The following is an 86,609-nucleotide window of genomic DNA, read 5'->3' as shown; positions in this document are numbered from 1 at the left end:
CTAACCCCCTTTGCTGACGACAATAGCGCGATGGCCCCACCTGATCCCTTCCCGAACTCAGAAGTGAAACATCGTAGCGCCAATGGTAGTGTGGTTCGCCCATGTGAGAGTAGGTCATCGTCAGCTCCTTATACTTAAAAAGAGTCATCCTTAATTGGGTGGCTCTTTTTTTTTATCTTTTATTTCTAGTGACCTACGTAGCAATTCCTATTTAAGGGTGAGCAAGGAGTAACGACTGTCTGGGAGAAAGTCGTCCGTAGCGCAAGACGGAAGGCTATGCCTGTAGATAGCTCTTGCTTTGCCTTAATGGCGCTTTTCTCGTTTGTCAGCTCTCTATTCTAGATAAAGCCCCCAACGATCACGCGATGAGGGCTTTTCTTCGTCTGTAGATTGGTGCTGAAAAGCTACTAGTAATTGAGTTCATGAACTTTCCCTATGATAGTCAAATAAGACTCTTATACGAAAAATTTGTCTAGAAAATATATAAAACAACAGATCACGATACATGTTTCTTGTCGAATATAAATACGTTGTGATGAATTGCTTCATTAGTCTTTTGAATATTAAATGTTTTCTTATCTTCAGGTAATCGTAGTACTTTTGGTAGTCGTGCTATTGCCATTTTTTCATTAGCAATGGCATAGTGACGATAGTATTCATTTAAGATTTCATTGCAGTCAAATTCTACGTAAACAATATTATCATTATGTTTTTTAGCTAAATTTATTATGGACAGAAAAAACTCATTTTTCGCTTCATTTTTTGAATGTTCCACATCTTCTAAAGTATAATTTGGTGGGAAACCGACCTTTATTTTTTGCCAAATACTACCATTTTCCTTAGTTTCAAGATAAAATTTTAATTTTTCTTCTAATTGATTCAACTTTATCAGGTTCTGTTCAGTACTATCGAAAGCTTCCTTAACAATTGCAATTATTTCTTTAGAAGCATTAGTGAAATTTTTAATCTCAAATTTTTTATCCTCTAATGAATCATAAATCGTATCTAGAAAATATTTGAAGCTAATTAGCCTGGCAATCATAATTTCTACATTAGATGAGTATGTAGCGATAGGTCTTAATTGAAAGTTTTGGAGATTATCTATAAGTTTATTAAAAATTTTAGTCAAATAATAAAATAAATAGTATCGATCATCACTATCAGTGACTGCATTATTAATTATATTAGGTAATTTATTCAAAATCGAAATTGTGATTTGGTGCTCATAGTCATTCATACGCTTACTGATATGATACTCTGTCTCTTCGCCGTCTTTTTTCAATTCTTTTTTGAGTAGAGGTATAATTTGTGTCTTACAGAGATGTTGTGCTTCTGCTATAAATTTGATGATTGTGTCTGATACACCAGCATCCAAAGTGTATAGTCGACTTGTACAGTATTTAACGTGTCGTATATAACGTTCTTCATCCATAAGCTCTTTTCTAATGACAACGTGTGTCAGATATACAAATAAATCATTACTACCGCCATCTTCATGTAAAAAACGTTTAATAGAATAAGGATTTTGTCTTGATTTGTCGGCAATACCTATTAAAAACCAGTAACGCTCACTTTCAATGACAAAGAACTTTTTACGCTTTGCCTCTCTTTTTATAATATCGGGTAATTTGTCTTGTTCCTGAAAGTCTATATCAGTAGAATCCCATGCGCGAAAGTCTCGCCCCTGAATCTTTTGCTTAATAAATACTTCTTTAAAGTATGTTTTTACGATATCAGTATTTAAGTGCCTTATACCAGGTTGTACTATAAGATTTACATTATCGATCCAAAATGCTAAATCGTACAAAAATGCTTTTTTTATACTTTCACGACTTTTTTGGTCTAAAATATGATCACCTATATCAATACGGTTAAGATAATCGATCATCGCCTCTACTTTATCAGCAAGTTCAATAGCATCATATGAATCCGGCTTAGACTCAATAAATTTCAACATCTGTATAGCAATTGCTTTTAGCTCTCGATGACGAATTGCTGTTTTAGATAACAAACTTCTCAAATCATCTGGAATAATATAAGTAAAATTTGGGCTAATGTTCCTTTTTGATAATATTTTTTCGTACACACTTTTACGACTGGGTATATCGAGCTGCGGCAAAATACTGATAAGAATGGTTTTCCAGTTACCACCTAATGCTGGGTCTATCGATTTTAATTGATAAACTTGGTATTCTGAGAGCTCATACACATACATATTACAATTTCCTTTACAGAACTAATGTTTGCACAAATGCTCGCTATCTTAGCATCTATCAAATAACTATCACAGCATCTTTATTTCTCAGGCAGCTAGTTTAATAAACTAAGGCAAGATTATGACCACCTCAAAAGTAACCTACCAAGGCAATTTACGCACCCAAGCCATTCACCTACAGTCGAATAATCAAATCATCACTGATGCGCCGACGGACAATCATGGTAAGGGCGAAGCGTTTTCTCCGACTGATTTGCTAGCGACCAGTTTGGGCAGTTGCATCTTAACGATTATTGGTATCAAAGCCGAAGCGATGGATATCGATATCTCAGGTACGACTGCAGAAGTTACCAAAGTCATGGCTGCCAAACCAAGGCGTGTGAGTGAAATACATGTCGTGGTCAATTTTGCTAAGGCATTGGATGAGAGTACTTTAAAGCGATTTTATAAAACTGCGTTGACCTGCCCAGTAGGCAATAGCTTGGATCCTGAGATTACTCAAAACTTAGTGTTTAACAATGGCATAGAAGCCTAATATGTCTACTAAGACGTTACTCATCGTCGCTCATGCGCCATCGCCCAATACTCAGAAATTGGCGCAGGCGGCTTATGACGGTGCCAATCATCCTGATATAGATATCAACGTCATTTTGAAATCACCGCAGGATACGCAGCCTGAAGATGTATTGGCTGCTGATGCGTTACTGCTAGGTACGACTGAAAATCTGGCGTATATGGCAGGGCTGACCAAGGACTTTTTTGATCGTTGCTATTATCCCGTGCTAGAAGAGAAGCAGGGTATGCCATTTGCGGTATATATACGGGCAGGGCATGATGGTACAAGCACCAAACTTGCGCTCAAAACGATTACAACGGGGCTACGTTGGTCATGGATTCAAGAGGCGCTGTTACTACAAGGCGATTGGCAAGAGAGCTTTGTTGAGCAAGTAGAAGAGCTTGCTATGACGCTTGCTGCTGGGGTAGAGGCAGGTATTTATTAGTTGTGAGTTGTGAGTTGTGAGTTGTGAGTTGTGAGTTGTGAGTTGTGAGTTGTGAGTTGTGAGTTGTGAGTTGTGAGTTGTGAGTTGTGAGTTGTGAGTTGTGAGTTGTGAGTTGTGAGTAGGCGGCCACTAGGGCAATATAGACAGCGCTTATTCATCTACTGCTATCAATACTGAAAGCATAACAAACGGTCTGGGAGGATGGTGATGCATGACGATAATCTGGATAGTGATAATCCAAATAATAAAGTAGATATTTCTGCATTGCCATTTTCTCAAGCGTGTGAGAATAATAAACAGCCTATTTTAGAAGTACTACAAAGCGAGCTGCAAGGCTCTAATCATGTATTAGAAATTGGTTCTGGAACGGGGCAGCATAGTGTTTATTTTGCGCCTCATTTGTCACATTTAAAATGGCAAACTAGTGATGTCACTGGTAATCATCGCCATATAATCGCTTGGCACAATGCCTATCCTGCACCTAATTTATATGCCCCTTTAGCGTTTGATTTGAGTACGGATTCCGTACCTGTCAATAGCCAGTTCAACTTACCTTATGATGTGATATTTACCGCCAATACTTTGCATATCATTAGCTGGGCTTTGGTCGAGCGATTATTTGCATTGGCTAGTGATGCGCTACCTGTTGACGGTAAGTTGATTGTCTATGGCCCATTTAACGAAGATGGCAAATATACCAGTGAAGGTAATCAGCGATTTGATGCGATGTTGAGAGCAGGTAATCCTGATAGTGGCATTCGCGATAAAGAAGATGTCGTTAGTTTAGCAAACGCTCATTATCTACAACTTTCGAAAACGTATGTAATGCCTGCTAATAATCAGCTATTGGTATTTCGGAAGAATTAAATGTTTAAGGTTGCATAAAAAAGACACCTCAATGGATCGTTATCAGATCTTAATTGAGGTGTCTTTTTGTTTGGGCTTGTTTATATTATTACTGATTCGACTTGTGCTGTTAGGTTATTTATATTCTTCTGCTAAAAAATCTAAGTAGCGTTTCCAAGATCGTTCATCAGCGCGGGCGTCATATCTATCGCTGCCAAATACGCTAAAGGCATGTGGTGCGCCGCTGTAGGTAACCATTTCGTGAGGTATCTTGGCTGCTTCTAACGTCTTGCCCAAAGTCGCAAAGCTCTCTAGCGAGACGGATTGGTCAGCAGAGCCGTGAAATACTAGGATTTCTCCTGTAGTTTTGTCGTAGCTTTGACCGGTTGGAATATCGAAGGCACCGTGGAAGGGTACAAAGGCTTTTTGCTCAAAACCTGAGCGTGCTAACTCTAACGCGACTGTACCACCAAAACAATAACCCATAGTCGTGCCTTTGCGCACATCATTGCCTTGTAGTTGTCCTGCTGTCAGTGCCCCTGCCAATATGCGACGCATCTTATTACGGTCATCATATAGTTCGCCAGTTAGGCGTTTATTTTCTTCGATAGAAGTGGGACGAATGCCTTGTCCAAACATATCGGCCGCCAATACGTTGTAGCCTTCAGCCGCTAACATATCAGCACGTTTGCGCTCATAGTCAGTTAGACCATCCCAATCATGAATCAATAAGATAAAAGGGGCATTAGCTTTGTCCGCCTTGGCGTAATAGCCTTCATACGCTTTATCATCGACCGTATAGGTCACGTTTTTGGCCGTGATAGCAGCAGCCGTTTGACTGAACGTTAATGCCATTAGACCCATTGACGCGCCTACTAACAATGAGTGATAAGGTTTTTTAGTCGGGGAGTTTAGAGTTGGTAACATGGTAGGTAGCCTTATAGTTATATAAAAATAGTCGCATCATCAAATCCCTATAAATCCGCTACATTGTCATCCTCGCTAACCATACTAAGGTATAGCTTGCGCTCGGTTCTCTTGTATCGAAATTATCTGAATCCAACGATATAAAAAAGATAAATATAAGGCTAAAACCATGCCAATTTATTTATCAATAGTCTCTGGTACTTCATAAAAAGCATACCTTAAAGAATAACTACATTACAAGATTCTATTGTTAACGTTTATGTGCCTTTAAGACCAACTAAAGCAGCTGGCTTATAGCGTCTATAGACCTTAACCAAACATCAACAAGGTTTACTATATACGCAACTATATTTGACTTATTTTTTGGGTAGTATAAGTCCTAAGCCTATTATTCCTTTACGAATTTTAGTGCGGTATCAATTTAACGATCGGCAATGCTGAAAACATAGATAAATAAATGATAGATGAAGTCACCACTATCTCAAAGGATATCAAACCTGTGTAGGCACTCTTTTAATGATTTAAAAGAGCACTCTCAATCTATTAGCTAGGACTTTTTATGAATAATAATATCGATCATACGGACCCCGCCAAAGACATGAACACGGAACGTGGCAATGGCGGTGAAACCCATCAGCGTGCAGGCGACGACACTAAAGTATTAACCACGCAGCAAGGTGTGGCCATCGCTGATAATCAAAACTCTCTAAAAGCAGGCTCACGTGGGCCGACGTTGTTAGAGGATTTTGTATTACGTGAAAAAATCAATCATTTTGACCATGAGCGTATCCCTGAGCGTATCGTCCATGCTCGTGGTAGTGCAGCACATGGTTATTTTGAGCTGACAGAGTCATTAGAAGAATATACGACTGCTAAAGTATTGACCGAAACAGGTAAGCAAACGCCACTATTTACGCGTTTCTCAACGGTAGCAGGTAACAAAGGTTCAAAAGATACGCCACGTGATGTGCGCGGTTTTGCAGTGAAAATGTATACAGAAGAAGGTAACTGGGACATCGTTGGTAACAATATGCCAATCTTCTTTATCCAAGACGCGATGAAGTTTCCAGATTTGATTCACGCCGTAAAACCAGAACCAGATCGCGGTTTCCCGCAAGCAGCTTCTGCTCATGATACGTTTTGGGATTTTGTCTCATTAAGTCCTGAAACCATGCACAACTTGATTTGGCTGATGAGTGATCGTGGTCTGCCACGTAGCCTACGTATGATGGAAGGCTTCGGTATTCATAGCTATCGCTTAATCAACAAAGATGGTAAGAGTACCTTTGTACGTTTCCATTGGAAGCCAGTATTGGGCGTACAGTCAACCACATGGGATGAGGCAGTGAAAATCTCAGGTGCGGATCCTGACTATCATCGCCGCGACTTGTTTGAGTCAATCAACAACGGTGACTATCCTGAGTGGGAGTTTGGCGTACAGTTATTTACTGAAGAAGAAGCCAATGAGTTTCCGTTTGACCATCTCGATGCGACCAAACTGATTCCAGAAGAATTGGTACCAGTAAAAGTCGTGGGTAAAATGGTATTGAACCGCTATCCAGATAATTTCTTTGCAGAAACTGAGCAGGTAGCATTCTGCCCATCACATCTGCCACCGGGTGTTGATTTTAGTAATGACCCATTATTACAAGGTCGTTTGTTCAGTTATCTAGACACACAGCTATCACGTCTAGGGTCGCCAAACTTTGCCCAGATTCCTATCAATGCGCCAAAATGTCCGTTTGCTAACAATCAGCAAGATGGTCATATGCAGATGCAAGTGCCTAAGACGCGTGTACTCTATGAGCCCCAAAGTCTAGATCCAACTCGTCCTCGTGAAAGCGCTAAACGTGGTTTCAACTCATTCCATGAGCAACTAGATGATGGCGTAAAAGGCCGCGTACGTGACGAGAGCTTTGCCGATCATTATAGTCAGCCACGTATGTTCTATCGTAGTCAGACAGCAACTGAGCAAGCACATATCGCCACCGCTTATGCGTTTGAGCTAGGTAAAGTAGACACAGCCCATGTACGTACGCGTATGCTTAGCCATTTGATTCATATCGATGAAGACTTGGCCAATCGCGTAGCAACGGCATTGGGTATGGAGCTACCAGAGCCAGCTGATGCAGCTGCACCTGTCCAAGACTTAGGAACTTCTAAAGCGGTACAAACTATCGGTCTAACGCCTGATAGTCTAAAAGGTCGTATGATCGGTATCTTGGTTGCAGAAGGCTCTAATAGTAGTGAAGTCAAAAAGTTCGAAGATGCTGCCAAAGCGCAGGGTGCTAGTGTCAAAATCGTAGCGCCTAACAAAGAAGTCGTATTGGATGATGGTACCCGTATACAAGCTGATGAGCGCCTCGCTGGTGGTCCGTCAGTGATGTTTGATGCCATCGTTAGTATCATCATGCCTGACCAAGCTAAAAAGCTGGCAAAAGACAGCTCAGCACTAGATTGGTTCAACGATGCGTTCAACCATTGCAAAGCCATCGCCTATTGCGGCGCGACTGATGAATTTATCCTAAGTAAACTCCCAGTTGAAAAAGATGAATTTGTAACGCCATTGGCTGAGCTAGATGCCTTTATCAGCAATGCTAAGTCTCGCCTATGGGAACGTGAGCCAAAGGTTCGTGATCTTGCATAGTTTATAAGTAGGTAATTTACGAATTATCCAAAATACTAAATAAGATACTAAGTGTTTCCTTAAACCCAGCCTAAGCGCTGGGTTTTTTGCTTTTTACTAATAAGGTGAGAGTTATCATGGATAGAATTATATAGGCGGTTATGAGTAGTAAGTTGTCCATAGTTAATTGTTAGCCGCATCGTCTCTTTATGTCGCCTTACTCTTGTATATAGTCACAAGCGTTCACTCAAAGTCATTTCATTTGTGGTGACGGGCGCTATACTAAAGATTGGCTATAAAACTGAACAAAAGCCTCACAATAATAATGACGAATGAGGTAGGGAACACCAATGAGTCTATGTGAAATTGTACGTTTAGAAGGATATATCCAGAGTAGCTATCTGGCAGTATATCCAGATAAAATAATGCTGTTAGATGGCTGTTGTCGTGCTGATGTACCGATGGTGCTTGACTATATTGAGACAACATTGAAACGACCCATCACCGACCTAAAAGTAGTAGTAGTCACGCATATGCATCCGGATCATGCAGGCGGTGCGAATAAGTTTCGAGAAGAGACTGGCTGCCTGATTGTCTCAGCTGATAAAAAGAAGCAGTGGTATAGCGGTATTGGCGGGTGCACGATGCACTTCGTAGATATACATCTAGGATATTATGTGGCCAGACGTCAAGGTAGGCCATTTAAAAACCTATATTACTCGGCAAGTCTGAAACCAGATATCACCGTCACAGATGGTGAGCTTGTGCCACACTTTGATGAATGGCAAGTATTAGAGACCCCAGGTCACACGGATCGCGATTTGTCTTTGTTTCATCTGCCCAGTCGCGAAGTATATACCGCTGATTTAATCATTAAGTTGCGACACAAGTTCGTAGCACCATTTCCTGTCTACTACCCTAAAGACTATGTTCAATCGCTAAAAAAAATCAGGGCATTGCAACCGTCAATGGTGATGATGGCACATGGTCGAGAGCTAGCGATGAGTGAGGCAGAGTTCGATGAGTTTATTGCTCATGCACCTAAGCACCCACGTACCATCAAAGATACGATCAGACACAAACTACTATGGCGCAAGAGAGATAACTTTAGACTATTTAAACGCAAGCATAATAAATAGAGGTATATAAAAGCTAAGAAACAACATTTAAAACGCCCAGACGAAAAAAAGCCCAATTACTAAGATAGTAACTGGGCTTTCTAAATATGGTGGGCTGTCCGCGACTCGAACGCGGGACCAATTGATTAAAAGTCAACTGCTCTACCAACTGAGCTAACAGCCCTGAAGAGTATATAAAAAAGCGATGCTTTTTAACTCTACAAGAGAAAATTCTAACTAAAGAACTTTCTAAAACTAAACATCTTAACGATGTCTTTTAAACTAATCTTTATTAGTCTACTACCGTATAGGGTAGTAGACTAATAAAGATTAAACTAAATATGGTGGGCTGTCCGCGACTCGAACGCGGGACCAATTGATTAAAAGTCAACTGCTCTACCAACTGAGCTAACAGCCCTAACGTTTAAAGTGTTTGTATCCCTAAACGTGAGAGCACATTATATATATTATTATGACAATTACAACCCCACATGATAAAAAAAGTGTAATTCTCTTATAAAATCGCCAATTTATTCCAGTTTCTTTAAATTTTTGCCATTATATCGATATTGACTGCTCTATTTTTGGCTAAAGCGAGTCAATAATCGATTATTAGTCTCGAGAAAGTGCTTCAACAGGATCTAATTTGGCGGCATTACGTGCTGGCAAGAATCCAAATACTACGCCAATTAACGTCGAACAAACAAAAGCAGCAATAATAGAGGTTGATGAATAGATAACTTTGAAATTATCACCGCCCACACTATTAATTAATTCACCAATGGCAAAGGCCAGTCCGATACCAATCAGTCCCCCTAAAATACAAACCAAAACGGCCTCAATGAGGAACTGCTGCATGATATCGCTCTGACGCGCGCCCACTGCCATACGTACGCCAATCTCGTTAGTGCGCTCGGTGACAGAGACTAGCATAATGTTCATTACTCCAATACCGCCGACGATCAATGAAATAACAGCGACTGATGAAATAAGTAGAGTCATCGTTCCTGTCGTCGACTCGATTGTTTGACGAATAGAGTCTGAATTACGCAGCTCAAAGTCATCTTTACCATGGCGACTCTCTATTAAATCAGAGATGGCCGTCTCTGCGGCACTAGAAGAGATACTGTCATCTAACAACGCCACAAAGCGGTCGATATTGGTACTACCAGTGACGCGCGACATCACCGTTGTATAAGGCATATAGATGGTAGGCGTCGTCACACTGGGACCAAAGCCACCATCGCTCTCTTCGAGGACGCCAATTACGCGTCCAGGTACACTACCAACCAGTATCACCTCACCAACAGGATTATCAATATCTGAGAAAAAGGTCTGTTTAGCGTTGTCATCGATGATGATATCTTGACTACGTAATGTAATGCTTTTTGCATCAAACCCTTGGCCCAATGTTAATGTCTCACCAGTGACGGTTAGATAGTCTTCACCAACGCCATTGACGGTAGCATCCTCTTGTATATTACGATAGCGGACACTAGAGCTGGTATTTACCTGAGGGCTGACACTGATAATATAGGGCTGATTGCCGACCGCCTCTGCATCTTCTGGTGTCAAATTGTCATCATTATAGCGGCGTCTAGGATCGCCTCTAGGGTAGCCATCATTGACGGTAATGGTATTGGTACCTAACGAGCTGATATTGGCAAGGATTTGCTGCTGAGAGCCTTGTCCAAGGCCTACGATAGATACGACTGCGGCAATACCGATAATAATGCCGAGCATAGTTAGTAGAGTACGCATCTTATGCGCGCGCATGGCAAGCAAAGACATTTTGAAAGCTTCAAGCAGTCGATCAATAAAACTACCAAAGGCACTTTTTCGATGCTCGCCAAGGATAGATTCTGGTTTTTTGTCTGTGTGCTTATAATGCTCAGTTTGATAGTCAGCGATGACATGGCCATCTTTGAGCTCAATCACACGCTCCGCTTGTGCTGCTAGTTTTGGATCATGAGTGACCATGATAATGGTATGACCTTGTGCGCTGAGGTCATGCAAAATCGCCATGACATCTTCGCCAGACTTACTGTCTAGGGCACCAGTTGGCTCATCTGCTAAGATAACATCGCCACCATTCATCAGTGCACGAGCGACAGAAACACGCTGCTGCTGTCCACCTGAGAGCTGATTGGGACGATTGTTGACCTTATTGCCAAGGCCGAGGTCAGTTAGTAGCTTCTCAGCACGATTGGTGCGTGCCTCGGTATCCATGCCCGCATACACGGCAGGGACGGCGACGTTGTCTTTGGCACTGATATCACCAAGCAAATGATAGCGCTGAAAAATAAAACCAAAGTGCTCACGGCGCAGTTCTGCTAGCTGATCGGCATCAAGCTTACGGGCGGATTGACCATAAATCTTATAATCACCAGCAGTGGCTTGATCTAGACAACCTAAGATATTCATCAAGGTGGACTTACCAGAGCCTGATTGTCCAATGATGGCAACCATCTCACCTTGGTGAATCGTCAGATTGATATCATGCAAGACGCGAATGGTTTGCTCACCAGCAGGGAACTCTCTGATAATGCCAGACAGCTCCATAATGGGCTTGCCTGATGCAGGATGGTTAGCGGTATTGGTTTTTGCCGGATTACTTAAGTTATCTGAGCTGTTTGAAGGGTTAGCAGTAGTGTGTGACCCTAAGTTTTGAGCCGTGCTACTTTCAGAGCTATCTTCACTCGACGGTTTAGGAGATTGAGATATAGTCATAGCAGTGTCTTTAATAAAGGCTAATAAGCGTTATAGTGTTGTTATGAAAGGGCTGCTATGTTTTTAGCAAGCCTTTCTTACTCAACATAGTCAAAGCACAAGTTACATTTGAGGTCCACCAGGTACGCGGCCGCTATCTGATTTCTTACCGCTCTCTTCACTGATGATTACTTCTTCCCCTTCTTTCAAACCACTTAAGATTTGCGCATTTACTCGGTTATCAATACCGACTTCTACAGTACGCTCTTCTACGGTTCCGTCATCTCTTAATACACGTACAAACTTGCCAGTGGCTGCTTTGCCTTTTTCTTTACCTTTAGTTCGCTTTTCTTGTATCACTGTTGATGGTACTAATAGAGTATTTTTGGCTTCGTTGACGATGATATATATCTGTGCCGTCATATCGATTCGAAACAAGCGGTCAGGGTTTGGTACTTCTACGTAGCCGACGTAATAGATAGCAGCGTCTGTCGAGCTGGTGCTACTGATCTGCTCTGGGGCAGGTTCGATAGCGGTTAATGTCGCATCATACTGTTTGTCTGGATTACCGATAATATTGAAATAAGCAGGCATACCAGCACTGACGTTAATGACATCAGCTTCTGAGATTTGCGCGTTGATACGTACGGTCGATAAATCTGCTAACGTCACCAATGTGGGCGCCGTTTGGTTAGCATTGACCGTAGTACCTTGCTCAGTCGTAATAGAAACGACTGTACCTGATATTGGTGCACGAATCGTGGTATAGCTTAGATCTTCTTCAGCAGTACTGACGTTGGTTCGTGATTTGCGTAATGCTGCTTGCTGACTGTTGATATTGGCTTCTGTGGTCGCAATCGCGGCTTTAGCTGTGTCGATAGCCGCACGTGCATTGGCAACGGCTGCTTTTGCAGTCTCGACACTGGTCGCCTGCGTGTCATATTCTTGTTGTGAGATAGCATCGATAGCGACTAAGTCTTGCAAACGCGCAAAGTCAGACTGTGCTTGTTTGAGCTCAGACTGACGGCTGGCAAGATCAGCATAGGCACTTTTTAGACTGGCTTGTTTGCTCAACGATTCTGCTTGCGCACTTTGTAGCGCGGCTTCGCTTTGCTCAAGACTGGCTTGTTCATTGCTCAGGCTGTTCTTCTGAGTCACTTGATCAATCTGCGCAATCAAATCGCCTTGCTTGACTTCGTCACCGACTTCAACGTACAGGCGTTTTACTTCACCAGATACCTGTGCCCCTACATCGACGGTATTTAACGCTTTTACTTTACCAGATGCCATGACATTGTTTTCAATATCACCGACTTCAACGGTTGCGGTTAAGTAGTTGGGTGTGGTTTCTTCTGGTTTTAAAAAAGTATAGGCCAAAGCCCCTAATGCTACGATAATTAAGGTGATGACACCCCATTTGATAGCAGACTTTTTGCTTATTTTGCGCATGATAACAATCCAATCACAATTAAATCAAGTGTAGATATAGTAGAGGCTTCACCTACAAAAGGGAATGGAAATTAGTTTACGAAAGGTTAAGGCCTATGTAGTACAGATAACATGACAGAAAATAAGTGGCTGCTAATGGTTGGATATTAGAAAGAATATATTTAGCAATGGATAACAAAGAGGTGTGTTTTAGAAAATGTTTTCAGTAGGATGACTTTGACAAAAAAGTAATAGAAAGGGGGAAAATAGAAAGGCATGCCCAATCATTAGCGACTCGTCTATCGCATCGCAAACAAGCGCTTACCTGCCAGCTCCAATGCTGCTTGCAATAACAGCTCCCATGCTGGTTGGCGAATAAGGCCTTTGATGGCTTGGTCACAGCGATAGAGCAGAGCAGGCCATTCGCTCGTTTGTTCTTTTGACTGACGGCGACACGCTTGTTGGTATAACCCTTGCTTACTACGCCAAATGCCTAATGCTTGAGGGTCTTGACCATCCATCAGTTGCATAATTTGACGCATGTCTTTGCTGATAGCCCAGAGCACTAAAGTAGTGGGCTCATCGGTCGATTTTAGCTGGAACATGATTTTGGCGACCTGCGTACTATTACCCGCGAGCATCGCATCAGACAAATCAAACACACTAAACTGCGCATCGCTGACCAACGCTGCTTGTAGGTCTGCAATATCCAATGCCACATTATTCACAGGTTGTGAAAAGCTATTAGATTGTTCGGTACTGTTGTCAGTAGCACTATCTTCACTAGTACTGTTATTAGCAACTAGCTGCGGTGCAAACAAATAGGACAGCCGCCATAGGGTTTGATAAGCACTCAATAGATGATGCTCAGTGTGTGACATGAGTAGCTGCCAGGCCTCTTGAGACAGTCGTAAGCCAAACTTCTGAGCTTGTATTTGTAGTAGCTGTTGGCGCTGCTGCTCATTGTATAAATTGCAATCAATGACATTGCCATATTGCGCAAAAGGAGCAAACCATTTGCTGCTCTGGCTGCGTTTGTCTTGCTTAGGTGTAAGCCACAATACACTATGACCGTGTGTGCCCGCTTGTGCCTCGATCGCAAAACGTTCCAACTCGGCGATAACTGCTTTGTCAGGTTTATGGTTTCCCGTCACGATTAAGGCGCTGGCGTCATCAAATAAAGACTGACTGCCAAGCTCGGACAGTACTTCCTGCCAACTCTTGACAGAAATCAGCTCTATACGTTTGATTGCATAATTCTGCGCGCGCCAGTGTGGGCGCAGCGCATCTATCAACCATTGACTCAGTAGTGGCTCGTCACCGTGCGCCAGCCACAAGCCCGCTACCGCAACGGAAGGCTGCAGTAGTTTTGGATAGGCCTTTATGAAAGTATCTTGCATAGCGTGGTGTTACACAGGTTGATGAGCAGGTAATACCAATTCCAAAAATATGATTAGTAGCATCAAGCTAGCCCAGTCTACTCAAGGTAGTACTTACACTCGCTTAGTTTGCTACTCATATTTCTAGAAATGGTATCGTTTGATAATCAGAACGACTAACTATTCCGGTTGTGGTACGACGACAACGGTTGGTGTCACGCCTTTATTCATTTGCAGAGATTGTTTGGCAGCAGGTGCAACTTTTGGAAGCGAGATAGCAACATACTGGTCAGTGATACGGCGAGCTAAAGTATCATAGAGCCAATCACGAGTCTGATCGCCTTGCTGATCGTCAGTACTAACAGATGCTTCGTTGTACTGGTAGCTTCGCTCGACCTGAATGGGGTTGCTTAGTGTTACAGGCCTACCATTTTCCATCGTTTGATAGCTGACATCTGCTGATAGTACCAAGCGAATCTCTGTTAATACGCCAACCAATTCGTAACGCTTAAAACGTACATTACGAATGTCGATAGCGGCAATAGACTCAGCCCCTGCTTGTTGGTTATTACGAGCAACTTCTTCTGAGCTCATATTACTAATAACATCGACACCTAACGTCTTCAGGCGACGCGTCAATGGTAGTTTCAGCGGGAACGAGGTGCGATTGTCTTCGATAATGACCGCTGTTTTTTCGACGTCAAGCAGCATCGCTGAGTCGTAGCCACGCAGCTGAAAGCCGCAGCCGCTAAGAGCAGCGGCTGCACCTACCACGGCGAACATTGGCAGCGTAGCAAGTAAGACTGCTCCGAACTTTTGGCCATGGGACTTTTTGTTAGCTAGGCTGTATGCGCTTAATTCTGGTTGCGGCTGCTCAGCTCGATGCTTGTATGACATAAACGCTATCCTCATATGATAAGAAGGCTTAGAGCACTAAGCCTAAAATACTTAGCTCAAGATACCTCAGCCTACAACCACGATGTTAACCAGTTTGTTAGGAACAACGATTTCTTTTTTGATCTCGCCCGTGATGAATTTTGCCACGCTTTCCATAGTGCGAGCTTGCTCTTTTAGCTGCTCAGGATCGCTGTTTGGTGCGACATCCATCTTACCACGCATCTTACCATTGACCTGTACCACCATGGTGATCATGTCCTGTACCAGCGCACTTTCGTCCACGGTTGGGTAGTCTAAAGTTAAGGTATCAAGACCCAATTGCTCAAGCAAATGCTCACCGACGTGCGGCGCATAGACAGACAGCATAACCAGCAGATTGGTCAACGCTTCGTGTTTGACGTGCAGCTCTTGCTCATTACTCGCGTTAAAGCCAGTCAGCTCATTAGCAAGTTCCATCAGGCTTGATACTGGCGTGTTCAATGCCAGACGATCACCCAAATCACTATCAATCTTAGCAATCGTTTCGTGCGTTTTACGGCGTAAGTTTTTGGCTTCTTTGCTTAGACCGTCTGTGTTCAAGGTAGCACTGTTCAGCGTATCAATGCTGATATTGGCGGCTGTTAGCGCTTGCATATGGTCGGTTGCAATGCGCCATACTTTTTTCACAAAGTTATAAGGGCCTTTTAGCGCGTCATCTGACCATTCAAGCGTTTGATCCGCAGGCGCAGTAAATAGCGTATATAGACGAACCGTATCAGCACCATATTTATCAATGGTTAGCTGTGGATCTACGCCATTGTTTTTTGACTTAGACATTTTTTCGATTTTGCCAATCGTCACTGGCTGGCCGTCAGATTTTAAGATAGCTTTGATTGGTTGACCGCGTTCGTTGAAGTCAATATCGATATCTTCTGCAAAATAGTAGGTCGTACTGCCATCCGCATTGACGCGATAGAACGTACCAGCAAGCACCATGCCTTGAGTCATTAGATTGGCAAATGGCTCATCACCTGTGACTAAGTTTTCGTCACGCATTAGCTTATGGAAGAAACGCGCATACAACAGATGCATTACCGCATGCTCGACACCGCCAACGTATTGATCAACAGGCAACCATTTATTGGCAGCAGACTTGTTGACCATATTTTGCGCATCATTTGGGCTAGCAAAGCGTGCATAGTACCAGCTAGATTCGACAAAAGTATCAAAGGTATCGGTTTCGCGCTCAGCAGGATTACCACATTTAGGACAAGTGGTATTGACAAACTCTGGTATATTTTTAAGTGGGTTACCTCGACCATCAGGTACGACATCGGTTGGCAACACAACCGGCAAATCTTGCTCTTCAACAGGCACAGTACCACAATGCTCACAATTGATCATTGGAATAGGGCAGCCCCAATAGCGCTGGCGAGACACACCCCAATCACGTAGGCGGTATTGAATTTTTTTCTTAGCCAGCTCTTTTGGCTCAAGCTTGGCTAGCATTGCTTCAAATGCTTGCTCAAAGTCTAGACCGTCAAACTCACCTGAGTTAACCAAAGTGTTGCGTTCAGTATAAGCAAGATTCACTTCACTATCGTTCGCTGTGGCATCTGCTTTTAACTCATTAAAATAGCCATCAGGGGTATTAATGACCTGTTTGATTGGTAGGTCGTACTTCACCGCAAATTCATAGTCGCGCTCATCGTGAGCAGGTACTGCCATGACTGCGCCTGAGCCATAGCTCATCAGCACGTAGTTGGCGACCCAAACAGGCACTTCTTCACCAGTCAAAGGATGCGTCACAGTGAGGCCTGTATCCATACCGATTTTTTCAGCTTTGGCCAAATCAGCCTCAGCGACTGAGCCTTTTTTGCAAAGGGCACAGAATTGAGCGATTGCGTCATCTTGCTCAGAGGCGTACTGTGCAAGTGGATGCTCTGCGGCAACAGCGACATAAGTCACACCCATCAAGGTATCAGGACGAGTGGTGAACACATCTAAGGTGTTTTCTTCGCCAGCAAGCTCATAAGGGAAGTGGACTTCCATACCGGCACTACGACCAATCCAGTTACGCTGCATGGTTAGTACTTCAGATGGCCAATGACCTTCTAGCTGATCCAAATCATCTAATAGCTCATCAGCATAGTCAGTGATGTTGAAGTAGTACATAGGGATGTCGCGTTTTTCGACCGCAGCACCACTACGCCAACCTTTGCCATCAATAACTTGTTCGTTTGCTAAGACAGTGTTGTCAACAGGATCCCAATTGACCGTCGACAGCTTTTTGTAGACCAAGCCTTTTTTGTACAATTGCAGGAATAACCACTGCTCCCACTGATAATACTCAGGGCTACAAGTGGCAAACTCACGTGACCAGTCAATAGAAAGGCCTAGCAATTTAAGCTGCGCGCGCATGCTGTCAATATTGGCAAATGTCCATGCAGCGGGTGGAGTCTGGTTAGCAATTGCTGCGTTTTCTGCTGGCAAGCCAAAACCATCCCAACCCATTGGCTGCATGACTTCATAGCCTTTGAGACGATAATAACGGCTCAATACGTCAGAAATCGTATAGTTACGGACGTGGCCCATATGCAGCTTACCACTTGGATAAGGGAACATCGACAGCATGTAACGGCTTGGCTTGTCGCTTGGCTCATTGCTTACTTCAAAGCGCTTGTCAGTGGCCCATTTGGTTTGCTGCGCGGCTTCTATCGCTTGTGGGTTATAATAGTTGTTTTCTGTTTGGTCTGCTGTCACGGCGTTGCTCATAGTCGGCTCGAAATTGGTTGATACTGATTTATTTAATACGGATTTGTTTAATACTGATCAAAATAGGTGGAATTTGACAATGCCATAGCATAGCGTAATTTGGCGAAAATTGCGACGATATGATGCAGTTGCTTACTAGGTTTGACGATTAAAAGTAATGCATTCTCTATATCCAGTCAGCCTTAGGTATAATAGACAAATTAATGAATATTTATGAGGATTTATCATGATCATCACCATTTACGGTATCAAATCTTGTAGCACGATGAAAAAAGCGTTTACTAAGCTAGACGAATTAGATATCAGCTACGATTTTCACGATTATAAAAAACAAGGTGTTGAGAAAGAAGCAGTACAGCGCTGGGTAAATGAGCTAGGTATTGATAAAGTGCTGAATAAGCGAGGTACGACATGGCGCAAGCTAGATGACAGTCAAAAGCAAGCGGCTGATGCTAGTGTAGACAGCGCGATAGATTTACTCGTGGAAAATACCAGCATGATTAAACGTCCAATTGTAGAAGGTCAGTCGGCAGATAAAGATCAAGCAGTATTACTATGCGGCTTCGATGAAGCGGAGTTTGATAAAGTTTTTTCGTAACATTAATCTATAAAAATCAAGCTATGCTGATTTTTCAAATATGAAAAGGCACAAAAAAGCCCGAGCGTTTATATCAACTCGGGCCTTTCTACACTTAGCTTTTTTACATTTAGTATTGCTATATTTTTCTAGCTCAACGATGAGTCTATCTCTCGACTAATGAGCGTACCAACCCCTTCGTTGGTGAAAATCTCAAGCAAGGTCGCATGAGGGACACGGCCATCAACGATTACCGCGCTTTTGACGCCGCTACGTACCGCATCAAGCGCACATTGGATTTTGGGAATCATACCGCCTGAGATAGTACCGTCTTCGATTAAGCTATCGACTTTCTTTGGCGTGAGTCCAGTCACCACTTCGCCATCACGGCCCAATACGCCTTTGATATTGGTTAATAGCATCAGTTTTTCTGCTTGTAAAAACTCTGCCACTTTACCTGCGACTAGGTCAGCATTAATGTTGTAGGTGTTACCTTCAGCGTCAACGCCAAGTGGCGCGATTACAGGGATAAAATCAGAGGCAATCAACATGTTAATCACGTCTTTATTGACGCTGACCACATCACCGACGAATCCTAAATCAACTGGTACAGCGATACCGTCTGCGCCAATTTTTTCCATCATCAGTTTTTTGGCTTGAATCAAGTTGGCATCTTTACCTGTAAGACCAATCGCGCGACCGCCATGTTTATTAATCAGGCTAACAATCGATTTGTTAACGCTACCGCCCAAGACCATCTCGACGATATCCATGGTGCTTTTGTCAGTGACACGCATTCCATCGATACGGTCTGATTGACGTCCGAGCTCTTTTAGGAGGTTGTCAACTTGCGGGCCACCACCATGTACGACTACTGGATGCATACCGACTGTCTTTAACAAAACAATATCGCGAGCAAATGAGCTCTCAAGCTCAGGGTCGGTCATGGCGTTGCCGCCGTATTTTACGACGATGAGTTTATCAACAAAACGCTGGATATAAGGCAGAGCAGTGGTCAATACTTCAGCGGTGTTTTTGGCATCATCTAAATTAAGCGTCATTACAAACTCCTAAGGGCCGGGTTTAAATTGGTTGTTTTTCTATTATGTCTAATGAGACAGCTATATGTCTTATGAGGCTACTCCGCAGGAATAGCAAGAATCTGTTCAGCTAGCGCTGCGTTAAATGGTCGGCATAAAGTGGCAAATGTCGCCTGAATATCTTTTAGGTCATCTACACTGTCACCTGCAAAGCGCGCGGTCAGGCTATTGCTGGTATTTGATTGACGCAGTACGCCAAAACCATGCGCAAAATCCAAACGCACACCATCGATACAGCTCAGCTTGGTTCCTATAGGTAATAATTCATGCGTCTGTTTTAATGCTATTTGCACCTTCGCAGTAGCGCAAGTACACGCTGATGACTTGCATGTCGTAGCGGGCAAGCAAGAGTTCTTTCGCTGCTGACTAGATGAATAATCAGTATGAGTAGACATATCTACTAGATACTGCAAGTAATGACAAAATCTCGTTAGCTGCTCTACAAGTGAGCAGTCGGTAGTAGTCGTCTGCGGCATTGGCAAGTAATGGTCAGCAGTACTGACAATAGTAGGCAAGCTTTGGATGATATCTGATAGTTGTTTTTTATCATTAATATCATTATGAGTTTGGTCAAGCCAATGCAGCAACCGTAATGCAGCATACATCGCATCATCATAAGGGATAAAGCGGCTGTCATTAAAGATGAAATGCCCTGATAATTCACCAGCGAAGACAATTTGATTGTCAGGATGCTGTACCTGCTGGCGCATAAAGCTGCTGCCAGTCTTGCTAATCACAGGTGTAGTACCAAGCTCAGATAACAGTCTTGGTAAATGATGGGCGCACTTAATATCGAAAAGAACTTCAGACGCTAATAAAGAGGCGCTAAGAGAGTTAGGATGTTCAGTAATAGCAATACGTGCCAGTAGATAGAGCAAATGATCGGGCGTAACTATTTTGCCGTTGTTATCAACGATCATCAAACGATCGCCATCGCCATCAAACGCCAAGCCGATATCTGCTACGTGCAGCACAACGGCTCGTTGCAATTCGTTTAAGCGGTTTGGTTCGGTAGGGTCTGGATTACCAAGGGGGAAATTGCCATTGGGGGTATCATTGAGAAAAATAACATTCTGGCAAAAACGTTCGAACAAGCATTGAGCAATGCTACCAGTTGCACCGTGCATACAGTCAATAACTATGACCAAATCAAGTTTATAAGCGTTTTTTTGATTGGCTGCAGTTGCCGAGTGATTGTGCTGAAATAATTTTTCAAATACCTGCGCAATAGCATCGATATATACATTACCTACTTGATTAGTAGGTGATTGCTCAAGCAAATCTGTTGGCAATTTTGAGTCGTAGTTATTATCAATGCTTTCAATGTTTTCTGAATGCAAGACAGAATTTTTAGCTTGATTATCGGGATAGGTGTGATGACCATGATTGGCGGTGAGTTGATGATAGAGCGTCTGTATCTCTGAGCTGCTAGGGGACTTGTTATTTACTAACCATTTGATGCCTAGTATGTCTTTAGCAGAATGGCTCGCTGTTACGACAATGCCATGACCTTGATACTGCATTGCCCAAAATGCCATCATCGGCGTGGTAACCAGACCTAACTGGATTACGCGTAAACCATGATGAGCTAGTACAGTAGAGAGTGTATGTGCAATGGCTTCACTACCAATGCGCATATCATAACCGATAACGACAACATTCTGCTTAGTCTCAACAGAGGTACTAGCATTGATATTTCGAGACGGTTGGCTATCTTGGACATTGTAGAGAGTGGCAAAAGCATCGCCTAACGCTTGTATAAAACTGCTAGTAAAATACTGGTTGATACCACGAATATCATAAGCACGGAATAAGGATTGCTGCGCCGCAAAAGGTGGCATTGCTTACTCTCCTTATAACCGTGATAGGTGTTCAATGATAAATAAAAAATGAATAGCGCAAGGTTTTAGATATAGCTCAAGCAAAATTCTAATCGCTATCTAAAAAATTACTAGCAGGTTTGACCGTCAAAATAGCTACTATTGACGACCTGAATGTCCAAACCCGCCTGCACCACGTACGCTTTCATCACTGAATTCTGCAACCACTTCAAACTCAGGACGCGCAACAGGTACCACGATGTACTGTGCCATACGCTCAGCTGGATTAAGAATAAAGTCCTCGCTACTACGGTTCCAAATACTAACCATCAGCTCGCCTTGATAATCGGCATCGATTAACCCAACCAAATTACCCAAGACGATACCGTGCTTATGGCCAAGACCTGAACGCGGTAAAATCATACCTGCATAATTAGGGTCTTGAATATAAACGGCAAGACCTGTACCTATTAAATGGGTTTCACCTGCTTTAATCGTTAATGGCTCATCGATGCAAGCACGCAAATCAATACCTGCACTGCCATCGGTGGCACGAGTTGGTAAAGAAAATGCTTTATCTTCAGTAATTTTAGGGTTTACCACTTTAACTTGTACAGCTTGCATAACACACTCACTTAACGATTTGATGGTTTTTAAATTATGATTTAAAACCAGAGCCTTGAACTATGGTCTAAATAAACCTTATTCGACATTTTTATATAAATAACAGTTCTATATTTTAATTATTCAGTAATTCAGTAATTCAGTAATTCAGTAATTCAGTAATTCAGTAATTCAGTAATTCAGTAATTCAGCAATTCAGCAATTCAGCAATCAACTAGAGTATCAACACGCTGGCCAATCCTAAAAATGACATAAAGCCGACGATATCCGTAACGGTCGTTAGGATAACCGAGGCAGATAGAGCAGGGTCGATATTCATTCGCTTTAGCATCAGCGGTATGCTGATCCCCGAGACATTAGCCGCAGTCATGTTGATCGCAATGGCAAAACCGATGACGGCACTGATCTTAATATCATGAAACCATAACTGAGCAATAAACGCCATAATTATCGCCCAGATGATACCGTTTATCGCACCCACCCATAGCTCTTTATTCAACAGCCAGACACGGTTAGAACCACCGATTTGACCCATCGCCATACCGCGGATAACGACCGTCAGCGTTTGCGAGCCAGCAATACCGCCCATACTGGCGACCACTGGCATCAATATCGCTAGCGCCACGACTTGTGCCAATACTTCTTCAAACTGTCCAATCACTGCTGCGGCTAAAAGGGCGGTACATAAATTGATACCTAGCCAGACGCTACGGCTTTTAGCACTGGTTAGGATAGGGGCAAACAGCTCTTCATCTTGGCTAACACCAGCGAGGTTTTTCATGGTGCTGTCGACATCATCTTGGATGATTTCCATGATGTCTTCACCGTTTAGTTGACCAACCAGCTCACCGTGGCTATTGATGACGGGGGCAAAACGGATGTCCTCTGAACGAAAAATCGCGGCAGCATCTTGAATATCCAAGCGATCATTAATTGTAATGGCAGTATCAATCAGCTCCGAGACTAATGTATTCTGTTTATGCTTAATTAAGTCTACTAGACTGAGCAATCCTAGCAATTGCTGGCTTTGATCGACAACTAATAGTTCTTGGCTCTCGTCATCGAGCAGGTCGTCGTTTTCACGCAGCCACTCTTGTACATCTGCTAGGTAGATATCATCCCTTATCTGAATAATATCAGGATCCATATAGCTACCTACTTCCCAGTCGGCATAAGTATCAAGCTTATTGACTTGGACCCGAGTCTCTTCGTCTAGCGTTGCCATGACTGAGGTACGTACGCTCTCAGTAACAGTGTCCAAAATCTCAGATATATCTTGCGCATCAAGATCTTGGGTAAACAAGGAGATTTCTTGAGAAGAAATGTTCTCCATCAATGGCTGGCGCGTATCGACATCTAGCTCGGCAAGTACCTCACCTTTGATGTGCTCTGGCACCTGCGCCCAAATCAACAGACGGTTTTGAGTTGGGAAGGACTCTAGTAGGTTGGCAATCTCATATTCGGACTGTTTTTCCAAAAACTCTGTAATGGCCTCGTATGCTTTATCAGCAACCAAACCCTGCAGATACAGAAGCTTATATTCGGCACTATACTCAGCCGAGTTATAATCTCCTGACAGCATGGCGGTTCGTTCCTGATTGGGCGTGGGGGTAGGCATAAGTGTTCCAAGTTTTTACAGTCGAGTTTTTACAGTATATGAAGAACAATAACAATAACGATTATATCAATCGTTTTTTGCGCAGTCTAAAGCGTGTTCTCGCAAGCGTTTTACTTAGGTGTTTATTACTCAGGTGCTTAAATGTCTTGATTAAGATTAACGCTTACCCAGTAACGCTCGAATATTGGCCAGATATTCATCAGCGACGGCTTCTGGGTCTTTGGTCGCTTTTTTCTTTTTCGCTTTGGCAGGCCAGTCAATATGATCCTCAGGCAGCTCATCCAAAAATCTTGATTCTGAGGTAACGCGCATTTGACCACCAGCACGGCGCTGGGTCGCGAGCGTCAATGTCAGCTCACGACGCGCACGGGTAATGCCCACGTACATCAGACGGCGCTCTTCTTCGACCGTCTCACTCATGATAGAGTTGCGATGCGGCAGCATCTCTTCCTCAAGCCCCATGATATAAACAAAATCAAACTCCAAACCTTTTGCCGCATGTAAGGTCATCAAGTTGACTTTGTTGGTATTCTCTTCTTCTTGCTGTTGCTCAAGCATATCTAGCAATACCAGTTTACGAATGATGGTATCAATCGTCCGATCTTCGTCTTCTTCAGCACGATTAATCAAGGACTGAATACTGGTGTAGAGCATATCGATATTATCAATACGGTTTTTTTCTTGTTGCGGCGTTTTGGCATCGCTACGGACAAAATCAATATAACCTGTCTCATCAATCATCTGGCGTACGATTGGTACAGGGTCTGGGTGTTGATCCAGCTCACGCGTATAGTGCTCAATGAATTCACCAAACTCTTTTATCGTACCATAAGCCTTTGATGGCAATACATGAGTCAGACCAGCGTGGGTACAAGAGGCCAGTAGCGATATGCTGTGCTCTTGCGCAAACAAACCGAGTTTTTCTAGCGTGGCTGGTCCCATACCGCGCTTGGGTGTATTGATAATACGCAAAAACGCGCTGTCATCTTCAGGGTTCAAAATCAGGCGTAGATAGCCCATGATGTCTTTGATTTCACTACGCGCAAAGAATGATTGACCGCCTGATAATTTATAAGGCACTTGCAGCTGGCGCAGTTGTGCCTCTAGCATACGTGCCTGAAAGTTGCTGCGGTACAGTACGGCATACTGTTCCCACTCATTACCAAAGCGCAGCTTGTGTGTGACGATTTCTTTGGCGACACGCTCGGATTCATCGTCGTCATTACGGCAGTTAATGATGCGGATTTTTTCGCCTTGACCTTTATCTGACCATAATTTCTTTTCAAATAAATGCTCGTTATTTAGAATAACGGCGTTGGCAGAGGTTAAGATACGTGTGGTTGAGCGATAGTTTTGCTCAAGCATAACGATTTTCAGCTTCGGAAAATCTTCTTTTAGCAATGCCATGTTTTCAGGCTTCGCCCCGCGCCATGCATAGATAGATTGGTCATCATCACCTACCACGGTGAAGCGACCTTGCGGCCCGACCAAGTATTTAATCATCTCATACTGCGCTGTATTGGTATCCTGATACTCATCGACCAATAGATAACGAATACGGTTCTGCCACTTGTCACGCAGTTCTCTATTTTCACGCAATATTTTGGTTGGCAATACAATCAAGTCATCAAAATCGACGGCATTATAGGCCCGCAAATTACGCTCATAAAGCGCATATAGCGTGGCAAAAATCATGTCTTCTGGATCGTCTAACGTCTCCATCGCCTTGTCAGGCTCGACCAAGTCATTTTTCCAATCAGAAATCATTTTGATGGCTTTACCGACCAACTCGCGGCTTTCAGCGCCACTCAAGTTGTCGCGCATCATCAGCTCCATCAAGAGGCGCTTACTGTCATCGCTGTCCATAATGGAAAAATTGCCTTTTAGCGGAGTATGAATCAGCTCATAGCGCAAAAACTGTAGACCAAACTGGTGAAACGTCGACACCGTTAGCCCGCGCATTTTTTCGCTTGGTAGCAGTTTGCTTACCCGTGCTTTCATTTCACGTGCCGCTTTATTGGTAAAGGTCACGGCGGTGATGCGCTCAGCTGGCATGTCGCATTCTTGGATTAGGTAAGCAATCTTACGCGTAATCACAGAGGTTTTGCCGGAGCCCGCACCTGCAAGTACAAGTAATGGACCAGATACGTAGAGCATGGCCTCGGATTGTTTGGGATTGAGTTGACTCATAACGTGACCTGTAAGACAAAAGCAAAAAAGAGGGTAGCGCTGATATGAAAAAGATAGATAAACGCAGCACGCATCATCAAAACTTGTATCATTGCGATATTTTAATAATCTTTATTATAAGAATAATAGAATTTAAGGTTTGATGATGGCATATCATAAAAATCTGGTGGGTCATTATAAAGCAAAAATGCTCACTTTGGGGGAGGACTTGGGTGACGAAAGTGGGGTATTCGGACACTTGATTTTTGACAAATAGCGTGGCAGTGTTTGCTCGTAGCCAAAAGTACGGATTTGGGGCTAATATAAGGTAAGGTCTATATCATAATTCACAGTAAAAAAAACACATTTTTTTTACACAGAAAGTGACCGTTCAATACAGTTAAAAACTAGCTTTTAGGCACTGATATGCGTATAGTACGTAAATAATTTATGCCAGTTGTCACGTCATTGTTGACCACGTGTAATGAGCTATTAAATCAATTAAGTAAGCAGTCAGATATGATATTGATTTAATACGTTGATCTTACGTTGTTAGAAGATGCGTTGGGCGACCAGCCTTTATCCGCGCGCATACCGGAATCTCTACAGTTGGTCACGTCTGACATCGTCGTCAATAAGCTTGATAATTGGTTGTTACCAGCAAAATACCTAACATGTGACTCAATGACAGTTACTTAAACACAGTGACAGTTGCTGAAGTGCAGTGACAATTACTTAAATAAAGTCACTTTGTGTTTTCGTCTGCGTTATACCTGTCGCAACATGGCCTGAGTGGGTCAGTGCTTGCGCTGTGTCTAACACTCGATTGGGTGAGGAGCACGTATTATCATGTCTGCTTTTAATTGGTCAGCCATTGCTTTTATCTTAGCCGCCATTGGGCTAGTTGTCTTTATGCTGGTCGTACCGCGCTTACTTGGCGGTCGCTCTCAAGGCTCACAAAAGGAAGAAGTATTTGAAGCGGGTGTTGTCGGATCTGGCAATGCCCGTATTCGTTTGTCTGCCAAATTTTATTTGGTCGCAATTTTCTTTGTGATTTTTGATTTAGAGGCGTTATATCTCTACGCTTATGCTGTGTCAGTACGAGAGGCTGGCTGGCTTGGCTTTGCCGCCGCTGGCACGTTTATCACTATTCTAATTATCGGTTTGATTTATGAGCTGAGCTTGGGTGCGATGAACTGGGCACCTGCTGATAAGTTACGCAAAAAAGCACGCTTGTATGCGGCGCCTGCAGGCTTTAATTTGGCAGACATCACCAAGTTTGATGGTGCTCATGAGCTAATGGTCGATCCGACAGGTAAAGTGCCAGCGCAGTCATCCGGTCAAATCAATGTCTCAAACAATATTGAGACCAATCGTCGTCATCTACAAAACATCGATCATATTAATACCACGGGTAACGTTACTTCTGTGGATTTTGCGACGTCTGCTCAGCAGGACAAAACTGAACGTTAATAGCAGTTGATGCTCAGCTTATAGCGTTTGTAAAAACGAGCAGAAAAGCATGAAAGCGTCAGTTCTGTTTGTATTAATGATCGCTGATGATTAGCCACTTATTAATAATAAAATTATGGCGACAGCGCGAGCAAGATGATTGCCACGCCAAGCTTAATATGAAGGTTGTATGTTATGAAATACACATTAACAAAAGCCAACCCCGATGCAGATACCTATCCTGCACAGACCAGTCAAACGGTCAATGATCCTATCGAAGATGAAGTGAATAAAAACGTCTTTATGGGTCGTCTCGAAGACCTTGTTCATTCAACAGCAAACTGGGGGCGTAAGAACTCACTGTGGCCATTTAACTTTGGTACTTCTTGCTGTTATGTTGAATACGCTACTACCTTAACCGCCGTTCATGATTTGTCACGTTTTGGGGCAGAGGTTATTCGTGCCTCGCCTCGTCAGGCGGATGTCATGATCGTCGCTGGTACTTGCTTCGTTAAGATGGCCCCTGTCATCCAGCGCCTATATGAGCAAATGCTTGAGCCAAAATGGGTTATCTCTATGGGTGCCTGTGCCAACTCGGGCGGCATGTATGATATTTATTCTGTCGTACAAGGCGTCGATAAGATTATCCCTGTTGATGTCTATGTGCCAGGTTGTCCGCCGCGTCCAGAAGCGCTTATTCAGGGTTTGATGTTGTTACAAGAATCTATCACTAAAGAGCGTCGTCCGCTGGGTATCCATGTCAATGAGCAGGGGATCTATCAGCCGCAAATGACGCCTGAGCGTGACCGCAAGCAAGCAGATCGTATCGCTGTCAAAAACTTGCGCAGCCCAGACAGTATTTAAGTTTCAAATGGCATTTAGACTTGTAGCAACAGTTTCAATATTTTATGCGCTTATCATAGTTCGGTTATGATTAACATAGCTCAGTTATGGTTGACATAGTTCGGTTATGACTAACATAGTTCAGTTATGATTAATGAAGGAATACATCATTCATGGTCACGGTAGTCGAAAACACAGATCCTAATATTAAGCCTGTCCCAGCAGTCATCACAGAGCTGGAGCAGAAGTACGCTGGTAAATTTGTCGTGCAGCACACTGTGGATGAGATTCCAACGGTTTGGGTGGCGCGTGCTGATTTATTAGATGTTCTCTTATTTTTGCGCAAACTGCCTAAGCCGTACGTCATGCTATTTGACTTGTCAGCGATAGATGAGCGTTTACGCCAGCATCGCGCGGGTTTGCCTGACAGTGACTTTACGGTGTTTTATCACCTAATGTCGCTTGAGCGCAACAGTGATGTACGTATCAAGGTCGCGCTGAGCGAAGACGATGTCAATGTACCGAGCGCCACCAATATTTGGCCAAATGCCAACTGGTATGAGCGTGAAGTGTGGGACATGTTCGGTATTGTCTTTACAGGCCATCCGCATTTGACCCGTATTCTATTACCGAAATACTGGGAAGGTCATCCACTGCGTAAAGAGTATCACGCGCGGGCGACTGAATTTACCCCGTATTTCTTGAATACCGCCAAGCAGCAATACGAGCAAGAAAACCTGCGTTTTGTCCCAGAAGAGTGGGGCATGAAACGTTCAGGTCGTGATGAAGACTTTATGTTCTTGAACATCGGTCCTAACCATCCCTCTGCTCACGGTGCATTCCGTTTGGTACTACAGCTCGATGGTGAAGAAGTCGTCGATTGTATCCCTGATATCGGTTATCACCATCGCGGTGCAGAAAAAATGGCTGAGCGTCAAACGTGGCACTCATTTATTCCTTATACCGACCGTATCGATTATCTTGGCGGTGTGATGAATGAACTGCCATACATCATGTCGGTCGAAAAGCTGGCTGGGATTACCATTCCACCGCGCGCTGAAACCATTCGCGTGATGATGAGCGAGTTTTTCCGTATTACCAATAACTTATTATTCGTCGGTACGTTCATTCAGGATGCGGGTGGTATGACCCCTGTATTCTATATGTTTACCGATCGCCAAAAAGCTTATGACGTCATCGAAGCCGTGACTGGTTATCGCATGCATCCTGCTTGGTTCCGTATCGGCGGTACAGCTGCTGATTTGCCACGTGGCTGGCAGCGTTTGGTTCGTGAGTTCTTAGATTGGATGCCAAAACGCTTGGACGAGTATGTCAAAGCAGCATTGCAAAACAGCGTGCTCAAAGGCCGTACTCAAGGGGTTGCTCAGTATAATGCTAAGCAAGCATTGGCTTGGGGCGTGACTGGCGCTGGTCTGCGCGCGACAGGCGTTGACTTTGATCTGCGTAAAGCACGTCCATACATGGGCTATGAGAATTACGATTTTGAAGTGCCAGTCGGTTACAACGGCGATGCTTATGACCGTTGTATGGTAAAAGTCGAAGAGATGCGTCAGTCGTTACGTATCATCCGTCAATGTATGGATAATATGCCACAAGGCCCTTACAAAGCCGATCATCCACTGGCCGTACCACCGCCAAAAGACCGTACGCTAAATGATATCGAAACGCTGATTAACCACTTTATCTCAGTCTCTTGGGGTCCTGTGATGCCAGCGGGCGAATGTACGACGATCGTCGAGGCGACTAAAGGTCTGAACAGTTATTACATCACCTCAGACAAGGCCACGATGAGCTATCGTACCCGTATTCGTACGCCGACATTTGCGCATTTACAGCAGATGCCATCGGTCATCAATGGCTCGCTGGTTTCTGATGCCATTATGTATTTGGCATCGATTGATATTGTGATGGCGGACTGCGATCGTTAAGATTTTGATCTTTAAGGTTAAACCGCTGCTTCATAAGTATTTGTTCATCAATATATTATTGCCTGATGGCACACCAAAATGCTGTCGCTTGTCGATATAACCACGGTTTTAAGCAGACTGATATTGGCTTGTGATAGAGCAGGATGAGTGAGGAAAGACAGAAGATTATGAAAATTGTTTCCGACAAAATGCCAAAAGTAGATGTGGAAAGCATCCTCACCACTGAGGAAATCGCTGCCATTCATGAGTTTATGCACCATTACCCACAGGCGCGTGCTGCCTCATTAGATGCACTAAAAATCGTGCAAAAGCGCAACGGCTGGGTCGATGATGCGCAAGCAAACGCTATTGCCAACATCCTAGACATCCCGATGTCAGACATGGACGGCGTTGCGACTTTCTTTAACCGTATATATCGCCAGCCTGTCGGTCGCCATGTGATTCTCATCTGTGACTCCGTGGCTTGTTATTTGACAGGTTATGAGGCGCTATCAGCTGAGATCAGATCACAGCTGGGTATTGAGTATGGTCAGACAACTGCTGATGGACGTTTTACGCTATTGCCAATTTGCTGCTTGGGCAACTGTGATAAGGGACCAGCGGTACTGATTGATGAAGACACTTACGGCCCTGTCCAGCCATCTGAGGTCGCGCAATTATTGGAGCTATACGCATGAGTTTAACGATTTCAGAGCAAATTGCTCGTCGCGGTCAAGGCCAAGCGCCAAGCCAGCTAAATGCACAGCGTGTTCCAATCTATGGTGATAAAGCGACCGCCACTAGCGAAACCAAGCCATTGACGTGGCGTTTGGCGCATCATGATGCGGTGCTTGATTTAGCCACTTATGAGTCTCTAAAAGGCTTCACTGGTCTAAAAGAAGCGCTATCTAAATCGCCTAAAGACGTCGGCAATATGATTAAAGCGGCCAATGTTCGAGGTCGCGGCGGTGCAGGTTTTAACGCTGGTCTTAAGTGGTCATTTATGTCACCGCCAGATGGTCTACCGCGTTATCTTATCTGTAATGCTGATGAAATGGAGCCGGGCACATTCAAAGACCGTTTGCTCATGGAGCGTCTACCGTTTCAGCTGATCGAAGGTATGCTCATTACCGCTCATGCGATTGGCGCCACTGACGGTTATATCTTTATCCGCGGTGAGTACATCTTGGCAGCCCAGCGTTTGGTCTCTGCTATCGAAGAATGCTTGGCCAATAACCTAATGGGCGACAATATTTTAGGCTCAGATTTTAGTTTTAACTTACATGTGCATACGGGCGCTGGGCGTTATATCTGCGGTGAAGAAACCGCATTGATTAACTGTCTAGAAGGTCGCCGTGCTAACCCACGTACCAAACCACCGTTTCCACAAATCTCTGGTGCATGGGGTCGTCCAACCGTTGTTAACAACGTTGAAACGCTGTGCAATATGCCAGCGATTTTGAATCATGGTGTCGAGTGGTATCAGTCATTATCTGAAATCAAAGGCAAAAGTAAAACGCCAGGCACCAAGCTATTTGGTTGCTCAGGATTGGTTAACGATCCAGGTCTATGGGAATTACCGTTTGGTTATACAGCTCGTGAAATCATTGAGGATTTAGCGGGCGGTATGAAAGATGGCAAAACCCTCAAAGCGTGGCTTCCTGGTGGCGCCTCAACAGACTTCTTAACTAATGAGCACTTAGATGTGGTGGTGGATTTTGATACTATTCAAAACGCTGGTAGCCGTATGGGTACAGGTCTGATCATGGTCGTCGATGAAGCACAAGACATGGTGCCGCTACTGCGTAATCTTGAAATTTTCTTTCAACGCGAATCCTGCGGTTGGTGTACGCCATGCCGTGATGGTCTGCCTTGGGGCGTCAAACTGCTTACTGCCATCAATGATGGTGAAGGGCAAGTGGGCGATGTCGAAAAACTAGAAGGCCTGACGCGTGACTTATGGATTGGTAAGACATTCTGTGCGCATGCCCCAGGTGCGATGGAACCACTAATGAGTGCGATTAAATATTTCCGTCCAGAGTTTGATCAAAAAATCGCGCAGGCGGTTGGTGTCGATGTTATTGATGCGGCAGCCAACCAACAGCCAGTAGCGAAATAAGGAGAGCGGCATGGCAGTCATACATATTGATGGGACCACTGTCGAAGTAGATAGCAGCGACAACTTACTACAAGCCTGCTTATCACTCGGCATTGATGTGCCGTATTTTTGTTATCACCCAGCCCTTGGCTCAGTAGGATCGTGCCGTCAGTGCGCCGTCAAGCAATTCCAGAATAAAGACGATATGGAAGCGGGCAAAGGTCGTTTAGTGATGTCCTGTATGGTCGCTCCTGGCGATGACATGTACATCTCGGTCACTGACGATGAAGCCAAAGCATTCCGCAAGTCGATGGTTGAGTTACTCATGACCAACCATCCGCATGACTGTCCAACCTGTGAAGAGGGTGGACATTGTCATTTGCAAGACATGACGTATATGTCAGGTCATAGCCGTCGTCGCTATCGCTTTACCAAACGCACGCATCACAATCAAGAACTTGGTCCATTCATCGCGCATGAGATGAACCGCTGTATCGCTTGCTATCGCTGTGTACGTTTTTATAAAGACTATGCAGGTGGTGAAGATTTGGGTGTTTATGGCTCAAACAATCGCGTTTACTTTGGCCGTGATAAAGATGGTCAGTTCGAAAGCGAATTTTCAGGCAATTTAACCGAAGTCTGCCCAACGGGTGTGTTTACTGACAAAACCCACTCTGAGCGCTACAACCGTAAATGGGACATGCAGTATGCGCCAAGCATCTGTCATGGTTGCTCGGCTGGCTGTAATATCTCACCAGGTGAGCGTTATGGTGAGTTGCGCCGTATCGAAAACCGCTATAACGGCGAAGTAAACCGTTACTTCCTATGTGACCGAGGCCGCTTTGGTTATGGTTATGTCAACCGCGCGGATCGTCCAACCCAAGCGCTTGAACGTATCAATGATAAGCATGTCAAAATCAATATCGACTATGCACTTGATGAAACTATCAAACGACTCAAAGACAAAAAAGTCATCGGTATTGGCTCACCGCGTGCCAGTCTAGAGACCAACTTTGCATTAAAAAACCTAGTCGGCTTTGATAACTTTTCAACAGGTTTGAACCATCAGCAGCAAGCACTGGTCAATAAATGTATCGAAGTGCTTAGCACTGAAGGCATTTATAACCCTAGCATGACCGATATTGAAGCACATGATGCCGTATTGGTGTTGGGTGAAGATATCACGCAAACGTCATCAAGAGTCGCACTATCAGTACGCCAAGCGGCAAAAAATGAAGGGCTTAAAATGGCAGCGGCATTGCAAACGCAGCCATGGCTTGCCGAACCAGTCAAACGTATCGCTCAAGATGCGCTAAGTCCAGTCTATGTCATCGATGTGACACAGACTAAGCTAGAAGATATCAGTAAAGTGAGTGTGGTGGCAACGCCTGAAGATATTATTAAACTTGGCTTTAAAGTCGCTGATGAGATTGCAAACCTTGCTGACGATTTAGCAGACATAGCAGATCCACAAGCAGCTGAACAAGGTGCTGAACAAGGTGCTGATGCAAGTACTGAAACTGATGGTATGCAAGCACTGGCGCAGCAAATTGCTTATGACTTGATCCAAGCCGATAAGCCATTGGTTGTGTCAGGTAGTAGCCTGTCGTCTACCGCATTGATAGAAGCAGCGGCACAGATTACCCAAGCATTGACCCGAAAACGTGAGGCGATAAAGTCCACTGAGCAGCAGCAAGTTGACGCTCATAATGCCAAAGTCAAAGCCCAAGCGCAGTCTGCTAATGATCAGCCTGAAGAAGACCAAGATTTATCTGCTAAGCCAAACAAACCTGAAACGGGCGTGAATACAGAAGCGCAGGATGATGTCGAACGCGCACCTGCTGAAAACCTTGAATTAAAAGAAGTGAATAACAAGTATCAGGCACAAGCAGGTATTTATCTAACGGTTCCTGATGCCAATAGCATGGGTGTTTGTATGCTTGGCGGTCAGTCAGTTGAAGAACTGCTAGCGACTGATTACGATGTGGTTGTGGTTGCAGAAAACCAGCTAACAGATGCGATTGATGCCAATAAATTGACGCAGCTATTGACTGATAAAACGGTCATCGCGTTAGATCATCAGCTCCTTGATTGGCATAAAGACGTCGATATTGTATTGCCAGCGGCGAGCTTTGCAGAAGCGGATGGTACATTGATATCAGCTGAAGGTCGTGCACAGCGCTTCTTCCAAGTTTACGATAATGAATACTACCATCCGATGAGCAGTATCAAAGAAGGTTGGCGTTGGATACATGCTGTGCATAGCAGCATTGAAGGTCGTGATGTCGACTGGACGCAGCTAGATGATGTTATCAATGCGTTGATTGCCACCCATCCTAAACTTGCAGGTATTAAAGGCGCTGCGCCTGATGCTGATTACCGTATAACGGGTCTGAAAATCGCGCGTCAACCGCGTCGTTATTCAGGTCGTACTGCTATGCGTGCGCCAATTTCAGTGCACGAGCCAATGCAGCCAAAAGATTTGGATACTGGTCTAACTTTCTCAATGGAAGGTTATAGCGGTAAAGAAACGCCAAGCTCGATGATTCCTTTTGCCAATGCAGCAGGTTGGAACTCACCGCAAGCGTGGAACAAATACCAAGACAAAGTCGGCGGTCATTTGAAAAATGGTGATCCAGGTGTGCGTTTGTTCGATCAGCTAGAGCGCCTAGCCACTCGTCAATATGTGGCGCCAGAAGCGATGTCTTCGAATACAACTGACTTGCAGCAAGGCCAAGCCAAACTGGTACCGATTCATAATATCTATGCCAGCTCAATGATGGCATCACGTAGCCCAATAGTTGCAGAGCAACTACCTGTTGCTGCATGGCGTATCGGTATAGATGATGCCAAAGACTGGAATATTGCTGCTGGTGATTACTTGGCGATAGAAGTCGATAAGCAACAAATCACCTTGCCAGTACAGCTGGTCGGTTATTTGGCAGAAGGCTGTATCGGTTACCCCGTTGGGCAGGTGAGTATCATTCACCCATCGATGCCAGCATCGGTACGTAAAGTGGATGCACCAGTAACGATGATGGGTAGCATGGCTAACGACATGATTAATGATAATGACACAGCGCAAATAAATGCAGCGCCGACCACCACACAGGAGGTGTAATATGCAAGTTACCCGTATTATCCCTGATGTGCCAAGCTTTTTGGCCAATAGCATGAGTTTTGATACTTGGTCTATTCTGTTTTTGGTGGGTCAGTCTTTAGTCATCTTTTTGGTCGTAGTATTGGTTGCCGCAATGATGATTATCTATGAGCGCCGCATGCTGGCCTTATGGCAAGATCGTTATGGTCCAAACCGTGTTGGGCCTTTTGGTTCGTTGCAGTTAGTCGCCGATATGCTCAAAATCTTCTTTAAAGAAGATTGGACACCAAACTTTACCGATAAGTTTATGTTCACGTTGGCACCTGCGGTCGCAATGTTTACTGCCTTGGCTTCATTTGCCATTATTCCTATCTCGCCAACGCTTGGCGTGGTTGATTGGGATATTGGTATTCTGTTTTTCTTTGCCATGGCTGGTATTGCTGTTTACGCCGTGATGTTCGGTGGTTGGGCGTCTGCCAATAAGTTCTCGCTACTCGGTGGTTTGCGCTCTGCTGCACAGACGATCAGCTACGAAGTGTTTTTGGGTTTGTCGTTGATGGGCGTTGTTGCGCTAACAGGTTCATTTAACCTACGTGCCATTGTCGAAGCGCAAGCAGACGGCTGGTATATCATCCCGCAGTTCTTTGGCTTTTTAACATTTGTGGTGGCTGGTGTTGCCGTTACGCATAGACATCCATTTGACCAACCAGAAGCAGAGCAAGAACTGGCTGAAGGTTATCATGTTGAATATTCTGGCATGAAGTTTGGTATGTTCTTTATTGGTGAGTATGTCAACGTTGTCTTGATTTCTGCCTTGATGACTTGCTTGTTCTTTGGCGGTTGGCTTGCGCCGTTCAATTTAGATATTCCATTTATTCCACCAGCTTTTTGGTTCATGATTAAAACGCTATTCTTTATGACCATGTTTGTTTTGGCTCGAGGCTCACTCATGCGTCCGCGTTATGATCAGGTGATGAACTTTGGCTGGAAAGTATGTCTGCCCGTAACCTTGATCAATCTGTTGGTTACTGCTGCGGTCATTTTGATCTTTTCTCCAACGTTATAGTCATTACTAGTAGCCATCACTGATGAACTAGGGTAAAGCTGATAAGGATAATAATCCCATGTTTACTACCATAAAAAAGACCGTCATTGGTATATTTACCATTGTCCGCAGCATGTGGATGGTCAATAGTCATGCGCTCAGACCGCGTGACACCATCCTTTATCCTGAAGAGCCGGTACCTGTACCGCCGCGTTTTCGTGGACGTATTGTCCTAACGCGTGATCCTGATGGAGACGAGCGCTGTGTCGCTTGTAACTTGTGTGCGGTGGCATGTCCGGTAGGGTGTATCTCATTACAAAAAGCCGAGCGTGAAGATGGACGCTGGTATCCAGAGTTTTTCCGTATCAATTTCTCACGCTGTATCTTTTGTGGATTGTGTGAAGAAGCCTGTCCAACGACAGCGATTCAAATGACCCCAGATTTTGAACTGGGTGAATATAAGCGCCAAGATTTGGTCTACGAAAAAGAGCATTTGCTCATTTCAGGACCAGGTAAATACCCTGATTATAACTATTATCGTGTGACAGGTATGGCGGTAGCAGATAAACCAAAAGGCGCAGCACAAAATGAGTCTGCACCGATTGATCTAAGGAGCTTGCTACCATGATGAATATTTTGAACCATCCTGAACTGGCTGGGTTTTATTCGCTTGCAGCAGTGGCAGTATTTGCCAGTCTGCGCGTAGTGACTCAGGCCAATCCAGTGCATGCTATCTTATCGATGATTGTATCGTTGCTGGCAATTGCTGGGATATTTTTTGTATTAGGAGCGCCGTTTGCGGGTGCGCTAGAGATTGTTGTTTATGCTGGTGCCATTATGGTGCTATTTGTCTTTGTCATTATGATGCTTAATTTGGGCATGAGCAATGACGAGCGCGAAGAGCGTTGGCTTGATGCCGGCACTTGGGCGATACCGACAGGATTGACGATAATCATTGCCGTTGTGCTCTATGCGATGATTGGTCTCAATCACGATGAAGCTGTCATGATGGGTGGCACGACTATCTCTGCCAAAGCAGTCGGTACAGTGCTATTTACCAAATACATTATGCTGGTTGAAGTAGCAGCATTGCTATTATTGGCAGCCTTGGTCGCCGCTTATCATTTAGGTAAAGAGACAGTCGACGATGAGGTCATCGGTAATGATAGCCAAAACTTCAAGCCAAGCGTAGGCAGTATCAAACAATACGACAATGATAGTACGCTTACAAAGCATGACGGCGTAGAAATGGCTAAGCCTTACGAATATAAAGATGTTGACCCGCATGACTATGTAGGTATGAAGGTAGGCACGAAAGCAGGTGCGAATAAAGTTACGCGCAAGGAGTCAGACTAATGGTACTAGCAGCAAGCGTGGCACAAGATGTGTCAAACGTGCCGTTTGCCCACGAGGTGGCAGGCTTAGTACAGCCAGTTGCTGAGGCGCAAAATGTACTGGGTATGATACCCATGAGCCATGGACTGATTTTGGCAGGCATTTTATTTGCCATCGGTCTGTGCGGCGTTATGGTACGACGTAACTTCTTATTTATGCTAATGAGTCTTGAGATCATGATGAATGCGGCAGCATTGGCATTTGTAGTAGCAGGTAGTCGCTGGGTTGATCCAGACGGACAGATTATGTTTATCTTTATTTTGACCTTGGCCGCGGCTGAAGCGTCAATTGGTCTGGCAATATTATTGCGTTTTTATCATCAGCGTGGGCATCTCGATGTCGATAGCGCCAATGAGATGAAAGGATGATGTCATGAGTTTATTACCATTAACCTTTATATTCCCGCTCATTGGCTTTTTGATTTTAGCCTTTATGCGCGACAAATTATCAGAGACGGTCGCAGCGATTGTTGGCGTGGGTAGCATGCTGTTATCAGCACTATGCACGCTAGTGGTTAGCTATACCTTTTTGACCACCAATCCAGCTGGAACGGTAATTGACGTTCCGCTGTGGACATGGTTCCAAGTTGGCGATTTTGCCCCACATTTCGGTTTGAGCTTTGATGGTCTTGCATTGACCATGACAGGTGTTATCACTGGGATTGGCTTTTTAATTCATCTGTTTGCCTCTTGGTATATGAAAGGCGACACTGGCTTTGCTCGTTTCTTTAGCTATATGAACTTGTTCGTGGCCAGTATGTTGTTACTGGTACTCGCAGATGATCTGTTCTTGCTATATCTCGGTTGGGAAGGCGTGGGTATCTGTTCGTACCTATTGATTGGTTATTATTACCATGATAGAGCCAACGGCCGTGCTGCGATGAAAGCCTTTACCGTCACGCGTGTCGGTGATGTATTCTTAGCCTTTGGTTTGTTTCTATTATTCCGCGAATTCGGCACGCTCAATATTCAAGAAATTATTACGCGCGCGCCAGAAGTGTTTGATATTAATAATCCAACGATGATGCTTACCACCATGATGTTGGTCGGCGGCGCGATGGGTAAGTCAGCGCAGTTGCCACTACATACATGGCTTGCTGATGCGATGGCAGGCCCGACACCAGTATCGGCATTGATTCACGCGGCAACAATGGTGACGGCAGGTGTTTATTTGATTGCTCGTCTACATCCATTGTTTGAGTTGACCCCAGGTATCTTATTGTATTGGGTTGGCGGCGTAGGGGCATTGACGTTGGTTGTTGCTGGATTCTGTGCGCTTGCACAAACGGACATCAAACGTATCCTTGCGTACTCAACCATGAGTCAGATTGGCTATATGTTCTTAGCGCTTGGCGTGGGCGCGTGGCAAGGGGCAATCTTCCACTTGATGACGCACGCCTTCTTTAAAGCATTGCTGTTCTTATCATCAGGTGCGGTCATCCTTGCGGTACATCACGAGCAAGATATCTTTAAAATGGGTGGTCTACGTAAAAAGATACCATTGGTATTTTGGTGTTATATCGTCGGTGGTGGTGCGCTCGCTGCCATACCTTGGGTTACCGTTGGTTTTTATTCTAAAGAAGCGATTCTTTGGGAAACTTATGCCACAGGTCACTTAGTACTATTTTATATGGGTGTATTCGGCGCATTCTTAACCGCGATTTATACGTTCCGTATGATTTGGATCATATTCTTTGGCGAAGAAAAAACCCATGCTCATAAGCTATCAGGTGTGTCGTATTGGTTACCTTTAACCGTATTGCTAGTGTTATCTACAGCCGTTGGTGCTTGGATTACGCCACCATTAGATGGTGTATTGCCAGAGAGCGTTGGTCATCTATTAGAAGTTGCAGGTCAAGCACATGCTAAGCACACCGCAGAGTATATGGCGATGGGTGCAATGGCAGCAGGTTTGATATTGGCAGCACTATTGTATGTTGTCAACAAAGGTCGCTTGCTCACTAGCTTTAAGCGCTCACGTATTGGTGGGGCACTATATCACTGGTGCTACCATGGCCTAGGTTTCGACGCGCTATATGATGTAATTTTTGTAAAACCCTTTTTATTCATCGGCCGCTTACTTAAAGCCGACCCTATCGATAAAACGTGGTTGCTGTTACCTAAGCTGGCTTCAGCAGGTAATAAGGTATTGTCTGCGACGCAAACAGGGTCTCTTCGAGGTTATGCCACAAGCTTTGGCTTGGGTATGGCTGTATTGCTGGTGCTGGTAATGATGACGGTGGTGTAAAAATGATTGAGTTACAACAAACGTGGATGCTACCAGCATTAATCGCAATTCCTTTTATTGCAGGATTGCTATGCTGGGTGGTAGAGCGATTTAATAAACGTCTGCCGCGCTGGATTGCCTTGATCGGTATGATGTTGACCTTTGCGTTGTCATTAGTACTTTGGCAGAAGGGCGATTTTAGCGGTATGAGTAAGCAGGTCATTGCGCCAGATGCTGCCGTGCCTTGGGTAGCAGAATTTAGTGTGCCGTGGATACCGAGCTTTGGTATTAGCTTTCACTTAGCGCTAGATGGCTTGTCACTGATGATGGTGGCCCTAACAGGTTTGCTTGGTGTGGCAGCTGTTGCTTGTTCGTGGAATGAGATTCAGCGCCGTGTTGGTTTTTTCCACCTGAACTTGCTATGGAGTTTGGGCGGCGTTATTGGTGTTTTCTTAGCCATTGATCTGTTCTTATTCTTCTTCTTTTGGGAGATGATGCTGGTTCCGATCTATTTCTTGATCGCCATTTGGGGTCATGATGTAGTTGGTAAAACCAAAGAATACGCGGCTACCAAGTTCTTTATTTATACCCAAGCGTCTGGGCTTATCATGCTCATCGGTATTTTGGTATTGGTCATTATCAGCTACGCCCAAAAAGGGGTAGTGAGCTTTAACTATAATGACTTGCTCGGTACGTCACTTGGTGGCTGGGAATATCCAATCATGCTATGCTTCTTCATTGGCTTTGCGGTGAAGTTGCCAATTATTCCTTTCCATGGCTGGTTGCCAGATGCGCATGCGCAGGCACCAACGGCAGGTTCGGTGGATTTGGCAGGTGTACTCATTAAGACTGCCGCCTATGGTTTGATTCGTTTTGTGTTGCCGCTATTTCCAGTAGCGTCACAAGAGTTTGCGCCGATAGCGATAACATTAGGTACGATTGGTATCTTTTATGGCGCGTGGCTTGCGTTTATGCAGACTGATATGAAGCGTTTGCTAGCCTATACCAGTATCTCGCACATGGGTTTTGTGGTACTGGCAATCTATGCGGGAACATTACTCAGCTTACAAGGTCTGATGATTCAGATGCTTGCTCATGGTTTGAGTTCAGCCGCACTATTCATCATGGCAGGACAGCTATATGAGCGTCTGCATACACGCGATTTAACCTTGATGGGTGGTATGTGGGGACAGTTCCGTTACTACGCACCGATACTGATGTTCTTCTGTGCTGCTTTACTAGGTATTCCAGGTACGGGTAACTTCATTGGCGAGTTCATGATTTTATTTGGCTCATTTGCTCAGTACCCAGTGTTTGTGGTTTTTGCGACATTCAGTTTGGTATTAGCAGGTCTTTACTCGTTGATTTTGATTCATCGCGCACTATTTGGTGAAAACAACATCGCCGCATTGGCAGAGCGAGAGACTAAGTCACATGGCTTACCTGCACGTAAACTAAAAGATTTGGGCAAGCGCGAGCTGTCATTACTACTGATGCTAGCTGCTGGTTTGGTATGGCTTGGACTGTACCCACAGCCGTTCCTTGATACCTCAAGTCACGCAATGCAGTGGATCAATAACGCATATATATACAGTCAAGTGACACAGGTAGATTCGTCGCAGCTGCTTGATGTAATGGAGGCACGTTAAGTCATGAATGATATTACGATGAATGATTTGATAGGATTGTTGCCTTACGCGCCGATTATCGCCGTAGTGATTACGGTACTGACGGTTATGATCGCGATTACCTTTAAACGCTCGCACATGGTCACTGGTACGATTACGGTGGCAGGCTTAAACATTGGTCTATTCACCCTTATCGGTCAGATGATCGGTGTGATTGAAAGCGGATCTATCGCGCCAAACGCTGAGCAGTTATTTGTTATAGATAACTTTGCTCAGTTTAATATGGTGGTGATTTTTATCTGTGCCTTGGCTTGTTGTACGCTGTCTTATGCGTATTTAGCTAACCTAAAAGACAATAAAGAAGAGCTGTATTTGCTCATGCTGCTATCGACCATTGGTGCATTACTAATGGTAAGCGCGCAGCATATGGCGTCATTCTTTATGAGCTTAGAGATGCTGTCAGTACCGTTATATGGTTTGCTCGCTTATACTTACAAGCGCAACCAGTCGCTTGAGTCGGGATTGAAGTATTTGGTATTGTCGGCGACTGCATCAGCGACGTTGCTGATGGGTATGGCCTTTATCTATGCAGAAGTAGGCTCACTAGCATTTAAGCCAATCAGTATGGTACTGGGCAATATCTTTGAGTCGCCACTACTGATATTGGGCGCGGCAATGATGATGTTTGGTATCGCCTTTAAACTCTCAGCTGCTCCTTTCCATATGTGGACGCCAGATGTTTATGAAGGTGCACCAGCGCCTATTGCTACCTTTTTAGCATCAGTATCAAAAGTGGCGATGATGGCACTGGCTGTGCGTTTCTTAATCGATACTGCTTTGCTGGCATTGCCATCAGTGCAGATGCTATTGATGGTCATGGCAACATTATCTATCTTGGTAGGTAACTTATTGGCAGTACGTCAAACCAGCCTCAAACGTCTACTCGGTTACTCATCTATTGCCCATATGGGTTATGTGATGATCGTGATTGTCAGCATTGGTTCAGCCGCAGATAGTATCTCTAGTATGTATATGGCAGTCTATGCCTTTACCTCTATCGGTGCTTTTGGCGTAGTGACGTTGATGTCGAGTCCGTATCGCTTATCTGGTGAAGCCGATGAGTTGACGCATTATCAAGGGCTATTCTGGCGTCGCCCAGTATTGACCGCTGTGATGACTATCATGATGTTGTCATTAGCTGGTATTCCATTGACGGCAGGCTTTATTACCAAGCTATTTGCTATCTTAGCTGCGGTACAAGGCACCAACTGGTTCTTGGCTGCGATGATTATCTTGGGTAGTGCGATTGGTCTATTCTATTACTTACGTGTGTTACTCACGCTGTTCAAACGTCCTAAGCAGTTCATCGAGTTTGACGTGTCTGGGCAATGGGGTATTCGTACCGGTGGTATTATGGTCATTGCTGTGACGGCGATTATTCTATTCTTTGGTATCTTGCCAAATAGTATGATTGAGTGGGCAAGTTTGGCTCGCATTTGGTAATGTCGCTGAGTTAATACAACAGATAAGTCGCTGCGATCTATTTGTTGTTACGGTTAAAAAACCAAGATGCGCCAGCTTTATGATAAGCTTGGCGCATCTTTTTTATGCTTACCTTTTTGGTATTTATCTGCTTTTGCCTATCAAAGGTATCTTATAAAAATACAGTTTAACAAAGTATAAGTGACGAATAATTATGAGTGATAATATTCAAACAGTAACGGTGCTCAGTAAAACTACATGGACGCCGAACTTATTTAGCTTTACCGTCAGCCGTCCCGATAGTTTTAAGTTTACAGCGGGGCAGTTTGTACGTTTAGGCGTCAATCCCAGTCAATTAAAATATTACCAGCAGACTGATGCAAGTGATGAAACTGCTGATAGCGCATTGAATGAAGATGTCTTTCGCGCGTATTCGATTGTCTCTTCGCCCTTTGATGAGGTGATAGAATTCTTCTCTATCGTAATTCCTGACGGTGCATTTACCTCGCAATTGCAGCATTTACAAGTGGGCGATGAACTGCTGCTCAACACCATGCCATTTGGGTTTTTGACGTTAGCACGTTACCAAAAACCATTGCCAAAAGACTTATGGCTGCTAGCAACAGGGACTGGTTTAGCACCGTTTTTGTCAATGCTGCAAGATTTAAAGACATGGGAAGATTACGAGCACATTGTATTGGCTTATAGCGCACGTTCGCTCGATGAACTTGCGTACGTTGAAAAAATTGAAAGCCTACAAGAAGACTTCGGCACGCTGGTTGATAATCCAGCAAAGCTTATCTTTATCCCAATCGTCACTCGTGAGCCTGTCGAAGGTGCATTGTCAGAGCGTCTGCCGAAGCTGTTGCTAGAGGGCACGTTACAAGCGCGCGCGGGTATCGCATTAGATATTGATACTACGCATGTCATGCTATGCGGCAACCCAGATATGGTAGAAGATACCAAAGAGGCATTAAAGACATTGGGACTGGTGATGAATCGCCGCGGTGAGGGTAATATTGCCGTAGAGAACTACTGGTAGTTATCGACTTTAATCAAAAAACGCTGTATCTATAAGGCCAATAACCTCTAAGATGCAGCGTTTTTTTATGGGATAAAGTATTGTCTTATGGGATAAAAAATTAGCGACTTACTCTTGGCTTGGTTCAGTCGCATCGTCTACGGGGTTAATAGGGCCTTGCATCAATTCAGGATCATCATCATCACCGATGATATCTTCGTTACTGCTGGCCGCCAGTAAATCACGATAGTTGATTTGAGCCTTCAAAATCATTTGCTCTTCTTCTAGCTCGCCATAATTTATCTGTACCTTATGCAAGGTACTCATGATTTTCTTGTTGTTTTTTAACCAACGATGGATATCGAGATAAATCACTTCGTCTTTTGCGCGAGCAATATTGACGTACGACAGAATAAAGCCTAAAGGGTCTTTTTTGAGGACGCTATGATAAAACCAAATCGCCAGTTTGACGCCTTGACGTTTCACGAAAGATTCGCAGCGCAGATTCAATATATCGGTATAAGTTTGCTGACCAAATACAAAGCGTTGCACATTGCGATCGAGTTGGACGTGAACTAAGCTAAAGTTACTTGCCACCTCGGCATAGATGCCGCCTGCATTGACAGTGCAGTACAAACGAAACCAATCCTCATGCATCTCGACACGTAGCTCTAAAATGGCTTTTACATTGTCGGTGACGAATTTTTGTAGTGCATCATTAACGTAAGTCTGTGCCACTGGCAATGACAACTCATCTTCGAACTTGTCCGTCGTCTTATTATAGATATCTTTAACCGATTGGGCGATACGCTCCCAACCACTGCCGAATGACTCGTCAAAACGATAGCCAATACTCTCGAAGAACTCATCAAAATTGTCTGAATTATTCACGTTATCAAAGTCACTCAAACTTATTATCCTTATAGGGCGCGTCATTCAATCGGTGACGTAAAAATGGCTAAACAAACTTTGCATGCTATCGTTAATTTGAACGAAAGCTAATCATCTATAATTTCTAAATATCTACGATCATTAGTAATTTTTATACTGATAGGTAGCAAAAGCGAAAAACTGACCTCTGATACTAGTGCATAGTGAATCTACATTTACTGTGCTGCTTGATAATCTGCCGTGCCTAATCAACACGATGCACAGTTCTGATTGTTGCAAAGTATCGTGCTACTAATGCTATTATGCTAAAGCAGTATATAACAAATACAGTGGCTTCAAAATGAACACATGCGTTTTATAGCAATTCATTTGGTATAGACAGTGTTTCGTCTGCCTTATATATTCTCAAATGCATGTTTTTCAATCAGCGGATAAGGTTACCAATACTGTATGGCAAATGTCAAAATGCCGTCTCAGTGCTTATACTGGCGACATAATTCTATGTCATGTTATGATAGCGCCAGTATAAATCATGCCCATCGTTACAACACTTGTTAAATAGTGCTTTGTACTGATGTGCTCACAAGCTGAGATTCATTGTGGCCTATATAAAAGACTCACAGAGCTATCATTTTTCCGCGCAAGCGCCCAAGCGCGATATAAGCTTGCCTGTTGCTATTGTTATTGCAGTGGCTGTTCATGTGCTGATTATTTTCGGAATTAGCTTCTCTATGGGAAAAGACCCAGCTGCTATGATGCAAGATGTGGCAAAGGCGCTGACCGACAATATGAAGCCCAATGAAGATGCACACTTTATTGCCAACGCTTCACAAGAGGGCGGCGGTACAATAGAAGAGCAGCTCAGACAAGAGAACAATCAGTTAAGTGCAATGTCTGCTGAGCAAATGAGTGAGACTCAAGATATCGTTAATTTACAGCGTAAAGTACGTCAGCAGCGTTATCAAGAGAGTTATCTGCGTACGACGTTAAGTTGGCGTCAGGCCACTGTAGAGTCGGATAATGACAGCGAGCAAGCGCAAGATGATGCAATGGCGCAAGAAGAGCGGCTACGTAAGCAGATTGCCACCTTAGAAGCTCAGCTATCTCAGCGTCAGCAGGTCTACGCAACCAAATCCAAAGTCGTGACGATGGATAGTAATTCGACCACACGGGGTGCGGCAGCAGACTATATCAATACATTCCGTGAGCATGTCGAGCGAGTGGGCAACTTGCATTATCCCGTACAAGCGCGTGCTCAAGGCATTACGGGTGAAGTACGGCTAATGGTTATCATCAGTAACGACGGCAATATCAAAGCCATTCGACTGCTTGAAAGCTCGAACTCTACGATATTGGATGAAGCGGCCAAGCAGTCGGTACGACAAGCTGCACCCTTTGGTAAATTCACCGAAGACATGAACGATATCGTCGAGCTGCGCTTGATACGTACTTACCGCTATAGTGATACAGTCGAAGTAACGTACTAAGGTTAATGTATTTATGCACTAAGAAGACAAGCACTAAGAAAAAAGCTACTGAAAATAAAGTTGCTGAAAAAATATCACCGAAAATACAATTGTTAAGAATAACACTTAACGCACCATTTTTTATCATTACAGATACCCAAGTTCATAACACACAGCTATAAAATAAAGAGTCAGTATGGAATTTTTAGGTTTTACCGTCGATGTCGCTACCTTAACGAGCAATGCCCTAGAGTTGGTCATTAAAGTCGCTTTAGCAATACTTATATTTATCGTTGGACGTTGGCTTGCCAAAAAGGCAGTCGCTTTTTCCGATCGCTTGATGACGCGTAGCCATCTGGACGAGACAGTTGCTAGTTTTTTAAGTCGTCTATTGTATGGCGTGCTACTGGTCGTAGTGATTTTAGCTGCACTTAGCAAAGTCGGTGTACAGACTACTTCGGTCGTTGCGATCTTAGGTGGTGCCGCTGTCGCCGTTGGTTTGTCATTAAAAGACCAGCTATCAAATTTTGCCGCTGGTATTATGATTGTGACGTTTCGCCCGTTTGTACGCGGCGATTATGTACAGATTAGTAGCTACACAGGTACGGTGACTGAGATTACCTTGGTTAATACCCATTTGACGACCATTAACAATCACGATATCATCATTCCTAATAGCGATATCACGACTTCACCTGTGGTCAATTATACAGCGCTACCCAATCGCCGCGTCGATATCACCGTCGGTATTGGCTATGATGCTGATATCAAAACGGCTAAAGACGTGATGCTAAGTCTGGCAAGAAATAACCCATTGGCTTTTACTGATCCTGAACCTATCGTACGAGTGACCAATCTAGGCGATAATTCAGTAGATCTTACCCTAAACGTTTGGACAACCAATGCCGACTGGTGGTCGATGCAATGCGAGCTACTAGAGCAATTCAAGCAAGCTCTAGATGATGAGAAGATTGAGATTCCATTCCCGCAGCGCAGTGTCCATGTTAAAGGCTTGGATCATATGATCAACCAAATGGGTCAAGCACAAAAGTTACCATTAACTAAAGATTAATGAGTAGCTGCCTAATAGTTAAAAGACTATTTAATAAAGCAGTGCTAGTTTAGATATAAGGATTTGGTAGGTTTAGGCCTGCCAAAATCTCAATTTCAAAGTACTCCATCTCATCTTGTTCAGCTTGTCCGAGCTCATGATCAAAACCTAGTAGGTGTAGCACGCCATGCACTAGCAAATGGCTGATGTGCTGCGCCACTGTTTTGTCCTGTTCAGCCGCTTCACGTACCATCACTTCATGACAGATAACCAGCTCTCCAAGAGGCAATGTTGGCATCAGCTCAATGACGGCAGCAGGTAATTCGCTTGGATAAGACAAAATATTGGTCGCATAGTCTTTACCACGTGCTTCTAGATTTAAAGCACGGCCTTCGACGTCATCAGTGATATATATATCTAGAGTTTTAGATTTTTCCTGCCATAGCTCAGGATCGATATCTGCAAAATAAGGTAGGGTCAGACCAGTATTAATACGACCATCTATATAATCCAAAGTCGCCATCATGACTGATAGTAAATGCTCGCGATTATAAAAAGTATCTAATAATTCATCATCAATACTGTCGGTCGCACTGATATCAAGTGCTGCTAAGCTGGCATGGTTGCTAGCAATCTTGTCATCGAAATTAGTATTGTCAGGTTGGCTCATATTGCTGTCCTTTTTATTATAAATGTATTTCTAACGCTGCAGCGTCTAGGTGATTTATTTGCCAGCTCTTTTAATATGAAAGTAGCTTAATTATTATCTCTCATTGCTAAGTTTTTGACTCATAAATAGAGGTCTATGTATAGAATATATAGAGGCTACTATAGCTAAGTTACTGGTAGGCGACTAGTAGCGAAAGAGCTAAATTCAATAAACTGTTGGTAAGAAAAAACCGGACTACTTTGAGTAATCCGGTTTTCTTATGCAATATAACTGTTTATAGCAAATGATTGTAATTCAATGATTAGCTTGATTATTACAGATTGGCTGCTGCATTAGCGACAGCTTGTCTACGCTCTTGTTCTTTAATACGTTCAAACTTACGTTTTTCTTCTAAAGCCATTTGTTCTTCATCAAATACGTCATAGGCTTCAACAATTTGTTGTACCAATTGATGTCGTACCACGTCTTTTGAATCAAACTTTGTGATATGAATCTCTTCGATATCCTTTAGAATATCCATCGCTTGTGCCAAGCCTGATTTGTGACCACGTGGCAAATCGACCTGAGTAATATCCCCAGTGATGACGGCTCGTGAGCCAAAGCCCAAGCGGGTCAAAAACATTTTCATCTGTTCAGGCGTGGTGTTTTGCGCTTCATCTAGAATGACAAACGAGTTATTTAAAGTACGACCACGCATATAGGCAAGCGGCGCCACTTCAATAATCTGACGCTCAATCATTTTACCGACTTTCTCAAAGCCTATCATCTCATAGAGTGCGTCATATAGCGGGCGTAAGTACGGATCGATTTTTTGGGTCAAATCACCTGGCAAGAAGCCCAGTTTTTCGCCAGCTTCTACCGCTGGACGCACTAGCAAAATACGCTCAATCTCATTACGCTCAAGCATATCGACGGCACACGCCACCGCTAGATACGTTTTACCCGTACCAGCAGGCCCAATACCAAACGACACATCAGAGCTCAGAACGTTTTTTACATAACGCTGTTGATTGCCACCGCGCGGAACGATGCGACCTTTACGTGTACGTAAACTGATGGGCGTAAATTCGCTAGCCTCATCCAAATCTTCATCATATTCCATGTCATCGTGATCTTGTTCGTCTTCTTCGATGTCTTCATCACGAGAGAGGCTAGATTGGATGATGAGATGCAGCTCTTCTGCACTGATGTCTTTGGTGTTCTGTGCTTCATCTACCATTTTGTAGATAATACGTTCACCACGTTCGACATTGGTCACATCGCCACTCAGGCAAAAATCGCCTTGGCGTTGCATGATTTTAATATCGAGGCGTTCTTGAATATATTTCATGTGATTGTTGTATTCACCAAGCACGGTTTTTAGCTGTGCTGGGGTCAATGATTCAAACTTTATACGGCGGCTCATGGAATCAGTCAAGCGATTATCCTTTTATTGTGTACCCGACGCTATGATTTGGTTTTAATTGCGTGGCGGGTTGCAGAGATAAAATAGTTAGTGGCGTTACAGTATTTAGGTGGTAAAAAGATTATAGATGATAAAAATGACGGCGATATTATTGTTGTTTTTGTGGAAGGTCGTAAATAAAAGTAATGAAAATAATGAAAAGTCTTGCCTTCATTATGGTAGAGAATTTTTAAATTTCAAGCCATACATCAGATAGATAACGCTGTTTTTGTATGCGGATTGCAACTGTTACAGCGATTTTCTATAGATTGATTCGATGTTGCTATAAGTTCTATATAATTCATCGCTACCCATCGTATGATAGTGCTCTAATAAAATTAAGATATTTGAGTTTTATGAATATAAACCTCGTTTATGATGAGAGTAAAGAAACGATTTGTCTACGGTTAAGACCACGGCATAATGGACAATTTGTGGTAATCTATGGGCGATACCATAGGTTGCTGCAACCTATCTAACAACAGCAGCGACATGATAAAAATTATAAAATAAAGTCAGTGACGAGCAGTTGTCTATCATAAATAAACTGCTTGTCCAAAAAATTATAATAGGAAAATCACGATGCAAGATACTGATTCACATTTATCCAATACTGACAGCATACCTAAAAAGTTCGACAGCATCTCTAAAAACAAAGAAGCGATAACCGACCAGCAAGTGCTTATCGCGGGTGGTGGTCATGTTGGTTTGTCCTTTGCATTGCTATTGGCCCATCACGGTATTGCGAGCACCTTATTAGAAAAAAACAGCTATCCAACCATCAGTCCAACGGATGATAGTACTCGCAGCCATTATTTAGACAGTCGCAACACCGCATTGTCACGGCGCACGGTACAAATATATCAAGAGATTGGACTGTGGGATGAGTTACAGAGCCATGCCTGCCGTATCGACACTGTACAGATTAGTGAGCAAGGCAGCTTTGGGCGCGCGCAGCTGAATAAAGCAGAAGAGCGCGTTGAGTCATTTGGGCAAGTCATCGAAAACGCTTGGCTGGGTCGTAAACTTTTATTAGCCGCACAGCAAGCGCCATTAATTACCTTGATAGATAATGCCAATGTGACGACTGTCCAGCAGCAAGCCGATAGTGTGACACTTAGCTTTAATTATAACGATGAAGCCGAAAACGAGCAGCAGCTACGAGCTAGCGTATTAGTCGCTTGTGATGGGCGCGATTCTACAGTACGCCAACTGCTAGATATTAGTACAACTACGTATGACTATCAGCAAACGGCCATCGTCGGCGTAGTAGAGACAGATACGCCACACGAGCATGCAGCGATTGAGCGTTTCAGTCCAGCTGGCCCACTTGCCGTACTCCCACTGACAGATCCAAAGGGTGATGGCAATGATGAGTATCAACAAGGCTACAGACGCTCTGTGGTGTGGGTATGCCCAACAGGTGAAGAAACCAGATACTTAGAAGACGACGCCCATTTCTTGCAGACCCTACAGCAAGCCTTTGGCCAACGCGCTGGCAAGTTCACCACTGCAGGTCGCCGCGGCGCCTACCCATTGACACGTGTGCTAGCTGACAAGCAAGTAGAAGGTCGTTGCGTGGTCATGGGCAATGCGGCTCATACTCTGCATCCTGTAGCAGGACAAGGCTTTAATCTCTGTATGCGAGATGCACATGTGCTGGCACAAATGCTAAATGCACAAGTACTCAAAGGCGCAGATATTGGTGATGCACAGTTATTGAAGCGTTATGAAAAAGCACGTCAAACCGACCAGAAGCGAGTGATTCGTTTTTGTGATGCGGTAGTACATGGCTTCACGCATCCTAACCCAGCGATTAAGCTGGCGCGAAATATGGCATTGTTGGCTTTTGATAAATTGCCAAATATCAAGCCACTAGTCGCCACTTATGCGATGGGTCTAAAATCATAGCGCTATAGTTAAATCCTCTTTAAAAGAGTGACAGCGTTAACCTCGCTTGAAGTATTGCCTATACATCTGCACTCGGTTGCCTTGTCTCTCTTTTAAACTGAATCAACTAACTGTAATTAAGATTGATAATAAGCATTCTAATATTGAGCAATATTGAGAGACACCTTATGAAAAACAACCATACGTTGATTATCGGTAGCGGTATCGTTGGGGCAACGCTTGCTCTAAAGTTGGCGCAAGATAAAATGCCAGTGACGTTGATTGATGCCCGTCCTGAGCGCGATGAGTCAGCTTGGCAACATGTACTTAGCAAACGTGATGCACGTGTCTATGCACTTAGTATGGCTAGTATTAATTTGCTTAAAGATATTGGCGCGTGGCAAAAGATTGCTAGCTCTGAGCGTAAGGCTGATTATTCGCAAATGCAGGTATGGCAGCTCAATGGGATGGGTGAGCTATTATTTGGCGAAAGTGAAAATAGCGGCGCTGAGGATAATAGTAGTGAAACTCATGAGCCTATATTATTAGGCAGTATGGTCGAGCCTGCTGTTATCGAGTACGCATTATGGCAACGCTTTCATGAAGCTGATGTTAGTGACTATCTGACCCTTATCGCTGGTCATAAAGTTGTCAATATGGATTGGCTAGGGGTGCAGCAAGGCTACCGTATCACTCTGGACAATGGCGAAGCGATTGATACGCGTCTATTAGTTGGCGCTGATGGGCGCGGTTCATTTGTCCGTCAGCAAGCAGGGATTGGCGTAGATACACTTGACTATAATCAAACTGCCATCTGCTGTGCGATTCAGACTGAGAAACCGCATCAAGCGACAGCACGTCAAGCCATGCTACCAACAGGTACGTTGGCACTATTGCCATTAGCAGATATAACCGATGCTGATAAGACAAATCCGCAGCATTGGCAGTCGATCGTATGGACATTGCCGCGCAATCAAGCATTGGCATTGATAGAGGAAGAAGATCGTTTTATCGCTGATAAGTTAGCAGCTGCTAGCAATTACGAGTTGGGTGCGATTAATCAGATTGAGTCTATCGCTAGTTTTCCATTAGCAGCACAGCAAGCGAAAAGCTACGTCGCTGATAACTTGGTGCTGATCGGTGACGCTGCTCATGGCGTACATCCGTTAGCAGGCCAAGGGTTGAACCTCGGTATGCTGGATGTGCAAGCATTGTCTGAGCAGTTAACGCATGACTTTACCCGTAGTGGCGGTACGCTTTGGGGCAGCAATCAAACGCTACGTCATTATGAGCGTTCGCGTCGTCCGCATAATAGCCTAATGATGCATAGCTTTTCTGCGCTTAACTGGTTATTTGCAGGGTCGCTTGCCCAAATGCGTCCTGTGCAGCAGATACGTAATGAGGGTATGTACCGAGTCAGTAAAATCAAGCCATTGATGCGCTTATTTGCTAAGCAGGCGAGTGGGGTATAAGTAATCGTAACTTTTATTAAATGATAAGAATATTTTGATGAAGCATATTTTAATTGATTATGAAAACATTCAGCCTAAAAGCTTCGATAATGTAGAGGTGGATAAATGCCATGTATGGCTGTTTTTGGGTATCAATCAGCAGAAGAGTTTACCTCTTGAATTGGTTGAAAACTTGCTCAGGTTTGATAATGAAAATGTGCACATTATTAAGATGCAACATGCAGGGAAGAATGCGCTAGATTTTTACTTGTCTTTTTATCTTGGCAAAATCTCTGAAATTGATCCTAGTGCTGATGTTTGTATTTTAGCAAGAGATAGTGGTTATGATATCTTGGTTGAGCATCTCAATAGTGCTTATGATGGTATGAACATCATGCGGTTAGAAAATGCTAATCAGCTAACTGTGGCTTACGAGTCAAACATAGAAAGTGCATCAGATATAAAAAAAAGCCAACTTGTCATCGAAGATAGTCATCATGTTTTGTGTGATGACGTTACTAGCGTTGCCATGGACAATAAGAAATCTTTAGCGCAAAGCCTTGAAGAGAGCGTTCCCAAATCGGTTATACATGAGTGTTATGTATTGGTTTTTGATAGCATTGTCAATCGTAAGGTTTTTTTACCGAGCTATAAATCCAACCTATTGTACTCGATAAAGAAGTACGTTCCAGTGAAAGTACTAGAGAGATTCAATAGTACTGAGCAAGATTATATTTTTGAACAGGTTTTTGGAAAATTTATCAAAGCAGGACTTATTAGACTTGATGAAAATGGAGAAAAACTAAGTTATAAAGTAGACAGTCAAGGAATATTAGATTTAGTCACTGATCAAGTTTTACGAAGTAAGGCAAAAGAAATTGATGGATTGAATAATGTGATAAAGCAAAAACTTGCAAGTTATCGCCAAGCAAATAGTCAGGATCAAATTGATTTAGTTGTAACGTACCTCAAAAAGAAGGACATAATAAAACAAGATAATAAAGCTATCTATTACTCACCTTTCGATAATATCAAAGGAAATTCGAGTAAAGTTTCACAAGATGATAATAAGAATAGCAAAGACTCTGCTACAACATATCAACGTGCAATAGCACAGCTAAAAAGTAGACCAGCAGGTACTCGACCATCCAAAAAGTCAAGTTTAATAAACTATCTTAAAAGCTATCTACGTAATGAGGACACTAAAGCAATTGATAAGCTAGTTAAACAGATGGTTAGTAATAAAATAATCGTAATATCAAATACGAATAAGCTGATCTACAAAATATAGCTTAGCCAAGCGCCGAAAAGAACACCATCAGTACTGGCGAGACAATATTAATTAGGAAACCAAAGCTAATCGCTAGTGGCACGACTTTTAGACCACCTGACTGCTGAATGATAGGCAAGGTAAAGTCTAAACTGGTCGCGCCGCCAAGCCCAACCGCAGCGGAGGGGTATTTGCGCATAAATACCGGAATAAAGATTAACGCAAAGAACTCGCGTACCAAGTCATTAAACAACGCGACACTACCCCAAACCGCGCCATAAGCATCGGTCATGACAATCGCTGATAGCGAGTACCAACCAAACCCTGACGATAGTGCTAAGCCTTTCGTCCATGACACATCAGTAAATAGTAGTGCAAAGATAAGCCCACCCGCCAATACCGCTAGCGTAAAGATGACACTCATTTCTACGCCGCGTTTATTCAGTAGTACTTCTTTTAAGGTGATGCCCGATCCTTTTAAGCCTATACCGACCAGTAAAATTAAAATCATCAGCATGACGGTCATAGAGTTTTCAGGCGGCATATAACCAGCAGGCAAGAAATAGCCAATCACCATCCCAATCACCACACAAACCACTTGTGCCAAGCTACCGCGAATGCTCACCCGATGCTCTTTAGATTTTACGCTTGGTTTTTTGGCATGCCACGGACGCAGATGGTCAAACAGCATAAGCGCAAACAATCCCGTACCAATTGTCAGTATTGATAATATAGTGACATACAGCGCAATTTCACCCAGCTGATTACCTAGACCTTCTACCTGAGACAGCTCAATACCGATCAACGCTAGGATGACAAATACCAGGTATGATAGACCTTTGTCGGCCAATTTTGTCATAGTAGGGTTAGACGGAATGGCAAAGCCAATAAACATTGGCATTAATACCAGAACAAGGGTGACTAGGCTTTCCATGATAAAGGGCTCGCAGCATTTTTAATAAGGCGTTTTTAAGAAGCTGAAGATTGTACCATATAAGGTTAATAGTATTGATATGAGCCACTGAGATTCATTGTAAATCATCGCTCATTGTTGGCTAAACTGGAAAAACTGGACGATTATAATGATGTTAATAAATATCTTTTTCAAAATGTTTGAACGTTTTTGAGCGCTTTGTAATTCTTTACCTTACAAACTTTTGTTGCTACATTAAAGTACTGAAAATATTTGGCTAGACTCATGTCGCTATATCAGCTCAAGACTCAGTTTCAAAATCAACTACGCCCGATAAGTAATGCGCTGGTTGAGCAAAATGTTACCGCTAATCAAGTGACAGTATCCGCTGTTTTATTAAGTATCGGTACTGCCTATATCATTGCCAAACCAGCGGCTGAACAGCAGCGGCTGTGGCTTTTATTACCATCATCATTGTTTGTACGTATGGCACTCAATGCCATCGATGGCATGATGGCCCGTGAACATGGCCAGGCATCAACGCTAGGAGCCGTGTTAAACGAGGTAGGTGATATGGTTGCCGATACGGCTCTATTAGCGAGTCTGGCGCCTCATATTCTGACCCCTCATATCAATAACAAAGAACGGCAAACGGTAATAGCCAACTTACCAACGAACATATCAATTTCTCAGCACCATATCACTGCTCTGATCGCGCTTAGTATTGGCACCGAGCTGTTGGGCGTTACTAGTAATACCATGTTAGGTGTTCGTGCTAACCAAGGGCCTTTGGGCAAAAGCGATCGTGCCTTCTTATTAGGTATGCTTGGTGCGTTTATGGGCATTAGAGCCAAAGCGCCAGTAAGTATTAAAGGGCAGGTGGCTTTACCTGCTATCAGAATGAGTCAATTATTTATATTAACAGAGATAATGCTACTAAAGACCTGTCTCAATCGACTACGTTATATGACAGAGTTATACTTGATGCATAACCCACCTCAGCTGCGATCCGTACTGGGTGAGTCAACAAACAACTCACTATTTCTTACTGTTGTTTTACCAAGTACTTCTACTGATAACGCTCGCCCATTGGAGTTCAAAGAAATGCCAACCACAACCGTTGATAGTCAAAAATTGGAAGAACAGGCCAGTGTTGGTTTTGATTTGCCTGCATCTAAAATCATCAATGGTGAGAGCTGTTATAACGCTTACGATGGCACTGCTATTTATTATCGCTATTGGCTAACGACGCCTTTAGAAGACATGAAAAAATCAGCTATCAAGCAAGCCAACCAACCGTTGCGCCAAGTTATCTTATTGCACCGAGGACATGAGCATTCGGGACGATTGACAGAGCTGGGAGAGCAGTTTGCAACAGCTGGCTATCAAGTGTTTGCTTGGGATGCGCGCGGCAATGGTCGCTCAGGGGGCATTAAAGATCATGCAGAGAGCGTCACAGAGCTTGAGCGAGATTTAGAGGGTTTCGTCCAGTTGGTGATTGGGCAAACAGGCATTGCTATTGAAGATACATTGATTGTCGCTAGCAGTATCGGCGCGGTATTGGCAGCAGCATGGGTACACGATTATGCGCCAAATATTCGCGGCATGATACTTGGCACGCCTGCGCTCAGTATTCGTCTGTATCTGCCCTTTGCCATACCGTCATTGAAGGTAGCACGTACGCTGGGCCTGATGTCCCGTGTCAGCAGCTACGTTAAAGCACAAGTACTGACTCATGATAAAGACGCGCAGCAAGCCTATAATGCCGATCCATTAATCTCCAACAGTATCTCAACAGACTTGCTCATCGACACCCATGCAACCGGTCAGCGTCTACTCGATGATGCTGGTGCTATCACCGTACCGACGTTTGTCTTATGCGCGGGTAAGGATTATGTGGTCGATAAACAGGCTGAGCGGAAATTCTATGAGGCGATTAACACACCGATTAAACGCTGGCAGTTGTATCCAGACAGCTACCATGCAATCTTTCATGAGACCAATAAAGCCGATGTCTTTGCTGACTGTATTGAGTTTGCTGAGGAAATATTTAGCACACCAGTCCAAGCCCCTGATTTGAGTACGGCTCACTTAAACAGTGCCAGTAAAGATAAAGTAGATCGTTTGGCGATTAAACCATTCAATCCAAACTTTGCAATTACCCGTTTTGCGATGCAAAAGTTCGGTCATGTCAGCGATGCGATTGCCACAGGGCTGGAGCATGGATTTGATTCAGGTCATTCGCTAGATCATGTCTATTACAACAAGCCCAGCGGTCAGAATAAATTTGGACAGGCAGTCGATAAGTTTTATTTAAATAATATTGGCTGGCAAGGTATTCGTATTCGCCGCGAGCACATATTGGAATTGGCACGCTTAGCACTCGCAGATATCGAAGATAAAAATCAAAGCAGCAATAAATCATACCAACCAAAACTGTTAGATATCGCTAGTGGACATGGTTTTTATGCATTTGATCTGCTGACAGAGTTTGCAGATTTGTATGCTGAGCTGCGTGATTATGAAATGCATAATATACAGGCATTGCAAGCAAAGGCGGAGCGTTTGGCCATAAGCAGTCGAGTCGTGACCAGTCAAAAGGACGCCTTTGATCCTGCTAGTTATATCAATGCACATACGAATGACACTAGTACCGATACTAAAAAATCAGATCTTGCTATTGCTTCTGGGTTATTTGAACTGTTCTCTGATAATGCGCTACCAGCGACAGCTTTGGCAGGTATTCATGATAGTTTAAAATCGGGCGGTTATCTGATTTATACCAACCAACCTTGGCATCCTGAGCAAGAGTTTATCAGTAAAACATTGAACAATCACCGTGGCAGCAGTTGGGTAATGCGTTGTCGCTCACAAGCGGAGATGGATCAATTGGTTGAGCGCGCAGGCTTTAGAAAAATCACAATGCGTATCGATCGCTTTGGTATTTTTACCGTGTCGTTAGCGATTAAAACCGCCCCAGCTGATGACGAGTAATCAATGAATAATCAGCAGGTTAAACCTTATGAGCGTGTTCAGCTGTTTTCAGGCGGAGGCTCACGTTTTGGTTATTATTTGGGTAGTTATGCAGCACTAGCAGCGCATGATTTGACGCCAGACATTATCGTTGGTACTTGCGGTGGTAGTTTGTCTGCTTATTTAGTACAACTTGCGCCTGACCCTAAAGATTTGCAAGCGCTGATGTGTAGTCGTGAGTTGTATCGTGTCATCACTGCCATCAGACATGTCGCGCCAGATGAAGCCAATAAACGTCTAAAGCTGCGCTATATGACCCATGCACTCAAACGTTGGCGGTTATCAAAGCAAAGGGATAATGGACAAAGACAAAGGCAAGCAGATAGTTACGATCGACTGTTAAATGAGTTGCAGCAGTTGGCGATGTTTCGTATCGATAACGAGCAGTATTGGCTAGATGAGCTGTCGCGGTTCGCTGCTAGTAATCATGATATTAGCAATACTGATAAAGCAACGCCAGAGGTAGCCATCATTGCCAGTCGGTTGTATCAAGCACCTGCTAAGGGGTTGTATAATGAGAAATTCGCACTGCAAGAATTATTATTTGCGCCGCCGCGCTTAGCAAGTTTGCCAGATGCTATATTAGGTCTGGCTGAAGAGCAAATAACGTCACCAGCGCATATATTTGCAAACGGACGCATACACCCGTCTGTAAAGGTACAGACGCAATGGGATTTTGCCCCAGTGATCCGCGCGTCTATGGCTGACATGTACTATCTACCGCCAACACATATCACAGAGCTTGGCTGGTGCTTGGGCGGCGTGATCAATTTGACACCGATTGAGCTAGCCTGTCAGTTGGGTGACAGCGTATTTGCAGAGACCAAGGCAGGTTATGACGCATGGCTGGCTGCTCCCGCGATTCAGCGTGTTTTTGGTTTTGATCCCAATGAGCGTTTGGCAGTAGTACACGGTTATCAACCAATGAGAAAGCCATCTTATGCTATTAGCAATCACCATCAGCTACACTGGTTACCATTTGCAGATAACGAGCAGCACCTGAGAGGGCAAAATGTGCAAAAGCGTTTTAACCTAAAGCAAATGACCGTCGAGCTAATACACAGTGGTTACGATGGCTTTGTGCAGCAAATGCAGGCGCAATGGCAATATGGCTATCAGCGTACGGTCGACTATATACAGCAACATAAATTATGAAGACTCTCGTAGAAGATATCGCCGAAACCTATACGCCGCATATTGTTATCGTTGGTGGGACAAGTGGCATTGGTTTAGCTTTGGCGTTGCATCATCAGACGCTTGGCTGGCAAGTCAGCGTTGTCGGAAGTAGCGCAGCAAAGATAGCCGATATCAACAGACAGCATCCTGCTATTGTGACTTATGTATGCGACTTAACTGACCCAAGTCAAACGCAGACGCTATTAGACAATTTATCAGGTATTCCATTTCAAAGGCTGATCTATAGTGCGGGTGGCTACACCAATGAGCGTATCCATCACCTAAATCAAGCAGATAGCGACCAAATGCTAGCGATTAATTTACAGGCATTTGAGCAGATTTTTAGATGGGCAAGCAGCCAGTTAAAGCAGCAAAACCAGTCGCTCGATGTCACTAAGAATGTTAGAACAAGCCTTATCTGTATTGCCTCTATCGCAGGCACGATAGATTATCCTTATGCCAGCCTTTATGCAAAAAGCAAACGTGCAATGATTGCTACGGCTAGCGCTTATCGGGCAGCACTTGTACCTTATGATATACAAGTAAACTGTATTGCCTCAGGCTATATTGATACTCAAGCGTTACGTGATTTAAATGATGGCGATGCTCGCCATAAGCCATTTATCATGGGCACGCAGACAGCTGTTGATCATATTATGCAAGCGATTAACGATGATGTAGAACTAGCGATATTTCCACGCTCGATGCGCTATATCACGAGTGCTTTAAATCATTTACCAAAGCCTGTGCTCAATTGGATATTGCGCAGTAAGCTAGATAAAGCCAGATGATTTTGCCATCTGTGCTTTTACTAGGTTTAACCAAATAACCAATACAGTATGGTAAATACTGGCACTCCAATCAGCAAACTGTCTATTCGATCTAATACCCCACCATGACCAGCGAGCATCGTTCCGGTATCTTTCACTCCGTGTTGGCGCTTAAAGGCTGATTCTAATAGATCGCCAAAAATACCACTTACCGCCAAGCCATAGGCAGCTAATAGACAGACCCACCAAGTAAAAGGGGTGAGCCAAAGACCTAATACTGCTGCCAACATCGCCGCAACTACACTGCCAAAGATAGCACCTTCAATGCTTTTGTTCGGGCTAATAGTCGGCGCTAGACCTCGTTTAAACAGCTTACGCCCAAGCAGTCGCCCACATAGATATTGGGCAATATCATTAAACTGACTGGCGAATAATACGAAGAGTAAAACGCCATATTGTTGGCGTTGCCAGGTCAATTGCTGCAAGACAATAAGGCTAATGATGAGTGAGATGAATGCAACACTCAGTAGCAGGTCTAAGTAGTTGAGCCGCGTATAGTGTTGAGTCAGATTGAGAGAGGTTTTCGGTAGCAGGAGAGTACTTGGCTGTAAGCCTTGCGCTTGGAGTTTATGAATGAGTACGGCTTTACTGCGTAAACACCATAGACGTTTAATCTCGTAGCTGCCGCGTAGACCAATTAATATAAAAAATAAAATGAGCAGCCATTGATAGGGATATACTTGCAAATGAAAACCTTGCGTATCGTTCGTTATTTTTGCAATCACATAGCAAGTGCAGAGCGCGGCGAGCATCAACCACCACGAGCGGGCTATCAGGTAGATTTTTGGCAAGCGTTTGCGCAGACGATGTACGGCAAGTACACTCCAAGCCAAGCTGACAATTATCATCAGGGCAATTACAAACACAATATCAGAAGCCATGCCATGGACACTCAAAGAAGAGGTAATATTTTAAGCCTATCCATAATGATAGCTTAAATGCTTCTTTAACTATAGTGTTAGATATCCTCTTGATGGGTTTGGCTGTTATCTGTCGTAGGCTTAAATATGGTCAGTAACAGCTATCGGATAACGCTCGTCTTCTATAATGTGATTAATAGAGTGAAGCGTAGTTTTTCTTAATGGCAGAATGATACTGGTTAAAGGCGTTTCAGCTAAGTTAGGATAATCCTCACGATAATGCCCACCGCGACTTTCAAAACGCTGATAAGCCGATTGGACAATCATCGTTGCTAACGCTAATTGCCTCGCCAATTGAAAAATGGCAAGCTCACTGTTAGTAGTAGGAGCTCTACTGCTCGTATCAGATAGCATGATCTCAGTATGTTCGATTGACTCTTGCCACTGCTCAATTTGTCGCAATGCTTGCTCTAACTGTTTGGCACTACGTGTGATGCCCATATTGGCTGTCAAAAGAGCTTTCAATGCTATAGTTATCTCTGCAATATCTACGTCAGAATGAAATGCTTTATCAGCCTTATAAGTTGGATACGATAACTGCTTAGAAGAGGGCAAAACAACAAATTGCATGTTTTCTAGTGTCGGATATTGCCAGATATCGGCAGCTAACTGATGCAGTTCATAATAGGCAGTCGTATGTGGCTGTGGCATTTTTTCTAAAGCTTCAGCCGTTTTCTCTAAAGCTTCTAAGTTTTTTAAAGCTTCTAATTTCGTTAAGTAACGTGGCAAATTAGCGGCGATGTTGCGACCAACCACCACACACTCCAACAATGAGTTGCTTGCTAAACGGTTGGCCCCATGTAGTCCTGTATAAGCAACTTCGCCTGCTGCATACAGCCCTGCAATATCGGTCAATCCATTGGCGCAAGTCACCACGCCGCCACAACTATAATGGGCAGTCGGAGCGACCGGGATAGGGTCTGTGGTCATATCGATGCCGAATGCTAGCAGCGTCTGATAAATCTGCGGGAAATGCGCTTGTATAAATGCAGCTGGCAAGTGACTGACATCAAGATGCACGTAGCCAAGTCCGTTACTACTAATCTGATTGGCTATTGCTCGAGCGACGATATCGCGTGGCGCCAATTCAGCGCGCTCATCAACGTCTAGCATAAAGCGCACACCAGTCTGCGGACAATACAGTCGTCCACCTTCACCGCGTAACGCTTCAGATATCAGAAAGCTGCTGTCATCTAATGCCAGACCCGTTGGGTGAAATTGCACAAATTCTAAATTTGCCAAACGACAGCCTGCTTGCCATGCCATCATGACGCCATCACCGACACAGACGTTAGGTGCGCTGGCACGCTTAAATAGTTGACCTAAGCCACCACTAGCAAGTACGACAGCCCGACTATAAACCGTAAGCTGACGTTGGTTGTCATGATCGAAAACAGTGGCACCGTCGCATTTTTTATAGTCAGTATTGTCAGAGTGATTTATATCTGACTTACTAATATTAGGGCGTGTTAATAACGATAAGGCTTCATGATAAGGCAAAATGGTGATGTTAGCCGCGGCCTGCACTTTTACCGTTAAGGCTTCCATAACATGTCGCCCAGTCGCATCATCTGCATGCGCCACACGGCGACAGCCATGTCCACCTTCTTTGGTTAAATGTAGCTCACTAGTGCTTAGGGCGGTGGCTGCTACTGGCAGAGCGTGTGGCTGAGTATCATTAGGGCTGTGTGCCATTTGAGTGAAGGGAACGCCTTGCTCACATAGCCATTGGACGGCCTGTTGTCCTGCACTCAATATATCAGTAGTGTTCGCCGCATCACACAAACCTGCACCAGCGATGAGCGTATCAGATACATGGTCGGTTACGCTGTCAATTTTATCTAAACTGGCGGCAATACCTCCTTGAGCATAGTGGCTCGAGCAAACCTCAAGCGCCGCTTTGCTTAAAACAGTAATATTCAGCGACTTTGGTAGGGATAGCGCGGTACTCAAGCCTGCCAGACCAGCCCCAATAATAAGAACATCAGTTTTTATAATATTACTCATATCATTGCTGCTCCTGTTATTTTCATAGCGAGTGGTGCTGGAACGATCAACTGAATGCGACGGACTCATGCTAGGCTGCCCCAACGTTAGCGAACAGCGCACGGTCTTTTACTATGTCGCCACTAGCGGTTACACGTTGCTTTTGTGCTTCAGCAAAATCGAGCATCCGTTGTAAAGGTTTCTTAGCTGCTACTGCTAGCTCAGGTGTCATTAGTACTTCACCGCTTTGATTGGTTAAGCACTGCTCAATACCTTTTAGACCGTTCATGGCCATCCAAGGACAAAACGCACAGCTCTTACAGCTTGCACTCTCACCAGCAGTCGGTGCGGCCAAGAATCGCTTGTTTGGCGAGCGTTTTTGCATCTCGTGCAATATGCCCAAGTCAGTAGCGACGATAAAGGTATCAGCATCCATCTCATACGTTGATTGCAAAAGCTTGCTAGTCGAGCCGACCACATCAGCGAGTGCCACCACGCTATCAGGTGACTCAGGATGTACCAAGACTTTGGCCTCTGGATGTTCCTCTTTTAATTGCATTAGCTCAGTGGCTTTAAATTCGTTATGTACCAAGCAAGACCCTTGCCACAGCAGCATATCTGCACCAGTCTCACGAGCGATGTATTTACCTAAATGACGGTCAGGGCCCCAAATAATCGGCTCACCTTGGGCATGTAAATGACGGACGATGTCGATACCGACAGATGAGGTGACCACCCAATCAGCTCTCGCTTTTACTGCGGCGCTGGTATTGGCGTAGACGACCACAGTACGTTCAGGATGGGCATCACAAAATGCTGAAAACTCGTCAGCAGGACAGCCTAAATCGAGCGAGCATTCGGCTTCTAAATCTGGCATGAGGACGGTCTTTTCCATGCTCAATATTTTTGCCGATTCACCCATGAAGCGCACACCAGCGACAACCAAAGTCTGAGCGCTATGAGCTTGTCCAAACCGAGCCATTTCAAGTGAGTCACCGACGCAGCCACCGGTTGCCAATGCCAAGTCTTGGATAAAAGGGTCGACATAGTAATGTGCTACCAGTACGGCATTATTCTCTTTCAGCAGCTGCTTGATATTTTCTTCAACCACGATGCGTTCAGCGCGAGGCAAGTTTGCTGGCATTTTAGCCTTGGCATATTCAATGTTCATCTGAGTGGCGATGCGATTGTCTGTACTCATGATAGGTGCGTCGTAAGGATATTTTTTCATAATGGCAGCCTTTGTTGGTGCAATAACGATAAATGTATGAGCTAAAAAATAGGTAATTGGACATAATAAATTTATAAGTTGTCTTAATTATGCTCATTTTGAGCATAATTACAAGTGGTTTTTTATACTTAATAAGTCAAAAGATTAGGTTTTAGTGCTCAAAGTGATGTGTAATTAAGCCGTACTGAGCTTAAAAACAGTGCTAATTCATGCCCCTTATAACTATTTATCTATATTGATTTTTCATACTTACAACCACAGACTATGATAGTTTTAGATTCGAGCTATACTAAGCCATACCATAGCTATTAACCCCAATAGCCTTTTACATTTCAGAGAAAAAGGATAATTCCCAAAGCCATGACGTTGTCTTATTCACATGCGCACCAGCAAGGTAGCGGCACGACAGAAGTGGTCGCCGTATTGGTCGCTATCACCGATCATATCGCGCGCGTTCTAACCGTTGACCAAGGTAAGCTGTTGCCAAATGGGCCACTTATGCCGCTACATCGCTCGCTACAAGCGGGCGTACGTCAGTGGGTAGAGGAGCAAACGCAGCAACCGCTTGGATATTTGGAGCAGTTATATACCTTTGTCGATACCAATAGACGTAACATCGACGGTCATGCGTTGGTGTATGTGAGTTATTTAGGTTTGGTGCAAGAGACGCAAACGCAGGCACTCCAAAGCAAAGCACTCTGGCGAGATTGGTACGACTATTTCCCATGGGAAAATCATCTGGACGGTATGCCCAGCATCATCATGGACTTTATCGTGCCTGCGCTACTCGAATGGGCCAATACTGCCAACGATTCAATCGTTCAACAGCGCAGGCGTCAGCGCATTTGCTTATGTTGGGGGCTGGACGAAGTGTTTTTGGCAAGTGGTAAACTCACTGACAGTCAATCATTCAACGAACACGATAATGAAAGTAGAGAATGGATTGCAGAGCATGTGTTACTACGTTATGAAATGCTTTATGAAGCAGGTCTGATACCCGAAGCCCCTAATTATCCGCCTAACTATCAGGCTGTTGCTTTGCCAGAGGACTGGTCACAACGCATAGGTGTACCCATGTATTATGATCACCGTCGCGTGATTGCTACTGCTATCTCAAGACTGCGCGCCAAGATTGAATATAGACCGCTTATTTTTGGTCTGATGCCAGACGTTTTTACCTTGTCGCAGTTGCAGCAGAGTGTTGAGGCGTTATCAGGAGTGCGTTTGCACAAGCAAAACTTCCGTCGCTTGCTCGATTCGCAAAACCTAGTAATGGAGACAGGAGAGAGTAGTACTGCTCAGCGCGGTCGTCCTGCCAAGTTATATCGCTTCCGCCATGATATTGAATTACAGAGTTTATTGATGGACAGCAAACTTCCTAAGCGCAAATAGTCATTTCAAGCCAGTCCGTTGTATCTCTAAATCGGTTTGTATCACGAAAAATTTGTCACCTTTCCTTGCAGGGTCGCTAACTTTACGCTATATTTATGCTCATTTTGAGTTTAAATGACGAGCAGTTTCTATCAATATCATGCCTAGATAAGGGTCAAAGATGACAATTGAAAAAGAGCCAGCATTGGATGACGTATTGCTCAAGCCATTGGTTGAGAATGCACTAACTGAAGATTTGGGTAGGCGTGGTGATGTAACGTCACAAGCTACTATCCCAGCAGATATGCAAGCGCAGCTACAGATCAAGGCGCGGCAAGCAGGCGTTATATGTGGTATCGACTTGGCATGTTTGTCTTTTGCCTTAGTCGATACGCAAATTGAGTTTATTGCACAAGTACAGGATGGCGAAACAGTAGAGGCTGGCGCAGTGTTAGCGACGGTAAAAGGTAACGCGCGTCACCTGTTGACAGCAGAACGCACGGCACTGAACTTTATGACCCATCTCAGTGGTATTGCGACAGCGACCCGTCAGATTGTCGATAGTGTGGCGCAATATCCTGCGCAAATTACTTGTACGCGTAAGACCATTCCAGGCTTACGTATTGTACAAAAATACGCCGTACGCTGCGGTGGCGGACGCAATCATCGCTTGGGGTTGGATGATGCGATTTTAATTAAAGACAATCATATCGCCATTGCGGGTGACATCAAAACGGCCATTCAGCAAGCACAGAAATTTGCTGGGCATTTGATTCCTATTGAGGTCGAAGTCGATACACTAGAGCAATTAGAGCAAGCGCTCGATGCAGGTGTGAGTTTAGTACTATTAGATAACATGTCGCCTGAAACATTGTCGCAAGCGGTTACTATGTGTCAGGGTCGAGCAAAGACTGAAGCCTCAGGTGGTATTACGCCTGAAACGGTACAAGCGGCAGCAAGTACAGGAGTTGATTTTATTGCGATGGGTTATTTGACGCACAGTACGACAGCCTTGGATATTGGGTTGGATTTTAGTGCATAAGTGCAGACGTAATAAAGGCTAATAGCATTATATACGCTAGATTTTAGCGAAAGGACTATCACCGAGTTAATAGAATGGCAATTTATACTGATAGCTTGTACTGATAATCGGTTAAATGCTTGTTTTTACACTGAAGCTTTACTAAGGTGACATGTAGGCGTAACGGCGCAAAGTTAATGATTTTATTAGCTTATCTGCCTATGCTACAATGCTATTTTTAGTTGCCTATTGGGTCATCGTTGCACTCGCACGATGACCTTATCTTTTTGCACAAGCGGTATCAATAGACAAGCGAGCGCTCAGTGAATACTGAAATTATCAAGATAATCCTAGCCTTTATGGTATTGATCAATCCATTTAGCGCATTGACGTTATTTTTAGATTTGACTCGCGGCTATTCGATGAACAATCGACGTAAGGTCGCGCGCGTTGCTTGTTTGACCATTTTTATTACCATCAGCTTTTTTACGATTGCAGGTGAAACGCTACTAAAAACCCTTGGTATTTCTATCGGCTCGTTCCAGTTGGCAGGCGGTATATTGGTATTTTTAATTGCCCTAAATATGATGAATGGAGAGGGTAACCCTGTTAAACCTGATCAAGAGAACTTCGATGTTGATCATGTGAAAGACGCGCCAGTCTCGATGGCAGCTGCCGTGGTTCCCCTCGCGATTCCAATGATGATTGGGCCTGGTGGTATCTCCACGGTTATCATTTACTCTTCACAAGTATCAGGTATTTTGCAGGTATCCGCTATCTTGATTGCTGGCTTATTCATCAGTCTGTTTTGCTATTTGGCATTGATGGCGGCAGGTCGTATCAGTCGCTTACTAGGCGATACTGGCTTGAACATCATGAGCCGGATCATGGGTATGCTATTGGCAGCCGTTTCTATCGAAATTATCGTTAATGGACTGCGTACGCTGTTTCCTAGCTTGATGTAAATGATCAATACAATATTGCTAACCATATATATTTATACAGTGGTTAGCGGTTAGCGGTTAGCGGTTAGCGGATATCGACGTAATTTAGTTTATCCAATACGTCGTTTACTTAATATTCAGTTTATTCAACACTCAGCTTATCTATCATTTCCTAGTTATACTTCTATCAGCTTTGATACAAATGCCAAGCTAGATAGAGCATCAGTAACCCTACCAAAGCATCCAGTATGTTCCATGCCTTAGGCTTCTCAAATAGAGGCCTGAGTAATCGTGCACCATACCCAAGCGCAAAGAAGAAAAAGAACGAAGCGCTAATTGCACCTGCGGCAAACGTCAATTTACTGCTTGCACCCGTAGAGACCATGCCGACGAGTACCAATGTGTCTAGATAGACGTGCGGGTTTAGCCAAGTAAAACCAAAGCATAGTAACAAGGCTTTTTTTAAGCTAGTCACGACTTGTCCTTCGACAGTCAAAGCATGTGACACGCGTACGCTGGCATACAAACTCTGTAAGCCATATCCTAATAAAAATATAACGCCTGCTATTTTTGCGATATCTATAACGTGAGGATAGCGGGCCGTAACTGCACCAAAACCACCAACACCTGCTGAGATTAAAAACGCATCGCTCACCGCACAAAATAAACAAACAAAAAATATGTGTTCGCGTTTGAGACCTTGTTTGAGTACAAAGGCGTTTTGGGAGCCAATAGCAATGATGAGAGATAACCCAAGTAGGAAACCAGAGATATAATCGGGAGTATTCATAATACGGTGCTTAACGGTTGGCGTGTAGGAATGGTGACATTTTGCTTACTGGCAGGCCAGCAAAAACCTGCTAAGATACGCTATTGAATGAATGTATGCAATATGCGCACAATGTGAGTGTAATAGACGAGGGGCAGAGCAAGTCATGGTAGTCAGTTTGACAAGAATGCTACAGTCATTTGGGCAAGCTCAAGATGACCTACCGACATTGGCAGCAAAGAATGCTCAGGAGATGAGCGTCAATCATGAACAGGATGCTGCTGCCAAGAGTGATAGCAATCACGCAGTACATGAGCGTTCTACACTAACTCCGCCTGAACGTGTAAACCGCATATGTGATGCGTTGGCACAAGTGAGTGATAGCCAATCATCCACGCCTTTGACCGATCGCTATCTGAGTAATCGTGCTCAAATGCGCCCAACCAATAGACCGCCTTTTGACCCAGATACTTTGTGGTATCTCAAACATGGACGTTGTCCAATTATGACTGAGCTTGTTGATGTGGTTGATGAGGCCACCCTAAATGCCATGCCTATTGAAGCCGTTGCGATACTAGACCGTATCAACGGCAAGCTAAAGCGTTACCGTGAGTGGAGTAGTGAGCTGAACGAACAGCAACAGCAGCAACATGATGAGCGTCAGTTCGTCATCGATAAATTGGTGTCCGAAAGTATCCCTGAGGCATTGCATCATTATGAGCAGCTACAACGCTTCAGTCCGCATCGCACCAAAAACAATATGGTGCAGGGCAAGATGACGGCCGGTGATATGCTGACAGATTTGTTCTTAGAGATTGATTATGAGCTTGACGAATTATTGGATGAATTGCACCAAACGGTTCTGAACCGCCTTGCCTTAACCCACCGTTATGTTAAGAGCCGTACGCAAAGTTAAATTTTCTTTGATGATGTTTTTTTGAACACTCGCAAAGGTTAAGTATTATCAAAAAACACAATCGACCCAGTGCATAACAATATAGGGCTTTAATAGAGCCTTATTTTTTTGTTTAATAATAACAACCATAAGAAATCAGCCACGACATTCTGATAAGTAATAAGGACAATATAATGACCCAAATGACTGCGATGTTCGTAATGTTTGTTTTGTATGGGCTGTTGCCAGCGGCTGGGTTATATCTAGGTTATCGTGGCATTAAAAAAGTCACAGCACCCAAAATGCTCGAATATAAGGCGATGCCGCAACTGGGTTATATACCTGAAAGAAGCCTACCTGTCGACGTTAAAACTGCTCTTGAGCAAATTAATACAAAGGGTGAAAAGCTGCGTGTCATGTATGGTGATACCAATAACGATGGCAAGATTGATGATAAGGACACCGTCAACGAAACTTATATTATGATTCAAAACCTAATGGATAGGCATGTGCCACAAGCCGTCGCTGACTATCGCCGCTTGCATGATTTAGATGTGACGGATAGTACACTCGCTGACACTACCAAAATCAAACATTCTAATGTCACGGGCAAAGAAGCCTTGTTAGATGTGCTTAAGACAATTAACACACAGTTCGATGACCTGCTCAACGCGTCATATCATCAAGACGGTCAAAAACTACTTGCAACCAATCGCTATCTCCAAAAACGTTTTGATAACCCTGCTAGCAACACAGAGTTTCAAAAGCCTGATAGCAATGCCAGTAGTAAGGCCAATAATAATGCTAGCAGTGAGGTAAATATCCAAGCGATTGAAAGCCCAGCTGGTGAAAATGTGAGTGCTAAAGACATTAAGCTGTAAATACAAAGTTGAATGGTGAAAGGGTAAAGAGCAAGCGTATATGAGTATCTTAATAGGCATCGGCATTGTAACGACCGTCACTACCTTTTATCTAGGTAGAAAAGGCTGGCTGGCTTTTCATAAAGCCGTCGGTATCTCACCTGGCGTACTCACTTATCAGGATTACGATGTGCCCTTGTCATTAGCTACATTAAGTTGGCAGCAGTTAACGTTAAATAAACAGCACTTAAAAACATTGTCAGAGCAGAAATTGCGCCAGTTAAAACGTATCGATGAAAAAGTAAGCAGCTATCACGCTTATCAAGCAGCCCTACAAACTCAACATAAGACACCGGCGATAACAGAAGCACAATTTGTGTTGAATAAAATGTTGCAAACACGGTTACCCGAAATGCTAGCCACTCATTATCAATTAACAAATATCAATGTCACTAATGAGAATAGCGAAAAGAGGTTAGAGGCTAGTGAGTTATTGCAGAGTGTTTTAGATAATATTGAGCAGCGTTTGGATAGACTACTGGCACAAATGGACGAGGAGCAGCTAAAAGAGCTGCGAGTCATGAAGCATTATATTAATAGTCACGATAGCTGAGCGGCTATTTTTATACTAAGCAACTGTGACGCCTTTAAACTTTGAAGCCTATAAAAAGAAACAAAAAAAGCGGTCAATGACTATCCATCATTGACCGCTTTTTTATGTTTATCCCAAATCTATTTAAGACTTAGAATAATGTTAAACCAAATCAACTAGCGTTTATCATTGCGATCACGGGTGTTACGTGTACCACGGCTGGCAGGGCTAGCGCTACTTTTAGGTTTCGCGCTGCTGTTGCGGTTATCGCTACGGGTGTCAGTGCGACGCGCTTTAAGCGGCTTGTTTCTGATACGTTCTTGTTTTTCTTTGGCTGCGCCATGTAGACCCGTGCCATAACGTGGACGCAAGCTGACCAAATCCGTCAACGTGTTGATTTCTTTTTTATCAAGCTCTAAGAAACGACCAGTACGTAGCTCCTTTGGTAGAACAATCGTGCCATAACGCGTACGTAGTAGACGACTAACTTTTAGACCTTGTGATTCAAACAAACGACGTACTTCGCGGTTACGGCCTTCTTTTAGCTGGACGTGATACCACTTGTTGACGCCTTCACCGCCGCCTTCTTTGATGTCTTCAAATTTGGCAAGGCCATCTTCTAGCATGACGCCAGCAGTCAATGCACGAGCAATATCAGGCGTTACTTCACCCAATACACGTACCGCATATTCACGCGTGACTTCACCAGATGGATGCATCAAGCGATGCGCCATTTCGCCATCGTTAGTAAATAACAATAGGCCAGTTGAGTTAATGTCCAAACGTCCAACCATTACCCAGCGGTCATGCGTCAGCTTTGGCAAACGTTCAAAGACAGTTGGGCGGCCTTCTGGATCTTTAGCCGAGCAAACTTCGCCTTCAGGCTTGTAGTAAGCGATAACACGGCGACGCTTCTCATTTTCAGAAGTGTATTTGATTTGACGGCCATCAACGCGAATCTCATCACCTTGCGAGACGCGATCACCGATGGTCGCAGGACCGTTATTAACCGTTACGCGGCCAGATTTGATGACTTCTTCCATTTGACGGCGTGAACCAAGTCCCATACGGGCGAGTGCTTTCTGTAATTTTTCATCTTTCATCATAATATCCTTGAGTCGGTGGGTTTACATTTCTCAATGTAAAAAATTGGATTGACTATTCTACGCTATTTTAACAAATTTAGCACGTAAACCAATACCTTACTGGTTAATGATGCATACACAAACATAGTGCTAATCAATAAAAGTTTATTAGTCGTATACGAAATATAGACTCGAAGACTCTTACTGATTGATAGTATGAATGATTACATAGATACAAACACTTACACTATTTCGATATTAAAAGGATAGTTCCAATTATAAATGCAATCGAAACAAGCTTTCATTAAGTTGGATTTCTTCAAGTTGAAAATAAAAAATTTATTTATGACGAAGCTGTTTTCACTTCCGTTTTTTTATCGCTCAGTAATTTGAAAGTTGATATCAATTTTCGTAATTAGCCGTAAATAAAGGGCTTGATGAGAAATTGCAAAATAGTCACTTAATTATTTTATGGCAGGTTATATGTATTGCACTGAATATAGTTTAGGTGTATATTTATTAAATATATTCTTTTTTACGAATATAAACATTGTGGTGAGGTTTCCTGGTTTGATTCACAAATATAAATATGAGTAACTGTTATGGTTAATAAATATTTCATTTTTGTACACAGACGCTTCTTGGTAATGAGCATATTTTGCTTATTTCTGATGGAGTTGTTTAGTGGCTGTACGATCAACTCAGGACTTCAGTCAGGAAATCTTCCTGAATCTGGCACCTTTACCGCAGAAAACGGTCTTCAATTTCATATTCAGCCTTTAAGTCTGGCAACTTTACCGCGTACAGCGCCACCTACTGTTACTCAAGATCTCTCTCATTTGATCAAAACCTCTGGACGAGTCAATTACGGCATTGCGAAAGGGGATGTGCTGAATATCATCCTTACCAATTATCCAGATATTAATGCGTCAACTGCTAGCTTAACGGTAGATCAACAAGGGTATATACAGTTTCCATTAATAGGTAGAGTTCAAGCCAGTGGGCTGAGCGTGCCGCAGTTCACCGCTACGTTGCAAAGCAAACTACAGCGCTATCTCAAGTACTCAGATCCTCAAGTCAAAATCATCAATTACCGTGGCAGCAAGTTTTTCGTAGATGGTGCGGTGAAGCAGTCTGGTGAGTTTGCTATTGCTGATGTGCCAGTGTCGGTATATGGGGCTATCTCTATGGCAGGTGGTACCACTGAGACAGGCGATTCAAATAACATTGTGCTAAATCGTCAGGGCAACAGCTATCGCTTAGGAGTGCAGTCACTACATAAAATGGGACTGTCTGCCAATCAAATCTATCTGCGGAATGGTGACTCTATTCACGTCAATAGCCAAAGCCGCAATAAGGTCTACGTATTGGGTGAATTTGGCAAGATTGAGCCAGTGGCGATTCCAGAACAGGGGCTGAGCTTAGCGCATGTATTGGGCGAGTCAAATGGACTAAATTCCAATACGGCTAATGCAGCCAAAGTATATATCGTGCGCGACAACCCTCAGTACCAGTACACCAATATCTATTACGTCGACATGCAGAGCATCACAAGCTTGGCATTAGCCAGTCGCTTTGACATGCAAGCCAATGACATTCTTTATGTAGATCCAACAGGCTTGGCTCGCTGGAATCGTGTGATTAGCGCGATACTACCATCAACCTCTGCCATCAACGTGATATCAGGGTTATAAATGATAGCTAGTGAAAATACTGGATGTGCTTCGAATTTCAATACTGAGATTAAGTGAGATAAGAATAGAAAGTAGAGTGATAGATTTTATAAGGTGCGATGAGGCAGAGAGCAATCTAACTGCAGTCAAGGGCAGTTAGGGTCTTGGAGCTAAGCGAAAGCTATTAAGCGATTAACATTGAATAATGGGTATATGGTTATGAATAATATAGATTCAAAAGACCTATCGACACCTAAGGGTGACAACGACAATGACAACATCGACTTAACGGCGCTGGTTTTGGTTTTGTTGCGTGGCTGGAAAGTCATAGCGCTCATGGCAGCAATCGGACTCTTAATAGGATTTTTTTATACACGCTATATTAATCCGACCTTCAAGTCTGATGCGCTGATCCAAATTGAAGAAAATTCCCAAGGAGTCGATGCGCTTGGGGCGAATATCTCAGAGTTGGTCGGAGAAGAAGTGAGCAAGGCTGAGGCAGAAGCCGAGCTTATACGGTCTCGGATGATACTAGAGCCAGTCGTCGATATGCTACATTTAGACATCAAACTGACCGATCCTAATATTGGCTATCTCGATAAAATAACAAACGACCGCATTAATACTCAGTTGAACACAAATGATGGTGTGTCTTTGAGCACAAAAAACGGTTCCGTACAAATCAATCAGTTCGATGTTTCACCAGCGTATTTAAACCAGTCTTTTACGCTGTCACAGTCTGACACAGGATTTGTCTTAAGCAATGGACTAGATGATTTTAAAGGACAATTGGGTCAGCCGCATCAGTTTAATGGGGTAAACGGTGAGATTAACATTACGGTGACTGAGCTACCTATAGATGGTTATCCTATTGGCATCACTCAGCAGACCTTAAAGACCACGACAGATGCAATGAATAGCGCATTGTCTGTGGAAGAAAAAGGCGATAAAACCAATATTATTCAGCTGTCGATGACAGGCACAAACCAACAGCAAATCACGACCACACTTGATCAAATAGTTCAGTCTTATATCGATCAAAACCAATCTCGTGGTACGGAAGAAACGACCAAAACATTGGCTTTCATGGAAACGCAGATTCCAGCGTTAAAAGAGAAATTAGAAACCTCTGAAGCTCAGTTCAATGAGTTTCGTAAAAAGCACGGCACCATCGATGTAGGTAAAGAGGCTGAGCTATTACTAAATGAAAAATCTCGAATCGATGAGCAGCTCAATGATCTCAAATTAAAGAGAGCAGATCTAACGACTTACTATACCAATGAGCACCCACTCGTCATCCAAATCAATGAGCAACTAAAAGTCCTCAACAGTCGAATAGGAGCAATAGGTAGCACCGTTGCAGGACTGCCTGAAATACAGCGAGAGTTCTTAAAACTATCAGAAGATACAGCCATTAATAGAGAGATTTACCTCACACTGCTCAAAAATTATGAACAACTAAAAATCGTTAGAGCAGGTCAGGTTGGTTATGCCCGTATTCTAGATAGACCGACCAGTACCTTCGATGCTATTGCACCAAACAAATTCCAAATTATGTTGCTGGCGCTACTCGTAGGTACTGTACTTGGGGTGATGCTGGTTTTAATCAGAAACTTAATTAGAAATGTCGTAAAAGACCCAGAACATCTAGAGTCTAAAACGGGAATTCCTGTCATTGCAACGATTCCACGTTCGACCTCGATATCTAAGCTAGGTAGGAACAAAAAAAATACTGGTCGAATGCTTGCGCACGTTGATCACAATGGCTTGAGCTATGAAGCAATTAAAAATTTACGAACAAACCTTTTATTCGGTAAGACGACGAAGACAGTAGATGAAAAGTCTGCTCAGACCATATTAATCACTGGAGAAAGCCCAGGTGTCGGTAAGTCTTTTATTACGGCTAATTTGTCTGAGGTATTTGCACAGCTTGACAAAAAAGTGCTGATTATCGATGGAGATATGCGTTTAGGAGAGCTGCATAAAATGTTTGGTATGAATCCAGACAGTGGTCTCACAGATTACTTACTGCAAGATAAAGATAGCTCTCTATCAGATAATGAGCCTCGGTTAGATATTGACATGGCTAAGTTAAACCTTGAAAGCTTTATTCAGCCAACTGGTATGGAGCATATCGACCTTATATCGCGGGGACGACCGTCGCATAACCCGACTTCGTTATTGATAGGAGAGAGGTTCGATCATTTGATGGCAGCGCTCAAAACGAAGTACGACTATATCGTTATCGATGCGCCTCCTATATTGGCTGCATCAGACGCCATGGTGTTAGCACAGCACGCAGACAAAGTACTGATCGTCACCAAATTTGATCATTCAGTAGAAGGCCAGCTGGTCTATGCCATCAAACAGATGAGTAAAGCAAACGTACAAGTCGATGGCATCATCTTAAATGACATACAGCAAAGTATTCTGAATAGGTACAGCTATCACTACCATTATGCTTATGGACACAATTCGTAGTTAGCTACTGTTCATTGTCCATTGCAAACGAGCGTCATAACTTAAGTAGGTGGATCTTATGTTGATAAAAACAGAGTCTAACAATGCTTATCACACGCCAAGCGATATCAATCGATGGTCGAAGCGTATGACGCTGTTTTTATTAGCCTTACCACGCTTTGCGAAATGCTCTATCTTATTTGGTATCGACTTTTCGGTTGCTGTCCTTTGCTTGGTGGCGGCATTGGCACTGCGTCAGGGTTATGTCGATGATCAAATCGGCCTTACGGTATTAGCTTTTTATGCATTGATACCTGTCGTCAGCTTATATCTGATTGGCTTTTATAGAGGCGCCTCTAGAGGGTTTTTCGATGCGGCGATGGGTCGAGTACTACAGTTGTTTTTATTACTTATTATCGTTTATCAGTTCATCATTTATGTGAACCCAGTGTCAATGATGCCGCGCTCAGCGCCAATTATATTTTTGTTCTTATTCTTTATTTGGTTATGGAACAGTCGGCTAATGATTCGTGGGTTGCTGAATCGACTACAGAAACCAGACAATCAAGATCGCCTAGATAGTTGCTGTGATAACGTGATTATTTATGGTGCAGGATCGGCTGGTAGAGAGCTATTAGAGAGCTTGAGACATTCTCATAAATACAATGTAGTGGCATATATCGATGATGATCCGCAGCTGATAGGGGCTTATTTACATGGTAAAAAAATATATGCCGCTCATGCGCTACCTTGGTTAATAGAAAAATTAAATGTCGCGCAAGTGATTTTGGCAATGCCTTCTATGAGCCGTGGTCGTAAAAAACAGATTATGGATAGCCTATCAGGTGTTTCTGTCAAATTAAAAGATTTACCGAGCTTACGAGAGCTTGCTGATGAGATCGTAACAGTCAGCCATATACGTCCGGTTGATATACTAGATGTGCTTGAAAGAGAGACTGTAGAGCCAGTTGCTGAGCTCCTCCAAAAAAACATTACGGGTAAAAACGTACTCGTAACAGGGGCAGGGGGTTCTATTGGGAGTGAGCTGTGTAGACAAATCATGAAAAATAAACCTGCATGCTTGGTGTTATACGAGCAGTCTGAATACGCTTTGTACACAATCGATCAGGAACTTAGAAGCCTTGTTGTTAGTAGTATTGAATATCAAGATACTGAGATTGTCAGCATCATTGGAAGCGTGGGCAACGAAAAAAAATTAATCAATATATTCGAAAAATACCATATAAAAACGATTTATCACGCTGCAGCATACAAACATGTACCGATTGTCGAGTCCAATCCATTTGAAGGCACAATCAACAATACTAAAGGCACCTACCATTGTGCCTGTGCCGCGATAAAAGCTCATGTTGATACGTTTGTACTGATCTCTACTGACAAAGCAGTGCGTCCGACCAACGTGATGGGAGCCTCCAAACGCTTGGCTGAGCTTGTCTGCCAAGGTCTGAGCCAAAGCAACAGTCATACATGTTTTAGTATGGTGCGTTTCGGCAACGTTTTGGGTTCATCGGGCTCTGTAGTACCACTATTCACCAAACAAATTGAGCAGGGTGGTCCGATTACCATCACCCATCCAGACATCACGCGCTATTTTATGACTATACCGGAAGCAGCCAGTTTGGTTATCCAAGCAGGGGCTATGGCGTTCGGTGGTGAAGTATTTGTACTTGATATGGGAGCGCCCGTCAAAATTGTGGATCTTGCCAAACGTATGATTCGTCTGACAGGGTGCGAGCTGAAAGATGCGAGCAATCCTAATGGTGATATCGAAATTGTGTTTACTGGATTGCGGCCAGGTGAAAAGCTCTATGAAGAGTTAATCATTGGTGCCGACAACATAGAGACCACGTTTCATCCACTCATTATGCAAGCAATGGAGCATAGTTTTCCATTGGAAGATATCGAAGCTATCTTGTTTGAGTTTATTGAAAGATCAAAGCAGCACGATACTGAATGGTTGAAAGCACAGTTTAGGACCTTCGTTGAAGGCTACCGAGAAGGCGATGAAGCTGATGTCGAAAAGATAGATGTAGAGCAGTTAGAGGTGGTCGGTTAAGGAGTAGTAGTGATACTAAGTAAGGGTATTAAATAGCGGTGATAGGGTTGGTATTGAAAAGATGATGAAATCATTTATTGGTAATATTGTTTAGGATATGGTTATTTATATAAATACTGTGACATACCAAATTGGATAATGAGTAATGGCCTCTGAAGTGTTTTTATCGATACAGAGCGTAATCAGTCGATTGAAAACCAGTCACTTTGTACGAGATGTGGCCATGGTTGGAGGCGGTATTGCTGCTGGTCAGGCAATCGCTATAGTCTTTATGCCATTTCTCACCAGATTATATAGCCCTGAAGATTTTGGTATCGCTGCTGCATTTGCCGCAGTCATTAGTATTATTACTCCGATTGCGACCATGGGTTATGCCAATGCCATTGTGATGCCTGACAGTGACGAGGATGCCGCTGCCATTATTAGACTGTCTGTATTACTCAGTTTCTTTATAACGGCTATAGCGTTCATCGCTGTCTATTTCGGCAATGTTTATTTGGCACGATGGACGGGTATGGAAGGTGCACCATACATGTTGTATCTCATACCGTTGACGCTATTGGCAGGCGCGTTTCTATCTGTTGCTGATCAGTCTGCTATCAGAGTAGGTTTGTTTAAAGCCAAGGCTCATGCTTATGTAGAGAGCAAGCTTGTGACAGATACCAGTAAGTTGATAGGTGGTGTATTGGCCCCCTCTGGTATGTTGCTTATTTTATTAACGATAGCGGGGCAGCTTACGAATTTTATGATGCAGATGCTTCGGGTACCTAGGATTGGTGTATTAAATGTCCGAGACTGGTTTGGCACGGTTGGTATTCGTAACGCTGCTGTATCGCAGCGTGACTTTGCCATATACCGTATGCCGCAAAGTATGCTTAATGCTGCTTCAGTAGGGCTACCAACTATCTTATTAGCATCACTATTTAGTGCTTCTGCTGCTGGGCAGTATTCGTTGGCTGTTCTTGTACTTGGTGCACCAGCGATGTTGTTAGGGCAAGCTGTTGGAGAGGTTTTTTATCCTAAGATTACGCGTGCGATCACATCAAAGTCACCAGAAGCTTATCAATTTTTATTAAAAGTGACGGTAATTCTATTGGTGGTTGGTATTGTTCCCTTCGGTACAGTGTTCGTTTTTGGCGATTACCTTTTTTCTTTAGTATTTGGCACAGAGTGGGCACTAGCAGGGAGTTATTCGCAGTGGCTTTCTATTTGGCTTTTGACCAGCTTGGTATCGGGTGCGAGTACTGCAGCATTGCCAGCATTGCATTTGCAGCGTTTTCTTTTGATTAGAGAGATTTTTGCAGTGATATTTCGTGCTGCAGCGCTGTATATAGGGTTTTACGTTTTTGAGTCAGATATGGTAGCCATTGCCCTGTTCTCATCTGTTGGGGTATTGCTTAGCTTATCTATCGTTTATGTCGCTTTTCGGCGTCTGGTTCATATCTATAAAGTGCAGCAGTAGGTAAATATGTTGACTGCGTTGGATGGCACAAAGGATATGCATTAGAAGTCTCAACTCAAGAGGCTCACTATGATTTCAGTTATTATCACCGCATTTAATGCCGCTGCTACTATTGATCGTTGTATTGGTAGTATTGACGTTGCGAAAAAGAATCATGAGATTGAATTGATCATTATTGATGATGGTTCTGATGATGAAACTGCTAGGTTATTGCACAGGTGGGAAAGTGATAGGGCATGGGTTACGGTGAAATATCAAAAAAATGGGGGCGTGGCAGATGCTCGTAATACTGGGCTTGATATCGCAACCGGCGACTACATCGTTTTTATAGATGCGGACGACACTATCGATGATTGGTATTTTGACTTTGTCATTGCACAAATGGTTGATCGGAATATCGAAATGTTGGCGTTTGGTCATAAGCGCATCATGTTAGATAACTCTGTTATCGAGCGACGTAACATTACAGCAGAATATTCACGGCAAGACATTAAAATGCTACAGCTGAGAGTGACAGAGAATAGAAATATATATTGGTATGTAACTACCAAGGTTTATAGCAAAAGCCTGATAGCGGATTTACGGTTTAATTGTGACATAAAACTTGGTGAAGACGGTATTTTTAATATTGAGTGCTTGGGGAAAGCGAACCATTTATCTGTCGTACCCGACTGTCCCTATAACTACTATGAAAATGCCACTTCGATGACGAGTTTGCAATATAAGCCAGGGCTGCTCGAGTCTATTGAAGCAGACTATAACGCTAGAGTCAGGATACATGACTGGTCTATCAGTGCTACTGAGAGGCAAGTGCTGCTATCAGATTTTGCCCGTAGTTATATCGAGCATATGCTGCCATATCTGCTCAATAACTTGGCTCATATTCAGATGAGAAAACGCCATGCAGAGTTGATAAAAATACGCCAGTCTTTCGTTTATCAGAACTGTTTGCCACATTACCATCAATGGCACCCAGCACGCTGTATTCGTATTTTGATTTCATGTTTTTCACGACGTTGGTATGTGATGACATTGGCTTTTTTACAACTGTCTTGGTCTAAAGCGAAGGTAAAAAAACATGTTTAATATTGATTTGTTTCCTCAGGCATTAAAAAGTGACGAAAATGGACAGACTCGTTCTTGTTTGCTGAAAAAAACAACCATGGGTGAAAGTGTCACTGAGCAAGAGTTGTGGTTTTTGTATCCTATCAATCTACCAATGCCAGAAGACGATGATTGCGACTCTTATTTGTTAGCCACATTGTTGCCTGCGATGCAACTGCGTGCGGCTATTCGAGTTCATGGCAGTGTGTCCCACGAGCTATTAGCTAATCTGACAGAACTACAGTATGTCTGGAATAAATGGTTACCAGAGCGTTATTTTGTGATTGATATACAAGTTGATTGTATTAGAACGCGCGACGTACAAGTAGATGGTGCGATTGCTGCATTTTCTGGTGGCGTGGATGCTCAATTTACCGCTTATCGTCATGCGACAGGCAGAGCAGGATATGCCACACGAGATATTAAGGCAGGAGTTTTCGTGCATGGCTTTGATATACCTTTAGATGATACAGAAGGTTTTGATAGTGCTGTAGAGGTAGCGACCGAAGTACTTTCTGATATTAACGTTGATCTACTGCCCGTTAAGACGAATGTTCGAGCATTGTGGTCTATCGATTGGGAAGAATATCACGCGGCTGCCATTGCTTCCGTTCTATGTGGATTGAAACGATATGCAGGAATTGGACTCATCGGTAGTGGCGATTCTTATGATGTATTACTTACTTCATGGGGATCACATCCCATAACAGATCCATTATTGAGCGGTGGCAATTTTCGAATTATTCATGATGGTGCAGGGTTTTGTCGATCTGAGAAGTTAATCATTCTTTCAAGTTGGTCTATAGGCATACGAAATTTACGTGTTTGTTGGGCTGGTAATAGGCATGATAGAAACTGCGGTCACTGTGAAAAATGTGTACGAACTCGACTGAATCTCTTACTTGCAGGTGTTGATAACCCTGGTTGTTTTGACACCCCGATAGATTCGTCACTTTTCAGGTTCATGGTTCTGAAAAGTGACGCTGTACGCATAGACTGGTATCTAATTCGTCAAGAAATGATTGAAACGGGCAGGGGTCTTGAGTGGCTTCCATACATTGAAAAAGTACTCAAACGTAAATCATCTCCAAAATTGAGTGGGTTATTTCCTTTTGGGTCAAAGCGTCGCATGTGGGTAAAAAAGATGTTAATGAGAAATAAATAAGGGAGTGTCAAAAATGAATACTACCGCCATAAAAAAACTCATACCAATTAAACTGAAAAAACACTTAGTTACTTATAGGGGCGCGCGAGATTTACCCTTGCCGAACAGTAATCGATGCTTTATTTTCCTTGCGGCTGACTATGGCAATATTGGTGATATCGCTATCTCTTATGCTCAAAAGCAATACTTGCAACATGTGATGACTGATTATGAAGTTGTCAGTGTTCCTATCAGTCAAACCAGATTGGTGCTTAATTCGATTAAACAACAAATACAACAGAGGGATATTGTCACTATTATTGGGGGAGGCAATATGGGTAGCTCGTATCCTGATATTGAGGAGCTGCGCCAATTAGTTATCAATACGTTTCCTACGAATCGCGTTGTGTGTTTTCCCCAGACCTTGGATTGGAGTGATTCTGCTAAGTCTAAGCGAGCATTACATCGTATTGTAAAGGTCTACGCCAAGCACCCAGATATACACATTTTCGCTAGAGAGTCGATGACAGCGGCCAAACTTATCAAGCTTTTTGCTGAGTATAGCAATGTCCATGTTGGTCTTGTGCCAGATATCGTTATGAGTGCAAACGCAGCAGTACTTGGGACGAAAAATGACGTAGAGTCGTCAACTATTCTGCGATGCTTACGGAATGACAAAGAAGCTGCTCTATCCACTGAACAATACGGCTTTATAGATAAAGCCTTAGCAGATACTGACTATCATATTGAAAAGACAGATACTCATGCTGGCGGCTCTCAATTGGACGAAGCACATTGCAAAAAATTATTGACTGACAAGCTTAGCCAGTTTCGATCTGCAAAATTGGTCGTGACTGACCGCCTACATGGCATGATTTTATGTTTACTATCGGGTACACCTTGCTTGGTATTGCCGAACTCCAATCATAAGATAAGACAGACGCAGTTGGACTGGTTGCGCAATCATCCAAGGCTTGTGTTTTTAGAACTAGATGAGGTTGCTGAGATTTCGAAACATATCGACAAACTGCTATTTTTGTCTCACGGTACGATGAATGAGTCACCCGTTCATATCAATGAATACCATGATCTAGAAAAATCGGTGGTTATTATATGACTAGCGTAGCAAAGCCATTGGTGAGCATTATCGTGCCAGTATACAACGTCGCGTTATATATTGACGCTTGCTTAGAAACTATCAAGCAGCAAACGTATAAGAATATTGAAATTATTGTCGTTGAAGATTGCTCTACTGATAATTCAAAACAAGCGCTTGCCTTACATCTCACAGATAAGCGTATCAGAGTCATTCAACATAATGAAAACAGCGGTCTTTCTGCTGCTCGCAATACTGGTATTAAATCTGCAGTAGGTGATTATATGATGTTTGTTGATTCTGATGACATTGTAGATACTCGCTTAGTGGCAGCTTGTGTAGATTGTGCTCTTACTACGAATGCAGAAGTAGTGACATATGGTTTTGCACCGTTCAAAGAAGGAGCGGCAGAGAATGAACTACCGTATCCAGCTGCTAGCTTGGCATCCGAGGCAACTAAGATAGACGATTCGTATTTTAGCTTACCGCATTTTGCATGGCTTAAATTTATTAAATCCAGTGTCGTGCAAACGGCTTCTCTAAGTTTTCCAGTGGGTTTGTATTACGAGGATTGGCCTTTCCATTGGCATCTTGGCTTATCTACTAAGGTTAGATATCAGTTGCCTATTAATTTTTACCTGTATAGACAGCGAGGCACGTCGATTACGGGTTCAACAGATAAAAAGCTATTAGACCTTTTCGTTATTCATTCAAAAGTCATGAATCTAGTAGAAGACTATCAAGCTAATGAAGTTAAAAAAATACTTGCCAATAAAATCAGACAAAGTCATTGGAGCATTCTCACCCGTATAGACAATGAGTATTTAGCAAGGGCACTGGCACAAGCTAAAAAAGCAGATAAAACACTACGTTTAAATGGTTATCAGAACAATTTGACGTTAAGAAATATAGTGATCAGCAATATAGCACGTATGCCAAGCCAAATTGCGCTGCCTATAATGCAGGTGCTTCGTAAAGCATTAAAGAAAGAAACAAGGTTAAAAGGAAGCAAATTGGAAATAGTTACAAGAAGCAAAGTTGGCTTTATGTTTCTTAAAAGGTAAATGATATGACTATCCGAAGAGTGCTGCACATAGTGGGGAAAATGGATCGTGCTGGGGCAGAGACCATGCTTATGAATTTATATCGTCATATAGATCATAGCCAGATTCAGTTTGATTTTGTCACTTTTACCGACGAGATCGGCGACTATGATGCTGAGATAACAGCGTTGGGCGGTAGGGTTATACCGATTTTAGCTGGTCATTCATTAACGCGCATGCTCAAACTTAAAAAATTCCTTAAACAGCAGCCTGATTATCAAATCGTTCATGCTCATATGCTATTAAACAATGCCTTTCATCTGTTGGCTGCTAAAGGTGCTGGCGTGCCGCATCGCATTTCTCACTCTCATAGCACCAGTAATGGTAAAACCAATATTATTAAAAAAATATATGAACAATGGGCATTAATTACCAATCGTACATTGGCTACTAAGAGAATCAGCTGCGGTGATCATGCTGCAAACTACCTATTTGGTACTACAAAAGATGTGTGGCTACTGCCCAATGCTGTTGATATACAGAAGATGATATCAGTCGCTAACCAATCACGGCATTATATCGATCAGGAGTTTGGTACTAAAAGACTTGGAGATGAAGGGTTAAAAATCATCCAAGTTGGTCGTCTCAATGAGGTTAAAAACCATCAGTTTTCTTTAGAAATCGCTGAGCAGCTGAAAAAACGTCAGATCGACTTTACCTTATATATCGTTGGACAAGGTCCATTGGAAGGTCAATTAAGACGACAAGTGAAAGAGCAAGCCTTAGGGGATAACATTAAGTTTTTGGGTATGCGCACTGATATTACTGAGTTAATGGCCAGTGCTGACTGTATGATTATGCCATCCCTACATGAAGGTTTCCCAGTGGTCTTAGTAGAAAGCCAGACAGTCGGACTTATGGCATTGGTTTCTGATCAAGTATCACCTGAAGTAGATTTAGGACTTGGACTTGTATGTTTTTTACCTATACAGTTAGCCAATGTTTGGGTGGATAGTTTGCTGAGTTTTCAGCCTCCAATATCCAATGAAGCAGAAATAATGAATGCGCTAAATGTACATGGTTTTAGCGCCGCAACCAATTCGCAGAAGTTAACGCAAATGTATTTGAATATGCGATAAGGCTTTTACTTAATATTCAGCTACTTTATAGAGGGTTAAATGCTTCCTTATCTGTTGGTCCTTAGCCTTGTTGTTTTCTGGATAGTACTGGAGAAAAAATCTCTCAATCGTACGTCTTTTTGGCTGCCTTTAATTACTTTAGCGCTGTTCGCAGGCAGTCGTAGCTATTGGGTCGGTACAGATACAGGGAGCTATACCAGAAATTTTAATAATAAATTGAGTCCTGAATCCTTTAGATTTAATGAAGATGTTGAGTACGGCTACCAGCTATTTGAGTATTCATTACTGCATGTGACGAATAACTATTTTTGGCTACTGATCATCACCAGCTTGGTTATCGTCTATTGCTATTTAAGAATCATCAGAAAATACAGTGTGAACTATTGGCTCTCTGTATTTCTGTTTATTACGCTAGGCGTCTATACCTTTTCATTCAATGGATTGCGTCAAGGAATCGCAATGGCTTTGTTTACTTTGGCCATTCCTTATCTGCTAGAGAAACGGCTTTTTCCTTATCTATTAATATGTGCCATTGCATCGTTTTTTCATATCACGGCTTTATTTATCATTCCATTTTATTTCATTGTAAATTTGAGAGTGAAGCCAGCTTATAAAATACTTGCGACGTTTTTTGGGTCGTTATTCGTTAGTAGGTTACTCGTATCTTATATTTCATCTACTAATGATCGATATGAAGACTATGCAAAAGTATCTGAAGAGTCGGGCGGGTTTTTGACACTTGGGTTTTACACAGTGCTTATGCTTCTTATAATTGTTGCAAGCTATGTATATAAAATTAAAGATAAGAGCTTTCAACAGCTATTGATGTTTTATGCGTCAGGCGTAGTTTTTGTCATACCGCTAGCGCTGTTAGGTACTAGCGCTTCAGGCCCGCAAAGAATCATTTCGTATTTCACATGGACTTTGATTTTATTACTGCCTGTGGTTTTGAAAAAGATAAATAACATTTATGTCTATATGATCAGTGTGTTTATCTTCCTGATGTATTTCATATTGACGACATCAAAGTTCAGCAATCTGAGTCCTTATATTATCAATCCTATGTTTGAGGTGTTCTGATGAAAAGTCGCGCTTATATCTCAATTGGCATTCCATTTTATAATACAGAAAACTATCTAGAAGATGCTATATGTTCAGTTTTAGCTCAAACGTATCAATATTGGGAATTGATTTTAATTGATGATGGTTCTTCCGATAAGTCATTGGAAATTGCTAGAGATTTTGAGAGTAGAGATACTAGGATCAGGGTGATATCTGATGGTTTAAATAAAAAATTACCCTATAGATTAAATCAAATTGTTCGTGAAGCCAAATATGATTATATTGCACGTATGGATGCTGATGACTTGATGAGTAACCATCGTCTTGAGAAGCAAATACAAGTATTAGAAAGTAATAAGGAAATTGATTTTGTTACTACAGGTTGTTTTACCATTGGTAAAAATAATGAGCTGACAGGTGTGCGATTAGGTGATAATTATAGTCAATCTTAGATAAAACCGATACAATATTTATAACCAATTCATTTAGTGAAATAAACGATGACCTATTCAATCGACTTTCGCAAACAAGTGTTACGAAGCATTAAAGACGGCATGACCATTA

At 43.3% G+C, this 86,609-nt stretch carries 66 protein-coding genes, 2 tRNA genes and 1 rRNA gene; 46 read left to right on the top strand and 23 right to left on the bottom strand.

Annotated features, from left to right (window positions below; all coding sequences use genetic code 11):
• Window positions 1-12 precede the first annotated feature (12 nt).
• Window positions 13-126 (top strand): 5S ribosomal RNA (gene rrf / locus JMX63_RS06230).
• Between the two features lie 370 nt (window positions 127-496).
• Here rrf and JMX63_RS06225 read toward each other — a convergent pair.
• The gene (locus JMX63_RS06225) at window positions 497-2,215 is read right to left on the bottom strand and encodes a hypothetical protein (RefSeq protein WP_201571609.1); all 1,719 of its coding nucleotides are present in this window, start codon (window positions 2,213-2,215) and stop codon (window positions 497-499) included.
• 121 nt (window positions 2,216-2,336) lie between these two features.
• Between JMX63_RS06225 and JMX63_RS06220 the strand changes: the two genes are divergently transcribed.
• The 3 genes from JMX63_RS06220 to JMX63_RS06210 all read left to right on the top strand — a co-directional run bounded on the left by JMX63_RS06220 (window position 2,337) and on the right by JMX63_RS06210 (window position 4,083).
• Window positions 2,337-2,750 (top strand): OsmC family protein, encoded by a 414-nt coding sequence (locus JMX63_RS06220; protein ID WP_201571607.1) that lies wholly within the window; start codon window positions 2,337-2,339, stop codon window positions 2,748-2,750.
• Window position 2,751: 1 nt separating this feature from the next.
• Window positions 2,752-3,216, top strand: coding sequence for a flavodoxin family protein (locus JMX63_RS06215; protein WP_201571605.1), 465 nt, complete (start codon window positions 2,752-2,754; stop codon window positions 3,214-3,216).
• Window positions 3,217-3,423: 207 nt separating this feature from the next.
• The gene (locus JMX63_RS06210) at window positions 3,424-4,083 is read left to right on the top strand and encodes a DUF938 domain-containing protein (RefSeq protein ID WP_201571604.1); all 660 of its coding nucleotides are present in this window, start codon (window positions 3,424-3,426) and stop codon (window positions 4,081-4,083) included.
• A gap of 114 nt (window positions 4,084-4,197) precedes the next feature.
• Here the strand turns inward: JMX63_RS06210 and JMX63_RS06205 are convergent, their stop codons facing one another.
• Complete coding sequence (locus JMX63_RS06205; RefSeq protein WP_201571602.1) at window positions 4,198-4,989, bottom strand: dienelactone hydrolase family protein; 792 nt, start codon at window positions 4,987-4,989, stop codon at window positions 4,198-4,200.
• Between the two features lie 559 nt (window positions 4,990-5,548).
• Between JMX63_RS06205 and JMX63_RS06200 the strand changes: the two genes are divergently transcribed.
• A complete protein-coding gene (locus tag JMX63_RS06200) occupies window positions 5,549-7,636 on the top strand; it encodes a catalase (RefSeq protein WP_201571600.1) in 2,088 nt (695 codons plus the stop codon).
• Window positions 7,637-7,965: 329 nt separating this feature from the next.
• The gene (locus JMX63_RS06195; RefSeq protein WP_201571598.1) at window positions 7,966-8,754 is read left to right on the top strand and encodes an MBL fold metallo-hydrolase; all 789 of its coding nucleotides are present in this window, start codon (window positions 7,966-7,968) and stop codon (window positions 8,752-8,754) included.
• Window positions 8,755-8,841: 87 nt separating this feature from the next.
• Here JMX63_RS06195 and JMX63_RS06190 read toward each other — a convergent pair.
• The 7 genes from JMX63_RS06190 to leuS all read right to left on the bottom strand — a co-directional run bounded on the left by JMX63_RS06190 (window position 8,842) and on the right by leuS (window position 17,900).
• Window positions 8,842-8,917 (bottom strand) — tRNA-Lys (locus tag JMX63_RS06190).
• A gap of 158 nt (window positions 8,918-9,075) precedes the next feature.
• Window positions 9,076-9,151: transfer RNA gene (locus JMX63_RS06185), tRNA-Lys, on the bottom strand.
• Between the two features lie 194 nt (window positions 9,152-9,345).
• The gene (locus tag JMX63_RS06180; protein WP_227673259.1) at window positions 9,346-11,295 is read right to left on the bottom strand and encodes a MacB family efflux pump subunit; all 1,950 of its coding nucleotides are present in this window, start codon (window positions 11,293-11,295) and stop codon (window positions 9,346-9,348) included.
• Window positions 11,296-11,565: 270 nt separating this feature from the next.
• Window positions 11,566-12,891: an efflux RND transporter periplasmic adaptor subunit gene (locus tag JMX63_RS06175; protein ID WP_201571595.1), complete on the bottom strand. Its 1,326-nt coding sequence runs from the start codon at window positions 12,889-12,891 to the stop codon at window positions 11,566-11,568.
• 278 nt (window positions 12,892-13,169) lie between these two features.
• Window positions 13,170-14,270: a DNA polymerase III subunit delta gene (locus JMX63_RS06170; RefSeq protein ID WP_201571594.1), complete on the bottom strand. Its 1,101-nt coding sequence runs from the start codon at window positions 14,268-14,270 to the stop codon at window positions 13,170-13,172.
• A 159-nt stretch (window positions 14,271-14,429) separates the two neighbouring features.
• The gene (locus JMX63_RS06165) at window positions 14,430-15,146 is read right to left on the bottom strand and encodes an LPS-assembly lipoprotein LptE (RefSeq protein ID WP_227673258.1); all 717 of its coding nucleotides are present in this window, start codon (window positions 15,144-15,146) and stop codon (window positions 14,430-14,432) included.
• 66 nt (window positions 15,147-15,212) lie between these two features.
• Window positions 15,213-17,900 carry a leucine--tRNA ligase gene (gene leuS, locus JMX63_RS06160; protein ID WP_201571593.1) on the bottom strand — a complete coding sequence of 896 codons (2,688 nt, stop codon included), beginning with the start codon at window positions 17,898-17,900 and terminating at the stop codon, window positions 15,213-15,215.
• 226 nt (window positions 17,901-18,126) lie between these two features.
• On the opposite strand from leuS, the gene JMX63_RS06155 reads away from it, so the two are divergent.
• Entirely contained in the window at window positions 18,127-18,498 is a 372-nt protein-coding gene (locus tag JMX63_RS06155) for a Spx/MgsR family RNA polymerase-binding regulatory protein (RefSeq protein ID WP_201571592.1), read from the top strand.
• 128 nt (window positions 18,499-18,626) lie between these two features.
• On the opposite strand, the gene argB is transcribed toward JMX63_RS06155, so the two are convergent.
• The 5 genes from argB to JMX63_RS06130 all read right to left on the bottom strand — a co-directional run bounded on the left by argB (window position 18,627) and on the right by JMX63_RS06130 (window position 25,829).
• A complete protein-coding gene (gene argB, locus JMX63_RS06150) occupies window positions 18,627-19,538 on the bottom strand; it encodes an acetylglutamate kinase (RefSeq protein WP_057758912.1) in 912 nt (303 codons plus the stop codon).
• Window positions 19,539-19,615: 77 nt separating this feature from the next.
• The gene (locus tag JMX63_RS06145) at window positions 19,616-21,418 is read right to left on the bottom strand and encodes a phosphohexomutase domain-containing protein (protein WP_201571591.1); all 1,803 of its coding nucleotides are present in this window, start codon (window positions 21,416-21,418) and stop codon (window positions 19,616-19,618) included.
• Between the two features lie 138 nt (window positions 21,419-21,556).
• The gene (gene dut / locus JMX63_RS06140) at window positions 21,557-22,021 is read right to left on the bottom strand and encodes a dUTP diphosphatase (RefSeq protein WP_201571590.1); all 465 of its coding nucleotides are present in this window, start codon (window positions 22,019-22,021) and stop codon (window positions 21,557-21,559) included.
• Between the two features lie 214 nt (window positions 22,022-22,235).
• A complete protein-coding gene (mgtE, locus tag JMX63_RS06135; protein ID WP_101206268.1) occupies window positions 22,236-23,639 on the bottom strand; it encodes a magnesium transporter in 1,404 nt (467 codons plus the stop codon).
• Between the two features lie 156 nt (window positions 23,640-23,795).
• Window positions 23,796-25,829, bottom strand: coding sequence for a UvrD-helicase domain-containing protein (locus JMX63_RS06130; protein WP_201547616.1), 2,034 nt, complete (start codon window positions 25,827-25,829; stop codon window positions 23,796-23,798).
• An 828-nt stretch (window positions 25,830-26,657) separates the two neighbouring features.
• Between JMX63_RS06130 and ndhC the strand changes: the two genes are divergently transcribed.
• From ndhC to JMX63_RS06060, 14 genes are all read left to right on the top strand, one after another.
• Window positions 26,658-27,281 (top strand): NADH-quinone oxidoreductase subunit A, encoded by a 624-nt coding sequence (gene ndhC / locus JMX63_RS06125; protein ID WP_102091044.1) that lies wholly within the window; start codon window positions 26,658-26,660, stop codon window positions 27,279-27,281.
• Between the two features lie 174 nt (window positions 27,282-27,455).
• A complete protein-coding gene (locus JMX63_RS06120; RefSeq protein WP_101206265.1) occupies window positions 27,456-28,124 on the top strand; it encodes a NuoB/complex I 20 kDa subunit family protein in 669 nt (222 codons plus the stop codon).
• Between the two features lie 152 nt (window positions 28,125-28,276).
• The gene (gene nuoC, locus JMX63_RS06115) at window positions 28,277-30,052 is read left to right on the top strand and encodes an NADH-quinone oxidoreductase subunit C/D (protein ID WP_201571588.1); all 1,776 of its coding nucleotides are present in this window, start codon (window positions 28,277-28,279) and stop codon (window positions 30,050-30,052) included.
• Between the two features lie 167 nt (window positions 30,053-30,219).
• Window positions 30,220-30,729, top strand: a complete 510-nt coding sequence (nuoE, locus tag JMX63_RS06110) for an NADH-quinone oxidoreductase subunit NuoE (RefSeq protein ID WP_058024550.1) — start codon at window positions 30,220-30,222, stop codon at window positions 30,727-30,729.
• A complete protein-coding gene (gene nuoF, locus JMX63_RS06105; RefSeq protein WP_201571586.1) occupies window positions 30,726-32,150 on the top strand; it encodes an NADH-quinone oxidoreductase subunit NuoF in 1,425 nt (474 codons plus the stop codon). The genes nuoE and nuoF overlap by 4 nt, the downstream gene beginning before the upstream one ends.
• A 10-nt stretch (window positions 32,151-32,160) precedes the next feature.
• Window positions 32,161-35,250, top strand: a complete 3,090-nt coding sequence (gene nuoG, locus JMX63_RS06100; RefSeq protein WP_201571584.1) for an NADH-quinone oxidoreductase subunit NuoG — start codon at window positions 32,161-32,163, stop codon at window positions 35,248-35,250.
• Between the two features lie 52 nt (window positions 35,251-35,302).
• The gene (gene nuoH / locus JMX63_RS06095) at window positions 35,303-36,295 is read left to right on the top strand and encodes an NADH-quinone oxidoreductase subunit NuoH (RefSeq protein WP_180958090.1); all 993 of its coding nucleotides are present in this window, start codon (window positions 35,303-35,305) and stop codon (window positions 36,293-36,295) included.
• A 58-nt stretch (window positions 36,296-36,353) separates the two neighbouring features.
• On the top strand, window positions 36,354-36,902 hold the full coding sequence (gene nuoI, locus JMX63_RS06090; protein WP_010198902.1) for an NADH-quinone oxidoreductase subunit NuoI: 549 nt from the start codon (window positions 36,354-36,356) through the stop codon (window positions 36,900-36,902).
• Window positions 36,899-37,630, top strand: a complete 732-nt coding sequence (nuoJ, locus tag JMX63_RS06085) for an NADH-quinone oxidoreductase subunit J (protein ID WP_201555953.1) — start codon at window positions 36,899-36,901, stop codon at window positions 37,628-37,630. The genes nuoI and nuoJ overlap by 4 nt, the downstream gene beginning before the upstream one ends.
• Window positions 37,631-37,728: 98 nt before the next feature.
• Window positions 37,729-38,037, top strand: a complete 309-nt coding sequence (gene nuoK, locus JMX63_RS06080; RefSeq protein ID WP_025653102.1) for an NADH-quinone oxidoreductase subunit NuoK — start codon at window positions 37,729-37,731, stop codon at window positions 38,035-38,037.
• A gap of 4 nt (window positions 38,038-38,041) precedes the next feature.
• Window positions 38,042-39,916, top strand: coding sequence for an NADH-quinone oxidoreductase subunit L (gene nuoL / locus JMX63_RS06075; protein WP_201571583.1), 1,875 nt, complete (start codon window positions 38,042-38,044; stop codon window positions 39,914-39,916).
• A gap of 2 nt (window positions 39,917-39,918) precedes the next feature.
• Window positions 39,919-41,544, top strand: a complete 1,626-nt coding sequence (gene nuoM / locus JMX63_RS06070; protein WP_201571582.1) for an NADH-quinone oxidoreductase subunit M — start codon at window positions 39,919-39,921, stop codon at window positions 41,542-41,544.
• A gap of 3 nt (window positions 41,545-41,547) precedes the next feature.
• On the top strand, window positions 41,548-43,026 hold the full coding sequence (locus JMX63_RS06065) for an NADH-quinone oxidoreductase subunit N (RefSeq protein ID WP_201571581.1): 1,479 nt from the start codon (window positions 41,548-41,550) through the stop codon (window positions 43,024-43,026).
• 193 nt (window positions 43,027-43,219) lie between these two features.
• Window positions 43,220-44,047: a ferredoxin--NADP reductase gene (locus JMX63_RS06060; RefSeq protein ID WP_101206256.1), complete on the top strand. Its 828-nt coding sequence runs from the start codon at window positions 43,220-43,222 to the stop codon at window positions 44,045-44,047.
• 108 nt (window positions 44,048-44,155) lie between these two features.
• Here the strand turns inward: JMX63_RS06060 and JMX63_RS06055 are convergent, their stop codons facing one another.
• Window positions 44,156-44,935 carry a hypothetical protein gene (locus JMX63_RS06055; protein WP_224737876.1) on the bottom strand — a complete coding sequence of 260 codons (780 nt, stop codon included), beginning with the start codon at window positions 44,933-44,935 and terminating at the stop codon, window positions 44,156-44,158.
• 581 nt (window positions 44,936-45,516) lie between these two features.
• Between JMX63_RS06055 and JMX63_RS06050 the strand changes: the two genes are divergently transcribed.
• Together JMX63_RS06050 and JMX63_RS06045 are read left to right on the top strand one after the other, a co-directional pair.
• Complete coding sequence (locus JMX63_RS06050) at window positions 45,517-46,404, top strand: TonB family protein (RefSeq protein WP_201571580.1); 888 nt, start codon at window positions 45,517-45,519, stop codon at window positions 46,402-46,404.
• A gap of 175 nt (window positions 46,405-46,579) precedes the next feature.
• Window positions 46,580-47,455, top strand: a complete 876-nt coding sequence (locus tag JMX63_RS06045) for a mechanosensitive ion channel family protein (RefSeq protein ID WP_101206253.1) — start codon at window positions 46,580-46,582, stop codon at window positions 47,453-47,455.
• A 49-nt stretch (window positions 47,456-47,504) separates the two neighbouring features.
• On the opposite strand, the gene ybeY is transcribed toward JMX63_RS06045, so the two are convergent.
• Window positions 47,505-48,104, bottom strand: a complete 600-nt coding sequence (gene ybeY, locus JMX63_RS06040; protein ID WP_201571579.1) for an rRNA maturation RNase YbeY — start codon at window positions 48,102-48,104, stop codon at window positions 47,505-47,507.
• Window positions 48,105-48,417: 313 nt separating this feature from the next.
• Window positions 48,418-49,521 carry a PhoH family protein gene (locus tag JMX63_RS06035; protein WP_179798643.1) on the bottom strand — a complete coding sequence of 368 codons (1,104 nt, stop codon included), beginning with the start codon at window positions 49,519-49,521 and terminating at the stop codon, window positions 48,418-48,420.
• A gap of 609 nt (window positions 49,522-50,130) precedes the next feature.
• Between JMX63_RS06035 and JMX63_RS06030 the strand changes: the two genes are divergently transcribed.
• From JMX63_RS06030 to JMX63_RS06020, 3 genes are all read left to right on the top strand, one after another.
• Window positions 50,131-51,459 (top strand): UbiH/UbiF/VisC/COQ6 family ubiquinone biosynthesis hydroxylase, encoded by a 1,329-nt coding sequence (locus tag JMX63_RS06030; protein WP_201571578.1) that lies wholly within the window; start codon window positions 50,131-50,133, stop codon window positions 51,457-51,459.
• Between the two features lie 167 nt (window positions 51,460-51,626).
• Window positions 51,627-52,910, top strand: a complete 1,284-nt coding sequence (locus tag JMX63_RS06025) for an FAD-dependent monooxygenase (protein ID WP_201571577.1) — start codon at window positions 51,627-51,629, stop codon at window positions 52,908-52,910.
• Window positions 52,911-52,947: 37 nt separating this feature from the next.
• The gene (locus JMX63_RS06020) at window positions 52,948-54,180 is read left to right on the top strand and encodes a PIN domain-containing protein (protein WP_201571576.1); all 1,233 of its coding nucleotides are present in this window, start codon (window positions 52,948-52,950) and stop codon (window positions 54,178-54,180) included.
• 1 nt (window position 54,181) lies between these two features.
• Here the strand turns inward: JMX63_RS06020 and JMX63_RS06015 are convergent, their stop codons facing one another.
• Window positions 54,182-55,093: a lysine exporter LysO family protein gene (locus JMX63_RS06015; protein WP_201571574.1), complete on the bottom strand. Its 912-nt coding sequence runs from the start codon at window positions 55,091-55,093 to the stop codon at window positions 54,182-54,184.
• 264 nt (window positions 55,094-55,357) lie between these two features.
• On the opposite strand from JMX63_RS06015, the gene JMX63_RS06010 reads away from it, so the two are divergent.
• From JMX63_RS06010 to JMX63_RS06000, 3 genes are read left to right on the top strand one after another with little or no spacing between them, the layout of a single operon-like run.
• A complete protein-coding gene (locus JMX63_RS06010; protein ID WP_201571572.1) occupies window positions 55,358-58,066 on the top strand; it encodes an alpha/beta fold hydrolase in 2,709 nt (902 codons plus the stop codon).
• A gap of 3 nt (window positions 58,067-58,069) precedes the next feature.
• The gene (locus tag JMX63_RS06005) at window positions 58,070-59,260 is read left to right on the top strand and encodes a patatin-like phospholipase family protein (protein WP_201571570.1); all 1,191 of its coding nucleotides are present in this window, start codon (window positions 58,070-58,072) and stop codon (window positions 59,258-59,260) included.
• Window positions 59,257-60,072 carry an SDR family NAD(P)-dependent oxidoreductase gene (locus tag JMX63_RS06000; RefSeq protein ID WP_201571568.1) on the top strand — a complete coding sequence of 272 codons (816 nt, stop codon included), beginning with the start codon at window positions 59,257-59,259 and terminating at the stop codon, window positions 60,070-60,072. The genes JMX63_RS06005 and JMX63_RS06000 overlap by 4 nt, the downstream gene beginning before the upstream one ends.
• 26 nt (window positions 60,073-60,098) lie before the next feature.
• Here the strand turns inward: JMX63_RS06000 and JMX63_RS05995 are convergent, their stop codons facing one another.
• The 3 genes from JMX63_RS05995 to nadA form a co-directional block, all read right to left on the bottom strand.
• Entirely contained in the window at window positions 60,099-60,992 is an 894-nt protein-coding gene (locus JMX63_RS05995; RefSeq protein ID WP_201571566.1) for a phosphatidate cytidylyltransferase, read from the bottom strand.
• Between the two features lie 120 nt (window positions 60,993-61,112).
• Window positions 61,113-63,038 carry an L-aspartate oxidase gene (nadB, locus tag JMX63_RS05990; protein WP_201571565.1) on the bottom strand — a complete coding sequence of 642 codons (1,926 nt, stop codon included), beginning with the start codon at window positions 63,036-63,038 and terminating at the stop codon, window positions 61,113-61,115.
• Between the two features lie 70 nt (window positions 63,039-63,108).
• Entirely contained in the window at window positions 63,109-64,248 is a 1,140-nt protein-coding gene (gene nadA, locus JMX63_RS05985) for a quinolinate synthase NadA (RefSeq protein ID WP_201571564.1), read from the bottom strand.
• A gap of 360 nt (window positions 64,249-64,608) precedes the next feature.
• Between nadA and JMX63_RS05980 the strand changes: the two genes are divergently transcribed.
• From JMX63_RS05980 to JMX63_RS05970, 3 genes are all read left to right on the top strand, one after another.
• Complete coding sequence (locus JMX63_RS05980) at window positions 64,609-65,640, top strand: NUDIX hydrolase (protein WP_201571563.1); 1,032 nt, start codon at window positions 64,609-64,611, stop codon at window positions 65,638-65,640.
• A gap of 160 nt (window positions 65,641-65,800) precedes the next feature.
• Window positions 65,801-66,661 (top strand): carboxylating nicotinate-nucleotide diphosphorylase, encoded by an 861-nt coding sequence (gene nadC / locus JMX63_RS05975; RefSeq protein WP_201571562.1) that lies wholly within the window; start codon window positions 65,801-65,803, stop codon window positions 66,659-66,661.
• Between the two features lie 302 nt (window positions 66,662-66,963).
• Window positions 66,964-67,605: a MarC family protein gene (locus tag JMX63_RS05970; RefSeq protein ID WP_082624565.1), complete on the top strand. Its 642-nt coding sequence runs from the start codon at window positions 66,964-66,966 to the stop codon at window positions 67,603-67,605.
• Window positions 67,606-67,771: 166 nt separating this feature from the next.
• Here JMX63_RS05970 and JMX63_RS05965 read toward each other — a convergent pair whose 3' ends face one another.
• The gene (locus JMX63_RS05965; RefSeq protein ID WP_201571561.1) at window positions 67,772-68,374 is read right to left on the bottom strand and encodes a LysE/ArgO family amino acid transporter; all 603 of its coding nucleotides are present in this window, start codon (window positions 68,372-68,374) and stop codon (window positions 67,772-67,774) included.
• A 166-nt stretch (window positions 68,375-68,540) separates the two neighbouring features.
• Here JMX63_RS05965 and JMX63_RS05960 point away from each other — a divergent pair, with 166 nt between their 5' ends.
• The 3 genes from JMX63_RS05960 (at window position 68,541) to JMX63_RS05950 (ending at window position 70,721) form a co-directional block, all read left to right on the top strand.
• Window positions 68,541-69,269: a hypothetical protein gene (locus JMX63_RS05960; RefSeq protein WP_201571612.1), complete on the top strand. Its 729-nt coding sequence runs from the start codon at window positions 68,541-68,543 to the stop codon at window positions 69,267-69,269.
• 173 nt (window positions 69,270-69,442) lie between these two features.
• Complete coding sequence (locus tag JMX63_RS05955; protein WP_201571560.1) at window positions 69,443-70,129, top strand: hypothetical protein; 687 nt, start codon at window positions 69,443-69,445, stop codon at window positions 70,127-70,129.
• A 40-nt stretch (window positions 70,130-70,169) separates the two neighbouring features.
• Window positions 70,170-70,721: a hypothetical protein gene (locus tag JMX63_RS05950; RefSeq protein WP_201571559.1), complete on the top strand. Its 552-nt coding sequence runs from the start codon at window positions 70,170-70,172 to the stop codon at window positions 70,719-70,721.
• A gap of 155 nt (window positions 70,722-70,876) precedes the next feature.
• Here JMX63_RS05950 and rluB read toward each other — a convergent pair whose 3' ends face one another.
• A complete protein-coding gene (rluB, locus tag JMX63_RS05945) occupies window positions 70,877-71,803 on the bottom strand; it encodes a 23S rRNA pseudouridine(2605) synthase RluB (RefSeq protein ID WP_101206234.1) in 927 nt (308 codons plus the stop codon).
• 629 nt (window positions 71,804-72,432) lie between these two features.
• Here rluB and JMX63_RS05940 point away from each other — a divergent pair.
• From JMX63_RS05940 to JMX63_RS05890, 11 genes are all read left to right on the top strand, one after another.
• The gene (locus JMX63_RS05940; RefSeq protein ID WP_227673257.1) at window positions 72,433-73,479 is read left to right on the top strand and encodes a polysaccharide biosynthesis/export family protein; all 1,047 of its coding nucleotides are present in this window, start codon (window positions 72,433-72,435) and stop codon (window positions 73,477-73,479) included.
• Window positions 73,480-73,677: 198 nt separating this feature from the next.
• Window positions 73,678-75,939, top strand: a complete 2,262-nt coding sequence (locus JMX63_RS05935) for a polysaccharide biosynthesis tyrosine autokinase (protein WP_227673256.1) — start codon at window positions 73,678-73,680, stop codon at window positions 75,937-75,939.
• Between the two features lie 58 nt (window positions 75,940-75,997).
• Window positions 75,998-77,995: a polysaccharide biosynthesis protein gene (locus JMX63_RS05930; RefSeq protein ID WP_201571553.1), complete on the top strand. Its 1,998-nt coding sequence runs from the start codon at window positions 75,998-76,000 to the stop codon at window positions 77,993-77,995.
• 145 nt (window positions 77,996-78,140) lie between these two features.
• Complete coding sequence (locus tag JMX63_RS05925; protein WP_201571551.1) at window positions 78,141-79,457, top strand: oligosaccharide flippase family protein; 1,317 nt, start codon at window positions 78,141-78,143, stop codon at window positions 79,455-79,457.
• 69 nt (window positions 79,458-79,526) lie between these two features.
• On the top strand, window positions 79,527-80,543 hold the full coding sequence (locus JMX63_RS05920) for a glycosyltransferase family 2 protein (protein WP_201571549.1): 1,017 nt from the start codon (window positions 79,527-79,529) through the stop codon (window positions 80,541-80,543).
• On the top strand, window positions 80,536-81,726 hold the full coding sequence (locus tag JMX63_RS05915; RefSeq protein WP_201571547.1) for a hypothetical protein: 1,191 nt from the start codon (window positions 80,536-80,538) through the stop codon (window positions 81,724-81,726). The genes JMX63_RS05920 and JMX63_RS05915 overlap by 8 nt, the downstream gene beginning before the upstream one ends.
• A gap of 13 nt (window positions 81,727-81,739) precedes the next feature.
• Window positions 81,740-82,822 (top strand): polysaccharide pyruvyl transferase family protein, encoded by a 1,083-nt coding sequence (locus JMX63_RS05910; protein WP_201571545.1) that lies wholly within the window; start codon window positions 81,740-81,742, stop codon window positions 82,820-82,822.
• Complete coding sequence (locus JMX63_RS05905; protein WP_201571543.1) at window positions 82,819-83,865, top strand: glycosyltransferase family 2 protein; 1,047 nt, start codon at window positions 82,819-82,821, stop codon at window positions 83,863-83,865. The genes JMX63_RS05910 and JMX63_RS05905 overlap by 4 nt, the downstream gene beginning before the upstream one ends.
• 5 nt (window positions 83,866-83,870) lie before the next feature.
• A complete protein-coding gene (locus JMX63_RS05900) occupies window positions 83,871-84,983 on the top strand; it encodes a glycosyltransferase (RefSeq protein ID WP_227673255.1) in 1,113 nt (370 codons plus the stop codon).
• A gap of 39 nt (window positions 84,984-85,022) precedes the next feature.
• Window positions 85,023-86,063 carry an EpsG family protein gene (locus JMX63_RS05895; protein ID WP_201571541.1) on the top strand — a complete coding sequence of 347 codons (1,041 nt, stop codon included), beginning with the start codon at window positions 85,023-85,025 and terminating at the stop codon, window positions 86,061-86,063.
• The gene (locus JMX63_RS05890; RefSeq protein ID WP_201571539.1) at window positions 86,063-86,497 is read left to right on the top strand and encodes a glycosyltransferase family A protein; all 435 of its coding nucleotides are present in this window, start codon (window positions 86,063-86,065) and stop codon (window positions 86,495-86,497) included. Before JMX63_RS05895 ends, JMX63_RS05890 begins: the two co-directional genes overlap by 1 nt.
• Window positions 86,498-86,609: the final 112 nt, after the last annotated feature.

Origin of the sequence: Psychrobacter nivimaris (genome assembly GCF_904846365.1) — a bacterium.
Taxonomy (GTDB): Bacteria; Pseudomonadota; Gammaproteobacteria; order Pseudomonadales; family Moraxellaceae; genus Psychrobacter; species Psychrobacter nivimaris_B.
Note: the sequence above shows the minus strand (reverse complement) of the source record. Positions and strands in the feature narration are given on the sequence as shown.

Excerpts from the sequence above, each read along its gene's own strand:
- JMX63_RS06225 (WP_201571609.1), bottom strand. The coding sequence starts at position 2,215 with ATGTATGTGTATGAGCTCTCAGAATACCAAGTTTATCAATTAAAATCG.
- JMX63_RS06220 (WP_201571607.1), top strand. The coding sequence starts at position 2,337 with ATGACCACCTCAAAAGTAACCTACCAAGGCAATTTACGCACCCAAGCC.
- JMX63_RS06215 (WP_201571605.1), top strand. The coding sequence starts at position 2,752 with ATGTCTACTAAGACGTTACTCATCGTCGCTCATGCGCCATCGCCCAAT.
- JMX63_RS06210 (WP_201571604.1), top strand. The coding sequence starts at position 3,424 with ATGCATGACGATAATCTGGATAGTGATAATCCAAATAATAAAGTAGAT.
- JMX63_RS06205 (WP_201571602.1), bottom strand. The coding sequence starts at position 4,989 with ATGTTACCAACTCTAAACTCCCCGACTAAAAAACCTTATCACTCATTG.
- JMX63_RS06200 (WP_201571600.1), top strand. The coding sequence starts at position 5,549 with ATGAATAATAATATCGATCATACGGACCCCGCCAAAGACATGAACACG.
- JMX63_RS06195 (WP_201571598.1), top strand. The coding sequence starts at position 7,966 with ATGAGTCTATGTGAAATTGTACGTTTAGAAGGATATATCCAGAGTAGC.
- JMX63_RS06180 (WP_227673259.1), bottom strand. The coding sequence starts at position 11,295 with ATGGAGCTGTCTGGCATTATCAGAGAGTTCCCTGCTGGTGAGCAAACC.
- JMX63_RS06175 (WP_201571595.1), bottom strand. The coding sequence starts at position 12,891 with ATGCGCAAAATAAGCAAAAAGTCTGCTATCAAATGGGGTGTCATCACC.
- JMX63_RS06170 (WP_201571594.1), bottom strand. The coding sequence starts at position 14,270 with ATGCAAGATACTTTCATAAAGGCCTATCCAAAACTACTGCAGCCTTCC.
- JMX63_RS06165 (WP_227673258.1), bottom strand. The coding sequence starts at position 15,146 with ATGTCATACAAGCATCGAGCTGAGCAGCCGCAACCAGAATTAAGCGCA.
- leuS (WP_201571593.1), bottom strand. The coding sequence starts at position 17,900 with ATGAGCAACGCCGTGACAGCAGACCAAACAGAAAACAACTATTATAAC.
- JMX63_RS06155 (WP_201571592.1), top strand. The coding sequence starts at position 18,127 with ATGATCATCACCATTTACGGTATCAAATCTTGTAGCACGATGAAAAAA.
- argB (WP_057758912.1), bottom strand. The coding sequence starts at position 19,538 with ATGACGCTTAATTTAGATGATGCCAAAAACACCGCTGAAGTATTGACC.
- JMX63_RS06145 (WP_201571591.1), bottom strand. The coding sequence starts at position 21,418 with ATGCCACCTTTTGCGGCGCAGCAATCCTTATTCCGTGCTTATGATATT.
- dut (WP_201571590.1), bottom strand. The coding sequence starts at position 22,021 with ATGCAAGCTGTACAAGTTAAAGTGGTAAACCCTAAAATTACTGAAGAT.
- mgtE (WP_101206268.1), bottom strand. The coding sequence starts at position 23,639 with ATGCCTACCCCCACGCCCAATCAGGAACGAACCGCCATGCTGTCAGGA.
- JMX63_RS06130 (WP_201547616.1), bottom strand. The coding sequence starts at position 25,829 with ATGAGTCAACTCAATCCCAAACAATCCGAGGCCATGCTCTACGTATCT.
- ndhC (WP_102091044.1), top strand. The coding sequence starts at position 26,658 with ATGTCTGCTTTTAATTGGTCAGCCATTGCTTTTATCTTAGCCGCCATT.
- JMX63_RS06120 (WP_101206265.1), top strand. The coding sequence starts at position 27,456 with ATGAAATACACATTAACAAAAGCCAACCCCGATGCAGATACCTATCCT.
- nuoC (WP_201571588.1), top strand. The coding sequence starts at position 28,277 with ATGGTCACGGTAGTCGAAAACACAGATCCTAATATTAAGCCTGTCCCA.
- nuoE (WP_058024550.1), top strand. The coding sequence starts at position 30,220 with ATGAAAATTGTTTCCGACAAAATGCCAAAAGTAGATGTGGAAAGCATC.
- nuoF (WP_201571586.1), top strand. The coding sequence starts at position 30,726 with ATGAGTTTAACGATTTCAGAGCAAATTGCTCGTCGCGGTCAAGGCCAA.
- nuoG (WP_201571584.1), top strand. The coding sequence starts at position 32,161 with ATGGCAGTCATACATATTGATGGGACCACTGTCGAAGTAGATAGCAGC.
- nuoH (WP_180958090.1), top strand. The coding sequence starts at position 35,303 with ATGAGTTTTGATACTTGGTCTATTCTGTTTTTGGTGGGTCAGTCTTTA.
- nuoI (WP_010198902.1), top strand. The coding sequence starts at position 36,354 with ATGTTTACTACCATAAAAAAGACCGTCATTGGTATATTTACCATTGTC.
- nuoJ (WP_201555953.1), top strand. The coding sequence starts at position 36,899 with ATGATGAATATTTTGAACCATCCTGAACTGGCTGGGTTTTATTCGCTT.
- nuoL (WP_201571583.1), top strand. The coding sequence starts at position 38,042 with ATGAGTTTATTACCATTAACCTTTATATTCCCGCTCATTGGCTTTTTG.
- nuoM (WP_201571582.1), top strand. The coding sequence starts at position 39,919 with ATGATTGAGTTACAACAAACGTGGATGCTACCAGCATTAATCGCAATT.
- JMX63_RS06065 (WP_201571581.1), top strand. The coding sequence starts at position 41,548 with ATGAATGATATTACGATGAATGATTTGATAGGATTGTTGCCTTACGCG.
- JMX63_RS06060 (WP_101206256.1), top strand. The coding sequence starts at position 43,220 with ATGAGTGATAATATTCAAACAGTAACGGTGCTCAGTAAAACTACATGG.
- JMX63_RS06045 (WP_101206253.1), top strand. The coding sequence starts at position 46,580 with ATGGAATTTTTAGGTTTTACCGTCGATGTCGCTACCTTAACGAGCAAT.
- ybeY (WP_201571579.1), bottom strand. The coding sequence starts at position 48,104 with ATGAGCCAACCTGACAATACTAATTTCGATGACAAGATTGCTAGCAAC.
- JMX63_RS06030 (WP_201571578.1), top strand. The coding sequence starts at position 50,131 with ATGCAAGATACTGATTCACATTTATCCAATACTGACAGCATACCTAAA.
- JMX63_RS06025 (WP_201571577.1), top strand. The coding sequence starts at position 51,627 with ATGAAAAACAACCATACGTTGATTATCGGTAGCGGTATCGTTGGGGCA.
- JMX63_RS06020 (WP_201571576.1), top strand. The coding sequence starts at position 52,948 with ATGAAGCATATTTTAATTGATTATGAAAACATTCAGCCTAAAAGCTTC.
- JMX63_RS06015 (WP_201571574.1), bottom strand. The coding sequence starts at position 55,093 with ATGGAAAGCCTAGTCACCCTTGTTCTGGTATTAATGCCAATGTTTATT.
- JMX63_RS06010 (WP_201571572.1), top strand. The coding sequence starts at position 55,358 with ATGTCGCTATATCAGCTCAAGACTCAGTTTCAAAATCAACTACGCCCG.
- JMX63_RS06005 (WP_201571570.1), top strand. The coding sequence starts at position 58,070 with ATGAATAATCAGCAGGTTAAACCTTATGAGCGTGTTCAGCTGTTTTCA.
- JMX63_RS06000 (WP_201571568.1), top strand. The coding sequence starts at position 59,257 with ATGAAGACTCTCGTAGAAGATATCGCCGAAACCTATACGCCGCATATT.
- JMX63_RS05995 (WP_201571566.1), bottom strand. The coding sequence starts at position 60,992 with ATGGCTTCTGATATTGTGTTTGTAATTGCCCTGATGATAATTGTCAGC.
- nadB (WP_201571565.1), bottom strand. The coding sequence starts at position 63,038 with ATGAGTAATATTATAAAAACTGATGTTCTTATTATTGGGGCTGGTCTG.
- nadA (WP_201571564.1), bottom strand. The coding sequence starts at position 64,248 with ATGAAAAAATATCCTTACGACGCACCTATCATGAGTACAGACAATCGC.
- JMX63_RS05980 (WP_201571563.1), top strand. The coding sequence starts at position 64,609 with ATGACGTTGTCTTATTCACATGCGCACCAGCAAGGTAGCGGCACGACA.
- nadC (WP_201571562.1), top strand. The coding sequence starts at position 65,801 with ATGACAATTGAAAAAGAGCCAGCATTGGATGACGTATTGCTCAAGCCA.
- JMX63_RS05965 (WP_201571561.1), bottom strand. The coding sequence starts at position 68,374 with ATGAATACTCCCGATTATATCTCTGGTTTCCTACTTGGGTTATCTCTC.
- JMX63_RS05960 (WP_201571612.1), top strand. The coding sequence starts at position 68,541 with ATGCTACAGTCATTTGGGCAAGCTCAAGATGACCTACCGACATTGGCA.
- JMX63_RS05955 (WP_201571560.1), top strand. The coding sequence starts at position 69,443 with ATGACCCAAATGACTGCGATGTTCGTAATGTTTGTTTTGTATGGGCTG.
- JMX63_RS05950 (WP_201571559.1), top strand. The coding sequence starts at position 70,170 with ATGAGTATCTTAATAGGCATCGGCATTGTAACGACCGTCACTACCTTT.
- rluB (WP_101206234.1), bottom strand. The coding sequence starts at position 71,803 with ATGAAAGATGAAAAATTACAGAAAGCACTCGCCCGTATGGGACTTGGT.
- JMX63_RS05940 (WP_227673257.1), top strand. The coding sequence starts at position 72,433 with ATGAGCATATTTTGCTTATTTCTGATGGAGTTGTTTAGTGGCTGTACG.
- JMX63_RS05935 (WP_227673256.1), top strand. The coding sequence starts at position 73,678 with ATGAATAATATAGATTCAAAAGACCTATCGACACCTAAGGGTGACAAC.
- JMX63_RS05930 (WP_201571553.1), top strand. The coding sequence starts at position 75,998 with ATGTTGATAAAAACAGAGTCTAACAATGCTTATCACACGCCAAGCGAT.
- JMX63_RS05925 (WP_201571551.1), top strand. The coding sequence starts at position 78,141 with ATGGCCTCTGAAGTGTTTTTATCGATACAGAGCGTAATCAGTCGATTG.
- JMX63_RS05920 (WP_201571549.1), top strand. The coding sequence starts at position 79,527 with ATGATTTCAGTTATTATCACCGCATTTAATGCCGCTGCTACTATTGAT.
- JMX63_RS05915 (WP_201571547.1), top strand. The coding sequence starts at position 80,536 with ATGTTTAATATTGATTTGTTTCCTCAGGCATTAAAAAGTGACGAAAAT.
- JMX63_RS05910 (WP_201571545.1), top strand. The coding sequence starts at position 81,740 with ATGAATACTACCGCCATAAAAAAACTCATACCAATTAAACTGAAAAAA.
- JMX63_RS05905 (WP_201571543.1), top strand. The coding sequence starts at position 82,819 with ATGACTAGCGTAGCAAAGCCATTGGTGAGCATTATCGTGCCAGTATAC.
- JMX63_RS05900 (WP_227673255.1), top strand. The coding sequence starts at position 83,871 with ATGACTATCCGAAGAGTGCTGCACATAGTGGGGAAAATGGATCGTGCT.
- JMX63_RS05895 (WP_201571541.1), top strand. The coding sequence starts at position 85,023 with ATGCTTCCTTATCTGTTGGTCCTTAGCCTTGTTGTTTTCTGGATAGTA.
- JMX63_RS05890 (WP_201571539.1), top strand. The coding sequence starts at position 86,063 with ATGAAAAGTCGCGCTTATATCTCAATTGGCATTCCATTTTATAATACA.